This is a genomic window from Leclercia sp. LSNIH8, assembly GCF_002920195.1.
Lineage (GTDB): Bacteria > Pseudomonadota > Gammaproteobacteria > Enterobacterales > Enterobacteriaceae > Enterobacter.
This window is the reverse complement of record NZ_PQJY01000002.1, coordinates 572,193-686,987: the sequence shown is the minus strand read 5'-3', so window position 1 is coordinate 686,987 and position 114,795 is coordinate 572,193. Positions and strand designations below refer to the sequence as shown.

The window sequence follows — 114,795 nt, the reverse complement described above, 5'->3', positions numbered from 1 at the left end:
CGGCGGGTTGTTCTCGGTGCAGTAGACCGCTTTGCCCGGATGCGGCTCAGCCGTTTCCAGCAGGCGGGAGAGCTTCAGGTTCTGCTGTTTAGCCGTGAACCCGTCCAGCTCTTTCAGCAGGTCGGTACGGCCAATCAGATCCACCAGACGCGTCACGCCCAGCTGCGCCATCAGCTCGCGGGTTTCGCGGGCGATGAAGTCAAAGTAGTTGGTCACTTTGAACGGCAGACCGTGATAGTGGTTCTTACGCAGCTTCTCGTCCTGGGTAGCAACACCGGTTGCGCAGTTATTCAGGTGACAAATACGCAGGTATTTACAGCCCAGTGCCACCATCGGGCCGGTACCGAAACCAAAGCTCTCTGCACCCAGAATCGCTGCTTTGATGATGTCGAGGCCGGTTTTCAGGCCGCCATCCACCTGCAGACGGATCTTGTGACGCAGGCCGTTAGCCACCAGCGCCTGCTGGGTTTCCACCAGGCCCAGCTCCCACGGACAGCCCGCATACTTCACGGAAGAGAGCGGGCTTGCGCCGGTGCCACCGTCGTAACCGGCGATGGTGATGAGATCCGCATAGGCTTTTGCCACGCCGGTGGCGATGGTGCCGACACCCGGTTCGGAAACCAGCTTCACGGAGATCATCGCTTTCGGGTTGACCTGTTTCAGGTCGAAAATCAGCTGCGCTAAGTCCTCGATAGAGTAGATATCGTGGTGCGGCGGCGGGGAGATCAGCGTCACGCCCGGTACCGAGTAGCGCAGTTTGGCGATGTACGGGGTCACTTTGTCACCCGGTAACTGGCCGCCTTCGCCCGGTTTTGCACCCTGAGCGACTTTAATCTGAATCACGTCGGCGTTGACCAGGTACGCTGGGGTCACACCGAAGCGACCGGACGCAACCTGCTTGATACGCGACACTTTATTGGTGCCATAGCGCGCCGGATCTTCACCGCCTTCGCCGGAGTTGGAGTTGCCGCCGATGCTGTTCATCGCCTCAGCCAGCGCCTCGTGGGCTTCCGGACTCAGCGCACCGATGGACATCGCAGCGGTATCGAAGCGTTTGAACAGTTCAGACGCAGGCTCTACGTCGTCGATGCTCACAGCCTCGTCACCCGGGTTCAGCGCCAGCAGGTCACGCAGCGTGGCCGCCGGGCGGTTGTTAACCAGCTCAGCATACTGCTGATAATCGCTGTACTCGCCGCTCTGGACAGCCTGTTGCAGGGTGCGCACCACGTCCGGGTTATAGGCGTGGTATTCGCCGCCGTGCACGTACTTCAGCTGTCCGCCCTGATCCAGCGGCTTACGTGCCAGCCAGGCGCGTTTGGAGAGGTTCAGCAGATCCTGCTGGAAGTCGCTGAAGCCCGCTCCGCCGATACGGCTGATCACGCCCTGGAAGCAGAGGTCGGCGACATCGTCATGCAGACCAACGGCTTCGAACAGCTTCGAGCAGCGGTAAGAGGCGATAGTCGAGATGCCCATTTTGGACATGATCTTGTACAGACCTTTGTTGATGCCGTTACGGTAGTTCAGCATCACGGTACGGTAATCTTTTTCGATGGCGTTGGTGTCGACCAATTTTGCCAGCGTTTCGTAGGCCAGGTACGGGTAAATCGCCGTCGCACCGAAGCCCAGCAGCACAGCAAAGTGGTGCGGGTCGCGCGCACTTGCGGTCTCAACAATGATGTTGGCGTCGCAGCGCAGGCTCTTCTCCACCAGACGCGTCTGGATAGCGCCGACGGCCATTGGCGCCGGAACCGGCAGACGGTTCTTCGCAATGTTGCGGTCGGACAGCACCAGCAGAACGGTACCGTTACGCACCATCTGTTCAGCCTTATCGCACAGCGCTTTCACCGTCTCTTCGAGGTTCGCTTCGGTCACGTCGAAGGTGATATCGAGCGTGTCGGCGCGGTAGTGCTCCTCTTGCATGGTGGTCAGCTGGGTAAAATCGGAGTAGAGCAGAATCGGCGATTTAAAGGTCAGACGGTGCGCCTGGCCTTCGGCTTCGCAGAAGACATTCATCTCACGACCGATGCTGGTCGCCAGCGACATTACGTGGGCTTCACGCAGCGGGTCGATCGGCGGGTTGGTCACCTGCGCGAACTGCTGACGGAAGTAGTCGTAAATAATGCGCGGCTGGCTGGAGAGGACGGCAAACGGGGTATCGTCACCCATAGAGCCGACCGCTTCCTGGCCGTTTTCACCCAGTACGCGGATAACGGAGTCCAGCTCTTCCGCACTGTAGTTAAACTGTTTCTGGTAGCTGGCGAGGGTATCGTCATCCAGCTCGCGGCTGCCTACGTCGTTATCCGGCAGATCTTCGAACGGCACCAGACGGCGGACGTTTTTCTCCATCCACTCTTTATACGGGTGACGGCTCTTCAGATCGTTGTCGGTTTCCGCGGAGTGCAGGATGCGACCGCCACGGGTGTCGATGACCATCAGCTCGCCAGGGCCAACACGGCCTTTTTCCACCACTTCGTCAGGCTGGTAATCCCAGATCCCCACTTCGGAGGCACAGGTGATCAGCTTGTCTTTGGTGATGACATAGCGCGCCGGACGCAGACCGTTACGGTCAAGGTTACAGGCGGCAAAGCGACCATCGGACATGACGATACCGGCCGGGCCATCCCACGGCTCCATGTGCATGGAGTTAAAGTCGAAGAAGGCGCGCAGCTCCGGATCCATATCCGGGTTGTTCTGCCAGGCTGGTGGCACGAGCAGGCGCATGGCGCGGACGATATCCATCCCGCCGGCGAGCAGCAGCTCCAGCATGTTATCCATGGAGCTGGAGTCCGAGCCGGTTTCGTTAACGAACGGCGCGGCATCGTGCAGATCCGGGATCAGCGGGGTCTGGAATTTATAGGTACGGGCGCGGGCCCACTGGCGGTTACCGGTGATGGTGTTGATCTCGCCGTTGTGCGCCAGATAGCGGAACGGCTGAGCCAGCGGCCAGCGAGGTACGGTGTTGGTGGAGAAGCGCTGGTGGAACAGGCAAATGGCCGATTCCAGACGCAGGTCCGCCAGGTCCAGGTAGAAGCGCGGCAGGTCAGCCGGCATACAGAGACCTTTATAGATGTTCACCAGGTTCGAGAGGCTACAAACGTAGAACTCTTTATCGTCCTGGAGACGTTTTTCAATGCGGCGGCGGGCGATAAACAGGCGGCGTTCCATATCACGCGGACGCCAGCCCGCAGGCGCGTTGACAAAGATTTGCTCGATACGAGGCAGCGAGGAGAGGGCGATTTCACCGAGCACCCCTTCGTTGGTTGGCACATCGCGCCAGCCGACAATAGAGAGGGTTTCACGTTGAAGTTCTTCTTCGACGATGCGGCGTGATACGGCGGCTTTTTCAGCGTCCTGATTCAGGAACAGCATGCCGACAGCGTAGTTTTTGGCTAAACGCCAGCCGCGCTCTTCCGCCACGATACGGAAGAAACGATCCGGTTTTTGCAGCAGCAGACCGCAACCGTCGCCGGTTTTACCATCCGCAAGGATAGCGCCACGGTGCTGCATACGGGCCAGTGCGTGTATAGCAGTACGCACTACCTTGTGGCTAGGTTCGCCTTCTATGTGGGCGATCAGGCCGAAACCACAGTTATCCTTCTCAAGGGATTTATCGTACAACATATCAGTGAACCTCCCCAGGCTCGTCGGGCTTCCCACTGAACCGTGGCGCACAGGCACAGAAAGAGCATGGCGACGGGGTTTGCGCTTCATACGCGTACCTCGCATTCGCCCTCTTAATATCCTTTTCGCGCAGGTAAACAAGTTTGAGGACTTGCTTCAGAGGGAATCTCAATTACTGCATAAATATGATGAGCAGGCTGCTCATCCAGAAAGCTTCCAGCGGATTTCCAACTTATCGGGAATCTGTACACAGGTCAAATGGCAATCTTATTTATCCAAATATGTGCTAAGAGATGCTTAAATGTTTGATTTATTTAAATATTTAACTACTTTCATATCACTGTAACCTTGCTGTGGGCTTTTGGGGAGTGTGATCTGACTCACTATATGAAAGCGGTATTATCGCTGTAGCATGCTAAATAGTGCGATTTAAGCAGGATTAAATGCTGCTATGCCAAAAAAGCTCGCATGATGTCACTGTTTTTCAGCGAAGACGATATAAATGAAAAAAACCATCAGAACATAAGGAAAAGTAATTAAGCGGGCGATGAATGAAATTGCAATTATCCTGGTTAATTATTCAAAAAATAAAAGCGCACCGGGGCGATTGATCCAGGTCATCGCCGACGGCGGTTAAAAATGGCAGGCTTGTCCCCTTTCAACGGGGCGGTCTAACAGATTATGCAGTTACAGAAATTAGTCAATATGTTTGGTGGGGATCTTTCGCGCCGTTACGGGCAAAAGGTTCATAAGCTGTCGCTGCACGGGGGGTTTAGCTGCCCGAACCGCGACGGCACTATCGGACGCGGCGGCTGTACCTTCTGTAATGTGGCCTCTTTTGCTGACGAAGCGCAACAGCATCAGTCTATCGCTGCGCAGCTTGCCTATCAGTCGACGCGGGTTAACCGGGCGAAGCAGTATCTGGCCTATTTTCAGGCTTATACCAGCACCTGGGCTGAAGTGCAGGTGCTGCGATCGATGTATCAACAGGCGGTGAGCCAGGCGAATATCGTCGGGCTCTGCGTCGGTACACGCCCCGACTGCGTACCGGAAGCGGTACTCGATCTGCTCAGCGAATATAAAGAGCAGGGGTACGAGATCTGGCTGGAGCTGGGATTGCAGACCGCCCACGATAAAACCCTGCATCGCATCAACCGTGGTCATGATTTTGTCTGCTATCAGCGGACCACCCGGCTGGCGCGCGAGCGCGGGCTGAAGGTCTGTACCCATCTTATTGTCGGCCTGCCGGGAGAAGGGCAGCATCACGCGCTGGAAACCCTGCACAGGGTGGTAGAGACGGGCGTGGATGGCATCAAGTTGCACCCACTGCATATCGTCAGAGGCAGCATTATGGCGAAAGCGTGGGAAGCCGGGCGGCTGAACGGGATTGAGCTGGACGAGTATGTTCTCACCGCCGGGGAGATGATTCGCCATACACCACCGGAAGTGGTCTATCACCGCATCTCCGCCAGCGCCCGTCGTCCAACGCTACTGGCACCGCTGTGGTGTGAGAATCGCTGGACGGGGATGGTGGAGCTGGGCCGTTATCTGAACGAGCAGGGCGTGCAGGGCTCGGCGCTGGGTACACCCTGGGTGCCCACGCTATCTCCGGCGTCCGCCCAGTAAACTGCCCAGCACCCCGCGGATAATCTGATTCGTCACCTGACGTGCCGCGCTTTTCGCCATGGTTTGCACCACCCCGTCGCGTTTACCGCCGCGCGGCCCGGTGCTGCCAAACAGAATCTCTTTTAACCCGCCGAGAATGCCCTCATCGACCGCCACGGACTGGCCTTTAGCGGCTGGCACCTGCTGCTGCTCTGTGGTGGCCTGCACCCCTTTTTGCAGCATCTCAAACGCGGACTCCCGGTCCACCTGACCTTCATATTTACCGTAGACCGGGGAATGGTTGATCAGCCCGTTACGCTCGTCGTCGCTAATCGGCCCCATTCTGGAGTAGGGCGCAATGACCATCGCGCGCTCCACCATGGATGGGCTGCCTTTGGCATCCAGGAAAGAGATCAGCGCTTCGCCGGTGCCCAGCGCCTGAATGGCATCTTCCGTATCAAAGGCCGGATTGGCGCGCATGGTCTGCGCCGCGGCTTTGACCGCTTTCTGATCTTTCGGCGTAAAGGCGCGCAGGGCATGCTGGACGCGGTTACCCAGCTGGCCCAGGACGTTATCAGGAATATCGGCCGGGTTTTGCGAAACGAACCAGACGCCCACCCCTTTAGAGCGGATCAGGCGGATCACCTGCTCGATCTTATCCAGCAGCACCGGCGGCGCATCGTTGAACAGCAGATGGGCTTCGTCGAAGAAAAAGACCAGCTTCGGTTTGTCCAGATCGCCCGCTTCCGGCAGCTGTTCAAAGAGCTCTGAGAGCATCCAGAGCAGGCTGGCCGCGTAGAGCTTCGGCATCTGATAGAGCTTTTCCGCGCTCAGGATGTTGATAATGCCTTTGCCGTTGCTGTCGGTTCGCATCCAGTCTTTGATATCGAGCATCGGCTCGCCAAAGAAGTATTCGGCGCCCTGTTGTTCCAGGGTGAGTAAGCCGCGCTGAATGGCCCCGATGGAAGCCGAACTGATGTTGCCATACTGCGTCTGGAAGGCTTTTGCGTTATCGCCGATATATTGCGTGATGGCCCGCAGATCTTTGAAATCAAGCAGCAGCAGCCCCTGGTCGTCGGCAATGCGGAAGATAATGTTCAGCACGCCAGACTGCACCTCGTTCAGATCGAGCAGACGCGCCAGCAGCAGCGGGCCGAGATCGGAAACGGTCGCCCGTACCGGGTGGCCGCGCTCGCCAAAAATATCCCACGCCACCACCGGGTTGCTCTGCGGTTGCCAGTCGGTCACGCCAATATTCTTTAGCCGTTCGAGTAACTTATCCGATGCGGCTCCCTCTCGGGCAACGCCGCTGAGATCGCCTTTCACGTCAGCCATAAACACCGGCACGCCAATAGTGGAAAATGACTCGGCCAGCTTTTGCAACGTCACCGTTTTCCCCGTGCCCGTTGCACCGGTGATCAGACCATGACGGTTTGCCATCGCGGGCAGCAAAAACAGTTCTGTGTCCGGCGTCCGGGCAATCAGCAGGGGTGTACTCATGATGCGCATCCTCGTGGAATCCTGCGTGGAGTATAGGCAACCTGACGGCAAAATGAATGTGTCAGTTTCTTAGTTTGCAGCGCATTACGCAGCGCGGACTATGCTTTTGCATACGGTTAACAACATATTGGAAAGCTATGTCCAGATTCTTCTTTAACGACCGCAAACAGCTGGTGAATGATGCCATTGAAGGGATGCTGATCTCCGCCCCGCACGGCAATCTCGCCAGACTGGATATCGATCCGGCTATCCGCGTGGTGGTGCGCGCCGACTGGGATAAAAGTCGCGTGGCGGTGATATCCGGCGGGGGCTCCGGCCATGAACCGGCGCACGCGGGTTTTGTGGGTAAAGGGATGCTGACCGCGGCTGTCTGCGGCGATCTGTTTGCGTCCCCCAGCGTCGAGGCGGTGCTGAACGCCATTGTGGCCGTCACGGGCGATCGTGGCTGTCTGCTGATCGTCAAAAACTACACCGGGGATCGTCTCAACTTTGGCCTCGCGGCAGAAAAGGCTAAACGCTACGGGCTCAAAGTGGAGATGGTGATCGTGGCCGATGACATTGCCCTGCCGGATAACAAGCAGCCGCGCGGCATCGCCGGAACCGCGCTGGTGCATAAGGTAGCCGGGTATGCTGCCGAACAGGGCAAGTCGCTAAACGAGGTGCGCGATATGGCCCGCCAGGCCTGCGATAATCTCTGGAGCCTGGGTGTGGCCATGCAAACCTGCAACTTGCCGGGCAGCGACGATGAAGAGGGGCGCATCAAAAAAGGTCATGTCGAGCTGGGGCTGGGGATCCACGGCGAGCCCGGGGCATCGGTGGTGGAGACCCAAAACAGCAGGGAAATTATCGATACGCTGGTACAACCGCTGCTGGCGCAGGCGAGGGAGGGACGACTGGCGGTGCTTATCAATAACCTCGGCGGCGTGTCGGCCCTTGAGATGGCGCTGCTGACCAAAGAACTGGCGCATTCCGCCCTGAAGGATCAGATTGCGTATTTGATTGGCCCGGCGCCGCTGGTGAGCTCGCTGGACATGAAAGGCTTTTCGTTATCGCTGCTGAAGCTGAACGCGGCATTTGAGCAGGCGCTGAACGCCCCGGTGGAGACGCTGGGCTGGCAAAAGCCCGTCGCCTTTGCGCCGCTGCGTACGTTAACGCACACTCCGCTGCACGACAGCGTGGAGTTTACCCCATCGGCAAATGCACAGGTGGCGCAGCACGTCGCTGCGGTGGCGGAGCGGTTAATCGCCCTGGAAAACCGCCTTAACGCCCTGGACGCGAAAGTGGGTGATGGCGATACCGGTTCGACCTTTGCGCAAGGCGCGCGGGACATTGCGCAATGGCTGGAAGAGGATCGCCTGCCGCTGAACGATCTGCCGCAGCTGTTGCTGCTGGTGGGTGAGCGGCTGGCGACGGTGATGGGCGGTTCAAGCGGGGTGTTGATGTCGATCTTCTTTACCGCCGCCGGGGAGGGGCTGCGTAGCGGTAAGCCCCTGCCGGATGCCTTGCTGACCGGGCTTGCGCAAATGAAGCACTATGGCGGTGCCGAGCTGGGGGATCGCACGCTGATTGATGCGCTGCAGCCCGCGCTGGAAGCGTGGCAGAAAGAGGGGCTTCAGGCTGCCGTCAGGGCGGCAAAAGAGGGGGCAGATGCCACGACGAGCATGGGCAAAGCCGGGGCAGGGCGTTCATCGTATGTGAATAAGGAGAATCTGCAGGGTGTTGCCGATCCTGGCGCGGTTGCGGTGGCCGAGGTGTTTGCGGCTCTGGTGCGATTGTAGAGAAACGCCCGGTGGCGCTACGCTTACCGGGCCTACAAAGCACATGTAGGCCGGGTAAGGCGTAGCCGCCACCCGGCACATTCACGTCAAAAATCCGCTTTTAGCACTACACGGTAACGGGCTTTGCCGTCACGGACATGCTGGATCGCTTCGTTGATTTTCGACATCGGGTACATCTCGATGGTCGGCGCGACTCCGGTGCGGCCGGCAAACTTCATCAGTTTGCGCAGCTCGTACGGTGTGCCGGTTGCGGAACCGGAGATGCTACGGTCGCCACCGATCAGCGTAAAGGCGGGAACCGGGAGCGGCTTCAGCACGGCACCGACGGTATGGAAGTTTCCGCCATAGGCCAGCGCTTCAAAGTAGGGCTGCCAGTCGAGATCGACATTTACGGTGTTGATGATCAGATCGAACTGCCCCGCCAGGGCGGTCAGCGCCTCGGGATCGCGGCTGTTGACCACTTTGTCAGCACCCATCGCCAGCACTTCCTGCTCTTTGGCCGGGTTTGAGCTAAAGGCGGTCACTTCACAGCCCATCGCATGCAGCAGCTTAATGGCAATATGGCCCAGACCACCGATGCCAATCACCCCTACGCGACTGGTGGCGGTGACGTGGTGCATCAGCAGCGGTTTGAAAACCGTGATACCGCCGCACAGCAGCGGACCCGCAGATTCAATATCCATCTGCTCAGGGAGAGGAATGACCCACTGCCAGTCGGCGCGCAGTTTGTCGGCGAAACCGCCGTTGTTCAGGATGGTGGGTGTGGCCCCTTCCAGACAGTTGATCTGGTTGCCGCTGATACAGGCATCACAGTGACCACAGCTACGGGCTGTCCAGCCAATGCCCACGCGCTGACCAATTTTCAGCCCTTTATCCTGCGCGGCATCGCCCAGGGCAACAACGCGCCCGATCACTTCGTGACCGGCAATCAGCGGGTATTGTGAAAAGCCCCATTCGTTATCGATCATCGACAGGTCGGAATGGCAAATGCCGCAGTAATCCACCTGCACTTCGACGTCTTCTGCTTTCAGCTCGCCCGCATCGTATTCGTACAGCTCAAGCTCTGCACCCGCCTGCGGTGCGGCGTAGCTTTTTATCTTTGACATCAGTTTTCCCCTTCGTGGTGTTGAACTGAGAGTGTAGAGCATTCAGTTTACAACCGCTTAACAGAAGGGGGCAGGAGAGAGGTTACAGCGTTTTCAGCATTCGCACTTCGCAATCAACATGGCCGGTACAGCCCAGGGGCTGGTCGATATGCTCAAAGCCGAGATGCTCGTACAGCCTGATGGCTTCGGTCAGGAAGGCAGTGGTTTCAAGATAGCAGCGTTTAAACCCTTGAGCGCGGGCGTGATCCATCGCCAGTAACGCCAGTTTTTTCGCCAGGCCTTGTCCACGGACAACGGGCAGGAAATACATCTTTTGCAGCTCGCAGATATCGGGTTCGCTGCAAACTAATGGCGCAACCCCACCTCCACCTACGACCTGACCCTCTTGCTCAACCACCCAATAGGCTGCACCCGGCTGGCTGTACAGCTGAAAAAGTTCATCCAGATTAGGGTCGGCCACGGTGTAGCCTTTATCGGCGGTCAGGCCATATTCTGCGGAAACCTGACGGATAACAGCGGCTATCGCGGCATTATCCTGCGCAGAGAGGCGGCGTAGTGAGGCGGTCTTTGGCGCAACAAGATTCATAAATAACTCAATTTCAATTCAGAAAACTATACGTTTCTTTAATACCACTATTTTTTTAATGGCGCAAGGTACGTGTTTAATGCATTGCTGACGAAACGGAAATCAATATATCCTTTTGTTTGTTCGAGCAAGGCTGGGTTTTTATTTGTTATTAAAAATACAAGGGCGATATATTTATGAGTGCACTATTAGGGCAACATAATAACACGCAACATTTTATATTTCATGGGCAGGTTAAACCCTATTTTATTATCTGTTTAGTTAATGTCATTTTATCGATTATTACATTCGGCATATTTATTCCCTGGGCGTTGGTGCGTACGCGGCGCTATATCTGTGAGAACATGGAGCTAAAAGGGGCGCGTTTTGCCTACAGGGCGCGTGGCGGCACGATCCTGCTCAGTTGGCTTTTCATCCTGGTCGTGTTAACGCTGGTATCGCTGGCGCAACTCTTCATTATCCCGGATGCCGAAGGTGTCGGTACGCTGCTTTTTATCTTGCTGGCTCTGCCGTTTATGATCGTAAAGGGGATCAGCTATCACCTCATGATGACGTCACTCAATTCCATCCATTTTAATTTTCAAACGTCTGCACTTCGTGCATGGTGGGTGATGATTGGGCTGCCCGTGGTGATGGCCGCGCTGGTGACGGTGATGTTGAGTCTGATTGTCAGGGATCCAATGAGTCTCAGCGATATGCTATTTCGCGCCGCTGTGGTATTGCTGCTCATTTTTGTGGCAAGCAGTGTCATTTACGGCCTCGTTTATAGCCATTTAATGGAGTTAATAGGGAATGGTCTCTCATTTGGCGCAAATACATTCAGCATTTTGATTAGTAGCAAACGTTGCATCATTATTTTCTTATGGGCCGCGGCAATAATGATCCCCTTTATTTTATTCATTATCTGGGTACTGGTTTCCCTTTTTTCCGGGATGATGACGAGCTGTATGCTGGGTATATGCAATGGCAGTACAGCGGAGAGATATATATTGACAAATTCAGGCTGGGTTGTTTTTTGCTATCTCGTTCTGGGGATCGGCGCCGTTTTATCGAAGGCGTATCTTTGGGGCGCTTTACGTAATCTTGCCATGAATAATCTGGTACTGGGGGAAAGCATTCGATTCCGCTCTACGCTGACATTCTCTGGAATGGCTCCGCGCCTTTTAGGTTTAGTTTTCCTGTCGGCTATAACGCTGGGGCTGGCTTATCCATGGGCAAAAATTGGTTTATTACGTTATCTGGCTGAGAATACTGCTGTTGTTGGCGATCTGGATAGTGTGTCTACTGACATTGAAGAGAGCCAGCCGGAACCCAATGTAACGACTCGTTTGTGCAGTGGTTTCGTTATGTAAAATAGAAACTGAATAAAAAAAGCCGGAGCGTACTCCGGCTTTTTTGTTCCGTCTGTATGTGCGATTAGAGCGCGGCGATCACCGCCTGCTGCTCAATCAGCTTCGCTTTCGCTTGTGCATAACCGTTCAGCTTTTCACGCTCTTTGGCGATCACCGCTTCCGGGGCACGGGCAACGAAGCCTTCATTGGACAGTTTGCTTTCGATACGGCCAATTTCATCGTCAACTTTAGCCACTTCTTTCGCCAGACGTGCCAGCTCTGCATCTTTGTCAATCAGGCCCGCCATCGGGATCAGCAGCTCGGCGCCATCGATGATTTTGGTCACGGAGACCGGACCTTTATCATCGGCTGGCAGTACGGTGATGCTCTCCAGACGCGCCATGGTCTGCAGGAAGGTGCTGTTCTCGGTCACGCGACGCTGTGCCGCTTCGCTGCAACCGCGCAGTAACAGCGCCAGTGGTTTGCCCGGGGCGATGTTCATTTCGGCACGGATATTACGCACCGCAATGATTGCCTGCTTCAGCCATTCAGTATCGGATGCGGCGGCTTCATCAATCTGCGTGGCATCGAAGGACGGGAACGGCTGCAACATGATGGTATCGGCATTGATACCGGCAATGACCTTCACACGCTGCCAGATGGTTTCGGTGATGAACGGGATGATCGGGTGCGCCAGGCGCAGCAGACCTTCCAGAACGGTAATCAGCGTATGGCGCGTGCCGCGCAGTTCCGCTTCAGTGCCGCCGTTCATGACCGGCTTGGTCAGCTCCAGGTACCAGTCGCAGAACTGGTTCCAGGTGAATTCGTACAGAATGCCTGCCGCAATATCGAAGCGATAGTTATCCAGCGCCTCGCGGAACGCTTTAATGGTCTGGTTGAATTCAGCCAGGATCCAGCGGTCTGCCAGGGACAGGGTCATTTCGCCGCCGTTAAAGCCGCAATCCTGATCCTCGGTGTTCATCAGCACAAAGCGGCTGGCGTTCCACAGCTTGTTACAGAAGTTACGGTAACCTTCCAGACGCTTCATGTCCCAGTTAATGTCACGGCCAGTAGAGGCCAGCGCCGCTAGGGTGAAACGCAGGGCGTCGGTACCGTGCGGCTCAATGCCGTTCGGGAACTGCTTCTCGGTGCGCTTGCGGATCTTCTCAGCCAGCTGCGGCTGCATCATGTTGCCGGTACGTTTTTCCAGCAGTTCTTCCAGAGAGATACCGTCAACCATATCCAGTGGGTCAATAACGTTACCCTTGGACTTGGACATCTTCTGGCCTTCGTCGTCACGAATCAGACCGGTCATATAGACGGTATGGAACGGAACCTGCGGCTTGCCGTTTTCATCTTTGATGAAGTGCATGGTCATCATGATCATGCGGGCGATCCAGAAGAAGATAATGTCGAAGCCGGAGACCATCACGCTGGTTGGGTGGAACTGACGCAGCGCATCGGTGTTTTCTGGCCAGCCGAGGGTGGAGAAGGTCCACAGCGCGGAGGAGAACCAGGTGTCCAGTACGTCTTCGTCCTGACGCAGGGCAACGTCCGCGCTCAGGTTGTTTTCCTGACGCACTTCGTCTTCAGTACGGCCAACGTAGACATTGCCTTCGTTGTCATACCATGCCGGGATACGGTGACCCCACCACAGCTGACGGGAGATACACCAGTCCTGAATATCGCGCATCCAGGAGAAGTACATGTTTTCGTACTGCTTCGGTACGAACTGGATGTCGCCGTTTTCGACCGCTTCAACCGCCGGTTTCGCCAGCACGTCAGCACGGACGTACCACTGGTCGGTCAGCATCGGCTCGATCACCACGCCGCCACGGTCGCCATAGGGGACAGTCAGGTCGTGCGGCTTGATTTCGTCCAGCAGGCCCAGGGCGTCGACAGCGGCAACGATCGCTTTACGCGCGGCGAAGCGCTCCAGCTTCTGGAACTCAGCCGGAATGTCGCTTGAGTAAACGTCAGATTCGTTGCCTTTGGTGTCATACACTTCTGCGCTTTCACGGATATCGCCGTCAAAGGTCAGAATGTTGATCATTGGCAGGGCGTGACGACGACCCACTTCGTAGTCGTTAAAGTCGTGTGCCGGGGTGATCTTCACGCAGCCGGTACCTTTTTCCATGTCGGCGTGTTCGTCGCCCACAATTGGAATACGGCGGTTCACTAGCGGCAGCACCACAAATTTACCAATCAGATCTTTGTAACGCGGATCTTCCGGGTTAACGGCCACGCCGGTATCGCCCAGCAGGGTTTCTGGTCGGGTGGTGGCGACAATCAGGTAATCTTTACCGTCTGCGGTTTTTGCGCCGTCGGCCAGCGGATAGCGGATGTGCCACATGGAGCCTTTCGACTCGCGGTTTTCCACTTCCAGGTCAGAGATGGCGGTGCGCAGTTTCGGGTCCCAGTTTACCAGGCGCTTGCCACGGTAAATCAGGTCTTCTTTATACAGACGGACGAACACTTCTTTAACGGCATTGGAAAGACCTTCGTCCATGGTGAAGCGCTCGCGCTCCCAGTCCACGGAGTTGCCGAGACGGCGCATCTGACGGGTAATGGTGCCGCCAGATTCCGCTTTCCACTGCCAGATTTTGTCGATAAAGGCGTCGCGGCCATAGTCGTGACGGGTTTTACCTTCTTCAGCGGCAATCTTACGCTCAACCACCATCTGGGTAGCGATACCCGCGTGGTCAGTACCGGCCTGCCACAGGGTGTTTTTGCCCTGCATGCGCTGGTAACGGATCATGGTATCCATGATGGTCTGCTGGAAGGCATGCCCCATATGCAAACTGCCGGTGACGTTCGGCGGCGGGATCATGATGCAGAAGGACTCTTTGCTTTCATCGCCGTTAGGCTTGAAATAGCCCTGCTGTTCCCAGTGCTCGTAAAGCGGCTGTTCGATATCGCGTGGGTTATATGTCTTTTCCATTATTTCCAGGTTGCCGTATTCAGGTTAAAACCAGCCAGGCGGTACGCTTTATAGCGTTCGCGCGCCAGTTGTTTCAGGGAATCTTCGTGAGGGACAAAGTCTATCACTTCTGTGAAAGCGGTGGCAAAATCTGCAAAGCCGCTGCGCAGGCTAATCAGAATATCGCGTGGACTGCTGTTACGCTTTTGCGGCCAGGCGATCTCCACCGGCGCACCGCCGCGCGGTCCTTCTCCCGCCAGATTATGCGGAACAAAACTTTCCGGCGGTCGTGCCCACAGCGCTTCATCCAGACGGATGGCCTGCTGCTCATCTTCGCAGGCAATCAGCACGCGAAGACCCGCGCGCCAACGTTCTGCGGCAATGTCACACACCAGTTGTTCAACGGCGCTTAAGCCATCCTGTTGGGTGTCATTGTCCAGAAGATAGAACGTTGCGTTTTTCATATATGGGGTTTCTTGTGGTGACTTTAAATGCTTAAGCCCGGTGGCGCTACGCTTACCGGGCCTACGGTTTACTGCCGTTTGTAGGCCGGGTAAGGCGACGCCGCCACCCGGCATTTACCCTTACTCGTCGCCGTTAAAACCGGCGCGATTGAGCAGGAACTGCGACAGCAGAGCCACTGGACGGCCAGTTGCGCCTTTGGCTTTACCGGAGCGCCATGCGGTGCCCGCGATATCCAGGTGTGCCCAATTGTACTTGCGGGTAAAGCGCGACAGGAAGCAGCCCGCGGTGATAGCACCGCCAGGACGACCGCCGATATTCGCCATATCCGCAAAGTTAGACTCCAGCTGCTCCTGATACTCATCGCCCAGCGGCAGACGCCATGCACGATCGCCCGCCTGCTCGGAGGCACCAATCAGCTCATGCGCCAGCGGGTTGTGGTTCGACATCAGGCCGGTGATGTGGTGACCCAAGGCAATCACGCAGGCGCCGGTCAGGGTTGCTACGTCGATAACCGCTTCCGGATCGAAGCGCTCAACGTAGGTCAGCACGTCGCACAGTACCAGACGGCCTTCGGCGTCGGTGTTCAGGACTTCAACGGTCTGCCCGGACATGGTGGTAAGGACGTCACCTGGACGATAGGCGCGACCACCCGGCATGTTTTCACAGCCCGCCAGCACGCCAATCACGTTGATTGGCAGTTGCAGCTCGGCCACCATGCGCATTACGCCGTAAACCGCCGCCGCGCCGCACATGTCGTACTTCATCTCGTCCATGCCTTCGGCAGGCTTGATGGAGATACCGCCGGAGTCGAAGGTCAGGCCTTTACCCACCAGCACAATCGGACGTACGTCTTCTGCCGGGTTGCCTTTGTACTCAATGACCGACATCAGGGATTCATTTTGTGAACCGTTGCCGACGGCGAGGTAGGAGTGCATCCCCAGCTCTTTCATCTGCTGTTCGCCAATCACGCGGGTGACAACATTTTTGCTGTAGGAGTCAGCCAGCTGACGCGCCTGTGACGCAAGGTAGCCCGCGTTACAGATGTTAGGCGGCATATTGCCCAGGTCTTTCGCGGCCTTGATACCGGCTGCAATAGCCAGGCCATGCTGAATAGCGCGTTCACCGCTGGTCAGCTCGCGACGGGTCGGGACGTTAAAGACCATCTTACGCAGCGGACGACGCGGTTCGCTTTTAGTGGTTTTCAGCTGATCGAAGCTGTAAAGGGTCTCTTTGGCTGTCTCAACCGCCTGGCGTACTTTCCAGTAGGTATTGCGGCCTTTGACGTGCAGTTCGGTCAGGAAGCAGACGGCCTCCATTGAGCCAGTATCATTCAGCGTATTGATCGTTTTCTGAATGACCTGTTTGTACTGGCGCTCGTCCAGCTCACGCTCCTTGCCACAGCCAATCAGCAGGATGCGCTCGGAGAGGACGTTAGGCACATGATGCAGCAGCAATGTCTGGCCCGGCTTGCCTTCCAGCTCGCCGCGACGCAGCAGGGCGCTAATGTAGCCGTCACTGATCTTATCGAGTTGTTCGGCGATTGGAGAGAGTCTGCGGGGTTCAAACACGCCGACAACGATGCAGGCACTCCGCTGTTTCTCCGGGCTACCGCTTTTTACACTGAACTCCATGAACTACGCTCCTGAATCTTAAAGACAACAGCGGCAGCTACGGATAGAATTGAAACCTTTCGTAACTCGTACCCGCTGTTGCGGTGACTTCGTGTTAATCTTACGTTATTACGGTTTCGGCACGTCATAATAACTCCTGAAGCGCGAATCCGTCGGGTGTTCTAATCTTAGCGATGATTTCGACGACTCAAGAGAATAAATGACGTTTAAGCCATGAAACAAGCGATTTTCCTGCAAAGAGACGGGTTTTTACGGGCGTATTTAATGTGATAATCATAAGATATCTGGTGCGGGAGACGCTCAAAAGCCAGCTGGCGATACTCTTCATACTGCTTCTGATCTTTTTCTGTCAGAAACTGGTAAGGATCCTCGGCGCGGCTGTTGATGGCGAAATTCCCACAAATCTGGTGCTTTCTCTGCTTGGGCTGGGCGTGCCTGAAATGGCGCAGCTTATCCTGCCACTTAGCCTTTTCCTCGGACTGCTGATGACGCTCGGTAAACTCTATACCGAAAGTGAAATCACCGTCATGCATGCGTGCGGTCTGAGCAAAGCGGTTCTGGTTAAAGCCGCTATGCTCCTGGCGTTATTCACCGGCATCGTGGCCGCCGTAAACGTCATGTGGGCCGGTCCGGTCTCTTCTCGTCATCAGGATGAAGTGCTGGCGGAGGCGAAAGCCAACCCCGGTATGGCCGCGCTGGCCCAGGGGCAGTTCCAGCAGGCAACGGATGGTAACTCCGTGCTGTTTATCGAAAGCGTGGATGGCAACCGCTTTAACGATGTATTCCTCGCGCAAATCCGTCCCAAGGGCAATGCCCGTCCCTCTGTTGTAGTGGCCGATTCCGGTCAGCTGGCGCAGGGGAAAGACGGTTCGCAGATTGTGACGCTGAACAAAGGCACCCGCTTTGAAGGCACGGCGCTGCTGCGTGATTTCCGCATCACTGACTTCCAGAACTATCAGGCAATTATTGGTCATCAGGCGGTTGCGCTGGATCCCAGCGATACCGAGCAGATGGACATGCGCACGTTGATCAATACCGATACCAATCGCGCCCGCGCGGAGCTGCACTGGCGAATCACGCTGGTGTTTACCGTCTTTATGATGGCGTTGATGGTGGTGCCGCTTAGCGTGGTAAACCCACGTCAGGGACGGGTGCTCTCCATGCTGCCCGCCATGCTGCTTTATCTGGTGTTCTTCCTGCTGCAAACGTCGATCAAATCGAACGGCGGCAAAGGAAAAATTGACCCGGTTATCTGGACCTGGGTAATTAACGGACTCTATCTGCTGTTGGCCGTTGCCCTCAACCTGTGGGACACCGTGCCGATGCGCCGCGTGCGGGCCCGGTTTATGCGTAAAGGAGCGGTGTAATGCAGGCGTTTGGCGTTCTTGACCGCTATATCGGTAAAACCATTTTCACCACCATCATGATGACCTTATTCATGCTGGTGTCGCTCTCCGGCATCATCAAGTTTGTGGACCAGCTGAAAAAGGCCGGGCAGGGGAGCTACGATGCCATGGGCGCGGGCATGTATACCCTGCTCAGCATTCCAAAAGATGTGCAAATCTTCTTCCCGATGGCGGCGCTGTTAGGGGCGTTGCTGGGGCTGGGGATGCTGGCGCAGCGCAGTGAGCTGGTGGTCATGCAGGCCTCCGGCTTTACCCGTATGCAGGTGGCGCTCTCCGTCATGAAAACGGCCATCCCGCTGGTATTGCTGACCATGGCGATGGGGGAGTGGGTTGCGCCACAGGGAGAACAGATGGCGCGTAACTACCGCGCGCAAATGATGTATGGCGGCTCGTTGCTCTCTACCCAGCAGGGGCTGTGGGCGAAAGATGGCAATAACTTTGTCTACATCGAACGCGTCACGGGCGATAACTCCCTCGGCGGTGTGAGCATTTACAGCTTTAACGATCAGCGTCGTCTGCAGGCGGTGCGTTACGCCGCGTCGGCCACGTTTGATACTGATAACAAGGTCTGGCGTCTGTCGCAGGTAGATGAATCAAACCTGCAGGATCCAAAACAGATCACCGGGTCACAAACGGTCTCTGGTACCTGGAAAACCAACCTGACGCCGGATAAGCTCGGGGTGGTTGCGCTGGATCCGGATGCTCTCTCCATCAGCGGCCTGTACAACTACGTGAAGTACCTGAAATCGAGCGGCCAGGATTCCGGACGTTATCAGCTCAACATGTGGAGCAAGGTCTTCCAGCCGCTCTCGGTGGCGGTGATGATGCTGATGGCATTGTCGTTTATCTTTGGCCCGCTACGTAGCGTCCCGATGGGGGTGCGTGTCGTGACAGGTATCAGCTTCGGTTTTGTCTTCTACGTTCTGGACCAAATCTTCGGCCCGCTGACGCTGGTGTACGGTATACCGCCGGTGATTGGCGCGCTGCTACCGAGCGCCTCCTTCTTCGTGATCAGCCTCTGGCTGCTGCTGAAGCGCTCGTAATCCCTCCCGCCTCACTTCCCTGCTTGGGAAGTGAGGCGCATCGCCTGTTTTACCCCTCACTTTTTTGCACAACCTTCAACGTCTTGCCTGGAATTTGAGTATTATTGTGCGATGACGTCGTGAAGAGATCCCTTATGAAGCAAATTCGGTTACTGGCGCAATACTATGTCGATCTGATGATGAAGCTTGGCCTGGTGCGCTTCTCCCTGTTGCTGGCGCTGGCGCTGGTGGTGCTGGCGATTGTGGTACAGATGGCCATTACCATGGTGCTCCACGGCCAGGTTGAGAGTATCGACCTTATACGTTCCATTTTCTTTGGCCTGCTGATTACGCCCTGGGCGGTCTATTTCCTCTCGGTGGTGGTTGAGCAGCTGGAGGAGTCCCGCCAGCGGCTGACCCGGCTGGTGGAAAAGCTGGAAGAGATGCGCGAGCGCGATCTGAAGCTCAACGTGCAGCTAAAAGACAACATCGCTCAGCTGAACCAGGAGATCTCAGATCGTGAAAAAGCGGAGGCTGAGCGCCAGACTACGCTGGAACAGCTGAAAATCGAAATGAAAGAGCGTGAACAGACGCAGATCCAGCTTGAACAGCAGTCTTCGTTCCTGCGCTCTTTCCTTGATGCCTCCCCGGACCTGGTTTTCTACCGCAATGAGGATAAAGAGTTTTCCGGCTGTAACCGGGCGATGGAGTTACTGACCGGTAAGAGCGAAAAACAGCTTATCAATCTGCGCCCGCAGGATGTCTACTCTCCGGAGGCGGCAGCCAAAGTTATCGAAACCGATGAGAAGGTGTTCCGTCACAACGTCTCCCTGACCTACGAGCAGTGGCTCGACTACCCGGACGGGCGCAAAGCCTGCTTCGAAATCCGTAAAGTGCCGTACTACGACCGCGTCGGGAAACGCCACGGGCTGATGGGCTTCGGGCGTGATATTACCGAGCGTAAGCGCTACCAGGATGCGCTGGAGCGCGCCAGCCGGGATAAAACGACCTTTATCTCCACCATCAGCCATGAACTGCGTACTCCGCTTAACGGTATCGTCGGGTTAAGCCGCATTCTGCTCGACACCGAACTGACGGCCGAGCAGGAGAAATATCTTAAAACCATCCATGTCTCGGCGGTCACGCTCGGCAATATCTTCAACGATATTATTGATATGGATAAGATGGAGCGGCGCAAAGTCCAACTGGATAACCAGCCGGTGGACTTCACCAGCTTCCTGGCCGATCTGGAAAACCTCTCTGGTCTGCAGGCGCAGCAGAAAGGGCTACGCTTTGTGATGGAGCCAACCCTGCCGCTGCCGCATAAGGTGGTGACCGACGGTACGCGCCTGCGCCAGATCCTGTGGAACTTAATCAGTAACGCGGTCAAATTCACCCAGAGTGGTCAGGTGGCGGTTCGCGTGCGCTACGGCGAGGGGGAGATGCTGCACTTCGAGGTGGAAGATTCCGGGATCGGGATCCCGCAGGAGGAGCAGGACAAAATCTTCGCCATGTATTACCAGGTTAAAGACAGCCACGGGGGCAAACCCGCTACCGGGACCGGCATCGGTCTGGCGGTATCGCGCCGTCTGGCGAAGAGCATGGGCGGTGATATCACGGTGACCAGCAACCCTGGGCACGGCTCTGTCTTTAAACTCAGCGTTCGGGCCCCGGCAGTGGCGGAAGAGGTCGAAGACACCTTTGCCCATGACGATATGCCGCTGCCTGCCCTGCATGTGCTGCTGGTGGAAGATATCGAGCTGAACGTGATTGTCGCGCGCTCGGTGCTGGAGAAACTGGGCAGCAGCGTGGACGTCGCCATGACCGGTAAAGCCGCGCTGGAGATGTTCACGCCGGGCGAATATGACCTGGTGCTGCTGGACATTCAGTTGCCGGACATGACCGGGCTGGATATCTCGCGCGAGCTGACGAGCCGTTACGCCAGCGACGAACTGCCGCCGCTGGTGGCGCTGACCGCCAACGTGCTGAAAGACAAAAAAGAGTACCTGGATGCTGGTATGGACGATGTACTGAGCAAACCGCTGGCGGTACCCGCCTTAACCGCCATGATCAAGAAGTTCTGGGACACCTGTGACGAAGAGGAGAGCACCATGACGAAGGTAGATACAGAGAAAGCGCAGTCTTTGCTGGATATCGACATGCTCGAGCAGTACATCGATCTGGTTGGTCCGAAGTTGATTACCGATGGCCTGGCGATTTTCGAGAAGATGATGCCGGGCTATTTAAACGTGCTTGAGTCAAACCTGACGGCGCGGGATAAGAAAGGCATCGTTGAAGAAGGCCACAAAATCAAAGGAGCGGCTGGATCGGTGGGTTTGCGTCATCTGCAGCAGCTTGGTCAGCAGATTCAGTCTCCGGATTTACCCGCGTGGGAAGATAACGTGGGTGAATGGGTTGAGGAGATGAAGCAGGAGTGGCAGAACGATGTGGCCGTGCTGAAAGCCTGGGTGGAGAGCAGAAAAAAATGACCCCGGTAGACCGGGGTGCGCGAATACTGCGCCAACACCAGGGAAATCTTGGCTGCGCCTGAATAAAAATAGTTTTTTTCGTAAATGGCGTAGCCGGAAACTTTAGGCTGCACGCAGTTAAGATAGCAAATCTTAAATACGTTGTTACATGAATCAGTTAAATGTGTGAAGCATACCGTTTTAATCAGAATCTTTAATGTGCATTTAGCATTTTTCGAGAGGGATCCCAGGATGAAAAAGGTTGGCGTGGTACTGAGCGGGTGTGGTGTTTACGATGGTTCTGAAATTCATGAAGCTGTTTTGACGCTACTGGCTCTGGCGCGTAACGGCGCCGAAGCGGTCTGCTTCGCCCCGGATAAAACCCAGGTAGACGTGATCAACCACCTGACCGGCGAAACGATGGCCGAAAGCCGTAACGTCCTGATCGAGGCCGCGCGGATTGCCCGTGGACAGGTTCGTCCGCTCAGCGAGGCCCGGGCTACCGAGCTGGACGCGCTGATTGTGCCAGGCGGTTTTGGCGCGGCAAAAAACCTGAGCGATTTTGCCGCCCAGGGAAATGGTTGCCGGGTAGACAGTGATTTAAAAGCGCTGGCGCTGCAGATGCATGAAGCCGGCAAACCGTTGGGCTTTATCTGTATCGCCCCTGCGATGCTGCCAGCCATTTTTGATATGCCGCTGCGCCTGACCATCGGAACGGATATTGATACCGCTGAGGCTATCGAGGATATGGGCGGTGAGCATATCCCCTGCCCGGTGGATGATATTGTGGTCGACGAAGAGAACAGGATCGTCACCACACCCGCTTACATGCTGGCACAAAATATTGCGGAAGCGGCGACGGGCATTGAGAAGCTGGTTACGCGCGTACTGGTGCTCGCTGCATGAAGTTAAGACGTCCGAAAGCGGGTTGGTTAAGACGGATCGTCATTCGCATTCTGTTGATCATGGCGGTTTTCTGGGGTGGGGGTATCGCCCTGTTCAGCTTTCTGCCAGTGCCATTTTCAGCGGTAATGGTTGAACGTCAGGTGAGCAACTGGCTGAGCGGTAATTTCAGCTACTTTGCGCACTCTGACTGGGTGAGTATGGATGAGATCTCCCCCTGGATGGGGCTCGCCGTGATTGCCGCCGAAGATCAAAAATTCCCTCAGCACTGGGGGTTTGACGTCGGGGCGATCGAGAAGGCGCTAGCGCATAACGAGCGCAACGAGAGCCGTATCCGCGGAGCATCCACGCTTTCTCAGCAGACGGCGAAGAACCTGTTTTTATGGGATGGTCGCAGCTGGGTGAGAAAGGGCTTTGAAGCCGGGCTGACGCTGGGTATCGAAACGGTGTGGAGTAAGAAACGGATCCTGACGGTATATCTCAATATCGCGGAATTTGGCGAAGGGATATTTGGGGTCGAAGCCGCGGCGCAGCGCTATTTCAACAAACCTGCAAGCCGTCTGACAGCGTCGGAGGCCGCGCTGCTGGCGGCTGTGTTACCGAACCCGATTCGCTTTAAGGCCAGTGCGCCATCAGGCTATGTACGTAGCCGTCAGGCGTGGATCCTGCGCCAGATGCGCCAGCTCGGTGGGGAAGGATTTATGCAGGCCAATAAGCTGCATTAATCTTCATCAAACCCGGCGTTGAACAGCGCAATGACTGCTGCCAGCGCCTCCACTTCCTGCGGGCCAGTGGCTTCAATTTCAATCTGACGGCCCTTTGCCGAATCCAGCATCAGCAGAGCGATGACGCTGTTGGCTTCGGCTTCGGTGCCTTCGTCGTTACGCAGCAGAACTTCCGCGTCAAATCCCTGCATCAGTTCAAATAACTTCATCGCCGGGCGGGCATGCATGCCCAGCTTGTTGGTGATTTCAACGGTCTGCTTTACGGTCATGTTTTACGTTTTTCCAGCGTACGATGACGGGACTGCACGTTTTTACCGCGCGAGCGGAAATAGTCAGCCAGTTGCTCAGCAATATAGACCGAACGGTGTTTACCCCCGGTACAACCAATCGCCACCGTCAGGTAGCTGCGATTGTTTGTCTCCAGCATCGGCAACCAGAGTTCAAGATAGCTGCGCGTCTGATAGATAAAGTTATGCACTTCCGTATGTCTGTCAAGGAAGGCTGCGACCGGCTTATCCAGGCCGGTCATCGGGCGCAGCTTCGGATCCCAGTGCGGGTTCGGTAAGAAGCGCACGTCAAACACGTAGTCCGCATCAATAGGAATGCCGTGCTTAAAGCCGAACGATTCAAAGACCATCGTCAGCTCGCGTTCGCGTTTACCCAGCAGACGGGTGCGCAGCATCTCCGCCAGCTCATGGACCGACATCTCTGAGGTATCAACGATCAGATCGGCGCGCGAGCGCAGCGGCTCCAGCAGATCGCTCTCCTGGTCAATGGCACTTTCCAGCGACAGATTTTTACTGGAGAGCGGATGCAAACGGCGGGTGTCACTGTAGCGACGAATCAACGTATTGCGGTCGGCATCAAGGAACAGCAGCTGAGGTGAAAAGGCCTCTGGCAGATTGCTCATCGCCTGCTCAAAGATCTCCGGCGATTCAGGCATGTTACGCACGTCGATGCTGACTGCCGCAGAGATCTGCCGATCCGCCAGCGAACGGGCCAGCTCGGGCAGAAGCACCACCGGCAGGTTATCCACGCAGTAAAAGCCCATATCTTCCAGCGCGCGCAGGGCGACCGATTTCCCGGAGCCCGAACGCCCGCTGACGATCATCAGCACCATGTACCGTTTCTCCTCAGGACCACAGATGTTAAAGCCATCACCCGATTACGCCTCATCCTGATTGCCTTCCGTTTCTGTAATAATTTGATAAAGCTCTTCGTCGCTCTGCGCCGCGCGTAAACGACGACAGATGGTTTTATCCGCCAGACGTTTAGCCACCAGCGAGAGCGTATGCAGATGCGTTTTGGTCTGATCGGCTGGCACCAGCAGGGCAAACAGCAGATCGACCGGCTGGTTATCAATGGCATCGAAGGCGATAGGTGTTTCCAGTTGAACAAACACCCCTACAGCGCGCAGAGTATCCTCTTCCAGTTTGCCATGTGGAATGGCGATGCCGTTACCGATGCCGGTACTGCCCATTTTTTCGCGGGTGAGGATCGCTTCAAAGACCACTTGTGGCGCCAGGCTCAGCTGTTTTGCGGCCAGTTCACTGATGATCTCCAGCGCACGTTTTTTGCTCTGGCAGTGAACGGCACTGCGGGTACATTCCTGATTAAGGACACTGCTCAGTTGTAGAGTGGAATCGTTATTCATCATAATTTCACCTAAGCGCTAACTGTACAAAGGGCCCGTTGTGTTTCACAACAGGCCGTCCTGCACCCGTTAACTGCCCGGACAATTAGTGTTGTTTCAGTTTGTCTTTATGTTTGTTTAGCTGTCGTGCCAGCTTGTCAATCAAGCCGTCGATAGCCGCGTACATGTCCTGCCCTTCCGCACTGGCATGGATTTCGCCCCCGTTGACGTGCAAGGTAGCATCCGAGATATGAGTCACTTTTTCCACTTTTAACACAACATAGACCTGGTTGATCCTCTCGAAATACTGCTCGAGCTTAGCGAATTTGGTATTCACAAATTCACGCAGGGATTCAGTGATTTCGACATTGTGTCCTGTGATGTTGAGCTGCATAGTGTCTTCCTTATCGGTTGTGTCAGACCAGTTGTTTACGCTGGTTTGACGGCGGAATGGATAAAGACTCTCGATACTTCGCAACAGTGCGGCGTGCCACCATGATACCTTGTTCGGACAGCATGGTGGTCAACTTACTGTCACTCAGCGGTTTCGCGGGGTTTTCCGCGGCGATCAATTTTTTCACCAGCGCCCGGATGGCTGTCGACGAGGCTTCGCCGCCGCCTTCGGTGTTGACATGGCTGGAGAAAAAATACTTAAGCTCAAAAATACCACGCGGGCTGTGCAGATACTTCTGCGTCGTCACGCGAGAAATGGTCGACTCATGCATCTCGACGGCCTGGGCGATATCCGCCAGCACCATCGGTTTCATAAACTCTTCACCCTGCTCAAAAAACGCCTGCTGCTGCTCGACGATGCAGCGGCTGACGCGAAGCAGTGTATCATTGCGGCTCTCAAGGCTTTTGATTAGCCAGCGGGCTTCCTGCAGATTACTGCGGATAAACTGGTTATCCGAGTCGTTGCGCGAGCTGGTGCACATTGAGGCATATTGCTGATTGATTTGCAGGCGGGGAATGCTGTCGGAATTCAGCTCGACGGTCCACAGGCCGTTATGCTTGCGCACCAGCACATCGGGAATGACATACTCCGGCTCGCTGGTCTGGATAGATTGCCCCGGGCGCGGATCCAGAGACTGAATCAGGTTGACCGCCTCTTTCAGGATCTCCTCTTTCAGCCTCGTGACGCGCATCAATGAGCGGAAATCGTGGTTGGCAAGCAGATCCAGATGTTCGCTGATGATAAGCCGGGCCTCTTCCAGCCACGGGGTCTCTTTAACAAACTGCGAAAGCTGAATGAGCAAGCAGTCACGGAGATCTCTCGCGGCGACGCCAATCGGGTCAAAGCGCTGAACGCGCTTCAGGACCGCTTCGACCTCTTCGAGCTCAATCTCGTCATCGCCTATGCTCTCCAGAATATCGTCCAGCGACACGGTCAGATAGCCGGTCTCATCCACGGCATCCACAATGGAGGTGGCGATGGCGCGATCGGTATCAGAGAACGGTGTCAGCTCCACCTGCCACATCAGATAATCCTGCAGTGACTGGGTGGTCTCGCCCTGATAGACCGGTAGCTCGTCATCCTGGTAGTCTGCGCGTGTACCGGATGGCGTGCCGGCGGTGTAGATCTCATCCCAGCTGGCATCGAGAGGGAGCTCGTCAGGCATCTCTTTTTGCTCAAGGGCATCAACCGTGTCGAGGGTCTCGTTATCCTGGCTTTGTTGCGTTTCTACTTCATCGTGAAGATCGGTTTGCTCGAGCAGGGGGTTACTTTCCAGCGCTTGCTGGAGCTCCTGCTGCAGTTCCAGCGTCGACAGTTGCAACAGACGAATAGCCTGTTGTAACTGCGGCGTCATTGCCAGCTGTTGGCTGAGCCTTAATTGCAAACCTTGCTTCATGTTCAGAGCATTTTTCTCCGTTTACGCGAGTCTTAACTTCTACCCTATCAGAGTCTGAAGTCTTCCCCAAGATACACGCGCTTAACATGATCGTCTTCGAGGATCTGCTGCGGGGTACCGTGGGCGATGAGGTGGCCCTGGCTGACGATATAGGCACGCTCACACACCGCCAGCGTCTCACGTACGTTGTGGTCGGTGATGAGAACCCCGAGGCCACTGTCGCGCAGATGCTCAATAATACGTTTGATATCGATAACCGAAATGGGGTCAACGCCCGCAAACGGTTCATCGAGCAGAATAAATTTCGGATTAGCCGCCAGCGCGCGGGCAATTTCCACACGGCGACGTTCACCACCGGAGAGCGCCTGGCCCATGCTGTCGCGCAGGTGTTCGATATGGAACTCTTCCATCAGCTCGTTGGCGCGATCCTGACGCTGTTCGGCGGTCAGATCATCGCGGATCTGCAGCACCGCCATCAGGTTATCGAAAACGCTCAGGCGACGGAAAATGGATGCTTCCTGCGGCAGATAACCGATCCCGCGGCGCGCACGGGCGTGCAGGGGCAGCAGGCTGATATCTTCTTCATCAATAATGATGTTACCCGCGTCGCGCGGAACAATGCCCACCACCATATAAAAGGTGGTGGTTTTACCTGCACCGTTAGGACCCAACAGGCCGACAATCTCGCCGGAGTTGACGGTCAAACTGACATCTTCCACGACGCGGCGGCCCTTATAGGCTTTGGCGAGATTCTTTGCAGTTAATGTTGCCATAACGAATTAGTTACTCTTTTTCTGTGCCGGGGCCTGATTGCTATTTTTGTCCTGCAGCTGCGATGGAACCAGTACGGTGGTCACGCGTTTGCCTTTCTCGCTGAAGGCCTGCATTTTCTGCTCTTTGACCAGGTAGGTGATCTTGTCGCCCTTGATGTTGCTGTCGAGCTGCTCCAGGTACGCATTACCGGTAAGGACAACGAAATCTTTCGCCAGTTCGTAGTGCATCTGGGAGGCGTGGCCTTTCACCGGCTTGCCGTTATCCTGCATCTGATAGAAGGTGGCCGGGTTGCCGTAGCCATCGATAATCTCTTTCCCATCCTCACCGCCAGGACGCGTCACCACCACTTTGTCGGCATTAATTTTGATGGTGCCCTGAGTCACGACCACGTTGCCGGTAAAGGTCACCACGTTGCCTTGCATATCGAGTGATTGCGTATCAGATTCGATATGAATCGGCTGCTCGGTATCACCCGTCACAGCAAGCGCAGGCAGGCTAAGGGCCAGCAGGGCGCTGGCTATAACACAATTAAGGCTGAGTTTGTTTGTTTTGAATTTCATAAGAGGTTCTAACCTTTTCAATCAGCTCTGCGTTCTTGCTGCGTAAGTTCCCGCGCATTCTCAGACCGCTGGAATTAAATGTTGTGCCGTATAACGTGACCAGATCCTGCGATGTTACATCCTGAGTCACAAGGTTTATCTGTGCGTTATCGGTCGTGATTTTGCGCAACTGCGCATCTGCGGTCAGCGCATTCACTTCAACATGGCCATACAGATAAAGCATACGGTCATTCGTCAGTTTTGCCCGATCTGCTTTAATCGACCATGTCGGAATTTTATCGGTATCAAACGTGGTCATCACCGGTTGAGTAAACCATGAGACGCCCTGTTCGGAAAAATACTCAACGTGCTGAGCGATAAGGCGGTAATTCAGCGCCCCTTCCGGGCTGTAAACGACGGTATCGCTGTGATCGCTTTTATACGTTGGATCGTTGGTGTTGACCGTCGGCGCTTGTTCGTCGTCCCGGTCAGCGAGATTCACGCCAATCAGTACCAGTACGACAAGCGTTAGCAGAATAATAACCCAACGTCTGGTTTTACTCATATCGATTGCCCTTTGGCCTCATCAAGCTTACCTTGCGCCAGCAGTAACAGGTCGCAGACTTCTCGTACTGCGCCACGGCCACCGTTAATCCGGGTGACATAGTCAGCGCGTGGGATCAAAAGCGGATGGGCATCGGCCACGGCGATGCTAAGTCCCACTTCTGCCATCACTGGCCAGTCAATAAGATCGTCTCCGACATAGGCAACGTTTTCCGGGGCGATGGCAAGTTTACCAAGTAAGTCCCTGAAAGCGACCATCTTATCGGATTGCCCCTGATAGAGATGGGTAATGCCCAGCGTTTCGCACCGATCTTCTACCAGTTTAGCCTTACGTCCGGTGATGATGGCAACTTCTATGCCAGACGTCAGGGCACAGCGAATCCCGTAGCCATCACGCACGTTGAAGGCTTTCAGCTCTTCACCATTATTGCCCATGTAAATCAGGCCGTCTGACAGCACGCCATCCACATCCAGGATCAGCAGGCGAATTTTCTCGGCCTGCGACATCATCTGCGCGCTTACCGGGCCATAACAGGTTGCAAGGGATGCACCCGTATTAATCATTGTCTTATCCTTCATTACACTACGCCTGCGCGCAAAAGATCATGCATATGTACCACACCCAGTAACTGGTCGCCATCGGCAACCATAACGGAGGTGATATGGCGGGACTGCATCAGGTTCAGTACCTCAACGGCCAGCGTGCCGGGACGCACCCGAATACCGCCTGAGGTCATCACATCGGCGATACCCAGCTTACGGACATCCACACCCATATCGAACACGCGACGGAGATCCCCGTCGGTAAAGATACCCTCAATCTTCATCTGATCGTTGCAGATGACGGTCATCCCGAGGTTTTTGCGGGTAATTTCCAGCAGCGCATCGCGCAGGGAGGCCGCTTTGCTGACGTGCGGAATTTCATCCCCCGTATGCATAATATCATTTACGCGCAGCAGCAGTTTACGTCCCAGCGCACCGCCCGGATGGGAGAGGGCAAAATCTTCGGCGGTAAAGCCGCGCGCTTCAAGCAGGGCGACGGCCAGCGCATCACCCATAACCAGCGCGGCAGTGGTGCTGGAGGTCGGCGCCAGCCCCAGGGGACAGGCTTCTTTTGGCACTTTAACGCACAGGTGGATATCTGCGGCGCGCGCCATGCTGCTCTCCGGACGGCTGGTAATACAGATCAGGGGAACGTGCAGGCGTTTCAGGACCGGTATCAGCGCCAGGATCTCATTCGATTCGCCCGAGTTGGATAACGCAATGACGATATCCTGTGACGAAACCATACCCAGATCGCCATGCGCCGCTTCGCCGGGATGGACGAAAAACGCTTTCGTGCCGGTACTGGCGAAGGTCGCTGCCATTTTACGGCCAATATGGCCAGATTTACCCATCCCCATCACCACGACTTTGCCAGGACAGTGGAAAAGTTTTTCGCACGCCAGGCTAAAGTCCTGATTAATGTATTGATCTAACTGCGCCAGACCTTCACGTTCAATCTCCAGAACCTCTTTTCCTGCTTTCTGAAAGTCAAAACCCGGCTGCAATTCTATTTGCGACATAATGCGTTTCCGTTTACCCAGAGAGAAGCGGCGAGAGCCAGTACAGCATCGCCATCCATACGACAAATCCCACCGTCAGCAGCGCACCGGCGCCCTGACCAATCTGCCTTTTTCGCCGCCAGCAGAGCAGGGCGAAGATTACGCTGACTAAGACCATCACCCCGTAATCGCGGCTGAACGCGAGCGGATTAAACGCGCCAGGGGCAATCAGGGCAGGCAGGCCAAGCACGATAGCAACATTAAAAATATTCGAGCCGATGATATTGCCAATCGCCATGTCGTCTTCCCCCTTACGCGCCCCGGCGATAGCCGTTGCGAGCTCAGGCAAACTGGTACCAATGGCAATCACCGTCAGGCCGATGGTTAACTCGCTCATGGCGAAATAGTTGGCCAGAACCGTAGCGTTATCTACAATCATCTGCGTCGCCATGGGCATGATGATTAACGCCACGCCCAGCCAGAGCAGCGCGACGGGTAAGTTCCCCTCACGCGGCAGCTCTGCCACCTGTTCGCGGGTCAACGTGTCACTGCCTTGCTTTTCTGCCGCCCGGGCAAGCTTCACGATATAAAACAGCCAGATGACCGCCAGCGCCAGCAGAAAAATGCCATCGCTGAGGGTTAACTGCCCGTCATATAACACATAACCCGCCAGCAGGCTGACAATTAACATTAGCGGTAATTCACGCCGCAGAACATCAGAATGCACGCGAAAAGGATGCAGTAGCGCAGCAAGGCCCAGGATGAGCAAGATATTGACGATATTGGAGCCAATAGCCGTTCCGACCGCAAGATCAACCTGATCGTGCATTGAGGCGGCCGCAGAGACGATGATCTCCGGCAGGGAAGTGCCCACGCTGACCACCGTCATCCCAATAATCAGGGGGGGAACACCTAACAAACGGCAGAGGATTGAAGCGGAGAACACCAGACGGTCGGCACTGTAGACCACCAAAAGTAAACCAATTATTAACAGTGCCGTTGCAAGAAGCATCAAAAGTCCTTTCTTCAGGTATACTCGCCGGTCCACTGAGAAAAAATCTCTGCCGCTGCATACTGTCTGTAGATGTAACGAATCCTAATTTTGACTTTATGCGCTGTAAAAGTAAAACAAATGCCAGCTTTCGCTTACCAGCAGAGGTAATATTCTGTAAAAATGTTGGGTTTGCGGCGAAATCAGGCATCAAGCTGATCCTGAACCGGCAACAGAAAGGAAATGTACATGAGCCTGAATGAGGCGAATATAGTCGATGTCCGTGGCGTCAGCTTCACGCGCAGCAGCCGGGTCATTTTTGACAACATCTCTCTCACCGTGCCCCGCGGTAAAATTACCGCCATCATGGGCCCCTCCGGCATTGGTAAAACAACGCTGTTACGCCTGATTGGAGGGCAAATTCCGCCAAGCCAGGGCGAGATCCTTTTTGATGGCGAAAATATTCCGGCAATGTCACGCTCGCGCCTCTATACCGTGCGTAAACGCATGAGCATGTTGTTCCAGTCCGGGGCGCTATTTACTGACATGAATGTCTTCGATAATGTCGCCTACCCGCTGCGTGAGCATACGCAGCTGCCCCCGGCGCTGCTGAAAAGCACCGTGATGATGAAGCTCGAGGCTGTGGGGCTGCGTGGCGCGGCGAAGCTGATGCCTTCCGAACTCTCTGGCGGTATGGCCCGCCGTGCGGCGCTGGCGCGCGCGATTGCGCTGGAACCCGATTTAATCATGTTCGATGAGCCGTTTGTCGGGCAGGACCCAATCACCATGGGCGTGTTGGTCAAACTGATCTCTGAGCTGAACAGCGCGCTGGGCGTAACCTGTATTGTGGTATCTCATGACGTACCGGAAGTGCTGAGCATTGCCGACTACGCCTATATCGTGGCGGATAAAAAAATTGTGGCGCATGGTAGCGCCCAATCATTGCAGACCAACAGCGATGCGCGAGTCCGTCAGTTCCTCGACGGCATTGCAGATGGCCCCGTGCCGTTCCGTTATCCTGCGGGTGATTATCATAAAGATCTATTGGGAATAGGGAGTTAAGCCACTCATGCTGTTAAATGCGTTGGCCGCTCTCGGACACCGTGGCATAAAAACCATCAGGACGTTCGGGCGTGCCGGGTTGATGTTATTCAATGCGCTGGTCGGGAAACCGGAATTCCGCAAACATGCCCCTCTGCTGGTGCGCCAGCTGTATAATGTCGGCGTGCTGTCGATGCTCATTATCATCGTTTCCGGGGTCTTTATCGGGATGGTGCTGGGGCTGCAGGGGTATCTGGTTCTCACTACCTACAGCGCAGAAACCAGCCTCGGAATGCTGGTGGCGCTCTCCCTGCTGCGTGAGCTGGGACCGGTGGTCGCCGCGCTGTTATTCGCAGGACGTGCCGGTTCGGCGCTGACCGCTGAAATCGGCCTGATGCGCGCCACGGAGCAGCTCTCCAGTATGGAAATGATGGCCGTGGATCCGCTGCGTCGGGTCATCTCGCCGCGCTTCTGGGCCGGTATGATTTCGCTGCCGCTGTTAACTATCCTCTTTGTCGCGGTCGGCATCTGGGGCGGTTCGATGGTTGGCGTGCAGTGGAAAGGGATCGATGCCGGTTTCTTCTGGTCAGCGATGCAGGGCGCCGTTGACTGGCGTCTGGATCTGGTTAACTGCCTGATTAAAAGCGCGGTATTTGCTGTGACGATCACCTGGATTGCGCTGTTCAACGGCTACGATGCGATCCCGACGTCTGCCGGTATCAGCCGGGCAACCACACGTACCGTTGTTCATTCGTCGCTGGCCATACTGGCTCTGGATTTTGTGCTCACCGCACTGATGTTTGGGAAATGAGTTCATGCAAACGAAAAAAGTAGAAATTTGGGTTGGCGTATTTGTCCTGCTGGCGCTGCTGGCAGCACTCTTTTTAAGCTTTAAAGTGGCGGACGTAACGACCATCCGCACCGAGCCGACATACCGCATTTATGCCACCTTCGATAACATTGGTGGCCTGAAGAGCCGTTCTCCGGTGCGTATTGGCGGGGTAGTGGTAGGGCGTGTGGCCGATATCACCCTCGATGAGAAAACCTATCTGCCGCGCGTCGCGCTGGATATTGAAGAACGTTACAACCACATCCCGGATACCAGCTCCCTCTCTATCCGTACATCCGGCCTGTTAGGGGAACAATACCTGGCGCTGAACATCGGTTTTGACGATCCCGAACTGGGAACGTCTATCCTTAAGGACGGTGGCGTGATTCAGGATACGAAGTCAGCCATGGTGCTGGAAGATATGATTGGTCAGTTCCTTTACAACAGCAACAGTAAAGGGGGTGACGAGAATCAAGCTGCGCAGACCCCTGCGCAGAGTGACATTACGCCGCCTGTTGGCACGACGAATTCATCTCAGGAGAAGTAATTCATGATTAAACGACTGTTAATGGTTGCCATGCTGATGATTGCCCCTCTGACTGCAGCTAACGCAGCCGATCAGAGCAATCCTTATCAACAGATGAATGAGGCAGCAAAGAAAACCTTCGATCGCCTTAAAAATGAGCAGCCAAAGATCCGCTCCAATCCTGACTATCTGCGTGATGTGGTTGACCAGGAACTGCTGCCATATGTCCAGGTGAAATATGCCGGTGCGCTGGTGCTGGGCCGTTACTACAAAGACGCAACGCCTGCGCAGCGCGAAGCCTATTTCGCTGCGTTCCGTGAATATCTGAAGCAGGCCTACGGTCAGGCTCTCGCCATGTACCACGGTCAGACGTATCAGATCGCACCGGAGCAGCCGCTGGGTTCTGCGACCATCGTGCCTATCCGCGTGACCATCGTCGATCCGAACGGTCGTCCGCCAGTGCGTCTGGATTTCCAGTGGCGTAAGAACACCCAGAGCGGTAACTGGCAGGCTTACGACATGATTGCCGAAGGCGTCAGCATGATCACCACCAAGCAGAACGAATGGAGCGATCTGCTGCGTACCAAGGGCATTGATGGTCTGACCGCGCAGCTGAACAGCATCGCACGTCAGAAAATTACCCTGGAAGGAAACAAGTAATTATGTCGCAGCTGAGCTGGACCCGTGAGGGTGAGACGTTATTACTCTCAGGCGAGTTGGATCAGGATTATCTGAATCCTCTCTGGGATGCGCGGGACGATGCCATGAAGGGAGTTTCCCGAATCGACCTGAGCGGTATCTCTCGTGTGGATACGGCGGGTGTGGCGTTGCTGGTTCATCTGGTCTCAACGGGCAAGCAGCAGGGCATCCCGGTGACGCTTTCGGGCGTCAGCGACAATGTCGTCACCCTGGCCCAGCTCTATAATCTGCCGGAAGACGTATTGCCCCGCTAATTTTTTCAGTACGTTACTATCAAAAGCCCTGACAGTTTCATCGTCGGGGCTTTTTGCTTATTTAAGACCGCGCCACTTTGCTCTAAGATGTTGGGCTTGTTTTCACTACCAGATGATATAGAACCCATGGAAAATCATGAAATCCAGACAGTGCTGATGAACGCACTCGCCCTTCAGGAAGTCCACGTCTCCGGCGACGGCAGCCACTTTCAGGTTATTGCTGTGGGTGAGATTTTTGACGGCATGAGCCGCGTGAAGAAGCAGCAGGCTGTCTATGCGCCGCTGATGGAATATATCGCGGATAATCGTATCCATGCCCTGTCGATCAAGGCGTTTACCCCTACAGAGTGGGCACGCGATCGCAAACTAAACGGTTTTTGAGCTGAGGGTGATTTGCCCGCAGCACGGTTGAATTCATACAGAGAGTAATTACATGGACAAATTTCGTGTTCAGGGGCCGACGCGTCTCCAGGGCGAAGTCACAATTTCCGGCGCTAAAAATGCCGCGCTGCCGATCCTCTTCGCCGCACTGCTTGCGGAAGAGCCGGTAGAGATCCAGAACGTACCAAAGCTGAAAGACATTGATACCACCATGAAACTGCTCGGCCAGTTGGGTACCAAGGTTGAGCGTAACGGATCCGTATGGATCGATGCCAGCAACGTGAATAACTTCTCCGCCCCTTACGATCTGGTGAAGACCATGCGCGCATCCATCTGGGCGCTGGGTCCGCTGGTGGCCCGTTTTGGACAGGGCCAGGTTTCTCTGCCGGGCGGTTGCGCCATTGGCGCGCGTCCGGTGGACCTGCACATTTTTGGCCTTGAGAAGCTGGGCGCAGAAATTAAGCTGGAAGAGGGCTACGTGAAGGCGTCCGTGAATGGCCGTCTGAAAGGCGCCCACATCGTGATGGACAAAGTAAGCGTTGGCGCTACCGTCACCATCATGTCCGCAGCGACGCTGGCCGAAGGCACCACCATCATCGAGAACGCCGCGCGCGAGCCGGAGATCGTGGATACCGCGAACTTCCTGAATACGCTGGGCGCGAAGATCACCGGTCAGGGCACCGACCGTATTACCATTGAAGGCGTTGAGCGTCTGGGTGGCGGCGTATATCGCGTCCTGCCTGACCGTATCGAAACCGGGACCTTCCTGGTCGCCGCAGCCATCTCCGGCGGTAAGATCGTCTGCCGCAACGCCCAGCCTGATACGCTGGACGCGGTACTGGCAAAACTGCGCGAAGCCGGTGCCGATGTTGAAACCGGCGAAGACTGGATCAGCCTGGATATGCACGGTAAACGTCCGAAAGCCGTTAACGTACGTACCTCCCCGCATCCGGCATTCCCGACCGATATGCAGGCCCAGTTCACTCTGCTGAACCTGGTAGCGGAAGGCACCGGTGTGATCACTGAAACGATCTTTGAAAACCGCTTTATGCATGTGCCGGAACTGATCCGTATGGGCGCACACGCTGAGATCGAAAGTAACACCGTGATCTGTCATGGCGTGGAAAAACTGTCTGGTGCTCAGGTGATGGCAACCGATCTGCGTGCTTCTGCGAGCCTGGTACTGGCAGGTTGTATTGCGGAAGGGACGACGCTGGTGGATCGTATTTATCACATCGATCGCGGCTATGAACGCATTGAAGATAAACTGCGCGCTCTGGGTGCAAATATTGAGCGTGTAAAAGGCGAGTAATCGTTCCGGCAGCCCCCTGCCAAAATGACCGGGGGGTTGCTATTCCCGTTTACAAGAGCGTCATTCCTGGCGCTCTTTTTCTTGTTTCTTATGGCGCATCATGCGCGTTCTGTCGACAAACTCGTGAGTGATGGGGTCGTGGTAGCGTGATGGCCAGATAACCCAAGGGTCGGTGCCGAGCGCTGTAGCAATGATCAATTCTCCCTTTGGCCAGGGGCGCGTTAGCGCATTTGCAAGGGTGGATGAACTTAGGCCATTACGGCGTGATTCTGCAGCAAGTGATGTTCCCTTTTTGCGCAGCGCGGCGATGATATCGGCCGAGTGCCAGTCGGTAAATTTCTTATCCATTCAGCTATCCCTCTGTTCGGGTACGTGTACGTCATTTCCTCTTAAATGACAGTGTTACTATACCTTCTTCAAACATCGGTTCTAAAAAGTTCGCATTACAGGAGGCAATATTCGGATTTTACCAGGGCTTTAATCATGCGGCCTGTAAGGGGATTATTTAACAGTTTCATGGATAAAAATTGGAACTTACTAGAACTCTCTTTTCACATAAAAGAGAGTTCATCGGGGGTTATCGATCGCGCTGAACAGCAATATGCGCGAGGCCGATCAGGGCGTCTCGCCATGGGCTGTCAGGGATGACCTGAAGTGCGGCAATGGCTTTATCCGCTTCTTCCTCAGCACGCTGGCGCGTCCATTCCAGGGAACCACAGGTTGCCATTGCTTCCAGTACAGGTTCCAGAAGATGTCGACCGTTTCCTTGCTCAATCGCTTCGCGAATAAGCTTAGCCTGTTCAGGGGTGCCGTGACGCATAGCATGCAGCAGCGGCAGCGTCGGTTTGCCTTCATTAAGGTCATCACCGACGTTCTTGCCGAGCGTTTCGCCATCGGCGCTGTAGTCGAGCAGATCGTCGATCAGCTGGAAGGCGGTGCCAAGGTAGCGCCCGTAATCCTGCAGCCCACGCTCCTGCTCGTCAGTACAGCCGGCCAGAATACCGGAGCACTGCGCAGCGGCTTCGAACAGACGAGCGGTTTTGCTGTAGATCACCCGCATGTAGTTCTCTTCAGTGATGTCCGGGTCGTTGACGTTCATCAGCTGCAGAACTTCGCCTTCCGCAATGACGTTCACCGCTTTGGACATCACTTCCAGGATCTTCAGCGATCCCAGGCTGGTCATCATCTGGAAGGCGCGCGTATAGATAAAATCGCCTACCAGCACGCTGGCAGCATTGCCAAACGCGGCGTTGGCGGTGGCTTTGCCACGACGCATGTCGGACTCATCGACAACGTCATCATGCAGCAGCGTGGCGGTATGGATAAATTCGATCAGCGCTGCGATCGTTACGTGCGCGTTCTCCTGATAGCCGACCGCTCGGGCGGCCAGCACAGCGATCATTGGACGGATGCGTTTACCCCCGCCGCTGACGATGTAATAACCCAACTGATTGATTAGTTGAACGTCAGAATCGAGCTGCTCCAGGATCGCTGCATTCACACCCGCCATATCTTGCGCGGTTAACTCATTGATTTTTTCTAAATTCATCGCAAAAGCCGGGCTTTAAGTCCTGTTTACCACATATCAAATGGGCTAACGAAGGGTTCGGTTTATCAATAGTAGCGCTGATTGTACTGAAAAAACGCGGCAGATAAACGTTACCGTACGTGTTGTGTTTTTTTTCTTCATGTATTGACTGTAGCACTTGTCAAAGGCTCGCGTTTTGCGTAATATTCGCGCCCTATTGTGAATATTTATAGCGCACTCTGAATCACACGAGGATGTGCGCGGAAGCGGAGTTTATATGTACGCGGTTTTCCAAAGTGGTGGTAAACAACACCGAGTAAGCGAAGGTCAGACCGTTCGCCTGGAAAAGCTGGACATCGCAACTGGCGAATCTATTGAATTCGCTGAAGTTCTGATGATCGCAAACGGTGAAGAAGTCAAAATCGGCGTTCCTTTCGTTGATGGCGGCGTTATCAAAGCTGAAGTTGTTGCTCATGGTCGTGGCGAGAAAGTTAAAATCGTTAAGTTTCGTCGTCGTAAACACTACCGTAAGCAGCAGGGCCACCGTCAGTGGTTCACTGATGTGAAAATTACTGGCATCAGCGCCTAAGACCTGAGGAGAGATTTAAATGGCACATAAAAAGGCTGGCGGCTCCACACGTAACGGTCGCGATTCAGAAGCTAAACGCCTCGGCGTTAAGCGTTTCGGTGGCGAAACCGTTCTGGCGGGTAGCATCATCGTTCGTCAGCGTGGCACCAAATTCCACGCTGGTAACAACGTAGGTTGCGGTCGTGACCACACTCTGTTTGCTAAAGCAGACGGTAAAGTGAAATTTGAAGTTAAAGGCCCGAACAACCGTAAATACATCAGCATTGTTGCTGAGTAAGGTTTTCTCGGTCCGGTAACGGATTAAAGCCCCGCAACGTGTTGCGGGGCTTTTTACATTGGAAACCCGGTAATTTTTTCGGTAGGGAAAACGGGCATGAAGCAGCAGGCCGGCATTGGTATTCTTTTGGCGCTCACTACCGCAATGTGCTGGGGTGCGCTGCCAATTGCAATGAAGCAGGTACTGGAAGTGATGGAGCCGCCAACGGTGGTCTTCTACCGCTTCCTGATGGCCGGTATTGGATTAGGTATTATCCTTGCGATAAAGGGTAAGCTTCCTCCGCTGCGTATCTTTCGCAAACCGCGCTGGCTGGTACTGCTGGCGATTGCGACAGGTGGCCTGTTCGGTAACTTCATTCTGTTCAGTTCTTCCCTGCAATACCTCAGTCCTACGGCCTCGCAGGTTATTGGCCAGCTCTCGCCGGTAGGCATGATGGTTGCCAGCGTCTTTATTCTGAAAGAGAAGATGCGCGGCACGCAGATTATCGGGGCACTGATGCTGCTTTGCGGTCTGGTGTTGTTCTTCAATACCAGTCTGATAGAGATTTTTACCCGCCTGACGGATTACACCTGGGGTGTAATTTTCGGGGTGGGCGCGGCGGCGGTATGGGTGAGTTATGGCGTCGCGCAAAAGGTGTTATTACGCCGTCTGGCGTCACAGCAGATTCTGTTTTTGCTGTACACTTTATGTACTATTGCCCTGTTGCCGCTGGCGAAGCCGGGAGTCATCTCCCAGTTAAGCGACTGGCAGCTGGCGTGTCTGATCTTTTGTGGTCTGAACACATTAGTGGGTTATGGCGCGCTGGCAGAAGCGATGGCGCGCTGGCAGGCAGCGCAGGTAAGTGCGCTGATTACGCTGACGCCACTGTTTACACTGTTATTTTCAGATTTATTATCAATGGCCTGGCCCGATTTCTTCGTCAAACCGATGTTAAACCTGTTGGCTTATCTCGGTGCGTTTGTCGTGGTTGCGGGCGCGATGTATTCCGCCATTGGTCATCGTCTTTGGGGACGTTGGCGCAAAAATGAAGCGGCCCCCGCTCAGGCGAATGATTTACGGAGAGTAAAATGAAGTTTGTTGATGAAGCAACGATCCTGGTCGTGGCAGGTGATGGCGGTAATGGTTGCGTAAGCTTCCGCCGCGAAAAATACATTCCCCGTGGCGGTCCTGATGGCGGCGACGGTGGCGACGGCGGTGACGTCTGGTTAGAGGCGGATGAAAACCTCAACACCCTGATCGACTACCGTTTCGAAAAATCATTCCGTGCTGAGCGCGGTCAGAATGGCCAGAGCCGTGACTGTACCGGTAAACGCGGGAAAGATGTCACGGTTAAAGTTCCTGTCGGAACGCGTGTTATCGATCAGGGCACGGGCGAAACCATGGGTGATATGACCAAACATGGTCAGCGCCTGATGGTCGCAAAAGGCGGCTGGCACGGTCTGGGTAATACCCGTTTCAAATCCTCCGTTAACCGTACGCCGCGTCAGAAGACGATGGGTACGCCGGGTGATAAGCGCGATCTGCAGCTGGAACTGATGCTGCTGGCGGACGTGGGTATGCTGGGGATGCCAAACGCAGGTAAATCCACCTTTATCCGTGCTGTCTCTGCGGCCAAACCAAAAGTGGCCGACTATCCGTTTACGACCCTGGTACCAAGCCTCGGCGTAGTGCGTATGGACAACGAGAAGAGCTTCGTCGTGGCCGATATCCCGGGCCTGATCGAAGGCGCTGCCGAAGGGGCGGGCTTAGGTATTCGCTTCCTGAAGCACCTTGAGCGTTGCCGCGTTCTGCTGCACCTCATCGATATCGATCCAATCGACGGTTCCGATCCGGTGGAAAACGCCCGTATCATTATCGGCGAGCTGGAAAAATACAGCGACAAACTGGCTGCCAAGCCGCGCTGGCTGGTCTTTAACAAGATCGACCTGATGGACAAAGCAGAAGCCGAAGCGAAGGCGAAAGCCATTGCCGAAGCGATGGGCTGGGAAGACAAGTACTATCTCATCTCCGCCGCAAGCCAGATGGGTGTGAAAGAGCTGTGCTGGGATGTGATGACCTTCATCATCGAGAACCCGGTAACGCAGGCAGAAGAAGCGAAACAGCCTGAGAAAGTCGAATTCATGTGGGATGACTACCACCGTCAGCAGCTTGAAGAGCAGGCGGAAGAAGACGACGAAGAGTGGGATGACGACTGGGATGAAGATGACGAAGAAGGCGTCGAATTCATCTATAAGCGTTAAAACCATCATGAGCCCCCTATCAAGGGGGCTTTTTAGTTCAGTGTTTCAGGCAGCCAGCAGGTGACTATCAAGCCGCCTTCGGGGCGATTTTCCAGCGTCAGCTTGCCGCGATGCAGCTGTACAATACGCTGAACGATGCTCAGCCCCAGCCCGCTACCGCCATAGCGTTGATCGATGCGGCGAAACGGCTCGGTAATCGACTGGCGATGGGCTTCATCTATGCCAGGCCCCTGATCGCTGACGCTCACCTGCGTACCGCCGTCGACCTCCTGCATGGCGACTTCAATAGTGGTTCCCGCCGGGCTGTAACGCACCGCGTTTTCCAGCAAATTACGTAACATCAGCCGTAACAGGATTGCATCGCCCTGTACGTTCTGTGGGCTCGCCTGCGGCCAGACCAGGGTGTGATTTTTCGCCTCATTCTCCAGCGCCAGCGGCGCAATAATGGCTTCGCTCCAGTTAACCGTATCATAGTGGCCGCTGGCCATAGCTTGCCCCGCCCGGGCCAGCATTAGCAGTTGCTCTACGGTATGCATCAGTTGATCGATTCGGGCAATCAGCGTCGTCGCCTGGGGCGAGCCTGACTGCGCCATCAGCTCCAGATGCAGGCGAATACCCGCCAGGGGCGTACGCAGCTCATGCGCGGCATCAGCGGTGAACAGGCGCTCCTGCTGAATGGTTTGATCCAGCCGGGCGAGCAGCTGATTCAGCGAGGTGGTGACGGCGCCTATTTCCTCCATATCGGAGTACATCGGCAGCGGCGTAAGATTATCGGCAGAACGGTTCGCAAGGCTGGTGCGTAGCTGATTCAGCGGACGGGTGATCCAGCTGACGGCCCAGAAAGAGAAGAGCAGGGTAAACCCGACCATCACCAGCGAAGGGACCAGCAACGAGGCGATCGCCTCCCGGATCTCTTTCTCGACATGCTGGTTGCGGGATTTTGCCGACAGCGTCTCACTCACCAGAAAGCTGATTTGCTCCCGGCTCTCATGCCAGAGCCAGATGACGCTGATCAGTTGAAAGAAAAGCAGAATAACTGCCAACAGCACCATCAGACGACGGCGCATGCTGTTCATTTTTGACTCTCAAGGCGATATCCCACGCCGCGTACCGTTTTGATCCGGTCTTTGCCCAGCTTGCGTCGCAGATTATGGATATGCACCTCCAGCGTGTTAGAGCCGGGGTCGTCCTGCCAGGAGTAAATATCCTGCTGTAAGGTTTCCCGGTGGACGGTCTGTCCGGTGCGCATAATCAGCCGGGTTAACAGGGCGAACTCTTTAGGGGTGACTTCGACCGGCTGGGACTGCTGTAACACCTGCTGGGTTTGCAGATTTAACGTCAGATCGCCATCGCTGAGCAGGTTATCGCTGTGCCCCTGATAGCGCCGGATCAACGCTCTGGCGCGCGCCTGGAGTTCCGCCAGCGCAAAGGGCTTGACCAGATAGTCATCGGCGCCGGAGTCCAGGCCGTTTATCCGGTCTTCCAGCGCGTCGCGGGCGGTCAGGATCAGCACAGGGTTATCGATACCCCGTCGGCGCCACTGGCTTAGCAGGGTGGCGCCGTCTTTATCCGGCAGGCCAAGATCGAGGATCACCAGACTGTATTCGCCGCTCTGGATAAGGCCATCAGCTTCGGCGGCGGTACCCGCGCAATCAAGCGTGTAGCCTTCAGCCGAGAGCGCCAGCGCCAGTCCTTCCTGCAACAGCAGATCGTCTTCAACAATGAGTAATTTCATCGCTAGTTGTTCTGATAAATGTCCTTGTAAAGCCGGCTTTCAAAGCGCACCAGCGGGATACGACGGTTACGTTGGTCGGCAGGTTCCACCGCGTAGCCAGAAAGATACTGCACAAATGCCATCCGCTGTCCGCTGGCGGTGGTGATAAATCCGGCAAGGTTATACACCCCCTGCAGGGAGCCCGTTTTGGCGGAGACTTTGCCATCGACGCCCGCGGCATGCAGGCCCGCACGGTACTGCAGGGAGCCGTCATAACCGGCGAGCGGCAGCATTGAGATAAAGTTTAGTTCAGTGTCGTGCTGAGCAATGTACTGAAGGACCTGCATCATGGTGGCAGGAGAGATCAGGTTATGGCGCGACAGACCTGAACCATCGACCGCGATGGTATTGCCAAGATCGATGCCAGCCTGCTGGCGGAGGATCTGACGAACCGCATCTGAACCGGCACGCCAGGTGCCAGGTACGCCAAAGCGGGCATGCCCAATCATGCGAAATACGGTATCGGCGATCATGTTGTCCGATTTTTTCAGCATGATCTTCAGCAGATCGTGCAGCGGCGCCGACTGCTTACTGGCAATCACGGTGCCGGGCTCGTTGCTCTGCGTCTGACGCAGCAGGGTACCGCTGTAAGTGATGTTGGCCTGCTTCAGTTCATTCTTAAGGATCGCCCCGGCATAGCTTGCGCCATCCTGAATGGCGAAGGCCAGCGGCAGCGGATCGGCCCGCTGCGTCAGGCAGCCGGTCAGGGTAAAGCGGTTCAAATCGCCCGGGACGACATCCAGTTCGCAGTACTGCGCTTCCGGGGAACCTTTCGCCAGGGTACGCACCTGGCTGAACATGTTGACCGGATAGTAAGAGGCCACCCGAATGAAGGCTAAATCGTTCGGTTTGGGGGCGCTGTATAACGAAATGGAGAAGCAGTTGCGATCGACGATCGCGGCCGCAGGCGGGGCGCTAAAGCACTGGGTCATGTCATTCCACGGCCAGCCGGGGGCTTTATCATGGCTGGCAAAAATGGATGTATCGATAAGCACATTGCCTTCAATGCGCTGTACACCAGACTTCTTTAACACGGCGACCATGTTGCGGATATCCTGACGCTTAAATGTCGGATCGCCGCCAAAACGGGCAATAAGATCGCCTTTCAGCACGCCGTTCTCAACGTTGCCTTTGCTTTCAAGCGTGGTCGTAAAATGAAAGTCAGGCCCAAGCTGCAGCAGGGCGGCCAGCGCCGTGATCACCTTTTGGGTACTGGCAGGCAGAGCCATCTGCTGGCTGTGATAATCAATCTCAGGCGCCTGAGCCCCCACCTTTTGCACGACCAGGGCAAGATTGGCGCCATCGGGCAGCTGATTAATGTACTCGTCAACGTTCGCTGCCTGGACAGTGAACGCAATAGTGGTGGTCAATCCGATGATAAATCTGGAAAATCGCATAATCTCGCGCTAACAACCCGGAAACAAACCGTCATACTACGGCCCAACGCCCTGTAAAGTAAACGATGACCCATACTGAACTTCGCGTTAAAATACGTATCAAACTGAAAAATTGCTGCTGACCTGGGACATTGTTTCCGGGTCAGTTTTCTTTTGCTTCTGACCTGTGCCAGGCTGTGATGCCTGCGGGGCCAGTAGTCGGGTCGGTTAACCGTACCTAACAGGAATGTCAAAGAGGTATAACAAATGCAAGCTATTCCGATGACCTTACGTGGTGCTGAAAAACTGCGTGAAGAACTGGATTTTTTGAAATCTGTTCGCCGCCCTGAAATCATCGCCGCCATTGCGGAAGCACGTGAGCATGGCGATCTGAAAGAGAATGCTGAGTATCACGCCGCGCGTGAGCAGCAGGGGTTCTGCGAAGGGCGTATCAAAGATATCGAAGCCAAGCTGTCAAATGCGCAGGTGATTGATATCACAAAAATGCCAAATAACGGACGCGTGATTTTTGGCTCTACCGTCACCGTGATTAACCTGGATACGGACGAAGAGGTCTCCTACCGCATCGTGGGTGATGACGAGGCTGATTTTAAGCAGAATCTGATCTCAGTAAACTCGCCAATTGCACGCGGTCTGGTGGGTAAAGAGCAGGACGATGTTGTCACTATCCGTACGCCAGGCGGCGAAGTGGAATTCGAAATTACCAAGGTTGATTACCTGTAATTCGCATCCCTGGACAGATGTTGATAGATTGTAAAGATAGGAAAAAGGCCGCATAGCGGCCTTTTATCAACTCAAGGAGCATGGCATTTTGCTCACCTGCTAAAGAAAAACCCCTCGTTTTACACAGTAAATGTGTTCAATTCAGGATAATCTTAGCGTGGCAGCGAGATTTTACGCTCTTTAGATGGGCGGTAGAGCACCAGCGTTTTACCGATGACCTGTACATTACAGGCGCCGGTCTCGCGCACGATTGCTTCCACGATCAAGGTCTTGGTGTCTCTGTCTTCAGAGGCGATTTTCACCTTGATTAATTCGTGGTGCTCCAGCGCTTGTTCAATCTCGGCCAGTACCCCTTCGGTCAAACCATTGTTGCCAAGCATCACTACAGGCTTGAGCGGATGTGCCAGACCTTTAAGGTGCTGTTTTTGTTTAGTACTCAGATTCATCGTATATTTTTGCTTACGTTGGGATTGAAAACGGTTCATTCTACCGCCATCTCCCTAATATCGCCAAATTGCTGAGTGGAAATTTACACCACAGGCTACGATGAACCAGGACGGAAAGTTAAATGACAGGTAAAAAGCGTTCTGCTAGCTCGAGCCGCTGGCTCCAGGAACACTTTAGCGATAAATATGTTCAACAGGCACAGAAAAAGGGGTTACGTTCCCGTGCCTGGTTTAAACTTGATGAAATACAGCAAAGTGACAAACTCTTTAAACCGGGGATGACAGTTGTTGACCTCGGTGCAGCGCCCGGTGGATGGTCGCAATATGCGGTAACGCAAATCGGCGGAACGGGCCGAATTATCGCCTGCGATCTTTTACCTATGGATCCTATCGTTGGTGTGGACTTCCTTCAGGGCGATTTTCGTGATGAATTAGTACTGAAAGCGTTACTTGAACGGGTAGGTGACAGTAAAGTTCAGGTTGTCATGTCCGATATGGCGCCAAATATGTGCGGAACACCGGCGGTGGATATCCCCCGCTCCATGTATCTGGTAGAACTGGCGTTAGAAATGTGTCGTGATGTATTAGCGCCGGGTGGTAGTTTTTTAGTAAAGGTGTTCCAGGGCGAAGGTTTCGAGGAGTATCTGAAGGAAATTCGCTCCCTGTTTACGAAGGTCAAAGTTCGTAAACCGGACTCTTCGCGTGCGCGTTCACGTGAAGTGTATATTGTAGCGACCGGGCGAAAATGATAACCGGTGAATTTCAGGCGAAAGTTTGAAATAAATCGGATACAGAGTATCCTGACGCTGTTTTTAACACAGTTGTAATAAGAGGTTAATCCCTTGAGTGACATGGCGAAAAACCTAATACTCTGGCTGGTCATTGCCGTTGTGCTGATGTCAGTATTCCAGAGCTTTGGGCCCAGCGAGTCTAATGGCCGTAAGGTGGACTACTCTACCTTCCTGCAAGAGGTCAACCAGGATCAGGTTCGCGAAGCGCGTATCAACGGACGTGAGATCAACGTTACCAAGAAAGATAGTAACCGTTACACGACTTACATTCCGGTGAACGATCCTAAGCTGCTTGATAACCTGCTGACTAAAAACGTTAAGGTTGTCGGCGAGCCGCCGGAAGAGCCAAGCCTGCTGGCTTCTATCTTCATTTCCTGGTTCCCGATGCTGCTGCTTATCGGCGTCTGGATCTTCTTTATGCGTCAGATGCAGGGCGGCGGTGGCAAAGGCGCCATGTCGTTCGGCAAGAGCAAGGCGCGTATGCTGACGGAAGACCAGATCAAAACCACTTTTGCTGACGTTGCAGGTTGCGACGAAGCGAAAGAAGAGGTGGGTGAACTGGTTGAATACCTGCGTGAGCCGAGCCGTTTCCAGAAACTGGGCGGTAAGATCCCGAAAGGCGTTCTGATGGTAGGTCCTCCTGGTACCGGTAAAACCCTGCTGGCGAAAGCCATCGCAGGTGAAGCGAAGGTGCCGTTCTTTACCATTTCCGGTTCTGACTTCGTTGAAATGTTCGTGGGTGTGGGTGCATCTCGTGTGCGTGACATGTTCGAACAGGCCAAGAAAGCCGCACCGTGCATCATCTTCATCGATGAAATCGACGCCGTAGGTCGCCAGCGTGGCGCGGGCCTGGGCGGTGGTCACGATGAACGTGAGCAGACGCTGAACCAGATGCTGGTCGAGATGGATGGCTTTGAAGGTAACGAAGGCATTATCGTTATCGCTGCAACTAACCGTCCGGACGTTCTTGACCCTGCGCTGCTGCGTCCAGGTCGTTTTGACCGTCAGGTTGTGGTTGGTCTGCCAGACGTTCGTGGTCGTGAGCAGATCCTGAAAGTGCATATGCGTCGCGTACCGCTCTCTCCGGACATCGATGCGGCAATCATTGCGCGCGGTACGCCAGGCTTCTCCGGTGCCGATCTGGCTAACCTGGTGAACGAAGCTGCGCTGTTTGCTGCCCGTGGCAACAAGCGTGTGGTCTCCATGGTGGAGTTCGAGAAAGCGAAAGACAAAATCATGATGGGTGCGGAACGTCGCTCCATGGTGATGACGGAAGCGCAGAAAGAGTCCACGGCTTACCACGAAGCGGGTCACGCGATTATCGGTCGCCTGGTGCCGGAACATGATCCGGTGCATAAAGTGACGATTATTCCACGTGGTCGTGCGTTGGGCGTTACGTTCTTCCTGCCGGAAGGCGATGCAATCAGTGCCAGCCGCCAGAAACTGGAAAGCCAGATTTCAACCCTCTACGGTGGTCGTCTGGCAGAAGAAATTATCTACGGTGTGGAACATGTTTCGACCGGTGCGTCTAACGACATTAAAGTCGCGACCAACCTGGCCCGTAACATGGTGACCCAGTGGGGCTTCTCCGACAAACTTGGTCCGCTGCTCTATGCGGAAGAAGAAGGCGAAGTGTTCCTTGGCCGCAGCGTGGCGAAAGCGAAACATATGTCCGATGAGACAGCTCGTATCATCGACCAGGAAGTAAAAGCGCTGATTGAACGTAACTACGGTCGCGCTCGTCAGATCCTGAATGACAATATGGATATCCTGCACGCCATGAAAGATGCGCTCATGAAATATGAGACCATCGATGCGCCGCAGATTGACGACCTGATGGCTCGCCGTGATGTTCGTCCGCCTGCGGGCTGGGAAGATCCAGGTGCCTCTAACAACTCTGACAACAACAGTACGCCACGTGCGCCGCGTCCGGTCGATGAACCGCGTACGCCAAACCCGGGTAACACCATGTCAGAACAGTTGGGCGATAAATAAGCCACCGCTGTCAATGATCTTCTCTTAACCTGAAACCCTGGGGCTTGCCCCGGGGTTTTTCTTGTCTGCTTAACCAAAAATCAGGGACTTGCTATGAAACTCTTCGCCCAGGATTCTTATCTCGATCTTTCTCATCCCCATGTGATGGGGATCCTGAACGTCACGCCAGACTCTTTTTCCGATGGCGGCACGCATAACTCGCTTATCGATGCGGTCAGGCATGCGAATCTGATGATCAACGCTGGCGCGACGATTATCGACGTAGGTGGAGAGTCAACGCGACCTGGGGCTGCGGATGTCAGCGTTGATGAAGAGTTATCGCGCGTTATCCCGGTCGTTGAGGCGATCGCTCAGCGTTTCGAAGTCTGGATCTCTGTTGATACCTCCAAACCCGAGGTGATTCGCGAATCGGCAAGAGTGGGCGCTCACATTATCAATGACATTCGCTCCCTCACCGAGCCCGGTGCGCTTGAAGCGGCTGCCGAGACCGGGTTACCGGTATGCCTGATGCATATGCAGGGTCAGCCGAAAACCATGCAGGATGCGCCGAAATACAGCGACGTGTTTGCGGACGTGAACCGCTACTTTGAAGAGCATATTGCGCGCTGTGAACGTGCCGGTATCGCAAAAGCGAAATTGCTGCTCGACCCGGGCTTCGGTTTCGGTAAAAATCTCTCTCACAACTACGAACTTCTTGCGCGCTTATCGGAGTTTCACCATTTTGGCCTGCCGCTGCTGGTCGGAATGTCGAGAAAATCAATGATAGGCCAACTGCTTAACGTTGGGCCGTCAGAACGTCTGAGTGGCAGTCTGGCCTGTGCGGTGATTGCAGCGATGCAGGGAGCACATATAATTCGCGTCCATGACGTAAAAGAAACAGCAGAAGCCATGCGAGTGGTGGAAGCCACACTGGCAGCTAAGGAAAACTCCCGCTATGAGTAATCGTAAATTTTTTGGTACCGACGGCATTCGTGGACGCGTGGGCGATGCGCCAATCACTCCTGAGTTTGTACTGAAGTTAGGCTGGGCGGCTGGCAAGGTGCTGGCAAGCCACGGTTCGCGCAAAATCATTATCGGTAAAGATACGCGTATTTCCGGTTACATGCTCGAATCCGCACTGGAAGCGGGTCTGTCTGCCGCTGGGCTCTCCGCCTCTTTCACGGGCCCTATGCCAACCCCCGCAGTGGCCTATCTGACCCGCGCGTTCCGTGCCGAAGCGGGCATCGTGATCTCTGCCTCGCATAACCCGTTCTACGATAACGGCATCAAATTCTTCTCCATTGACGGCACCAAACTGCCGGATGACGTTGAAGAAGCGATTGAAGCGGAAATGGAAAAAGAGCTGACCTGCGTTGACTCCGCTGAGCTGGGTAAAGCCAGCCGTATCGTCGATGCTGCGGGTCGCTATATTGAATTTTGCAAAGGCACCTTCCCGAACGAACTCAGCCTGGGTCATCTGAAAATCGTGGTGGACTGCGCTAACGGTGCAACCTACCACATCGCCCCTAACGTATTCCGCGAACTGGGCGCGCAGGTTGTTGCCATCGGTTGCGAGCCAAACGGTCTGAATATCAATGCCGAGGTAGGTGCAACGGATGTTCGCGCTCTGCAGGCGCGCGTACTGGCGGAGAAGGCCGATCTCGGGATTGCTTACGATGGCGATGGTGACCGCGTCATCATGGTTGACCATGAAGGCAATAAAGTCGATGGCGACCAGATCCTCTATATCATCGCCCGTGAAGGTCTGCGTCAGGGACAGCTGCGCGGTGGTGCCGTTGGAACGCTGATGAGCAACATGGGTCTGGAGCTGGCGCTCAAGCAGCTGGGTATTCCGTTTGTGCGCGCCAAGGTTGGCGACCGTTACGTACTGGAAAAACTGCAGGAGAAAGGCTGGCGCATCGGTGCGGAGAACTCCGGTCACGTGATCCTGCTCGACAAAACCACTACCGGTGACGGGATCGTGGCGAGCCTGCAGGTTGTGGCAGCGATGGTGCGTAACCATATGTCTCTGCACGATCTGTGCAGTGGGATGAAAATGTTCCCGCAGATCCTGGTCAACGTTCGCTTTACGGCAGGTAAGGGCGATCCACTGGAAAACGAGAACGTGAAAGCGGTGATGGCTGAAGTGGAGGCGGCGTTGGGCTCCCGTGGCCGTGTTCTGCTGCGTAAGTCGGGTACCGAACCGCTGATCCGTGTGATGGTGGAAGGGGAAGACGAAGCACAGGTCACCGAGTTTGCCTATCGCATCGCTGATGCGGTAAAAGCTGCGTAACCTCTGGTAAGTGTCTAAAAAGGCGGCTTATGCCGCCTTTGTTTTGTACAGTTATGGCGGTTTTGCTGTTTTTTTCCGCACTTGATACAATGAGCTGAAATTGCCCTTGCGAAGGTCATTCGCTTTGGTTAGTATTCACACCCGCTTCAGTGGGAAAGCAAAATTCCTGCTTATTGGTTGAAGCATTGGTATGCGGCAAATCCGCAAGGAACAGGTTGATTATGTACGAAGCTCTTTTAGTTGTTTTCCTTATTGTAGCCATCGCTCTGGTAGCGCTGATCATGCTGCAGCAAGGTAAAGGCGCTGATATGGGGGCCTCTTTTGGAGCAGGCGCTTCTGGTACGCTGTTCGGTTCAAGTGGTTCTGGTAACTTCATGACCCGCGCAACGGCGATTCTGGCAACGCTGTTTTTCATCATCAGTCTGGCGCTTGGCAATATCAATAGCAACAAGATCAACAAAGGAAGCGAGTGGGATAACCTGAGCGCGCCAGCGAAATCTGAGCAGACTCAGCCAGCTGCACCGGCTAAGCCGACCAGCGATATCCCGCAGTAAGAGTAGTATCTGTGCTGAGGTGGTGGAATTGGTAGACACGCTACCTTGAGGTGGTAGTGCCCTAACGGGCTTGTGGGTTCGAGTCCCATCCTCAGTACCAATATTCCGAAAGAAAGACGTCGAAAGACGTCTTTTTTTTCGTCTGTACGTTGTCTTTTCGTAGGCCCGGCAAGCGTTGCACCGCTGCGCTTGCCCGCCCTACACGTCACGAAATTCGGCAATAAAAAAGGCGCCCTCAGGCGCCTTTTGCATCTTAATTCGCGATTACTGCTTATCGCTGTTTTCCAGATTCTCAACCTGCGGCAGGCCGTTACCGGTTGAGACGGAGAGCAGACCGTTCTCGGTATAGGTGAACAGCTTGGCGCGGGTATCGGTGATATCCAGATTACGCATGGTCAGCTGACCAATACGGTCGTCCGGCGAGAAGACGGAATCACCTTTTTCCATGGTCAGACGCTCTGGCTGGTAGGTCAGGTTGTCAGAGACCGTATTCAGAATCGAGTAGTCATTGCCGCGACGCAGTTCTAAGGTCACTTCACCGGTGATGGCGCTCGCCACCCAACGCTGCAGGGCATCACGCAGCATCAGTGCCTGCGGATCGAACCAGCGGCCCTGGTACAGCAGTTTACCTAACTGGCGACCGTGGGAGTGATACTGCTCGATGGTGTCTTCGTTATGAATGCCGGTCAGCAGACGCTCGTAAGCGATGTGCAGCAAGGCCATCCCCGGGGCTTCATAGATGCCACGGCTCTTCGCTTCGATGATACGGTTTTCAATCTGATCGCTCATACCCAGACCGTGACGGCCACCAATGCGGTTAGCTTCCAGCATCAGTTCCACGTCGTCAGAGAATGTCTTACCGTTCAAGGCAACCGGGTGGCCGCGTTCAAAACGTACGGTTACTTCTTCTGCCTGGATTTTGACGTTTTCGTCCCAGAACTTCACGCCCATGATCGGGTTAACGATCTTCACGCTGGAGTTCAGGTATTCCAGGTCTTTTGCTTCGTGGGTAGCACCCAGCATGTTGGAGTCGGTTGAATAGGCTTTCTCGACCGACATCTTGTAATCGAAACCGCAGGCGATCATAAATTCAGACATTTCATGACGGCCGCCCAGCTCATCGATGAAATCGGTATCGAGCCACGGCTTATAAATCTGCAGCTCGGCGTTAGTCAGCAGGCCGTAACGATAGAAGCGCTCGATATCGTTGCCTTTATAGGTACTGCCGTCGCCCCAGATGTTGACGCCATCTTCTTTCATGGCGGCAACCAGCATCGTACCGGTAACAGCACGGCCCAGCGGCGTGGTGTTGAAATAGGTCAGACCGCCAGTAGTGTTATGGAAAGCGCCGCACTGAATAGCAGCGATACCTTCGGCAACCAGCTGCTTACGGCAGTCAATCAGGCGTGCGTTCTCGGCACCATACTCCATGGCGCGACGCGGGATGGCTTCGTAATCGTCCTCATCCGGCTGACCCAGGTTCGCAGTATATGCATACGGAACCGCTCCCTTCTGGCGCATCCAAAGCAGTGCAGCGCTGGTGTCCAGACCGCCGGAAAAAGCGATGCCAATACGTTGTCCTTGCGGAAGATGCTTGAGAATCGTCGTCATAAAATAAAACCCTGCTTGATTGACTGATGAGTGATCGCTTCACCCTAAAATGCATTTTTATGCAGAATAAGTGAGTTTTCATTTAATCATCTTTTGGCAAGTACCGAAAGAGATTCGTGGATTTTTTGTAAAAATTTCCCGCCTTAATCGCTATTGTTCACGGGGTTGACAGTGGGGGTACGCTATCAATATACTGTATGCCGATTTTACGTCCCGTCCTCGGTACCAAATCCCAGCATTATTTGCATTTTTTACCCACAGCGAGTAGAATTTGCCACGTTTCAGGCGCGGGGTGGAGCAGCCTGGTAGCTCGTCGGGCTCATAACCCGAAGGTCGTCGGTTCAAATCCGGCCCCCGCAACCACTTTCCTATAAAGTCCTTTTTCAAATATACTGTGAAGACTTAGCGCCTTCGTAGCTGGATTTGAAAAAATTCTTTTTGAAAGTGCTCCAGGCCACAGTTGTGGCTATAGGGTTCAGTTATCTAAAGCCCCGATTTATCGGGGTTTTTTGTTATCTGACTACAGAATAACTGGGCTTTATGCCCTTTTTTTACGTCTTGGGGGTGGGCTTGTCCACATTAGAGCAAAAATTAACAGAGATGATTACAGCACCGGTCGAAGCACTGGGCTATGAACTGGTCGGCATCGAATTCGTTCGGGGTCGTACATCCACGCTGCGCATCTATATTGATAGTGAAGATGGCATCAATGTTGATGATTGTGCTGATGTCAGCCACCAGGTGAGTGCGGTTCTCGATGTTGAAGATCCCATTACTGTTGCCTACAACCTGGAAGTTTCCTCGCCTGGTCTCGACAGACCAATGTTCACGGCTGAACACTACACGCGCTTTATTGGTGAAGAAGTGGCTCTCGTTCTGCGCATGGCCGTACAGAACCGCCGTAAATGGCAAGGCGTTATTAAAGCCGTTGATGGTGAGATGATCACGGTTACAGTCGAAGGCAAAGATGAAGTGTTCGCGCTGAGTAATATCCAGAAGGCGAACCTGGTTCCCCACTTTTAACAGTCTGGATTGAGGTGAAAAGCCCGCGATGAACAAAGAAATTTTGGCTGTTGTTGAAGCCGTTTCCAACGAGAAAGCCCTGCCGCGTGAGAAAATTTTCGAAGCGCTGGAAAGTGCACTGGCTACGGCAACCAAGAAAAAATATGAACAAGAGATCGATGTCCGCGTTGAAATCGATCGTAAAAGCGGTGACTTCGATACTTTCCGTCGTTGGCTTATCGTTGAAGAAGTGACCCAACCAACGAAGGAAATCACCCTCGAAGCGGCGCGTTTCGAAGATGAAAGCCTGAACATTGATGATTACGTTGAAGATCAGATCGAATCCGTGACCTTCGACCGTATCACCACACAGACCGCGAAACAGGTTATCGTACAGAAAGTACGTGAAGCTGAACGTGCGATGGTTGTTGACCAGTTCCGCGAGCACGAAGGTGAGATCATCACCGGCGTGGTGAAGAAAGTTAACCGCGACAACATCTCCCTGGATCTGGGTAACAACGCGGAAGCGGTTATCCTGCGTGAAGATATGCTGCCACGCGAAAACTTCCGTCCGGGCGACCGTATTCGCGGCGTACTCTATTCCGTGCGTCCAGAAGCCCGCGGTGCTCAGCTGTTCGTGACCCGTTCTAAGCCTGAGATGCTGGTCGAACTGTTCCGCATCGAAGTGCCAGAAATCGGCGAAGAAGTTATCGAGATCAAAGCGGCTGCCCGCGATCCAGGTTCCCGTGCGAAAATCGCGGTGAAAACCAACGACAAACGTATCGATCCGGTCGGTGCTTGTGTCGGTATGCGTGGCGCGCGCGTTCAGGCCGTTTCGACTGAACTCGGCGGTGAGCGTATTGATATCGTTCTGTGGGACGACAACCCGGCGCAGTTCGTGATTAACGCGATGGCCCCGGCTGATGTTGCCTCTATCGTCGTCGACGAAGATAAGCACACCATGGATATCGCCGTTGAAGCCGGTAACCTGGCACAGGCTATCGGCCGTAACGGTCAGAACGTCCGTCTGGCATCGCAGCTGAGCGGCTGGGAACTCAACGTAATGACCGTTGACGACCTGCAGGCGAAGCACCAGGCTGAAGCCCATGCAGCGATTGATACCTTCACTAAACATCTGGACATTGACGAAGAGTTCGCCACCGTTCTGGTTGAAGAAGGTTTCTCTACGCTGGAAGAACTGGCCTATGTGCCAATGAAAGAACTGCTGGAAATTGACGGTCTGGATGAAGCCACCGTTGAAGCCCTGCGTGAACGCGCTAAAAACGCACTGACCACCCTGGCACTGGCTCAGGAAGAAAGCCTTGGTGATAACAAACCGGCTGATGACCTGCTGAATCTGGAAGGTCTTGATCGTGCGATCGCGTTCAAGCTGGCTGCCCGTGGTGTTTGTACGCTGGAAGATCTCGCTGAGCAAGGCGTTGATGACCTGGCCGATATCGAAGGTTTAACCGACGAGAAAGCCGGCGAACTCATCATGGCCGCACGTAATATCTGCTGGTTCGGCGACGAAGCGTAATAAACTGTAGCAGGAAGGAACAGCATGACTGATGTAACTGTAAAAACGCTGGCTGCTGAGATTCAGACCTCCGTGGATCGCCTGGTACAGCAATTTGCTGATGCAGGGATCCCGAAGTCCGCTGATGACTCGGTGACCGCGCAAGAAAAACAAACCTTGTTAACGCATCTGAACCGTGAACATGGTTCAACGCCTGACAAGTTAACGCTGCAGCGCAAAACGCGTAGCACGTTAAACATTCCAGGTACCGGTGGAAAAAGTAAATCGGTACAAATCGAAGTCCGCAAGACGCGCACCTTTGTAAAACGTGATCCGCAAGAGGCAGAACGCCTCGCTGCGGAAGAGCAGGCACAGCGTGAAGCGGAAGAGCAAGCCCAGCGTGAGGCAGAAGAAAACGCCAAACGTGAGGCAGTATTAAAAGCTGAACGTGAGGCCGCAGAAAAAGCGAAACGTGACGCCGCTGAAAAAGCGAAGCGCGACGCTGCGGAAAAAGACAAAGTGAGCAATCAACAGACTGACGATATGACCAAAAACGCCCAGGCAGAAAAAGCCCGTCGTGAAAATGAAGCAGCCGAGCTGAAGCGTAAAGCGGAAGAAGAAGCCCGTCGCAAGCTTGAAGAAGAAGCCCGTCGCGTTGCTGAAGAAGCGCGCCGTATGGCAGAAGAGAACGAGAAAAACGGTGTGAATGCCGCTGAACCGTCCGAAGACACCAGCGACTATCACGTCACCACCTCCCAGCACGCGCGTCAGGCTGAAGATGACAACGACCGTGAAGTTGAAGGTGGTCGTGGCCGCACGCGCAGTGCGAAAGCCGCGCGTCCAGCCAAAAAAGGCAATAAGCACGCCGAATCTAAAGCTGACCGTGAAGAAGCACGTGCTGCCGTTCGCGGTGGTAAAGGCGGCAAGCGTAAAGGTTCCGCTCTGCAGCAGGGCTTCCAGAAGCCAGCGCAGGCTGTTAACCGTGACGTTGTGATCGGCGAAACCATCACCGTTGGCGATCTGGCTAACAAGATGGCGGTTAAAGGCTCTCAGGTCATCAAAGCGATGATGAAGCTGGGCGCAATGGCGACCATCAACCAGGTTATCGACCAGGAAACCGCACAGCTGGTTGCCGAAGAGATGGGCCACAAAGTTATCCTGCGTCGTGAAAACGAGCTGGAAGAAGCGGTAATGAGCGACCGTGACACTGGCGCAGCAGCTGAGCCGCGTGCACCGGTTGTGACCATCATGGGTCACGTTGACCACGGTAAAACCTCTCTGCTGGACTACATTCGTTCTACGAAAGTTGCCTCCGGCGAAGCAGGCGGCATTACCCAGCACATCGGTGCATACCATGTAGAAACCGATAACGGGATGATCACCTTCCTGGATACCCCGGGCCACGCCGCGTTTACCTCCATGCGTGCACGTGGTGCTCAGGCAACGGATATCGTTGTTCTGGTTGTCGCAGCAGACGATGGCGTAATGCCACAGACCATCGAAGCTATCCAGCACGCGAAAGCGGCGCAGGTGCCTCTGGTTGTTGCAGTGAACAAAATCGATAAGCCAGAAGCGGACATGGATCGCGTTAAAAACGAACTGTCCCAGTACGGTGTTATGCCGGAAGAGTGGGGCGGTGAGTCTCAGTTCATCCCGGTTTCTGCAAAAGTGGGTACCGGTATCGACGACCTGCTGAACGCTATCCTGCTGCAGGCTGAAGTTCTGGAGCTGAAAGCGGTTCGCAATGGTATGGCGAGCGGCGCGGTAATCGAATCCTTCCTGGATAAAGGCCGTGGCCCGGTTGCGACCGTTCTGGTACGTGAAGGTACCCTGAACAAAGGCGACATCGTGCTGTGTGGCTTCGAATATGGCCGTGTTCGTGCAATGCGTGACGAACTGGGTCGCGAAGTGCTGGAAGCAGGTCCATCCATTCCTGTGGAAATCCTGGGTCTGTCCGGTGTTCCGGCTGCCGGTGATGAAGTGACCGTTGTTCGTGACGAGAAGAAAGCGCGTGAAGTTGCGCTGTACCGTCAGGGCAAATTCCGTGAAGTTAAACTGGCTCGTCAGCAGAAATCTAAACTCGAGAACATGTTCGCCAACATGACCGAAGGCGAAGTTCACGAAGTGAACGTGGTTCTGAAGGCCGACGTTCAGGGTTCTGTGGAAGCGATCTCCGACTCTTTACTGAAACTCTCTACCGACGAAGTGAAGGTGAAGATCATCGGTTCCGGCGTAGGTGGTATCACCGAAACCGACGCAACCCTGGCTGCAGCGTCCAACGCGATTCTGGTTGGCTTCAACGTGCGTGCCGACGCCTCTGCGCGTCGCGTGATCGAAGCGGAAAGCCTGGATCTGCGTTACTACTCCGTCATCTATAACCTGATCGACGAAGTGAAAGCGGCAATGAGCGGTATGCTGTCTCCGGAACTGAAACAGCAGATTATCGGTCTGGCTGAAGTGCGTGACGTGTTCAAATCACCGAAATTCGGTGCGATCGCGGGCTGTATGGTTACCGAGGGTAACATCAAACGTCACAACCCAATCCGCGTACTGCGTGACAACGTGGTTATCTACGAAGGCGAGCTGGAATCCCTGCGCCGCTTCAAAGATGACGTTAACGAAGTCCGTAACGGCATGGAATGTGGTATCGGCGTTAAGAACTACAACGACGTTCGCGTTGGCGATATGATCGAAGTGTTCGAGATCATCGAGATCCAACGCACTATCGCGTAATCTTCGCTAAGATTGCCGATTGTAGGCCGGGATCGCTTCGCGCCACCCGGCATTAAATTTCAAAAGGGGCTTTGGCCCCTTTTTTGTCTGGAGAATTTATTATGGCGAAAGAATTTGGTCGCCCGCAGCGCGTGGCTCAGGAGATGCAAAAAGAGATCGCAATCATCCTTCAGCGCGAAATCAAAGACCCGCGTCTGGGGATGATGACCACCGTGTCTGGCGTTGAAATGTCCCGCGACCTGGCGTATGCCAAAGTGTTCGTGACTTTCCTGAATGACCAGGACGAAGACGCGGTTAAGAACGGTATTAAAGCGCTGCAGGAAGCCTCTGGTTTCATCCGCTCTCTGCTTGGCAAAGCGATGCGCCTGCGTATCGTGCCAGAGCTGACCTTCTTCTACGACAACTCGCTGGTCGAAGGGATGCGCATGTCCAACCTGGTCACCAGCGTGGTGAAGCAGGATGATGAGCGTCGTGTGAACCCGGACGATAAAAAGGAGGACTGATGAGTCGTCCTCGTCGTCGCGGTCGCGACGTGCACGGCGTGCTGCTGCTGGATAAACCGCAGGGTGCATCCAGCAACGACGTGCTGCAAAAAGTAAAGCGTATATATAACGCCAACCGCGCGGGGCACACCGGGGCGCTGGATCCGCTGGCGACCGGTATGCTGCCGATTTGTCTGGGTGAAGCGACCAAGTTTTCCCAGTATCTGCTGGATTCGGACAAACGCTACCGCGTGATTGCCAAGCTTGGCCAGCGCACGGACACCTCCGATGCTGATGGTCAGGTCGTCGAAGAGCGTCCGGTGACGTTCAGCAGCGAACAGCTTGATGCCGCGCTCGAGAGCTTCCGTGGCGACACTCAACAGGTGCCGTCCATGTACTCGGCGCTGAAGTACCAGGGCAAAAAGCTCTATGAGTATGCGCGTCAGGGAATTGAGGTGCCACGCGAGGCCCGTCCGATTACGGTCTATGAGCTGCTGTTCATTCGTCACGAAGGCGATGAGCTGGAGCTGGAAGTGCATTGCTCAAAAGGCACCTATATCCGCACCATCATCGACGATCTGGGTGAGAAGCTGGGCTGTGGCGCGCACGTCATTTATCTGCGCCGTCTGGCAGTCAGCAAGTACCCGGCTGAACGTATGGTGACGCTGGAGCAGCTGCAGGCGCTGGTGGACCAGGCGCAGGAGCAGGGCACAGAGGCTGCGGATCTGCTTGACCCATTACTGATGCCAATGGACAGTCCTGCTTCGGACTATCCGGTTGTCAATCTGCCGTTGACCTCCTCCGTTTACTTTAAAAACGGCAACCCGGTGCGCACGACGAATGTCCCGGCACAAGGGCTGGTGCGCGTTACGGAAGGGGATGACAACGCCTTCATCGGGATGGGTGAAATCGACGACGAAGGTCGTGTTGCCCCACGCCGTCTGGTGGTTGAATATCCGGCATAAGCTGACGCCTTGCCTTGCGATAAGCAGGGGAGGCGGGTAGAATATTGCGGCTTAACGTCTGGTAAATTGTTTAACAATTGGCATACGTTATACATGGGAAAGCTGAATTAGAGATCGGCTTCCTTTCATTCTTTAAATTTTGGAGTTTTAAAATGTCTCTAAGCGTTGAAGCTAAAGCTAAAATCGTTTCTGAGTTTGGTCGTGATGCTAACGACAGCGGTTCTACCGAAGTTCAGGTTGCACTGCTGACTGCACAGATTAACCACCTGCAGGGTCACTTTGCAGAGCACAAAAAAGATCACCACAGCCGTCGTGGTCTGCTGCGCATGGTTTCTCAGCGTCGTAAACTGCTCGACTACCTGAAACGTAAAGATGTTGCACGCTACACCGCGCTGATCGAGCGTCTGGGCCTGCGTCGCTAAGTCTTGCGAGTTTCAGAAAAGGGGGCCTTATGGCCCCTTTTTTCAACCAGACCGCAGCAATTCACTGGAAACTAATGTATTGTTGCTATAAATGATCTTCATTGCAGAGGTTCGCGCGGCTAATGAGAGGCTTCACCCATGGGGGTGTCGGTTGTCATTAGTCGCGAGGATGCGAAGAAGGTCCGGTAAAAGTCAGCACGCCTTTGGTGTGCTGTCATTCATTTAAGAAAGGACAGAATCTTGCTGAATCCGATCGTTCGTAAATTCCAGTACGGTCAACATACCGTTACGCTGGAAACCGGCATGATGGCACGTCAGGCTACTGCTGCTGTTATGGTAAGCATGGATGACACCGCGGTATTCGTGACCGTGGTTGGCCAGAAAAAAGCTAAACCAGGTCAGGACTTCTTCCCACTGACCGTAAACTACCAGGAGCGTACTTACGCTGCCGGTAAAATCCCGGGTGGTTTCTTCCGTCGTGAAGGCCGTCCAAGCGAAGGCGAAACCCTGATCGCGCGTCTGATTGACCGCCCGGTTCGTCCGCTCTTCCCGGAAGGCTTCGTTAACGAAGTTCAGGTTATCGCGACCGTTGTTTCCGTTAACCCACAGGTTAACCCGGACATCGTTGCGATGATCGGCGCATCCGCAGCCCTCTCCCTGTCTGGTATTCCATTCAACGGTCCTATCGGTGCTGCGCGCGTGGGTTACATCAATGACCAGTACGTTCTGAACCCAACTCAGGACGAGCTGAAGTCAAGCAAGCTGGACCTGGTTGTTGCCGGTACAGAAGCTGCGGTACTGATGGTTGAATCCGAAGCAGAACTGCTGAGCGAAGACCAGATGCTGGGCGCGGTGGTCTTTGGCCACGACCAGCAGCAGATTGTTATCCAGAACATCAACGACCTGGTGAAAGAAGCCGGTAAACCACGTTGGGACTGGCAGCCAGAAGCGGCAAACGACGCGCTGAATGCACGCGTTGCAGCCCTGGCCGAAGCGCGTCTGAGCGATGCTTACCGCATCACCGACAAGCAAGAGCGTTATACCCAGGTTGACGCGATCAAATCTGAAACCATCGCTACGCTGGTGGCAGAAGATGAGTCCCTGGACGCTAACGAGCTCGGCGAAATCCTGCACGCTATCGAGAAAAACGTTGTTCGTAGCCGCGTTCTGGCAGGCGAGCCGCGTATCGATGGCCGTGAAAAAGATATGATCCGTGGTCTGGATGTGCGTACTGGCGTGCTGCCACGTACTCACGGATCTGCGCTGTTCACCCGTGGTGAAACGCAGGCGCTGGTTACCGCGACCTTGGGTACTGCCCGTGACGCACAGAACATCGACGAACTGATGGGCGAGCGCACTGACAGCTTCCTGTTCCACTACAACTTCCCTCCGTACTCCGTAGGTGAAACCGGTATGGTTGGCTCGCCGAAGCGTCGTGAAATTGGTCACGGTCGTCTGGCGAAGCGCGGCGTGCTGGCTGTGATGCCAGATGCTGATAAATTCCCGTACACCGTTCGTGTGGTTTCTGAAATCACCGAATCTAACGGTTCCTCTTCTATGGCTTCCGTGTGCGGTGCTTCTCTGGCACTGATGGATGCGGGCGTACCGGTGAAAGCGGCCGTTGCGGGTATCGCAATGGGTCTGGTGAAAGAAGGCGACAACTTCGTTGTTCTGTCTGACATCCTGGGCGACGAAGATCACCTGGGTGACATGGACTTCAAAGTCGCGGGTTCCCGCGAAGGTATCTCTGCCCTGCAGATGGATATCAAAATTGAAGGCATCACCAAAGAGATCATGCAGGTTGCGCTGAACCAGGCTAAAGGTGCACGTCTGCACATCCTGAGCGTGATGGAACAGGCGATCAACGCGCCACGTGGCGACATTTCTCAGTTCGCTCCACGTATCCACACCATTAAGATCAGCCCGGACAAGATCAAAGACGTTATCGGTAAAGGCGGTTCTGTTATCCGTGCCCTGACCGAAGAGACTGGCACCACCATCGAAATCGAAGATGACGGTACTGTGAAGATCGCAGCGACCGACGGCGAGAAAGCGAAATACGCTATCCGTCGTATCGAAGAGATCACTGCCGAGATCGAAGTGGGCCGTGTCTACAATGGTAAAGTGACCCGTATCGTTGACTTTGGCGCATTCGTTGCCATCGGTGGCGGTAAAGAAGGTCTGGTACATATCTCTCAGATCGCTGACAAGCGCGTTGAGAAAGTGACCGATTACCTGCAGATGGGTCAGGAAGTGCCGGTTAAAGTTCTCGAAGTTGACCGTCAGGGCCGTATCCGTCTGAGCATTAAAGAAGCGACCGAGCAGTCTCAGCCTGCCGCTGCGCCGGAAGCTCCGGCTGGCGAACAGGGCGAGTAAGGTTGCCGTTTGCCCCCCGTGCAAGCGGGGGGCTTGTTATCAGGCAGGACGCCTTGTTAGCAGCCGGGGGACAGGACGTTCATCCAATTGTTGTCTTCGGGAGTGGGAAATGAAGCCTTTTCTGCGCTGGTGTTTCGTTGCGACAGCTTTGACGCTGGCAGGATGCAGCAACTCTGCCTGGCGTAAAAGTGAAGTCCTCGCAGTGCCACTGCAACCGACTTTGCAGCAGGAAGTGATTCTGGCACGCATGGAACAAATTCTTGCCAGTCGGGCTTTAACCGATGACGAACGCGCACAGCTTTTATATGAGCGCGGAGTGTTGTATGATAGTCTCGGTCTGAGGGCACTGGCGCGAAATGATTTTTCACAAGCGTTGGCGATCCGACCGGATATGCCTGAAGTATTCAATTACTTAGGCATTTATTTAACGCAGGCAGGCAATTTTGATGCTGCCTATGAAGCGTTTGATTCTGTACTTGAGCTTGATCCAACTTACAACTACGCGCACTTGAATCGCGGTATCGCATTGTATTACGGCGGTCGTGACAAGTTAGCGCAAGATGATCTGCTGGCGTTTTATCAAGACGATCCTAACGATCCTTTCCGTAGCCTGTGGCTTTTCATTGTTGAGCAGAAGCTTGACGAAAAGCAGGCTAAAGACGCGTTAAAACAACGCTTCGACAAATCGGACAAGGAACAGTGGGGATGGAATATTGTCGAGTTCTACCTGGGCGACATTAGCGAAGCAACGCTGATGGAACGCCTGAAGGCGGACGCAACGGATAACACCTCGCTCGCTGAGCATCTCAGTGAAACCAACTTCTATTTAGGTAAGTACTACCTAAGTCTGGGGGATACGGACAGCGCTACGGCACTGTTCAAATTAGCGGTTGCTAACAACGTACACAACTACGTTGAGCACCGTTATGCATTGTTGGAATTATCGCTCTTGGGCCAGGAGCATGACGACCTGGCAGAATCGGACCAGCAATAGCTGACGACATAAACATCAGCCCGTAATCTTTTGATTGCCATCACCTTTACTGGTGAGGGCGTTGTTGTTCGTCAATACACCTACTTTGAGCCGGTTCACACTTTCAATGAAAATTACCGAAAATTTTCACGATAAGTTATGTAGACTGGCCGCCATTGACATTGAGGCACTCGTACTACATGGCTGAATTCGAAACCACTTTTGCAGATCTGGGCCTGAAGGCTCCTATCCTTGAAGCCCTTAACGATCTGGGTTACGAAAAACCATCTCCGATCCAGGCAGAATGTATCCCACATCTGCTCTCTGGTCGTGACGTGCTGGGCATGGCCCAGACTGGTAGCGGTAAAACCGCAGCGTTCTCGCTGCCGCTGCTGAATAACATTGACCCGGACCTGCGTGCACCGCAGATCCTCGTACTGGCTCCGACCCGTGAACTGGCTGTTCAGGTGGCGGAAGCTATGACTGAATTCTCTAAACACATGCGCGGCGTAAACGTGGTTGCCCTGTACGGCGGCCAGCGTTATGACGTGCAGTTACGCGCCCTGCGTCAGGGTCCACAGATTGTCGTCGGTACGCCGGGTCGTCTGCTGGATCACCTGAAACGCGGTACGCTGGATCTCTCTAAACTGAGCGGTCTGGTACTGGATGAAGCTGACGAAATGCTCCGCATGGGCTTCATCGAAGACGTAGAAACCATCATGGCGCAGATCCCGGAAGGTCATCAGACCGCTCTGTTCTCTGCAACCATGCCGGAAGCGATCCGTCGCATTACCCGCCGCTTCATGAAAGAGCCGCAGGAAGTGCGCATTCAGTCCAGCGTGACTACTCGCCCGGACATCAGCCAGAGCTACTGGTCTGTGTACGGTATGCGTAAAAATGAAGCGCTGGTGCGTTTCCTGGAAGCAGAAGATTTTGATGCGGCGATCATCTTCGTTCGTACCAAAAATGCAACCCTGGAAGTGGCAGAAGCCCTGGAGCGTAGCGGCTACAACAGCGCAGCGCTGAACGGCGACATGAACCAGGCGCTGCGTGAGCAGACGCTGGAGCGTCTGAAAGACGGTCGTCTGGATATCCTGATTGCAACCGACGTGGCAGCACGTGGTCTGGACGTTGAACGTATCAGCCTGGTTGTTAACTACGATATCCCGATGGACTCCGAGTCTTACGTTCACCGTATTGGCCGTACCGGTCGTGCAGGTCGTGCGGGCCGTGCGCTGCTGTTCGTTGAGAACCGCGAACGTCGTCTGCTGCGTAACATCGAACGCACCATGAAGCTGACCATTCCAGAAGCAGACCTGCCAAACGCAGAGCTGCTGGGCAAACGCCGTCTGGAAAAATTCGCCGCGAAAGTCCAGCAGCAGCTGGAGAGCAGCGATCTGGATCAGTATCGTGCGCTGCTGACGCAGATCCAGCCGACCGCCGAAGGCGAAGAGCTGGATATCGAAACGCTGGCCGCTGCACTGCTGAAGATGGCGCAGGGCGAACGTTCTCTGATCGTGCCGCCAGATGCACCGATGCGTCCTAAGCGTGAGTTCCGTGACCGTGACGATCGTTTCGAACGTCGTGGCGACCGCAACGATCGTGGCCCACGTGGCGACCGTCCAGAGCGTGGTGGTGAAGATCGTCCACGTCGCGAACGTCGTGACGCTGGCGAAATGGAACTGTACCGCATTGAAGTGGGCCGTGATGATGGTGTTGAAGTTCGTCATATCGTTGGCGCGATCGCTAACGAAGGTGACATCAGCAGCCGTTACATCGGTAACATCAAGCTGTTCGGTACCCACTCCACTATCGAACTGCCAAAAGGTATGCCGGGCGAGGTTCTGCAGCACTTTACCCGTACCCGCATCCTGAACAAGCCGATGAACATGCAGCTGCTGGGCGATGCTCAGCCGCGTCAGGACCGTGGCGGCGAACGTCGTGGCGGTGGCCGCAGCTTCGGTGGCGAGCGTCGTGAAGGCGGTCGTGGTCCTCGTCGTGAAGGGGCTGCACCAGGTGCAGGTCGTTTCAGCGGTGAGCGTCGCGAAAGCCGTGGCCCACGTCGCGAAGATGGCCCGGTTCGTCGTCGTGACGCGTAATCTTCACGCTCTGTAGCGTAAAGTAAAATATACAGCCCCGATATTTTTATCGGGGCTTTTTTTATTCCTTTTGTACTATTGTACTGGTACAGTGCAGCACATTAAGATGCAGGTCCCAAATTATTGACTGGAGAAAAGGCTGTATGGCGACACTAACCACCACCCAAACGTCACCTTCACTGCTCGGCGGTGTGGTGATCATCGGCGGCACCATCATAGGTGCGGGGATGTTCTCCCTACCGGTGGTCATGTCCGGGGCGTGGTTCTTCTGGTCGCTGGCGGCGCTGGTCTTCACCTGGTTCTGTATGCTGCACTCCGGGCTGATGATCCTCGAAGCTAACCTCAACTACCGCATTGGGTCGAGCTTTGACACCATCACCCGCGACCTGCTGGGCAAGCGCTGGAATATCGTCAACGGTATTTCCATTGCCTTTGTGCTCTATATCCTGACCTACGCCTATATCTCGGCCAGCGGTTCGATTCTGCATCACACCTTCGCAGAGATGTCGCTGAACGTCCCGGCGCGCCTGGCAGGTTTTGCCTTCGCCCTTGGCGTGGCATTTATCGTCTGGATGAGTACCAAAGCGGTGAGCCGGATGACGGCCATTGTGCTGGGTGCCAAAGTCATCACCTTCTTCCTGACCTTCGGCAGCCTGCTGGGGCATGTTACGCCCGCCACGCTGTTTAATGTGGCAGAGAGCAACACCTCGTATTCACCGTATCTGCTGATGACCCTGCCGTTCTGTCTGGCATCGTTTGGCTATCACGGCAACGTTCCGAGCCTGATGAAGTATTACGGCAAAGATCCGCGCACCATCACCCGCTGCCTGGTCTACGGCACGCTGCTGGCACTAGGGCTGTATGTCATCTGGCTGCTGGGGACGATGGGTAACATTCCGCGTCCGGAGTTCATCGGCATTGCGCAGAAGGGCGGGAATATTGATGTGCTGGTGCAGGCGCTGAGTGGCGTACTCAACAGCCGCAGTCTGGATCTGCTGCTGGTGATCTTCTCCAACTTCGCCGTGGCGAGCTCGTTCCTCGGCGTGACCCTGGGGCTGTTTGACTACCTGGCCGATCTCTGTGGCTTTGATGACTCCGCGCTGGGGCGTCTGAAAACCGCGCTGCTGACCTTCCTGCCGCCGGTCATTGGTGGCCTGCTGTGGCCGAACGGTTTCCTGTATGCCATTGGCTATGCAGGGCTGGCGGCAACGATCTGGGCGGCGATTGTTCCGGCGCTGCTGGCGCGTAAATCACGTAAGCGCTTCGGTAGCCCAAAATTCCGCGTCTGGGGCGGCAAGCCGATGATTGCACTGATCCTGGTGTTCGGTATCGGCAACGCAGTGGTCCACGTGCTGTCGAGCTTTAATCTGCTGCCTGTATATCAGTAAAGTTTTGTGCCGGATGGCGGCTGCGCCTTATCCGGCCTACACGTGACCGTAGGCCCGGTAAGCGAAGCGCCACCGGGCAAACAATGCATTACCCCACCAACTCCTCTTTCACCTGCATCGCCAGATCGAACGAATGCAGACGCGCCTGGTGATCGAAGATCTGGCCGTTGACCATGATCTCATCAGCCTGCGTCTCACGCAGCACCGCTTCCAGTCCATGACGCACCTTCGCTTTATCCCCTACCAGCGACATGCTTAACGCCTGCTGCACGCCATACTGTTCTGAGGCCGACCACAGCTGGTGCATATTCTCCACCGGCGGTGGCAGTTGCCCCGTCTCGCCGCGGCGCAGCTTCATAAAGGCCTGCTGCATGGAGGTAAACAGAAATTCCGCGTCGCGGTTGCTGTCAGCGGCAATGATGTTGATGCACACCATCGCATACGGTTTTTCCAGCCGCGCCGAAGGCTTAAAGTTAGTGCGATAGAGATGCAGTGCCTGGTGCAGCATATCCGGCGCAAAGTGCGAGGCAAACGCAAACGGCAGGCCCAGCTGCGCGGCCAGCTGCGCGCTGTAGAGGCTGGAGCCTAACAGCCACACCGGGATCTGCTCGCCGTAGCCCGGCACAGGACGCACCTGCGGATTCGGGTCACGGGCATCAAACCACTCCACCAGTTCAAGCACGTCGCGGGGGAAGTTATCGATGTCACCGCTCATATGGCGACGCAGGGCGCGCATGGTTGGCTGATCGCTGCCCGGTGCGCGGCCCAGTCCCAGGTCGATACGGCCCGGATAGAGGGTGTTGAGAGTACCAAACTGCTCGGCAATAACCAGCGGCGAATGGTTAGGCAGCATCACGCCGCCCGAGCCTAAATGCAGCGTCGTGGTATTCGCCGCCAGATAGCCGAGCAGCACTGAGGTGGCGGCGCTGGCAATCCCGACCATGTTGTGGTGTTCCGCCAGCCAGTAGCGATGATAGCCGCGCTGTTCAGCCAGGCGGGCGAGATCCAGTGAGTGGGTAAAGGCTTCCCTTGCCGAGGAGCCTTCAGGGATCGGCGCCAGGTCCAGCACCGAAAACGGAATGGATTTATCAGTCATAGCAGCTCACTTTGTCGACGGTGAATCTTTAATAGTGCATTAAAATTTTACAGTCGTTGTTAACAAAGTGAGCCTTTTTTAGTCCTGCAGCTCCAGCCCGGCGAGACGTCGCCAGTAGCCGTTGCACTCGCTGTTCGCCGTCAGCGGCAGCGGGGCAGCACCATTTTCATTGGCGCGGAAGGCGTCGATCATGGCGAAGGTTTCGGTGCCCAGCGGCGACAGACGCACCATATCCACCAGCCCTTTCATTGAGGCCAGTTCGTTGCCAAGGTTGTAAACGTAGCCGCTCATGGTCTGAATGCCATTGAGGACAAATACCTGCTGATTCTCCTGCGACAGCATGCTGCGTCCGTTGGGGTATTTGATGCAGCAGGTTTCGCACTCATCTTTCGGCAGATTCTCTGAGCGCGCGGTAAAGCAGCGGGCGGAGTACGCCAGCGGCAGATGCCCGTAGCTGAGCACTTCCACTTCAAACTGATTGCGGATCCCCAGCTCGTCGCACTGCGCCAGGATGTTCACCAGCCAGTCGCGGGAGAGTTCCACCGGCATACACCAGCGCGTCATGCCCTGTTTGAGCAGCAGACGCAGCGTCACGGCGTTGTAGCAGTTCAGCGCATGCCCGGCGACAAACGGCAGTTTGCGCTCGGCGCACAGGTTCACCACGCCGAGGTCGCTGGCCTCCAGCAGAAATTCACCGTTCTCCACATAGCGCTTCAGCTCATTCAGTTCTGACGAGGCCTGAACCAGCGCCAGCGTAGAGAGCACGACCTGCTTTCCGCTGTCGGCCAGGGTTTTCGCCATCTCCAGCCAGTCACCCACCTTTGTGGCGCGACGCTTACTGCACACCGCCTCGCCGAGGTAAATCACATCCGCCTGGCTGGTTGCGGCCTGCTGATAAAAGTCTTCCAGCGTCTCTTTCGACCAGTAATAGAGCACCGGTCCTAATGAATATTTCATGGTTTATCTCACTGCCATTTACGGTGATACGCACCCAGCGTGGTCTGCGTGCCTTCGGACATCGAGCCGAGCGTCTCCATCCACGCCGGTTCTGGCGTATAGCTCTGCGGATTTGCCATGCAGCGATCGATCGCCTGGCGCCACACTTTTGCCACCTGGCTGACATAGGCCGGGCTGCGCTGGCGTCCTTCGATTTTCACCGAGGCGATGTTGGCGGCCAGCAGTTCCGGCAGCAGTTCGAGGGTGTTCAGGCTGGTGGGCTCCTCCAGCGCATGGTAGCGCTCGCCATCCACCAGATAGCGGCCTTTGCACAGCGTCGGATAGCCAGCGTTTTCATCGTCCTGATAGCGGTCAATCAGCACCTCGTTCAGACGCGACTCCAGCCCCTGCGGGGTTTGCTGCCAGCGCACGTAGCGGGCAGGGGAGCAGGCGCCTACGGTGTTGGGCGATTCCCCGGTGAGATAAGAAGAGAGGTAGCAGCGCCCTTCAGCCATGATGCACAGGCTGCCAAAGGCAAAAACTTCCAGCGGAACTGGCGTGACCCGCGCCAGTTGCTTAACCTGATGAATAGAGAGTACGCGCGGCAGCACCACGCGCGACACCTCAAAATTACGATGATAAAAGCGTACGGCCTCTTCGTTAGTGGCAGACGCCTGTACCGAGACATGGCGCTCAATGTGGGGATAGCGTTCTGCGGCATACTCCAGCATGGCGAGATCCGCCAGAATCAGGGCGTCGGCACCCAGCTGTGCCGCCATATCCACCGCGCGCTGCCAGCGTTGATAGCCGTCGGGGTGGGCAAAGGTATTGATAGCGATATGCAGTTTACGGCGATGAAGATGTACGAAGCTCACCGCTTCCTGCAGTTTTTTCTCGGTAAAATTGAGACCAGCGAAGTGACGGGCATTGGTATCGTCCTTCAGCCCGATATAAACCGCATCGGCGCCGTTTTCGATGGCCGCCTTTAACGCCGGTAAGTTCCCGGCAGGGCAGAGCAGCTCCATAATTTATCCTGACGTTCGCAGCCCCAGAGGGATGCAAAATTGTTATCGAACAGGGATTTTAATTAACCATCCGGCGACAATTTTTGATTTAAGGCAGCTAATGGCGTATTGATGACACCAATAATGGGTTACGCCGGTTGTCAGTTTGTTGATTTACCCCGCTATACCGGCGACTGGATATGGCAAAATATCAGGACTATAGATATCAGGAGTATTGCTCGTGCTGGATAAACTGCGTTCACGTCTCGTACAATTTGGCCCGTCGCTGCTGAGCGTGCCGGTTAAGCTCGCGCCCTTTGCCCTGAAGCGTCAGGTACTGGAGCAGGTGCTCAGCTGGCAATTCCGCCAGGCGCTGGCGGATGGCGAGCTGGAATTTCTCGAAGGGCGCTGGTTACGTATCGAGGTGCGCGATATTGGTCTGCGCTGGTACACCTCCGTTGAAAATGAACAGCTGGTGGTGCGCGAATCCGCCGAGGCGGATGTCAGCTTCAGCGCTGACGCCAGCGATCTGCTGATGATTGCGGCACGCAAGCAGGATCCCGACACGCTCTTCTTCCAGCGCCGTCTGGTGATTGAAGGCGATACCGAGTTAGGTCTGTATGTCAAAAACCTGATGGATGCGATTGAACTGGAACAGATGCCGAAGCCGCTGCGCGTGGCTCTGTTGCAACTGGCCGATTTTGTCGAGGCGGGTCTGAAAACTCCGCCGGAAAGTAAACACACTTCTGTAGGTGAGCCATGTTGATTCGAGTAGAAATTGGCATCGATGCCCCGGGTATTGACGCCTTATTACGCCGGTCGTTTGAAGGGGAAGGTGAAGCGCAACTGGTTCACGATCTTCGTGAAGACGGCCTGATTACGCTGGGTCTGGTCGCCACCGATGATGAAGGTCAGGTCGTTGGCTACGTGGCCTTTAGTCCGGTCATCGTGCAGGGCGAAGAGCTGCAGTGGGTCGGCATGGCGCCGCTGGCGGTGGATGAAAACTATCGCGGACAGGGACTGGCGCGCCAGCTGGTCTACGAAGGGCTGGATTCACTCAATGAGTTTGGCTACGCCGCGGTCGTGACGCTGGGCGATCCGGATTTCTACAGCCGTTTAGGCTTCGAGAAAGCGGCACATTACGATCTGCGTTGCCGCTGGCCGGGCACCGAGTCGGCTTTCCAGGTCCACCGTCTGGCCGACGATGCGCTTAACGGCGTGAGCGGCCTGGTGGAATACCACGATCGCTTCAATAGCTTTTAACCGGCGGCCTTTGCAGGCTCTCGCGTAGCGCCTCAAACGACCCGTCTCCGCTGACGAGGCGCTCTTTCTGGCGCTTCGTGAGCTGTTTAATGCGATATTCCAGCCGGAGGGCCAGGGAGCGATCCCCTGCGACGGCGGAAAACGCCAGCGTCAGCTCTCCTTTACCCCTCAACGCCTTCGCTCCTTTTCCCGTTTGATGTTGCAGGAAGCGGCGCGGCACATCGGTTGTGATGCCCGTATAGAGTGCATTATCAGCAGTTCGAACAAGATAGAGAAACCAGCACACGGCGACAGATTCAGTATGTTAAGGTGAGTGCACCTTAGCATGAGAGAGAAGCGAAATGGAAACTCTGGCCGCCATCAACCGCTGGCTGGCGAAGCAGCACGTGGTCACCTGGTGCGTGCACCATGACGATGAGCTGTGGTGTGCAAATGCCTTTTACTATTATGACTCGCAGCGCGTCGCGTTCTACGTCTTAAGCGAAGACAAAACCCGCCATGCGCAGATGAGCGGCAAACAGGCGAAAGTTGCAGGCACCGTCAACGGGCAGCCCAAAACCGTGGCGTTAATCCGCGGGGTGCAGTTCAAAGGGGAGATTCGTCGTCTGGAAGGGGAGGAAAGCGACGTGATGCGCAAGCACTATCTTCGTCGCTTTCCGGTTGCCGCTGCCATGCCAGCTCCGGTATGGGAGATCCGTCTGGATGAACTGAAGTTCACTGACAACACGTTAGGCTTTGGCAAAAAACATCACTGGCTACGCGCCGAGTAAGCGCAACGCCTCACGGTTAAAGGCGATAAGATCTTCTGGCGTCCGGCTGGTAACCAGCTGATCGTTATCGATAACTACCTCCTGATCGTGAAAATCGGCTCCGGCGTTTTTCAGATCGATGGCGATCGATTTCACGCCCGTCAGTTTACGTCCGCGCACAACCTCAGCGCTGATGAGCAGCTGCGGACCGTGGCAGATAGCAAAGACCGGTTTCCCGCTGGAGACAAAGTCCCGGGTAAAGGTCACGAAACGTGTATCGCTGCGTAGCGAGTCCGGGGAGTGCCCACCCGGCAGTAACAGGGCGTCAAAGTCAGACGGGCTCACCTCATCGATGGTTTTATCGATGGTCACGCTGGCCTCGCCCTTATGGCCTTTTACCGTTTTGCCTGCCTCTTTTTCAATGGTGATCACCTCATGGCCCGCCTTACGAAACGCCTCGGCAGGTGAAGTAAATTCTGAATCTTCAAACTCGTCGGTAATCAAGACCGCAATTTTCTTGCTCATGCTTCCTCCGTTGTTTTGGCTTCAGACAGCTTTTTTCCAGCTTGTGGTAAATACTTAACGTTCAGACCACTAAGTGTGGTTGAGTGGCATGAAATCGCATACGGACTAATCTGCAAAGGAGGAGTAATGAGTCAGGTTTTAATTACCGGCGCGACCGGCCTTGTGGGTGGGCACCTGCTGCGTATGCTAATTCAGGAGCAGAAGATCAACTATATTGCCGCCCCGACGCGTCGCCCGCTGGGCGATATAGAAGGGGTGTTTAATCCCCACGATCCGCAACTGACCGATGCGCTGGCACAGGTTCAGGATCCGGTTGATACCGTCTTTTGCTGTCTGGGCACCACCCGGCGTGAGGCCGGCAGCAAAGAGGCCTTTATTCATGCCGATTACACGCTGGTGGTGGATACTGCGCTGACCGGCAAACGACTCGGGGCGAAGCATTTCCTGGTCGTGAGCGCCATGGGGGCTAACGCGCATTCGCCGTTCTTCTACAACAAGGTGAAAGGCAAAATGGAAGAGGCCCTGATCGCCCAGAAGTGGGAGCGGTTGACCATTGTGCGACCGTCAATGCTGCTGGGGGAGCGGGAGAAGCATCGCTTCAGCGAGTCGCTGTTTTCCCCGCTGTTCAGCCTGCTGCCCGGCAACTGGAAGTCTGTCGAGGCGCGGGATGTGGCGCAGGTTATGCTGCAGGAGGCGCTGGGTGCAGCACCGGCAGGGGTCAATATTATTCCGTCGGCGAAAATCAGGGAACAGGCGCAGGGAGAAGGATGAGCGCCCTCTGCCAACGGCAGAGGGCAGGGGAGATTACTTGATATAGGTGAAGGCCGTGGTCACGTGTTTCACGCCGCTTACCCGGCTGGCGATATCCGCCGCCGCTTTACCTTCACGCTCGGTCACCAGGCCGAGCAGGAATACTTCGCTATTCTCGGTGGTCACTTTCACGTTCGAGGATTTCACCTGATCGCTGCCCAGCAACTGGGAGCGCACTTTAGTGGTGATCCAGGTGTCGTTTGAGGCGGCACCCAGGCCAATCGGCTGGCCCTGACGTATTTCGTTAAATACCTCGGTCGTCCCTTCTACACCCATCGCAATTTGTTTCGCGCGGGAGGCAAGCTCGGTATTCGGCGCCTGTCCGGCCAGTAACACCTTGCCCTGATAAGCCGTAACGTTAATGCGCGCTTCTTTCTTAATCTGTTGGTCTTTGGAGAGTGCACTGTTTACGCGCAGCTCCAGGGTGCCGTCATCCACCTGCGTGCCCACGGTACGCGGGTCGGTCGCGGCTTTGGTGCTCACAGCGGCGGTACCCACTACCGCTGCAGCCACACATCCCTGAAGCAGCAGCGCAGAAATAAGGACTGCGAGGGGCGAAAGTGCCTTCATGTTTACTCCTTAATCATCCTGGTGAGGGAAAAGCGTGTTATCGATCAGATCGCATAAACAGTTCACCGTCAGCATATGCATCTCCTGAATGCGCGCGCTGCGGTGGGAAGGAATACGGATCTCAACGTCATGCGGACCTAACAGCCCCGCCAGCTCGCCGCCGTCGTAACCGGTCAGCGCAACGATGGTCATATCGCGCGTGACGGCCGCTTCCACGGCCTTGACGATGTCGCGGCTGTTGCCGCGCGTGGAGATGGCCAGCAGGACATCACCGGCATGCCCTAACGCGCGCACCTGCTTGGCGTAGATCTCATCATGAAGACGATCGTTGGCAATCGCCGTTAAGACCACGTTATCGGTATTAAGTGCAATGGCAGGTAAACTGGGGCGCTCTGTCTCAAAACGATTGATCATACTGGCAGCAAAATGCTGTGCGTTGGCGGCCGAGGTGCCATTACCACAACAGAGAATTTTGTTGCCGTTAAGCAGGGACTGAACCAGCGTCATCGCCGCGCGGGAGATGGCGTCCGGCAGCGCTTCTGCTGCTGCAATCTGAGTCTGAATGCTTTCCGTGAAGCAAACCTTAATTCTTTCGAGCACGGTATCCCTTAACGATCTGATTTACGCGTCTTCGCCGAAGGCGTTTTTGAACCATTCGATGGCGTTTCCGGTGAAGGCTACCACATCGAACCGGCAATCCACAGTGTCAAAGCTGCCATTATGCCGGGCAAGCCACAACTGGGCGGTGTGTAACAATTTTTGTTGCTTGGCCCGGGTCACGCTGGCGGCGGCCCCACCGTAACGGGATGACTGGCGGTAGCGCACCTCAATGAACACGATGGACGGGCCGTCCTGCATGATAAGGTCAATTTCCCCGCCGCGTCCGCGAACGTTAGCGGCGATAAAGCGCAGTCCTTTGCGCTCAAGCCAGCGACGCGCCTGTAATTCGCGCGCGTCGCCGGTCTGTTTGCGGGTTAACTGGCCGGAACGATCTGTCCCTGCTGGTATTTGAGCCATGATAACTTCCTGTTAATCACGCAATCCTGAGTGGCGGTGAGATCGCCGGTGTTGCCGTTAAGGGTAAAGCCCGGCACCTGGCGCATCTGGGTGAAGTGGTTCGCCAGCGTCCAGGCATCCACGCCCATGGCATACAGGCGCGCCAGCGAGTAGTCGTTACGCACGCTGCTGAGCGCCTGCTGCATCAGCTCTGGATTTGCCCCTGCGAGCATCGGGATTTCGCTGTACTGCAGCCCTTCCATCTCAAGACGGAAGTCCGGGCCTGCGGTGCCCTGTGCGCTGCGCGAGCTGGCGTACAGCGACACGCCCGCCTGGCTGCCGTTACGCATGGCGATCATCGGTTTGATAAAGGCGATCTCTTCCGGGGTGGCGACAATATAGGCCGCATCGACGTTACCGCCGCCGCTGATCTGCGCATCCGTTGGCGGCGCCGGGATAGTCAGGCCACCAATCGTCACGCTCTGCTGCTGTGGCAGGCTGGTAGTTACCGGGCTACCGCTGAGGGCAATACCCGCTCCGCCGTTCACGCCCGCGCGCAGTTCTGAGGCTGAGCCAAATTTCTGCTGCAGGACGATACCACCGCCCAGCTGTTGCCACTCCTGGGCAAAGGCGTTAGCGACGCGATCGCCCAGTTGGCTGCGTGGGATGAGCAGCAGGGGAGCCTGCTTACCTTGCTCATGAATATGGCGGGCCGCATCGCGGGCTTCGTCTTCTGGCGACAGGGCAAAGTAGCAGACGTTAGGGCGATTCTGCACCTGCTCCGGCTGGTTCAGCGCCAGCACGTTCAGCGGGGTGTTGCTTCTCACCAGCTCGTCCACGTTGTTTTTCAGCAGCGGGCCGACCACGATGCTGGCCCCATCCTGCTGCACCTGATTCAGCACCTGATCGAGCGGCTGGTTGCTGGTGTCATACACTTTTATCTCAGCAGATGGGTTACCCATGGCCTGTGGTTGGGCAACGGTCTGCGTCTCTTGTGTCGTGACCGGAGTCTGCACCGGCTCCTGCGCGTTGCTTTCCTGCACGTTGTCTTCCGGCGCGGCGACAGGTTGCGGAGTGGCAGGGGCCTGCACCGGATTCTGGAGCGTGCCTGGCTGAGCAGCGACAGGCTGGGTCGCGGTCAGATCGTTGGTTTCGGCACTGGACGGGCTCACCACATCACTGGCATTAGCGGCCTGGGCGACCTGGGCGGGAATCGCGCTGCCCGCGACGGCGGCAGTACCGTTTCTCGCCGCTTCAAAACCCTGCTGGATCGTGCGGCCAAAGACGGCGGCCTGGCCACCTAATGGCAGCAGCAGAGCAATTTTGCTGGTGGAGGCTGGCTTGAAGTTCTGTACATTAACCAGCTGCGTTGGCAGCATGGTTGCGCCCGGGTTATTTGGATAGCGGGTTTGCCAGTCTTTAATTCCGGCTTTCAGCATATTCGGATCGTTGCGGTTATCGAACCAGACGCGCTGCAAATCCAGCCAGCCCTGCAGGATATTTTCGTCAGCGTTAATCACCAGCGCATTGGCCTGATCGGGATTCATGGCGGAGAGCGTCTGCCAGGTGGCATCGATATTTTTCTGTTTTTCGGCAGCGGAGAGCAGCGGCTCCTGGGCGATCAACGCCCGCAGCAGCGTCAGGGAAGGGCGACCCTGCTCGGCGGCGATACCGGCCTGCCAGAAACGCGCCTGCTGATTTTTATCCAGCGCGCTGATGTCGATATTGCCGAGGATAGTCTTCGCGCCGGCAGCATCGTTCTGCGCAATTTTCAGCTCTGCGGCCAGCAGCGACTGCTCGCGACGTTGGGTATCGGTCAGATCCTGCGGCAACTGGTTAAACAGATCGGTGGCATGCTGGGTTTTACCCTCTTTCAGCAGTGCACGAATGGCGAGTAATTGCCAGTTGATCCTGGTATCATTCGAGCTCTGCTCCATCTGGTGCAGATAGAAGCCGGAGTCAGCCTGGGCTGTACCCTCCATGTGGGCAGCACTTTGATCGGGCGCCTGTGTGCCACAGCCTGCAAAGAACAGGGCTGCCAGCACCAGCGGAAGGCTGCGCGTGGCTTTATTATGAAAAAACGTTAAGGGTACCATACTGTATCCAGTGATATTTTTTACGCAATGCTTAATATTAAATCGGCAATACGGATGAAACAATGAAACAACACGAAACGGCAGATAATTCTCAGGGTCAGCTATATATTGTACCTACTCCTATCGGGAATTTATCTGATATTACCCAACGTGCACTCACCGTATTGCAAAGCGTTGATCTTATTGCGGCTGAAGATACCCGCCACACTGGCCTGCTGCTGCAACACTTCGCCATTAATGCCCGCCTGTTTGCCCTGCACGACCATAACGAGCAGCAAAAGGCCGAGACGCTGGTGGCAAAGCTGAAAGAGGGGCAGAACATCGCCCTGGTGTCCGATGCCGGTACGCCGCTGATTAACGATCCGGGTTATCACCTGGTTCGCACCTGCCGCGAGGCGGGCATTCGCGTCGTACCGCTGCCAGGACCGTGCGCCGCCATTGCTGCTCTGAGCGCGGCGGGCCTGCCGTCTGACCGCTTCTGCTACGAAGGCTTCCTGCCCGCCAAATCCAAAGGTCGTCGCGACGTGCTGAAAGCGCTGGAAGCCGAACCGCGCACGCTGATCTTCTACGAATCAACCCACCGTCTGCTGGAGAGCCTGGAAGACATGGTCGCCGTTTGGGGAGAGGCGCGTTACGTGGTGCTGGCCCGTGAGCTGACCAAAACCTGGGAGACCATCCACGGCCTGCCGGTTGGCGAATTGCTGGCATGGGTGAAAGAGGATGAAAACCGCCGTAAGGGCGAGATGGTGCTGATTGTCGAAGGGCACAAGGCCGAAGAGGACGCCCTGCCTGCGGATGCCCTGCGCACCCTCGTGCTGTTGCAGGCCGAGCTACCGCTGAAGAAAGCGGCCGCGCTGGCAGCAGAGATCCACGGCGTGAAAAAGAACGCGCTGTATAAATATGCGCTGGAGCAGCAGGGAGAGTAAGCTCGTGAGCCGTTATCAACCGCCTTTTACGATTACGTCTGCAATCCTTAATCTGGTGGTTGAAACGGGAGAATTGCTGGGACACTGGGCTGCTTATACGGGGCGAGCTTCACCTCTGCTGCGTAAAGAGAATCGTATTCGTACTATCCAGCGTCGTTAGCCATCGAGCATAATTCGCTGACCACCGGGCAGGTGACCGCAATTATGGATGGAAAGCGGGTGCTGGCCCCGGCAAAAGATATTCAGGAAGTCAGAAACGCCATCCAGGCCTACGAGCACCTGAATATCTGGCAAGCCAGTCGCCTGAAAGATTTGCTGAGTGCCCATCGGCTCCTGATGAAGGGGCTCGTAGATAATCCCGGGCAACTGCGCCAGGGGGATGTCGGGATCTATCGTGGTAACCAACTGGTGCATATGGCACCTCCTGCGTCTCAGGTACCTCGTCTGGTGGATGAGCTGCTTGGCTGGCTTAATGCCACAGACTTGCACCCGCTGATCGCCAGCTCTGTATTCCACTATGAATTTGAATTTATCCATCCCTTTGCCGACGGTAATGGTCGTATGGGGCGTCTCTGGCAGACTCTTATCCTCAGCCACTGGCGTGCCGAGCTGGCCTGGTTGCCGGTGGAAACGCTGATCCACTTTCAGCAAGAGCGGTACTACGCCATCCTTGGGCAGTGTGATAAAGCCAGCGACTGCACGGCTTTTGTAGAATTTATGCTACAAAATCTTGCCGATGCGCTGCGTGAAAGTATCTCAACCCCGCATGCATTGTCGGAACAAATGTCGGAACAAATGTCGGAACAAATGTCGGAAAAAGAGGACGCCATCCTGCAACTTTTGATTGCCCAGCCAAAGATGACAGCTTCCACCCTGGCCTCAATGCTCGGTGTAACCTCCCGTACGGTAGAACGCTACCTTAGCGCATTACAAAGCAAGGGTAAGGTACAACGGGTCGGTGCCAGAAAAGGTGGGTACTGGCAGGTCTTAAGATAGGCTGCGCTTGTCCCGTCAGACGATATTACTTCTGATATGCAAACCTTCGAAATGTTGAGCATCTGCCAGAACGAAAGGCAAAAAAAGCATGGCCGGAGCCATGCTAAAAGAGGTTTACTGCAAACTCAGGTCACCGGTGCCGGGTTAAATACCGCCAGCTGGTTATGTAATCCCCACTGATCGGAAAAAGTCTTCTTACGTCCACTCGCCACGTCGAGGATGAAGTGGAACAGCTTCCAGCCCACGTCCTCAATGCTCTCTTCGCCGGTAGCGATAGTGCCTGCATTGATATCCATCAGGTCAAACCAACGGTTCGCCAGCTCGGTACGGGTCGCCATTTTAATGACTGGCACCGCCATCAGGCCGTACGGGGTGCCGCGACCGGTGGTGAAGACCTGAACGGTGATCCCGGAGGCCACCTGCTGGGTACCACAGACGAAATCGCTGGCGGGCGTAGCGGCGTAGATCAGGCCACGTTTTGTCGGGCGCTGACCCGGGGAAAGCACTTCAACGATGGCGCTCTTGCCCGATTTGGCGATGGAGCCCAAGGCTTTTTCCACCACGTTCGCCAGGCCGCCTTTCTTGTTGCCCGGCGACGGGTTGGCGCTGCGGTCGGTCTTGCCCATATCGAGATAGTTATCGTACCAGGCCATCTCCTCCAGCAGGCGTTTGCCCACCTCTTCGTTGATGGCGCGCGGTGTCAGCAGGTGGATCGCATCGCGTACTTCGGTCACTTCGGAGAACATCACCGTGGCGCCGCAGCGCACCAGCAGGTCTGAGGCATAGCCCACTGCTGGGTTGGCGGTCACGCCCGAGAAGGCGTCGCTGCCGCCGCACTGCATCCCCACCACCAGCTCAGAGGCCGGGCAGGTTTCACGCTGGCGCTGATTCAGTTTTGCCAGATGGCGCTCAGCGACCTGCAGAATGTCATCCACCATCGACCGGAAGCCGACATGCTGCTCGTCCTGCAAACGCACGATGCTGGCGTCATCCACCGGGATCGCCTGCACATCTTCGGTGCCCTGGAGCAGCTTTTCGGGTTGCAGCTTCTCGCAGCCGAGGCCGATAACCATCACTTCGCCGCCGAAGTTCGGGTTCAGGGCGATATTGTGAATGGTGCGGATAGGGACAATTGCCGCCGGGGCATTGATCGCCACGCCGCAGCCGTAAAGGTGGTTCAGACCCACCACGCCGTCGACGTTGGGGTATTTTGGCAGCAGATCGCGTTCGATGATCTTCACCACATAATCGACCACACCCGCCACGCAATGCACGCTGGTGCTGATGCCGAGCAGGTTTTTGGTGCCGACGCTGCCGTCCGCATTGCGATAACCTTCAAAGGTGTAGCCTTCAAGCGCAGGCAGCGGCTCCGGTACGCGGGTGGCCAGCGGCAGGGTGTGCAGCGGCGGGGCTTCCGGCAGGGCGACCAGCGACTCATCAATCCAGCTACCCTGGGGGATGGCGCGCACGGCGTAGCCGATGACTTCGCCGTAACGCACGATTTCGCCCTGCGCCGGGATATCCACCAGCGCCACTTTATGGCCCTGTGGAATATGCTCGATGAGTTCAAGTCCGTCCGGGAAACGCGTTCCGGCTTTTAACCCCTGATCGTTAACAATAATCGCCACGTTATCGGTCTCATGTACCTTAATATAAAACGCGGTCGGCGACGTTTGACGAATTTCGATGTCGGCCATTGTCCAGTATTCTCCAGCGCGTGGGGGATAATTAATTGATCAAAGAGTAACTATATTTTCTTGTTATAAAAAATAAAGACTCTGCTCAGTGGAATAAAGAATGTCAGGCATGGGGAATTAATAATGTGATCGCGCTCACTCATTTATGACGGTGGCCTGCCCATAAGGGGAGCAATGGCGAAATCTGTGCATCAGCGCCCAAGGGTTTGTGCATATGCTCAAAATAATATTCACAATGAAATTGATAATTGAGCAATGCTACAATGCGTGGTGGTGGGCGCTTGATTATACTCATTAACGCTTTCATGGATTCGGTTAATTAACCGCAATTATCTCTAATTAGCAAAATAATCAGGATTGCCTCTTTCTTAAAACAATAAAAATAATTTCATTGATGTACCAGAGGAAATAAATATGTTGCTGGATACTACCGTTGAAACTAAAAAGGGTGTCCCCACCCGTTATTTAATATTACTCATCATTTTTATTGTTACTGCGGTCAATTACGCTGACCGCGCCACGCTCTCTATTGCCGGTACGGAAGTCGCCAAAGAGCTGCAATTAAGTGCCGTGTCGATGGGTTACATCTTCTCCGCCTTCGGCTGGGCCTATCTGTTGATGCAGATCCCCGGCGGCTGGCTGCTGGACAAATTCGGTTCGAAAAAGGTCTATACGTATAGCCTCTTCTTCTGGTCGCTGTTCACCTTCCTGCAGGGGTTTGTCGATCTCTTCCCGCTGGCGTGGGCGGGCGTTTCAATGTTCTTTATGCGCTTTATGCTCGGCTTCTCCGAGGCGCCATCCTTCCCGGCTAACGCCCGTATCGTGGCGGCCTGGTTCCCGACCAAAGAGCGCGGTACGGCATCGGCTATTTTTAACGCCGCGCAATATTTCTCGCTGGCGCTCTTCTCCCCGCTGCTCGGCTGGCTGACCTTCGCCTGGGGCTGGGAACATGTTTTCACCGTAATGGGTGTGATTGGTTTTGTGCTCACCGGCATGTGGGCGAAGTTTATTCATAACCCGACCGACCATCCAGGCATAAGCGCCGATGAGCTGAAGTTCATTAAGGAGGGCGGCGCGGTGGTCGATATGGACCACAAAAAGCCAGGCGACAAAGCGGCCAGCGGTCCGAAGCTGCATTACATCAAACAGTTATTGTCTAACCGCATGATGCTGGGCGTATTTTTCGGGCAATACTTTATCAACACCATCACCTGGTTCTTCCTCACCTGGTTCCCGATTTATCTGGTGCAGGAGAAGGGGATGTCGATTCTGAAAGTGGGCCTGGTGGCATCGATTCCGGCACTGTGCGGCTTTGCCGGCGGCGTACTGGGCGGCGTATTCTCGGATCACCTGATTAAGCAAGGCAAGTCGATTACCCTGGCGCGTAAGCTGCCGATCGTGCTGGGTATGCTGCTGGCCTCCTCAATCATTCTATGCAACTACACCAACAACACCACGCTGGTGGTCGCGCTGATGGCGCTGGCCTTCTTCGGTAAAGGGTTTGGTGCCCTGGGCTGGCCGGTCATATCTGACACCGCACCAAAAGAGATTGTTGGCCTGTGCGGTGGTGTGTTTAACGTCTTTGGCAACGTAGCGTCAATCGTCACTCCGCTGGTGATTGGCTATCTGGTCAGTGAACTGCATTCGTTCAACGCGGCACTGCTGTTCGTAGGGTGTTCTGCGCTGATGGCGATGTTCTGCTACCTATTCGTAGTGGGCGACATCAAACGTATGGAATTGCAGAAATAAGCAAAGGTATAAGCGATGAGTAACGATATTTTCCCGAACAAATTTAAAGCGGCCCTCGCGGCACATCAGATTCAGATCGGCTGCTGGTCCGCGCTGGCAAGCCCAATCAGCACCGAAGTGCTGGGGCTGGCAGGTTTTGACTGGCTGGTGCTGGACGGTGAACATGCGCCGAACGACGTCACCACCTTTATCCCGCAGCTGATGGCGCTGAAAGGCAGCCATAGCGCGCCGGTGGTTCGCGTGCCGACCAATGAGCCGGTGATCATCAAGCGCCTGCTGGATATTGGCTTCTATAACTTCCTGATCCCGTTTGTGGAAAACGTCGAAGAGGCGGTGCAGGCGGTGGCCTCCACCCGTTATCCGCCAGAAGGCATTCGCGGCGTGTCAGTCTCCCATCGCGCCAATATGTTTGGCACCGTGCCGGACTACCTCGCCCAGTCGAACAAGAACATCACCATCCTGGTGCAGATTGAGAGCCAGCAGGGCGTGGATAACGTCGATGCGATCGCCGCCACTGACGGCGTAGACGGCATCTTTGTCGGTCCAAGCGACCTGGCGGCCGCCTTTGGTCATCTGGGGAACGCAAATCACCCGGAAGTGCAGCGCGCCATCCAACATATCTTTGCCCGCGCCAAAGCGCACGGTAAGCCGTCCGGCATTCTGGCGCCGGTTGAGGCCGATGCCCGCCGTTATCTGGAGTGGGGTGCAACCTTTGTTGCCGTTGGCAGCGATCTTGGCGTGTTCCGCTCCGCCACCCAGAAGTTAGCGGATTCCTTCAAGAAATAATCACCACCACTGAATAAAGAGAGACGCAATTATGACACTGAAAGTTGGTTTTATTGGCCTGGGTATCATGGGTAAACCAATGAGTAAAAACCTCATCAAAGCAGGTTACTCACTGGTGGTTGCAGACCGTAACCCGGAAGCCATTGCCGAAGTGATCGCCGCAGGCGCAGAAACGGCCGCCACGGCAAAGGCCATTGCTGAGCAGTGCGATGTGATCATCACCATGCTGCCAAACTCCCCGCACGTGAAAGAGGTGGCGCTGGGCGAAGGCGGCATCATCGAAGGGGCCAAACCGGGCACTGTGCTGATCGACATGAGCTCTATTGCGCCGCTGGCCAGCCGTGAAATCAGCGAGGCGTTAAAAGCAAAAGGCATCGACATGCTGGATGCGCCGGTGAGCGGCGGCGAGCCGAAAGCTATCGACGGTACCCTCTCTGTGATGGTGGGCGGCGACAAAGCCATCTTCGACAAATATTACGACCTGATGAAAGCGATGGCCGGTTCCGTGGTGCACACCGGTGAGATTGGCGCGGGTAACGTCACCAAGCTGGCAAACCAGGTGATTGTGGCCCTGAACATCGCCGCGATGTCTGAAGCCCTGACTCTGGCGACCAAAGCGGGCGTTAACCCGGATCTGGTGTATCAGGCGATCCGTGGCGGCCTGGCGGGCAGCACCGTACTGGATGCCAAAGCGCCAATGGTGATGGATCGTAACTTCAAACCGGGTTTCCGTATCGATCTGCACATCAAGGATCTGGCGAACGCGCTGGATACCTCTCACGGCGTGGGGGCCCAGCTACCGCTGACCGCGGCGGTGATGGAGATGATGCAGGCCCTGCGTGCCGACGGGCTGGGAACGGCCGACCACAGCGCCATTGCCTGCTATTACGAAAAACTGGCGAAAGTGGAAGTCTCTCGCTAACAAAGACGGGCGCGGGAACGCGCCCGCTATTTTTGCCTCAAGCGGTAACAGGCTATAACTATGAAAATCGTAATTGCCCCTGACTCTTACAAAGAAAGCCTGTCTGCCACCGAGGTAGCGCAGGCGATAGAAAAAGGCTTTCGGGAGATCTTTCCCGATGCAGAGTATGTTTCGGTTCCCGTGGCGGATGGCGGGGAAGGCACGGTTGAAGCGATGGTTGCCGCCACCAATGGCACGATGCAGCATGCAGTAGTGACGGGGCCACTGGGCGAAACCGTCAATGCCTGCTGGGGGATCTCCGGCGATGGTGTGACGGCATTTATTGAGATGGCGGCGGCGAGCGGACTGGCACTGGTTCCTCCGGCACAGCGCAACCCGCTGATTACCACCTCCCGCGGGACGGGCGAGCTGATCCTCGCGGCACTCGATAAAGGTGCGCGCAATATCATTATCGGGATTGGCGGCAGCGCCACCAACGACGGCGGCGCAGGGATGGTTCAGGCGCTGGGGGCAAAACTGACCGATGCCAACGGCACCGAAATTGGCCACGGCGGTGGCAGCCTGATGGCGTTAAACAATATTGATATTTCGGCTCTCGATCCGCGTCTCAAAACCTGCGCGATCCGGGTGGCCTGCGATGTGAGCAATCCGCTGATCGGTGAGCAGGGTGCCTCCCGCATCTTCGGCCCGCAGAAAGGGGCGACAGAAGCCAACATCGTCGAACTCGACAACAATCTTTCTCACTACGCCGATGTGATTCATACCGCGCTGCGTATTGATGTCAAAAATGTCCCTGGCGCGGGTGCGGCAGGCGGCATGGGCGCCGCGCTGATGGCATTCCTCGGTGCGGAGCTGAAGAGCGGCATCGAAATTGTCACCCAGGCGCTGAATCTCGAAGAGCATATTCACGACTGCACCTGGGTGGTGACCGGCGAAGGACGCCTGGACAGTCAAAGTATTCACGGCAAAGTGCCGGTGGGCGTGGCGCGCGTCGCCAGTAAATATCGCAAGCCGGTCATCGGCATCGCCGGCAGCCTGACCAGCGACGTCGGAATTGTGCACCAGTATGGCATCGACGCGGTGTTCAGCGTCCTGACCAGTATCAGCACCCTGGAAGAGGCGTTCCGCGGCGCGTTTGACAATATTTATCGCGCTTCGCGCAATATTGCCGCCACCCTGCGGGTAGGGATGCTCACCGAAGGGTGACAGCGGGGCGCAAACCCTCTATACTGCGCGCCGAAGCTGACCAGACAGTCGCCGCTTCGTCGTCGTCCCTTTCGGGGGAGACAGGCGGAGGGGAGGAAAGTCCGGGCTCCATAGGGCAGGGTGCCAGGTAACGCCTGGGGGGGAAACCCACGACCAGTGCAACAGAGAGCAAACCGCCGATGGCCCACGCAAGTGGGATCAGGTAAGGGTGAAAGGGTGCGGTAAGAGCGCACCGCGCGGCTGGTAACAGTCCGTGGCACGGTAAACTCCACCCGGAGCAAGGCCAAATAGGGGTTCACATGGTACGGCCCGTACTGAACCCGGGTAGGCTGCTTGAGCCAGTGAGCGATTGCTGGCCTAGATGAATGACTGTCCAACGACAGAACCCGGCTTATCGGTCAGCTTCAACTTATTACTAAAACCCCGCTTCGGCGGGGTTTTTGCTACGTAGCGGTTGAGATGAATGACTGTCCAACGACGCTATACCAAAAAGAATGCGGCTTATCGGTCAGCTTCAACTCTTTAGAAACCCCGCTTCGGCGGGGTTTTTGCTACGTAGCGGTTGAGATGAATGACTGTCCAACGACGCTATACCAAAAAGAACGCGGCTTATCGGTCAGCTTCAACTCTTTAGAAACCCCGCTTCGGCGGGGTTTTTGCTTTCTGGTGTCAGTAACGTACCAGCGATCAACAACCCGCGCGTGTCGCGGGTTTTTTATTCCTTGAAGCGCGTCACAATGAGAAAAATCGTCCCGCTTCTTTTTTCAAAAGAGTAATTTATTCTTTTTTCAGTCAAAAACCACACTAACGTTGTGATTTTTTTCTCTTCCTCTCCGGATATGATATTTCCACACCAATAACAAACGCCTGCACCTCTCTGGCTCATTATCGCTGATGAGCAGATATCCATAAAAAATAACTGTTTACCCTACAAAATAAGCGAGAGCCTAATGGATACGGCGACAAATAATAGCGTAATTGTGAATGACTCACCGGCAGCAAGACGGGCTGGAATGAGCGAGAGTGAATGGCAAGAAGCAATTAAATTCGACAGCAATGACACCGGTTGGATAATCATGAGTATCGGCATGGCAATCGGTGCCGGTATTGTTTTTCTCCCGGTCCAGGTGGGATTAATGGGCCTGTGGGTTTTTCTGCTCTCTTCCATCATTGGTTATCCGGCGATGTATCTCTTTCAGCGCCTGTTTATTAATACGCTGGCGGAATCACCGGAGTGCAAAGATTACCCGAGCGTGATCAGCGGTTATCTGGGTAAAAACTGGGGCATTCTGTTAGGAGCGCTCTATTTTGTCATGCTGGTCATCTGGATGTTTGTTTATTCCACGGCGATCACCAATGACAGCGCCTCTTATCTGCATACCTTCGGCGTGACGGACGGTTTGCTGTCAGAAAACCCGTTCTATGGCTTATTACTGATCTGTATCCTGGTGGCGATCTCATCCCGGGGTGAAAAACTGCTGTTTAAAGTCTCCAGCCTGATGGTGCTCACCAAACTGCTGGTGGTGGCGGCACTGGGAGTCTCAATGATTGGCATGTGGCACCTCTATAATGTTGGCACGCTGCCGCCGATGGGGCTGCTGATCAAGAACGCCATTATTACCCTGCCGTTTACTCTCACCTCTATTCTGTTCATTCAGACCCTAAGCCCAATGGTGATCTCCTACCGCTCCCGCGCAAAATCGATCGAAGTGGCACGGTACAAAGCCCTGCGGGCAATGAATATTGCGTTTGGCATTCTGTTTGTGACGGTCTTTTTCTACGCGGTCTCTTTTACCCTGGCGATGGGGCATGAGGAAGCGGTCAAAGCCTATGAACAGAATATTTCCGCCCTGGCAATTGCTGCGCAGTTTATTAGCGGTGATGGCGCGGGTTGGGTAAAAATCGTCAGCGTTATTCTGAATATCTTCGCTGTGATGACGGCTTTCTTTGGCGTCTATCTCGGCTTTCGTGAAGCGACGCAAGGCATCGTGATGAATATCCTGCGCCGCAAATTTCCGGCGGATAAAATCAATGAAACTACCGTACAGCGCGGCATTATGGTGTTTGCCATACTGCTTGCCTGGAGCGCCATTGTATTAAACGCGCCTGTGCTGAGTTTCACCTCTATCTGCAGCCCTATTTTCGGCATGGTGGGCTGTTTAATTCCGGCGTGGCTGGTCTACAAGGTCCCTGCGCTGCATAAATACAAAGGCGTGTCGCTGGTGATTATTATTATCACCGGGCTACTGCTTTGTGTTTCTCCTTTCCTCGCTTTTTCCTGATGTGCAATAAAGGTCGTAACGATGTCTGAGCAAATAAACCCTCTATGGAACCTGTTTATTCACGCGGTGCAGGAAGAGGTTAAACCTGCCCTGGGATGTACAGAGCCTGTCTCGCTGGCGCTGGCCTGTGCCATCGCGGCTGAACAATTAAGCGGAGACATTACGCAAATTGAGGCGTGGGTTTCACCGAATTTAATGAAAAATGGGCTGGGTGTAACGGTACCGGGTACCGGCATGGTTGGCCTGCCTGTTGCGGCTGCGCTGGGGGCGATTGGGGGTAATCCCCGGGGCGGGCTGGAGGTGTTAAAAGATGCTTCGCCCGAGGCGATTGCCCGCGCTAAAGCGTTACTGGCGGCAGGAAACGTGCAGGTAAAACTGCAGCAACCCTGCGACGAAATCCTCTATTCCCGCGCCACTGTCTATGCCGGGACGGAATCGGCAAGCGTCACCATTGCGGGAGGGCATACGCGGGTCGTGCAGATCAGCTATCAGGGCGAAACACGCTTTATGCTGGATGAGCAGCCGCAGTGCTCTGGCGGCGATCCGCTGAGGGTGCTGTCGAACACGTCGCTGTCGCAGATCCTGGAGTTTATCGAGCATGTTCCGTTTTCCGCCATTCGTTTTATCCTGGAAGCCGGGCATCTAAACGACGCGCTCTCCCGGGAGGGATTAACCGGCAAATGGGGACTCCATATTGGCGCGACGTTGCATAGACAGCAGGCGCGTGGCTTTATCGACCAGGGGTTAGGATCGGAGATAATCATCCGCACCAGCGCCGCGTCAGATGCCCGAATGGGCGGCGCGACACTGCCCGCCATGAGCAATTCCGGCTCGGGTAATCAGGGGATCACGGCAACGATGCCAGTTCTGGTCGTGGCGGAATATCTTCAGGTTGATGAAGAAAAACTGGCGCGGGCGCTGATGCTTTCGCACCTGTCGGCGATTTATATCCATTACCAGCTTCCTCGCCTGTCGGCATTGTGCGCTGCGACGACCGCGGCCATGGGGGCGGCAGCCGGTATGGCATGGCTGCTGGACGGGGGCTATAAGGCAATTGAGATGGCAATCAGCAGTATGATTGGCGACGTCAGCGGAATGATCTGCGATGGAGCATCGAACAGCTGCGCGATGAAAGTCTCAACCAGCGTCAGCAGTGCCTGGAAATCGGTAATGATGGCGCTTGATGATTGCGCCGTGACCGGCAATGAAGGGATTGTGGCGCACGATGTTGAACAGTCCATCGCCAATCTGTGCTCGCTCGCATGCCGTTCGATGCAGGCAACGGATAAACAGATCATTGAGATAATGGCGGAGAAAGTCGCCTGAAATAGCGGCCTCTCCTTGTGCAGGGAGAGGCCGCCTGTTCAGACCGGCAAATCGATCAACAGTGCACGCAGCGGCGTGTCAGCCACCAGGGTGATATTCGCCTCGTCGCGAATAAACGCACCATCTCCACAGGTCAGCGCTTCGCGCTCCTCAGCGGGCGTTTGCGCATGTACCGTGCCGTGAATAGATTGCAGGTAGGCGCGCGGGCCATGCAGCTGAAAACTCAGACGCTCCCCTTTATCCAGCTCGATATGATGCAGCCATACCTGCTGGCGGAGCTGCAGGCTGCCTGCGCTGCCATCCGGCGAGGCCAGCAGCTGCTGTTTGGCATCCAGCAGATCGATCTTCTGGAGCAGCGGATTTTCCCGCTCCGGGCAGGCATCCAGCCACAGTTGCATCCGTGTCAGCGACTTATCTTTGCTGAGGTTATGTTCGCTATAGCTGATACCTGGCTGGGTGGCTATCAGCAATGCTTCACCGGCTTTCGCCTGGACATGGTTGCCCTCGCTGTCGCGATACTCTGCTTCGCCTTCAAGAATGAGGTTCAGGATATCCACTTTTGGATAGGTACGCGGCTGGAACGACGCTCCGGGTGCAAGTACCTCCTGGTTCAGTACACGTAAAGAGGCATAGCCCAGCAGTTTCGGGTCAAAGTAGTGTCCAAAGGAAAAGGTGTAGCGGGCCTGCAGCCAACCGAAATCGGCTTGTCCGCACTGTTTAGCTGTTCTTGTCGTAATCATAAAACTTGACCTCTCTTTACACTAAAACAATGGTAAAGGTATGGACGCTGCATTGTTAGCCAGATATTCTGCCCGGTATGTTCAAATTTCCTGAATGAGAACACCATGGCTAAAGAGAGAGCATTGACCCTTGAAGCACTGCGTGTGATGGACGCGATCGATCGACGCGGTAGCTTCGCCGCAGCAGCGGATGAACTGGGGCGCGTGCCATCTGCCCTGAGTTACACCATGCAGAAACTGGAAGAAGAGCTGGATGTGGTGCTGTTTGACCGCTCTGGTCATCGAACAAAATTCACCAATGTCGGACGCATGCTGCTGGAGCGCGGGCGCGTGTTGCTGGAAGCGGCGGATAAACTGACTACCGACGCCGAAGCGCTGGCCCGCGGCTGGGAAACGCATCTGACGCTGGTCACCGAAGCGCTGGTACCCACCACTGCGCTCTACCCGCTGGTGGATCGCCTGGCAGAAAAAGCCAATACCCAGCTTTCTATTATCACCGAGGTGCTTGCCGGGGCATGGGAGCGCCTGGAGCAGGGCCGGGCTGATATCGTGATCGCGCCGGATATGCACTTCCGCTCCTCGTCCGAAATCAACTCCCGCAAGCTCTATACCGTGATGAATGTCTATGTCGCCGCACCGGATCATCCGATTCATCAGGAACCCGAGCCGCTGTCGGAAGTGACCCGCGTAAAATACCGCGGCGTGGCGGTGGCCGATACCGCCCGCGAGCGCCCGGTATTAACCGTTCAGTTGCTTGATAAACAGCCGCGCCTCACCGTCAGCACCCTGGAAGATAAGCGTCAGGCGCTGCTGGCCGGGCTGGGTGTGGCAACCATGCCGTATCCGTTCGTTGAGAAAGATATTGCCGAAGGGCGGCTGCGGGTGGTAAGCCCGGAATACACCAGTGAAGTGGATATTATTATGGCGTGGCGTCGTGACAGCATGGGCGAGGCCAAATCCTGGTGTCTGCGCGAGATCCAGAAGCTCTTTACCCAGAAGTAATGTCTATTGTAGGCCCGGCAAGCACAGCGCCGCCGGGCAGTGCCTCAGCGGTTTAGCAACGGATCCGGCCCAAACCGGTTTTCACCTTCCGTTCCGCGCTGGCAGTTGAAGATCAGAATAATGATCCAGCCGAGCACCGGGATCAGCACCAGCAGCAGCCACCACGCCGAACGATCGGTATCATGCAGCCGACGAAAGAGCACGGCCCACGATGGCAGAAGTACCAGCAAGCCATACACGGTGGTGATAATGCCTTCGCCGCCAGCCCGCTCCCAGCCCAGCATTTTGTCGATCAGCCCCAGCACACAAACCAGAATGAAGTTCACCAGAGTAAACATCCAGAACTCTTTGCGGCGGGCGCGCCCTTTAAACCCGATATAATTTCGCAGTACTTTCAGATACCAGTCCATTTCTTGTGGCCTCCGCAGCAATTAATCACTTGTTTTTTAAGCGATCCACTAAAGCATAGACGGGAAAAAAAGGGGGGTAAAGGGCGCCAGAAAAGCGCCCCTGAGGTTTAGCCGAAGCGGACGTCGCGCCCGTGCGGTTCAGTCAGATCCTGCCACGGGCCAATGGAGATAATGCCCGTCGGATTAATGGTTTTATGGCTGCGATAGTAATGGTTACGGATATGGTCAAAATCGACCGTCTCCGCAATCCCCGGCATCTGATAGATGTCGCGCAGGAATCCGTACAGGTTGAGGTAATCGCTGATCCGGTGTTTGTCGCACTTGAAGTGGGTCACGTAAACCGGGTCAAAGCGCACCAGTGTGGTCCACAGACGGATATCGGCTTCGGTCAACTGGTCGCCGGTGAGATAGCGGTGCTGGCCGAGGATCTGCTCCAGTCGCTCCAGCGAGGCAAAAACATTGGTCACGGCTTCGTCGTAGGCTTCCTGGCTGGTGGCAAACCCGGCCTTATAGACGCCGTTGTTCACGTTGTCGTAAATCCAGCTATTCAGGTCATCAATTTTATCGCGCAGCGCGGGCGGATAAAAATCGCCTGCCCGGGCGCCGTGGGCATCAAACGCGGTGTTAAACATGCGGATGATCTCGGCTGACTCATTGCTGACGATGGTCTGATTTTTCTTGTCCCACAGTACCGGAACGGTAACGCGGCCGGTGTAGTGAGGATCGGCGCGCAGGTAGAGCTGGTAGAGAAAATCGTGGTGATAGAGTGAATCGCCAGTGGCCGCCGGGAAATCATCGCCGAAAGTCCAGCCGTTCTCCAGCATCAGCGGATGCACCACCGAGACGGGGATCAGCGATTCCAGCCCCTTCAGGGCGCGGACGATCAGGGTGCGATGCGCCCACGGACAGGCCAGAGAAACATAGAGGTGGTAACGATCTTTCTCCGCCGCAAAGCCGCCTTCGCCGCTTGGGCCAGGCGCGCCGTCGGCGGTGAGCCAGTTACGGAAGGCCGAAACAGAACGTTTGAAACGTCCCCCGGTTGATTTGGTGTCATACCAGGTATCCTGCCAGACGCCGTCTACAAGTTGTCCCATCTTTTCCTCCTTAGATAGCAAAAGCGAGGAGAAATCTCCTCGCTTTTTGATTCAGTATAGCGTGCTTACCACTTCTTATTCAGGACGCGGTCGATGCTGTATGCACCCGGGCCGGTGATAGCCAGCAGCAGGTAACCGCCTGCGATAGTCAGGTTTTTCATGAACATCAGCGAGTTCACCCCTTCCGCAAAGTTGCTGTGGAACAGGAACGCGGTCAGCAGGGTAAAGCCTGCGGTGAACAGTGCGGTAGTCCGGGTCAGGAAACCGAACAGAATGGCCAGGCCACCACCCAGTTCAAGCAGAATGGTCAGCGGCAGCAGGAACCCCGGAACGCCCATCGCTTCCATATACTGTTGCGTGCCGGCGTAACCCCCGATTTTGCTCCAGCCTGCGGTAATAAACAGGATTGGCATCAGAACGCGCGCTACCAGTACACCAACATCTTCTAATTTTTTCATCTTACTCTCCAGGGAACCACTTGGGCTGTAAATACTATTTGTTGTGCAAAATCGGGCGGATGCCGCAGTCTCGCTGTCGATGGAGAGAATCATAAACGGGGCGAATGGGGATTGTTAGCAAGGAAAACTGTCAATCTTCTTCAAAGATATTGAGTAATGTGAAGGGAAGGAATGGATAAAAGTAAAGCGCCAGGAGGCGCTTTACAGGGTGAGGCAGGGTAAACGTCAGCGGGTTTCTTGTTTGCGGAGCTGCTGCTGGGTAAGGGTGGTTTTAATCATCTTCCACGCGCTCCAGATGCCCAGACCGCGGCGCGCCCAGCGGATCAGCATATTCGGATGGCGCACGGCCCTCACTGCCAGAAGGCTGCTCCCTATCAGCGCCCACGCCCGCAGGTTCAGAAACATATTCCACCCGCGGTCATAGCTGTGCGTGGCTTCCAGCCAGTCACGGCTGCCGACCGACAGATCCAGCCGTTGCTGCTGGATCTGGCTCAGCAAAAATGCCTTTTCTCGCTCACGTTCCGCTCGGCTTCTGCTCACTTTTTGTCATCCTCCAGCAGTGACCGGTCGTTGGCGAGTTCCTTACGGGTATGATGTAGCAGGGTCGACTGGCGCACTTTGCGCATCGTCCATATTCCCCCTATCAGAGCAGCAAGCAGCAGCACCACGGTGGTGCCAATCATCACATTAAGACGATACTGCGGATCGACTGCCCAGATAATCAATACCATCAGGCTCATCAGGCCAAAGGCGGCGAAGAGCATGGTTAACCCCAGCATCAGTAGCAGCTGGAAGAGATTCGCTTTCTCTTCTTCCAGTTCGACCACTGCCAGCCGGATACGCGTCTCTGCGATGCCGACGAGAGTAGTCAAAATCCGCTGTCCGATACCGAGAACGTTTTTTGCGGGCCCTTGTGGTTGACGTGAATCTTCCATAATTAACGTCGCGTAAGCAGCATGCCGATGACAACACCAACCGCAGCACCGATACCTACGCCGGCCCACGGATTCTCACGCACATACTCATCAGCGCGCGCGGCGGCCTCACGGGTCTGTTTCGCCAGTGCATCGCTGGTTTCGCCCAGACGATAGCGGCTTTCGTGCAGGGCCTGCTCCGCTTTATTACGCAGTTTGCTCAGCTCTTCTTTCGACTTATTGCCAGAGGAGCTCAGTACCTCTTCCAGGGTATCCGCCAGGGACTTCAGTTCAGCGCGTAAATGGTCTGACGTGGTATCTTTTGACATGATTCTCTCCTGTTACGATGTCCGTTAAATCAGTAATCGCGAGACTCCAGCGCTTTCAGTTCGTTCTGCGCTTCTTGCAGTTTCTGCTCACGTTTGGCAACTTTGTCTGCATCGCCTTTCTCCTTTGCCTCCGCCAGATCCCGGCGGCGTTCAGCAATCTCTTCTTTCTGTTCGGCAATCTTGCGCTGGTGATCGGCGCGCAACTTGTCGTCGGAACAGTTCGCTTTTACTTCGCTCAGCGCTTTATTCAATCCGTTGATTCTGCTCTGATTGTTATGCTTTTCAGCGTAACTGATCTCGCGTTGAATATCCTGTTCCTTCTCCTGACAAAGAGACGAAGCGAACGAAGCTGTGCTCAAAGAAAAAAGGGCGAGGCCCAGGGCGATGCGGTAATTCATTGTTGAAACCTTCCATTGTTTTCGACGTAACCTGCGGAAATGTCGAATTCCAGAGTTGTGCGGAGTACGTGTGAGAGGTGCTCCGCGTACTTAAGCATAGTAAGTAAACGGGGATATCACCAAAGTAAGTGAAAAGATTCAGATTAGTGGAAATTTAGCCTAACAGACGTGATGTATCACGCAGACGGGTCAGCCAGACCACCGCCTGATTGTCATTATCCTGTTGAGCAATGATATAGCCATGCGGCAGGCTGCGATCGAGCACCTTCTTCGCGGCAGCGCTCTGTACGCTGGAGTCGAAGGTGATCAGCAGCACATCTTTCTGCGGGGTAATACTTTTGAACTGAATGCCGTTGGCATCCAGGTGATGCCAGATGGAGAAACCATCCGGCATGCTGACGCCCTGATTGACCGCGCGGATCGCCAGCGTCGATTCCTGTTTTTGCAGCGCCGCCCAGGCCAGCAGCAGGGCGCTGAACATCACCAGCGCGACCATGGCGTAAGAGAGACGGCGCATTGACGCGTTAGGATTGGCCATGTCGTTAGCCCTGACTTCCATGTTTTTTCTTCCAGAGAACCACCAGCGAACCAATCAGCCCGAACACCAGCAGCACGACTGGCAGCAGCATCAGGCAGGACATCAGCTGATCTTCATATTTCAGGAACACCGGCGTTTTGCCGAGCAGATAACCCAGCGTAGTAAGGATCAGCACCCACAGCAAGCCACTCATCCAGTTAAAGAACTGAAAGCGCGTGCTGCTAAGACCAGACAGACCGGCAATGGTTGGCAGCAGGGTGCGGACAAAGGCGATAAAGCGGCCCACCAGCAGCGCAGAAAGCCCGTGCTTGTGGAACAGGTGATGCGCCCGCTGATGATAGTGTGCCGGCAGGTGCGATAGCCAGTTCTGCACGATACGCGTATTGCCAAGCCATCGCCCCTGGATATAGCTCAACCAGCAGCCGAGGCTGGCGGCAATGGTCAGCAGCAGGACGGTTTGCGGAAATTGCATTGCCCCTTTTGCGCACAGCACACCCACCAGCACCAGCAGACTATCGCCAGGCAGGAAAGCGGCAGGAAGCAGACCGTTTTCAAGAAACAGAATCATAAACAGGACAAAATAGAGCATGCCAATCATGGACGGATTGGCCAGCGTTTCGAAATCCTGAGCCCATAAGGCATTAAGTAGTTGGGTCAAAAGTTCCATTCAGTGTTCCTGGAAAGCGGTTAACGACGCACCTGTCAACCGGGTCAAACAGCACGGCGACATTTTTTATAATTTCATTATGGTCGCTCGCGCACACAGTGTGTGGCCAAACTGTTCCCTGTTAAATGGCTAAGTAAGCAAGCACTAACTAACAAGCTAAACGGCAAATTGCATCTAATTGTAACAAACGCCAATGGGATCCGTCACAGTATTTGCATGTACCGCAGATAGATTTTGTCTTAACCCAGGGAGGAGACGCGAGGCTATTTACAAAGGCTGACACTATATATGTTTACTTACCCACCGTGGCCGGAAGGCGCAGCGAAGCGCCTGCCGATGCGTGAAGAAAACTATTTTGCGTGACTGACGGCGCTATCGAGGTGAACCACCGGATTCTCAGCAAAAAGATAGCGGTCAGCGTTAAATTCGAAGTCGTCACTGGTTTCATTGAACAACATCTGTTTGGTGTTCTCGAGGTGCTGCCACATCGCCACTTTTGCTGCATGCGGGTCTTTACGAATCAGCGCCTTAAGGATTTGGTCATGATCGTCACACCAGTTATCCACGGTGCGGGAATCGATGTGATCGTGCAGTTTTTTCCAGTACGGGTTATGAACGCGCTGAGTCCACATTTTTTCGACGATTGCCGCAAGCGCGGTGTTTTGCGTCGCCAGCGCCACCTGGACATGAAACTGCAGGTCCCACTCGGAGTCGCGGAAGCATTTCTCTTTACGCGCGTTGTCCTGGATCTCCATCAGCTTCATGATGTCCTGCTTGGTCACCTGCGTCGCCGCAAACTCGGCGATATTACTCTCAATAAGCTGACGAGCCTGGAGCAGCTCAAAGGGACCGTAATTGGCAAATTCCAGATTTTCTTCCGGGGCCGGGGAGTGTTTTGGCTGGCTGGAGATAACATGAATGCCGGAACCTTTACGCACTTCAACATAGCCTTCCACTTCCAGCATGATGATGGCTTCACGAACCACGGTGCGGCTTACGCTCTTCTCATCAGCGATAAAACGCTCGGCAGGTAATTTGTCGCCTACCAGATAAACGCCTTGCTCGATGCGCGATTTCAGCTCGGCAGCAAGTTGCTGATAAAGACGACGGGGTTCGTTGATTTCCATATGCGCTCCAGGCAGGGTATGGCTAATGATTTGTTATACCACTTTTACCCCTTTCTCTCCAGATTTGACCCGCAAAAAAGCCGCTCGGGGGCGGCTTTTATATACCAGGTCGCGCTTCGCTTGCGCGCCCTGGCGGTTTAGTAGGCCGGGTAAGCGAAGCGCCACCCGGCAATAAATCTAGCTCTGAGTCGCGGGCCTTCCAACGGACTCTTGCAACAGCTCCTCTGCGGACTTGCTTTTCAGCACCGTCCAGATAAGCACCGCCCCCAGCAGGTCGAAGACAGCCAGTACTGCGAACAGCGGGCTAAAGCCGATGGTGTCAGCCAGCGCACCGACCACCAGGGCGAACAGGGTGCTGGCGGTCCAGGCTGCCATCCCGGTCAGGCCGTTAGCGGTCGCCACTTCGTTACGACCGAAGACGTCAGAAGAGAGGGTGATCAGCGCACCGGAGAGAGACTGGTGCGCAAAGCCCCCGACGCACAGCAGCGCAATTGCGACATAAGGGCTGGTGAACAGACCAATCATCCCCGGGCCAATCATCAGCAAGGCACCCATGGTCACAACCATCTTACGGGAGACAATCAGGTTCACGCCGAACCAGCGCTGGAACAGCGGTGGCAGGTAACCCCCGACGATACAGCCCAGGTCTGCGAACAGCATTGGCATCCAGGCGAACATGGCGATCTCTTTCAGGTTAAAGCCGTAAACTTTAAACATGAACAGCGGGATCCAGGCGTTGAACGTCCCCCATGCAGGCTCAGCCAGGAAGCGCGGCAGGGCGATACCCCAGAACTGACGGGTACCCAGGATCTGCAGGACAGACATCTTCTTGCCGTTATTGGTCTGGTGCTGGGACTCCTGGCCGCCGATGATGTAGTCGCGTTCTTCATCAGAGAGCTTCTTCTGATCGCGCGGGTGTTTGTAGAAGATCAGCCAGGACATCGCCCAGGCGAAGCTCAGCACGCCGGAGAGAATAAACGCCAGCTGCCAGCTGTGCATCACGATAGCCCACACCACCAGCGGCGGAGCAATCATCGCGCCGATAGAAGAACCCACGTTGAAGTAGCCCACCGCGATGGAACGCTCTTTCGCCGGGAACCACTCGGAGGCCGCTTTCAGACCTGCAGGGATCATCGCCGCTTCCGCAGCACCTACCGCGCCACGGGCCAGCGCCAGACCACCCCAGCTGCCTGCCAGCGCGGTTGCGCCGCAGAAGATGGCCCAGGTGACGGCGAATACGGCATAGCCAACTTTCGTACCCAGAATATCCAGCACGTAGCCTGCTACCGGCTGCATGATGGTATAAGCCGCGGAATAGGCCGCGATAATATAGGAGTATTGTTGCGTGGAGATATGCAACTCTTCCATCAGCGTTGGCGCAGCCGCCGCTATGGTATTACGCGTCAGGTAGCCCAGCACGGTGCCGAGCGTCACCAGTGCGATCATGTACCAACGTAACCCTTTAATTTTACGCATGTAAAACCTCATCGTTATGTTATTGCCGCACCGGAGTACGGGCATCTCTATGCATTGCGTGAGATGTTTTCAACGGGAGGGCGTAACCGGGAATGCTCCCGGTACGGCCCGAACCTTGCCATAAGTAACGTGCATAATTCGGTATCCTTACCGCTGAGTCCGACGCCTGTGGCACCGGTAATGCATTCCGTCGGCTTATAATTTGCGACGGCAGAACGATAACTTGTCATACAACTTTAAAAGGTGAGTGACATCACAAATGTGTCAATAATTGTAAGGGTAATGTCGAGGCTGCGTCAGGCCAGAGCTGGCGCGGTGTTGAGCGGTGTTTACTCCTTTGGGCGTAGATTATTTGTCGACGTTTATTGATCTAACTCACGAAAAAATCATCGGCCTCTGGAAATTGGTGTGATAACTTTGCAGCATCTGAACATTGCTGTTTTCTGACGTGCCCGTTAAGAGGATGACGACATGACTCCGTTTATGACTGAAGATTTTCTGTTAGATACCGAATTTGCCCGCCGCCTGTACCATGATTACGCGAAAGACCAGCCGATTTTCGACTACCACTGCCACCTTCCGCCGCAGCAGGTTGCCGAAGATTACCGTTTTAAAAACCTGTATGACATCTGGCTGAAAGGCGACCACTACAAGTGGCGCGCCATGCGTACCAACGGGGTGGCTGAACGCCTCTGTACCGGCGACGCGTCTGACCGTGAAAAATTCGATGCCTGGGCCGCGACCGTGCCGCACACCATTGGTAACCCGCTCTACCACTGGACCCATCTGGAGCTGCGCCGTCCGTTCGGGATCACCGGCAAGCTGCTCTCTCCGTCTACCGCGGATGAGATCTGGAACGAATGTAATGAGCTGCTGGCCCAGGATAAATTCTCTGCCCGCGGCATCATGAAGCAGATGAACGTGAAGATGGTCGGTACCACCGACGATCCGATTGACTCTCTGGAGCATCACGCCGTTGTCGCGAAAGACAGCTCGTTTGACGTCAAAGTGCTGCCAAGCTGGCGCCCGGATAAAGCCTTCAACATTGAGCAGGCGACCTTTGCCGACTACATGGCGAAGCTGAGTGAAGTCTCTGATACCGAGATCCGCCGTTTCGGCGATCTGCAGACCGCGCTGGCGAAGCGTCTGGATCACTTCGCGGCTCACGGCTGTAAAGTGTCTGACCATGCGCTGGACGTGGTGCTGTTTGCTGAGGCGAACGAAGCCGAGCTGGACAGCATCCTGGCGCGCCGCCTGGCGGGTGAAACCTTGAGCGAGCATGAAGTGGCGCAGTTCAAAACCGCAGTGCTGGTCTGGCTGGCGGCAGAATATGCTCGTCGCGGCTGGGTGCAGCAGTACCACATTGGCGCGCTGCGCAACAACAACCTGCGTCAGTTCAAGCTGCTGGGTGCCGATGTCGGTTTCGACTCCATCAACGACCGTCCGCTGGCGGAAGAGCTCTCCAAACTGCTGAGCAAACAGAACGAAGAGAATCTGCTGCCAAAAACCATCCTCTACTGCCTGAACCCACGCGATAACGAAGTGCTGGGCACCATGATCGGTAACTTCCAGGGCGAAGGGATGCCGGGCAAAATGCAGTTCGGTTCCGGCTGGTGGTTCAACGACCAGAAAGATGGCATGGAGCGTCAGATGACCCAGCTGGCGCAGCTTGGTCTGCTGAGCCGCTTTGTTGGCATGCTGACCGACAGCCGCAGCTTCCTTTCTTATACTCGCCATGAATATTTCCGCCGCATTCTGTGCCAGATGATTGGCCGCTGGGTCACCGCGGGCGAAGCGCCTGCCGATATCCAACTGCTGGGCGAAATGGTGAGAAACATCTGCTTTAACAATGCGCGCGACTACTTCGCTATTGAACTGAACTAAGGCCGTCTGAGGTTGATATGCAATACATCAAAATCCATTCGCTGGATAACGTTGCGGTCGCGCTGGCCGACCTGAGCGAAGGCCTGGAAGTGACGTTTGACAACCAGACCGTCACCCTGCGCCAGGATCTGGCGCGCGGGCACAAGTTTGCCCTGCAGCCGATTGCCAAAGGGGAGAACGTTATCAAATACGGTCTGCCTATCGGTCATGCCCTGGCGGATATCGCGGCGGGTGAATTTATTCACTCCCACAATACGCGCACCAATCTGAGCGATCTGGATGAGTACAGCTATCAACCTGAGTTGCTGGCTGAGAGCCGCCAGGCGGCAGATCGTGACGTTCAGATCTACCGCCGCGCCAGCGGTGAGGTGGGGATCCGCAATGAACTGTGGATCCTGCCCACCGTCGGCTGCGTCAACGGCATCGCCCGTCAGATCCAGAGCCGCTTCCTGAAAGAGACTAACCAGGCGGAAGGCACCGACGGCGTCTTCCTGTTCAGCCACACCTACGGCTGTTCCCAGCTAGGTGACGACCACATCAACACCCGCACCATGCTGCAAAACATGGTCCGCCACCCGAACGCCGGGGCGGTACTGGTGATTGGCCTCGGTTGTGAAAACAACCAGGTGGATGCCTTCCGTGAAACGCTGGGGGATTTCGACCCTGCCCGCGTTCACTTTATGGTGTGCCAGCATCAGGAAGATGAAGTGGAAGCCGGTCTGGAGCATCTGCATGAGCTGTATGAGGCGATGCGCCATGATAAGCGTGAGCCAGGCAAGCTGAGCGAGCTGAAGTTTGGTCTGGAGTGCGGCGGCTCGGATGGGCTGTCCGGCATTACCGCTAACCCGATGCTGGGTCAGTTCTCTGATTATGTCATCAGCAACGGCGGCACCACCGTGCTGACCGAAGTGCCGGAGATGTTCGGTGCCGAGCGCATTTTGATGAGCCACTGCCGCGATGAAGCGACGTTTGAAAAGACCGTCACCATGGTCAACGACTTCAAGCAGTACTTTATCGCCCACAACCAGCCGATTTACGAGAACCCATCCCCGGGCAACAAGGCGGGCGGGATCACCACGCTGGAAGAGAAATCCCTCGGCTGTACCCAGAAAGCGGGTGCCAGCCAGGTGGTGGACGTCCTGCGCTACGGCGAGCGGTTGAGCACGCCAGGTCTGAACCTGCTAAGCGCGCCGGGTAACGATGCCGTTGCTACCAGCGCCCTGGCGGGTGCAGGCTGCCATATGGTGCTGTTCAGCACCGGTCGCGGCACCCCGTACGGCGGCTTTGTGCCAACGGTGAAAATTGCCACCAACAGCGAGCTGGCGGCGAAGAAAAAGCACTGGATCGATTTCGATGCCGGTCAGCTGATCCACGGCAAAGCGATGCCGCAGCTGTTAACGGAATTCGTGGATGTGATTGTGGATATCGCCAATGGCAAACAGGCCTGCAACGAGAAAAACGACTTCCGCGAGCTGGCGATCTTTAAGAGTGGTGTGACGCTGTAGGTGTGGTGTCGGGTGGCGCTAACGCTTACCCGACCTACGAACCAAAATCAGGCCCGGTAAGGCGTAGCCGCCACCGGGCTTTTTTATTAACTACGTAAAGCGTTCTTAGCCAGACGCGCATCTTCAGCCTGACACGCCGCGGCGGTGAACAGCACGTCGGTAGAGGAGTTCAGCGCGGTTTCGCAGGAATCCTGCAGCACGCCAATGATAAAGCCCACTGCCACAACCTGCATCGCCACTTCATTTGGAATACCGAACATGTTACAGGCCAGCGGGATCAGCAGCAGAGAACCGCCCGCAACGCCCGATGCACCACAGGCGCACAGCGATGCCACGACGCTCAGCAGCAGCGCGGTCGGCAGATCCACCGGGACACCCAGAGTATGCACCGCCGCTAAGGTCAGCACGGTGATGGTGATCGCCGCACCCGCCATATTGACGGTCGCGCCCAGCGGAATAGAGACAGAGTAAGTGTCACGATCCAGGTTCAGCTTCTCGGCCAGCGCCATGTTCACCGGAATGTTTGCCGCAGAGCTGCGGGTAAAGAAGGCATAAACGCCGCTCTCACGCAGGCACATCAGCACCAGTGGGTACGGGTTACGGCGGATCTGCCAGAATACCAGCAGCGGGTTAATCACCAGTGCCACCAGCAGCATACAGCCAATCAGCACCAGCAGCAGTTGCGCGTAGCCCCACAGAGTATCAAACCCGGTTGTCGCCAGCGTGGAGGAGACCAGGCCGAAGATACCGATCGGCGCAAAGCGGATCACCACTTTCACCATAAAGGTCACCGCGTTGGACATATCGTTAACCAGGTTTTTGGTGGTCTCGTTACCGTGGCGCAGGGCAAAGCCCAGACCAATGGCCCACACCAGAATGCCGATGTAGTTAGCATTCAGCAGTGCGTCGATCGGGTTAGAGACCATGCTCATCAGCAGGCCGCGAAGCACTTCCACGATGCCCGATGGCGAAGTGATATCACCCGCCGCAGAGGTGAGGTGCAGCGTGGACGGGAAGAGGAAGCTAAAGACCACTGCTGTCAGCGCGGCAGAGAAAGTACCCAGCAGATAAAGGAACAGAATCGGGCGAATGTTGGTTTTCTGGCCATGCTGGTGGTTGGCAATAGAGGCCATAACCAGCATCAGCACCAGTACCGGTGCGACGGCTTTTAACGCGCCAACGAAAAGCGTGCCGAGCAGGCCGGTAGCAATGGCCGCCGGTTTGGAAACCAGTGCCAGTAAAATACCCAGCACCAGGCCTACCAGTATTTGTTTAACAAGGCTGCCCTGCGTCAGACGCGCGAGCAGACCAGAAGATTGTGTGGTCATAGGAAATTCCTTCAGTGAAATTGCGTTCCGTCCCGGAGATGCTCTCAGGCACTTATATTCCGGTTAGAGGTGTGTGTTTGTCAGGATGAGTATATTGAATGCGTGAAGTCTGGGAAGAGCAAAATGCTGGAATTTACGTACTGCGTCATATTTTTTAACTGTCTTGTTACATTTTTGCCGGGTAGCGCGTTTTACTCCGCTGCGTGTTGTAATGCCGGGTGGCGCTGCGCTTACCCGACCTAAAAAACCGTAGGCCCGGCAAGCGTCGCGCCGCCGGGCACCAGACCGCACAATCCCTTACTGGATCTGCCGCTTCTTATCGTTCTGGTGGTTCACCCAGGCGTTGATAAGCAGGGTCACAACCAGGATGCCAAACACCACGCCCAGCGAGATGGCGATCGGGATGTGATAGAAATCGACAATCAACATCTTAATGCCGATAAAGACCAGGATCACCGACAGACCATACTTCAGCATTGAGAAGCGCTCCGCCACGCCCGCCAGCAGGAAGTACATCGCACGCAGGCCGAGGATCGCAAACAGGTTTGAGGTCAGCACGATGAACGGGTCAGTGGTCACCGCGAAGATCGCCGGAATACTGTCGACCGCGAAAATCACATCGCTCAGCTCCACCATGATCAGCACCAGCAGCAGCGGCGTGGCAAACAGCAGGCCGTTTTTACGCACGAAGAAGTGCTCGCTTTCGATGGTGTCGGTCATACGCATATGACCACGCAGCCAGCGTACCAGCGGCTTCTCGCCAATACCGGTTTCATCTTCCTTCGCCAGCGCCATCTTCACGCCGGTAAAGAGCAGGAAGGCGCCGAAAACATAGAGCAGCCATTCAAACTGGGTAATGAGCCAGCTACCGGCAAAGATCATGATGGTACGCAACACGATCGCGCCCAGCACGCCATACACCAGCACCCGACGCTGCAAGGCTGCAGGCACCGCAAAATAGCTGAACAGCATCAGCCAGACGAAGACGTTATCCACCGCCAGGGCTTTTTCAATCAGATAGCCGGTGAGGAACGCCAGCGCCTGGGGATCGGCCACCGCGCGGCCTTGCGTAATGGAGAGATACCACCAGAAGGCGGCACAGAAGAGCAGGGAGAGCGTGACCCACACCAGCGACCAGGCGGCCGCCTGCTTCATGGTCATGCCATGCGCGCCGCGCCGACCCTGCAAAAAGAGATCGATCGCCAGCATGATGACCACAACGATGGCGAATCCTCCCCACATCAGCGGAGTACCGACAGTATTCATACAATTTTCCTTCCACAAAAAAAACGGCTAACGTCAGAAGACGATAGCCGTTGCGTTTTTTGTGCATAGACCTCGCCTTCCGGCAAGGTCTCACTTACAACAAGAAAGGAATACGCTCACGTATTCCTTTTTCGTTGCCCGGCGACCGGATGCGGTATTACACGCATCGTAATGACGATCCACCGACCAGGAAGTTACTCCCCTTTGCAGGTAACAAAATATGTCAGGCCACTGGTTTCGTCAATGGCCCGCACGAATTCATTACACAGCTTTACGCGGTAACTTCTGCGTTAAGGCCGTCAGCCGGGAAAACCACCCCTGTCTGGCGACGGATCTCGGTTTGCAGCTTCGCCGTGGTACGGCTCACCGCAAGGCCCGGATGGTTAACTTCCTGGGTTTCGACCAGACGCGCGAACACCTCTGCCTCATACAGCATAGTGTTGATATGCTGAGGCTGCGTCAGTTCCTGAGGCTTGCCGCCGCGCGGGACGTAGCTCAGCTTCTGGCACTCAGAGATCTTCTCGATCACCAGCGCGCCGTTCTCGCCCTGGATCTCGCTTGGCAGCACCGAGTCACTCACCTTGGAGTGCTGCAGCGTGACGCTGAAATCGCCGTAGTCCAGCACCACCAGACCGTGGGCATCCACGCCGCTTTCCAGCAGGCTGGCGGTCGCCTGCACCCGGTGCGGCTCGCCCCACAGCGCCACCGCCGAGGCCAGGCAGTAGAAACCGATATCCATAATCGAGCCGTTGGAGAACTGCGGATTAAAGGTGTTCGGATTCTCGCCGTCCAGGTAGCGCTGGTAGCGCGACGAGTACTGGCAGTAGTTAATAAAGGCTTTGCGGATGCGGCCCACTTTCGACAGCGACTGCTGCAGCAGCAGGAAATTCGGCAGGCTGGCGGTTTTGAAGGCTTCAAACAGCACCACCTGGTTTTCTCGCGCAAGGGCAATGGCGGCTTCAACCTCATCGATATTTGAGGCCAGCGGCTTCTCGCAAATCACATGTTTTTTATGGCTGAGGAACAGCTTCGTCTGCGGGAAGTGCAGAGAGTTGGGGCTGGCAATATAAACCGCGTCAATCGCATCGCTTTGCGCCATCTCCTCCAGCGAGGTAAAGAGATGCTCGACGAGGTAGTCGTTCGCAAAGGTCTGGGCCTGTTCAAGGCTGCGGGAATAGACTGCGGTAAGTTTATATTTGCCGGTCTCATGGGCGGCATCGACGAACTGACGGGTGATCCAGTTCGTCCCAATGACTGCGAAACGTATCATAAACGTTTACGTACTCCGTAGCAGGGAACCTTTAGCCACTGTAGCACGTCATCATGACAAATCGCGTGCGCTAAACCGCATTACTCTTTAACGATAGATGCGTCAGCCACAGCCGGGTATCAAACTCCAGCTGGTGGTACTGCGGCTCCATGTGGCAGCAGAGGGAATAGAACGCTTTATCGTGTTCTTTCTCTTTCAGGTGCGCCAGCTCATGCACCACGATCATGCGCAAGAAGGCTTCTGGCGCGTTGCGAAACACGGTCGCCACGCGGATTTCGGCTTTGGCCTTCAGCTTGCCGCCCTGCACGCGGGAGATGGCGGTATGCAGACCCAGCGCGTTCTTCAGGACGTGGATCTTATTGTCGTACATCACCTTATTGATCGGCGGGGCGCTCTTCAGGTAACGGCTTTTGAGATCCTGCGTATACTGCCAGAGTGCTTTATCGGTGGCGACATCGTGGGTGCCCGGATAGCGTTTTTCCAGCACCGCGCCCAGCTTCTGCTCGGCAATCAGGCTACGAACCTGAGAAAGTAAATGCTCCGGGTAGCCCTGGAGATAAGGAAGTTGGTTCATCAAAAACCCACATCAGTGTGAAAACGGGTATACTCACGCACCCTTTTCAGGGATAACGCCGAAATTTTACCACTCAGGAGGGCCGATGAGCCACTTAGACAACGGTTTCCGTTCACTCGACTTAAAACGTTTCCCGGAAACGGACGACGTTAACCCGCTGCAGGCGTGGGAAGCGGCGGATGACTATCTGCTGCAACAGTTGGATGAGACCGAAATCAGCGGCCCGGTTCTGATCCTGAATGATGCTTTCGGCGCCCTGGCTTGCGCCCTGGCCGAACACACTCCTTACAGCATCGGTGATTCGTACATAAGCGAGCTGGCGACGCGGGAAAACCTGCGTCACAACGACATCGACGAAGGCAGCGTAAAATTCCTCGACAGCACGGCGGATTACCCGCAGGCCCCGGGCGTGGTGCTGATCAAAGTGCCTAAAACGATGGCGTTGCTGGAGCAGCAGCTGCGCGCGCTGCGCAAGGTGGTGACGCCAGAGACGCGCATTATCGCCGGTGCTAAAGCGCGTGATATCCATACTTCTACGCTGGAACTGTTCGAGAAAGTGCTGGGGCCTACCACCACTACGCTTGCCTGGAAAAAAGCGCGCCTCATCAACTGTACCTTTAGCGCACCGGAACTGGCCGACGCACCAGAAACCCTGAGCTGGAAGCTGGAAGGCACCGACTGGACCATCCACAACCACGCCAACGTCTTCTCCCGTACCGGGCTGGATATCGGGGCGCGTTTCTTTATCGAGCATTTGCCGGAAAATCTGGAAGGGGAGATCGTCGATCTCGGCTGCGGTAACGGGGTGATCGGCCTGACGTTGCTGGCGAAGAACCCGGAGGCCAGCGTGGTCTTCAGCGACGAATCGCCGATGGCGGTGGCCTCCAGCCGTCTCAACGTGGAGACCAATATGCCAGAGGCGCTGGATCGCTGCGAGTTTATGATCAACAACGCGCTCTCAGGCGTGGAGCCGTTCCGCTTCAACGCCGTGTTCTGCAACCCGCCGTTCCATCAGAAGCACGCCCTGACCGATAATGTCGCTTGGGAGATGTTCCACCACGCGCGCCGCTGCCTGAAAATCAACGGTGAGCTGTATATCGTCGCCAACCGCCACCTGGACTACTTCCACAAGCTGAAGAAGATCTTCGGTAACTGCACCACCATTGCGACGAACAACAAGTTCGTGGTGCTGAAAGCGGTCAAGTTAGGTCGTCGTCGTTAAGATTGTTTTGCCCGGTGGCGCTACGCTTACCGGGCCTACAACGGCACCGAACCCGTAGGACGGTGCAAGCGTAGCGCCGCCCGGCAATGCCTAGATCTCCAGTGCCAGCTTCGTCCCCTGGGCAATCGCCCGCCGGGCATCCAGCTCCATCGCCACATCACACCCGCCAATCAGATGCACCGTTCTGCCCGCCTCGCGCAGCGGCTCGGCCAGATCGCGCTTCGGCTCCTGACCGGCACACAAAATCACATGATCGACAGGCAGCAACTGCGGTTCACCGCCGATCAACACATGCAGCCCGTCGTCGTCGATCTTCTGATAACTCACCGCCGGGATCATCTTCACGCCGCGGGCGAGGAGGGTGGCGCGATGGATCCAGCCGGTGGTTTTCCCCAGCCCTTCGCCAGGTTTGCTGGCCTTGCGTTGCAGCATCACAATCTGGCGCGGGCTTTTTGGCAGCTGTGGCCCTTCCGGACGCAAGCCCCCCACCTGATTCAGGCTGGTGTCGATGCCCCATTCTGCGCAGAATTCCGTGATATTCTGGCTGGTGGCCTCGCCCGTCTGGCTCAGATACATGGCGGTATCAAAGCCGATCCCGCCGCAGCCGATAATTGCCACCCGATCCCCCACCGGCGCTTTGTCGCGTAGCACCTCGAGGTAGCTCAGCACTTTCGGATGATCGATGCCCTCGATCGCAGGCAGACGCGGGGCGATCCCGCTGGCGAGGATCGTTTCGTCAAAGTCGGCGAGATCGTCCGCGGTCACCCATTGGTTGAGCCGCAGATCCACGCCGGTAACCTCGATCATCCGGCGGTAGTAGCGCAGCGTCTCATAGAACTCCTCTTTGCCGGGGATCTGCTTGGCGATATTAAACTGCCCGCCAATCTCAGCGGCGGCATCAAACAGCGTGACGCTGTGCCCGCGCGAGGCAGCATTCACCGCAAATGCCAGCCCCGCCGGGCCTGCGCCCACCACCGCCAGCCGCTTTTTGTTGATGGCCGGCACGATGGGCATGCGGGTTTCGTGACAGGCGCGCGGGTTCACCAGGCAGGAGGTGACTTTGCCGACGAAGATCTGATCCAGACAGGCCTGGTTGCAGCCGATACAGGTGTTGATCTCATCCGCACGGCCGCTTTGCGCTTTGGAGAGGATCTCCGCATCGGCGAGGAAGGGCCGCGCCATCGACACCATATCGGCATCGCCATTCGCCAGCAGATCGTCTGCGACTTGCGGATCGTTAATGCGGTTGGTGGTCACCAGCGGGATCGACACTTTGCCTTTCAGCCTGCGGGTCACCCAGCTAAACGCCGCGCGCGGCACCGGGGTGGCGATGGTCGGAATGCGTGCTTCATGCCAGCCGATCCCGGTGTTGATGATGGTCGCGCCCGCCGCTTCTATGGCCTGCGCCAGCTGGACGGTTTCATCGAAGGTGCCGCCGCCCTCCACCAGATCCAGCATCGACAGGCGGAAGATAATAATAAAGTCGCTTCCGGCGCGCTCACGGACGGCGCGTACCACATCCACGGCAAAGCGCATCCGGCGGGCATAGTCGCCGCCCCATTCGTCCTCGCGCTGATTGGTGCGTGCGGCGAGAAATTCGTTAATCAGATAGCCTTCGGAGCCCATCACCTCCACGCCGTCGTAACCCGCCTCGCGCGCCAGCGCCGCACAGCGGGCGAAGTCATCGATCAGGGTCAGGATCTCGTCGTGGGTCAGCGCTTGCGGCTTAAAGCGGTTGATCGGAGCCTGGATCGCCGACGGGGCCACCGGGTTTGGCTGATAGCTGTAGCGCCCGGTATGCAGAATTTGCAGGGCGATTTTACCGCCTTCCTGGTGGACGGCATCGGTCACGATTCGGTGATGGGGCAGCTGTGCCGCATCGTTCAGCACCGCGCCGCCCTCCATCGCCACCCCGGATGGCGCAGGGGCCACACCGCCAGTGACGATGAGCGCCACCCCGTGACGGGCACGCTCGGCATAGAAGGCAGCCAGCCGCTCAGCACCGTCCGGCCGCTCCTCCAGCCCGGTATGCATCGAGCCCATTAACACGCGGTTTTTCAGGGTGGTGAAGCCCAGATCGAGGGGGGCGAATAGCGACGGGTAACGGCTCATAGTCTCTTCCAGTGTAAAATTATTGTTATGTGGTCGGATGAGTTACTAATTTAGCCAGCGGCAGAAGAAAGGTAAAAGCGGAATCGAATGATTGTGATAGATCTCAAAGAACTTCCCCGGTGGCGCTGCGCTTACCGGGGCTACAAAACCGTAGACCGGATAAGCGCAGCGCCATCCGGCGTTTTTTACGGCGCCGTTGCGCGCACCAGCCCCGGTGCCTGCCACATCGACGTTGTCAGCCCGCTGTCCACCAGCCCGAGCTGGTCGGCATAGACCGCCTGCCACTTCTGCATCATGCCGTCGTACAGCTCCCGGTGCGCCGGATTGGGGGTGAACTCCCGGCTCCATTTCACCAGCGACTCGCCCGTGGCAGCCATATCACCATACAGCCCGGCGCCGCTCCCGGCGGCGATGGCGCAGCCCAGCGCGGTGGCTTCTTTCACCTCCGGCACCCGCACCGGCAGGCCGGTAACGTCGCTTAAGATCTGGCTCCACAGCGCTCCTTTCGCGCCGCCGCCAGCAAACACCAGGCTGTCAAAGGTGACGCCGGAGAACTGCGAAATCTGCGCCAGGTTACAGGCGGAGACAATCGCCGCATTCTCCTCCAGGGCGCGGAACAGGGTAGCCTTATTGCATTTTTCGGGGTCGATGGAGAGGTTAATAAACGACGGCGCAGCGTGATACCACTGCTTAAAGTGCATGGCGTCGGAGAAGATCGGCATCACCCCGTGAGAGCCCGCCGGTACCCGGCTGGCCATCTCCTCCATCAGGGCGTAGGTGTCCATCCCCATGCGTTCGGCAATCAGCTTCTCTTCGGCGCAGAAGGCGTCGCGGAACCAGCGCATGGTCAGCCCGGTGAAGAAGCTGATCGACTCCGCCTGGGCCATACCCGGAATGACGTGCGGATTCACGCGGATGTTCATCTGCGGATCGGTGCGCACCTGCGGCAGGTTGACCACCTGCTGCCAGAAGGTGCCGCCCAGCACCGCGGTTTGCCCGGCGCGGACTACCCCCAGGCCCAGACAGCCCAGCTGCACATCGCCGCCGCCCATCACCACCGGCGTGCCTTCCCGCAGGCCCGACTGCTGCGCCGCCTCCCGGGTGACGGCGCCCAGCACGGTGCCCGTCTCTTTGACCGGCGAAAGGATATCGGCCCGCAGCCCGGCCATGTCCAGCAGCGCTGGCCGCCAGTCGCGGGAGAACAAATCCAGCATGCCGGTAGTACCCGCGTTGGACGGGTCAACCGCCAGCTCGCCGGAGAGCTTCGCCGCCAGCCAGTCGCTGATCATGGTGATGGTCGCCGCGTTGCGATAAATATCCGGGCGATGGTGCGCCAGCCAGAGCAGGCGCGGCATGGCGCTCAGGGCCAGGGTCTGGCCGGAGACGTCATACACTTCGGATTCAAAGCGGTAATCGTGGATCTCTTTGAGTTCAGCCACTTCGCGGCTGGCGCGGGCATCGACGTTGGCGCAGGCCCAGATGGCGTCGCCGTTGCGGTCGTAGAGGACAATCCCCTCGCGCATTGAGCAGCAGGCGACGGACTGGATATCCGCCGCGCTCAGGTGCGCCCGCTCCAGCGCCTGGTGAATACACTGGCAGGCCAGCCGCCAGTTGGTGTCGAGGTCGAACTCCATCGAGCCGGGGACGTTCTCCACGCTCAGGTGTTTCCATTCGGCCTGGCCGACGGCTATCTGGTTGCCCTGGAGATCAAACACCACGGCGCGAACGCTGCCTGTCCCTGCATCTAACGCTAAAAGGTAACTCATGAGCTTGCCTCGTGTCAGGCGCAGGGCGACTCTTATCCGGCCAGAGCCAGCACCGCGCGGGCTGTCGTCTCTTCCGTCACCAGGCCATTGATACGGCGACCCTTCAGTGCGGCATAAATCGCATCGGCTTTCTCTTCTCCTCCGGCGACGCCAACGATGGTGGGCAACTGCGCCAGTTCATCGAGGGTGACGCCCAGTAATTCACGGTGGATCTCCAGATCCGATACCCGCTCTCCCTCGGCATTGAGGAAATAGCCCAGGATGTCGCCCACCGCCCCTTTGCGGGCAAACATCAGCTGTTCCCCTTCGCTGATGTAGCCGGAGCGCAAGATGGTGGCATCCCGGCGCTGGTTTACGGCGCCAATACCGACCACGGCGGCGTCGGCGGCGGTGGCGGCGAGGATCACATCCCGCACGCTGGTTTCCCGCTTCAGGATCCCGGCCACTTCTGCGGAGGAGACCCGCAGCGGGGCGGGGATCATGCTGACGCTGCAGGCGGCATCCAGCTGACCAATGCCGGTCATATAGGGCCCGACGCCGCCGGAGAGGGTCACCAGCCGCACCTGCTGGGAGCTGATAAAGCCGCTTAAGTGCTGAATGCAGCTCATGGTGGTTTCACCAAATCCCACCGCCAGCAGTTGCCCCGGCTCCAGCACGCCCATTAACGACTGCGCGGCGCCAATCCCTAAGCGCACGCTCATCGCCGGGGTATTCAGAGCGGGCAGGACACGCACCAGCTTCAGGCCGAAACGCTGCTGGAGCGCGGTCTCCAGCGCCAGACACCCTTCGTAGCGGGAGTTGATCTGCACGCGGATCACCCCCGACTGTCGACCCTTTTCCAGCAGCCGCGAAATCTTGAGCCGCGGTAAACCCAGCCGCTCGCCGATATCGTTCTGCGTCAGGCCGTCGTGGTAGTAGCACCACGCCACGCGCGCCACCAGTTCCTCTTCCGTCAGTGCCAGTCCGGCAAATCGTCCCTCTTCGGCAACGCGTTTCTCAGCCATATTTGAACTCTTATCAAAATTTAGATCATATGTTCGCTTTGCCGCAGCTTGAATCTGTGAGCCACACGGCAAAACGGATATTCCGGAATGTTTCAGCATTATCGGGATCATATCCATAAAACTGTGATCCCTGCACGGTTGTAAATATAGTTCACCGTCTACGCTTTTGAACATTATTAATTTCAAAAATCATTTGTTCAATAGCGGAGCGATAATGAGAGCACTGATTGAGGCGCGCGGGATCCAGAAGCAGTTCTCCGGCGTTCCAGTATTGAAAAACATTGATTTCACTCTGCTTGCCGGTCAGGTACACGCCCTGATGGGGGGCAACGGCGCCGGGAAATCGACCCTGATGAAGATTGTTGCCGGGGTCGAAACGCCCGACCGCGGTGAACTTTCTATTGAGGGCCAGCCTTTTGCTCGCCTCAAACCGGGCCAGGCCCACCAGCTCGGCATCTATCTTGTACCCCAGGAGCCGATGTTGTTTCCGAACCTCAGCGTGCGGGAAAACATTCTCTTCCGCCTGCCGCGCGGGCAGGCCACCGCCCAGCGCCTTGGGGATAAGCTGGAGCAGCTCCAGTGCCAGCTTAATTTAGACGCTGCCGCCAGCACTCTGGAGGTGGCGGATCAGCAGATGGTGGAGATCCTGCGCGGGCTGATGCGCGAGGCGAAGATCCTCATCCTTGATGAACCCACCGCCTCGCTGACGCCGGGCGAAACGGAGCGCCTGTTCCGCCAGATCCGCGCGCTTCAGGGGACGGGGGTCGGTATCGTCTTTATCTCTCACAAGCTGCCCGAAATTCGTCAGCTCGCCAGCCATGTCTCGGTGATGCGTGACGGGGCGATCGTGCTGAGCGGCGAAACCGCGCAGTTTGACGATAACGCGCTCATCGCCGCCATGACGCCGGTCAGCCGCGAGCAGGGCCTGAGCGACACGCAAAAGCTGTGGCTGGCGCTGCCGGGCAATCGCCGCACCCAGGCGCAGGATTTTCCGGTGCTGCGGGTGGAGACGCTTACCGGGGAGGGCTTTATCGATCTCAGTCTGGAGATCTACGCCGGGGAGATCGTCGGCCTGGCGGGATTAGTAGGCTCGGGGCGCACCGAATTTGCTGAAACGCTCTACGGCCTGCGCCCGTCGCGGGGCGGGAGGATCTGGCTCGAAAACCAGCAGATCGACCGCGATCCGGTCAGCGCCCGGCTGGAGAAAGGGCTGGTCTATCTCCCGGAAGACCGGCAGGTCTCCGGCCTGTTTCTCGATGCGCCGGTACGCTGGAATACGGTGGCGCTGAACGAACCTTCCCTCTGGCAGCAGCGCAAACGCGAGGCGGCGGTGGTGGAGCGCTATCACCGGGCGCTGGGGATCAAACTCAACAGCCCGGATCAGACCGTGCGCACCCTGTCGGGCGGCAATCAGCAGAAGGTGCTGCTGGCCCGCTGCCTGGAGGCCAATCCGCTGCTGCTGATCGTCGATGAGCCGACCCGCGGCGTGGACGTCTCGGCCCGGGCCGATATTTATCAGCTAATCAAAAGCGTGGCGGCGCAAAACGTGGCGGTGCTGATGATCTCCAGCGACATGGATGAGTTTCCCGGCCTGGCGGATCGGGTGCTGGTGATGCACCAGGGGGTGCTCAGCGGGGAACTGCCGCGCCACGCCGTCAGCCTCGATCGCATGATGTCCCTGGCCTTCGGAGGGCAGGCATGAAAACACTCCTGAAAAACCGCGAGCTCAGCGCCCTGCTGGCGATCCTCGCCCTGTTTGTGGTGCTGGTGGCCCTTAACCCGGCCTATCTCAGTTTGCAGACCCTGGGGATGATCTTCGCCAGTTCGCAAATCCTGATCCTGCTGGCCCTCGGCGCCGGGCTGGTGATGCTGACCCGCAATATCGACGTGTCGGTTGGATCGATTGTCGGGCTGTGTGCCATTGCTGTGGGGGTGGCGCTGAACAACGGCTACGGCCTGCCGGTGGCGATCCTCTTTGCGCTGGCGATCGGGGCGCTGGCGGGGGCCTTCAACGGCCTGCTGGTGGTGGGGCTGCGCATTCCGGCGATTGTCGCCACCCTCGGCACGCTGGGGCTGTGGCGCGGGGTGATGCTGCTCTGGACCGGCGGGAAGTGGATTGAAGGGCTGCCGGTGAGCCTGAAATCCCTGTCAGAGCCGGTGGCGCTTGGGGTATCGCCCCTGGGGATCGTAGTGCTGATTATCGCCGCTCTCGGGACCTGGACGCTGTCGCGCACCGCCTTCGGCCGGGATTTTTACGCCGTGGGGGATAACCTCGCCGCCGCCCGCCAGCTCGGGGTGGCGGTCAACCGCACCCGGATGGCGGCCTTCACGATTAACGGCGTACTGGCCGCCTGCGCCGGGATCGTCTTTGCCGCGCAGATCGGTTTTGTCCCTAACCAGACCGGCAGCGGGCTGGAGATGAAAGCCATCGCCGCCTGCGTGCTGGGGGGCATCTCCCTGCTCGGCGGCACCGGAACCTTAATTGGCGCCCTGCTGGGGGCCTTCTTCCTGACCCAGATCGACACCGTGCTGGTGCTGTTCCGCCTCCCGGCCTGGTGGAATGACTTTATCGCTGGCCTGGTGCTGTTGGGGGTGCTGGTACTCGACGGACGGCTGCGCCAGGCGCTGGCGCGTCATCAGCGGGCGCTGAAGTACAGCCGTTTTCAACCGGGCAATAAAGGGGGGAAGCACGTCACCCCGTTTCGCAAACGCAACAAAGAGGTGGCGTAGATGAAGCTTAACTGGGAGTGGGCGCTGCTGCTGTTACTGGTGCTGGAGATCCTGCTGTTTGGCACCCTCAATCCGCGGATGCTCGACATCAATATGCTGCTGTTCAGCACCAGCGATTTTATCTGCATCGGCATCGTGGCGCTGCCGCTGACGCTGGTGATCATCAGCGGCGGGATAGACATCTCCCTCGGCTCCACCATCGGCCTGTGCGCCATCGCTCTGGGGGTGATGATGCAGTCCGGCGTACCGATGGCGGCGGCGATCCCGCTCACCCTGCTGCTCGGGCTGCTGTGTGGTCTGTTCAACGCTTTGCTTATCCACTACACCGGCATCAGCCCGCTGGTGATCACCCTCGGCACACTCTACCTCTACGGCGGCGGGGCGCTGCTGCTCTCGGGCATGGCCGGGGCTACCGGCTACGAAGGCATTGGCGGCTTCCCGGAGAGCTTCACCGCCTTCGCCAACCTCACGGTTATCGGGCTGCCGATCCCGCTGGTGCTGTTCGCGATCATCACCTTTATCTTCTGGCTGATTACCCATCGCGGGCGCTTTGGCCGCCATCTGTTTCTGATTGGGCAGAATCCGCGCGCGGCGCGCTATGCGGCGCTGTCGGTTAACGGCATGCCCTACGCGCTCTATGGCCTGGTGGGGGTGGCGTCGGCGATTGCCGCCCTGGTGATGGTCTCCTATTTCGGCTCGGCGCGCTCTGATTTAGGGCGCGACCTGCTGATGCCCGCGCTCACCGCGGCGGTGCTGGGCGGGGCGAATATCTATGGTGGTTCAGGTTCGGTACTGGGTACTGCGCTGGCGGCATTGCTGGTGGGGTATCTGCAACAGGGGTTACAGATGGTCGGCATCCCCAACCAGGTGTCGAGCGCGCTGTCAGGGG

The 114,795-nt window shown here is 55.9% G+C and carries 107 protein-coding genes, 2 tRNA genes, 1 other RNA gene and 2 pseudogenes (2 of these 112 running past the window's edge); 58 read left to right on the top strand and 54 right to left on the bottom strand.

Translation table 11 applies throughout. The annotated features are described in order from the left end of the window. Positions 1-3,621: the 5' portion of a glutamate synthase large subunit gene (gltB, locus tag C3406_RS08250; protein ID WP_146052371.1), read on the bottom strand. 840 nt of this gene lie to the left of the window's left edge; 3,621 of the gene's 4,461 nt are visible here — the first part of the coding sequence; its start codon is at positions 3,619-3,621; the stop codon falls past the left edge of the window. Positions 3,622-4,302: 681 nt separating this feature from the next. On the opposite strand from gltB, the gene mnmL reads away from it, so the two are divergent. Continuing rightward, positions 4,303-5,247 carry a tRNA modification radical SAM protein MnmL/YtqA gene (mnmL, locus tag C3406_RS08245; protein WP_103824946.1) on the top strand — a complete coding sequence of 315 codons (945 nt, stop codon included), beginning with the start codon at positions 4,303-4,305 and terminating at the stop codon, positions 5,245-5,247. Here the strand turns inward: mnmL and C3406_RS08240 are convergent. After that, on the bottom strand, positions 5,224-6,726 hold the full coding sequence (locus C3406_RS08240; RefSeq protein ID WP_103824985.1) for a helicase HerA-like C-terminal domain-containing protein: 1,503 nt from the start codon (positions 6,724-6,726) through the stop codon (positions 5,224-5,226). The genes mnmL and C3406_RS08240 overlap by 24 nt on opposite strands. A gap of 137 nt (positions 6,727-6,863) precedes the next feature. Here C3406_RS08240 and C3406_RS08235 point away from each other — a divergent pair, with 137 nt between their 5' ends. Then, positions 6,864-8,504 (top strand): dihydroxyacetone kinase subunit DhaK, encoded by a 1,641-nt coding sequence (locus C3406_RS08235; protein WP_103824945.1) that lies wholly within the window; start codon positions 6,864-6,866, stop codon positions 8,502-8,504. 86 nt (positions 8,505-8,590) lie between these two features. Here the strand turns inward: C3406_RS08235 and ahr are convergent, their stop codons facing one another. Next, positions 8,591-9,610 carry an NADPH-dependent aldehyde reductase Ahr gene (gene ahr / locus C3406_RS08230; RefSeq protein WP_103824944.1) on the bottom strand — a complete coding sequence of 340 codons (1,020 nt, stop codon included), beginning with the start codon at positions 9,608-9,610 and terminating at the stop codon, positions 8,591-8,593. A gap of 82 nt (positions 9,611-9,692) precedes the next feature. After that, a complete protein-coding gene (locus C3406_RS08225) occupies positions 9,693-10,196 on the bottom strand; it encodes a GNAT family N-acetyltransferase (protein WP_103824943.1) in 504 nt (167 codons plus the stop codon). Positions 10,197-10,372: 176 nt separating this feature from the next. Here C3406_RS08225 and C3406_RS08220 point away from each other — a divergent pair, with 176 nt between their 5' ends. Further along, positions 10,373-11,548: a YjgN family protein gene (locus C3406_RS08220; protein ID WP_103824942.1), complete on the top strand. Its 1,176-nt coding sequence runs from the start codon at positions 10,373-10,375 to the stop codon at positions 11,546-11,548. A 64-nt stretch (positions 11,549-11,612) separates the two neighbouring features. Here the strand turns inward: C3406_RS08220 and C3406_RS08215 are convergent, their stop codons facing one another. The 3 genes from C3406_RS08215 to pepA all read right to left on the bottom strand — a co-directional run bounded on the left by C3406_RS08215 (position 11,613) and on the right by pepA (position 16,543). Then, positions 11,613-14,468 (bottom strand): valine--tRNA ligase, encoded by a 2,856-nt coding sequence (locus C3406_RS08215; protein ID WP_103824941.1) that lies wholly within the window; start codon positions 14,466-14,468, stop codon positions 11,613-11,615. Continuing rightward, on the bottom strand, positions 14,468-14,911 hold the full coding sequence (holC, locus tag C3406_RS08210; RefSeq protein ID WP_103177201.1) for a DNA polymerase III subunit chi: 444 nt from the start codon (positions 14,909-14,911) through the stop codon (positions 14,468-14,470). The genes C3406_RS08215 and holC overlap by 1 nt, the downstream gene beginning before the upstream one ends. Before the next feature lie 120 nt (positions 14,912-15,031). Next, the gene (gene pepA / locus C3406_RS08205) at positions 15,032-16,543 is read right to left on the bottom strand and encodes a leucyl aminopeptidase (RefSeq protein WP_103824940.1); all 1,512 of its coding nucleotides are present in this window, start codon (positions 16,541-16,543) and stop codon (positions 15,032-15,034) included. A gap of 266 nt (positions 16,544-16,809) precedes the next feature. On the opposite strand from pepA, the gene lptF reads away from it, so the two are divergent. The 5 genes from lptF (at position 16,810) to mtgA (ending at position 23,067) form a co-directional block, all read left to right on the top strand. Beyond that, positions 16,810-17,910 carry an LPS export ABC transporter permease LptF gene (gene lptF, locus C3406_RS08195; protein ID WP_103177199.1) on the top strand — a complete coding sequence of 367 codons (1,101 nt, stop codon included), beginning with the start codon at positions 16,810-16,812 and terminating at the stop codon, positions 17,908-17,910. Then, positions 17,910-18,992, top strand: a complete 1,083-nt coding sequence (lptG, locus tag C3406_RS08190; RefSeq protein ID WP_103177198.1) for an LPS export ABC transporter permease LptG — start codon at positions 17,910-17,912, stop codon at positions 18,990-18,992. Before lptF ends, lptG begins: the two co-directional genes overlap by 1 nt. Before the next feature lie 134 nt (positions 18,993-19,126). Further along, on the top strand, positions 19,127-21,460 hold the full coding sequence (gene arcB, locus C3406_RS08185; protein WP_103824939.1) for an aerobic respiration two-component sensor histidine kinase ArcB: 2,334 nt from the start codon (positions 19,127-19,129) through the stop codon (positions 21,458-21,460). A 231-nt stretch (positions 21,461-21,691) separates the two neighbouring features. Beyond that, positions 21,692-22,345, top strand: a complete 654-nt coding sequence (elbB, locus tag C3406_RS08180) for an isoprenoid biosynthesis glyoxalase ElbB (RefSeq protein WP_103824938.1) — start codon at positions 21,692-21,694, stop codon at positions 22,343-22,345. Then, positions 22,342-23,067, top strand: coding sequence for a monofunctional biosynthetic peptidoglycan transglycosylase (gene mtgA / locus C3406_RS08175; protein ID WP_103824937.1), 726 nt, complete (start codon positions 22,342-22,344; stop codon positions 23,065-23,067). The genes elbB and mtgA overlap by 4 nt, the downstream gene beginning before the upstream one ends. Here mtgA and npr read toward each other — a convergent pair. The 11 genes from npr to C3406_RS08120 all read right to left on the bottom strand — a co-directional run bounded on the left by npr (position 23,064) and on the right by C3406_RS08120 (position 30,983). Further along, positions 23,064-23,336, bottom strand: a complete 273-nt coding sequence (npr, locus tag C3406_RS08170) for a PTS phosphocarrier protein NPr (protein WP_032614489.1) — start codon at positions 23,334-23,336, stop codon at positions 23,064-23,066. The two genes, mtgA and npr, sit on opposite strands and share 4 nt — an antisense overlap. Then, positions 23,333-24,187: an RNase adapter RapZ gene (rapZ, locus tag C3406_RS08165; RefSeq protein ID WP_032614487.1), complete on the bottom strand. Its 855-nt coding sequence runs from the start codon at positions 24,185-24,187 to the stop codon at positions 23,333-23,335. The genes npr and rapZ overlap by 4 nt, the downstream gene beginning before the upstream one ends. 45 nt (positions 24,188-24,232) lie before the next feature. Next, positions 24,233-24,724, bottom strand: coding sequence for a PTS IIA-like nitrogen regulatory protein PtsN (gene ptsN / locus C3406_RS08160; RefSeq protein ID WP_103177194.1), 492 nt, complete (start codon positions 24,722-24,724; stop codon positions 24,233-24,235). 82 nt (positions 24,725-24,806) lie between these two features. Then, positions 24,807-25,094 (bottom strand): ribosome hibernation promoting factor, encoded by a 288-nt coding sequence (gene hpf / locus C3406_RS08155; protein WP_103177193.1) that lies wholly within the window; start codon positions 25,092-25,094, stop codon positions 24,807-24,809. 22 nt (positions 25,095-25,116) lie between these two features. Next, on the bottom strand, positions 25,117-26,550 hold the full coding sequence (rpoN, locus tag C3406_RS08150) for an RNA polymerase factor sigma-54 (RefSeq protein WP_103177192.1): 1,434 nt from the start codon (positions 26,548-26,550) through the stop codon (positions 25,117-25,119). Positions 26,551-26,597: 47 nt separating this feature from the next. After that, complete coding sequence (gene lptB, locus C3406_RS08145) at positions 26,598-27,323, bottom strand: LPS export ABC transporter ATP-binding protein (protein ID WP_103177191.1); 726 nt, start codon at positions 27,321-27,323, stop codon at positions 26,598-26,600. A gap of 6 nt (positions 27,324-27,329) precedes the next feature. Continuing rightward, positions 27,330-27,884 carry a lipopolysaccharide ABC transporter substrate-binding protein LptA gene (gene lptA, locus C3406_RS08140; protein WP_103177190.1) on the bottom strand — a complete coding sequence of 185 codons (555 nt, stop codon included), beginning with the start codon at positions 27,882-27,884 and terminating at the stop codon, positions 27,330-27,332. Beyond that, complete coding sequence (lptC, locus tag C3406_RS08135) at positions 27,853-28,428, bottom strand: LPS export ABC transporter periplasmic protein LptC (RefSeq protein WP_103824936.1); 576 nt, start codon at positions 28,426-28,428, stop codon at positions 27,853-27,855. Before lptC ends, lptA begins: the two co-directional genes overlap by 32 nt. After that, positions 28,425-28,991 carry a 3-deoxy-manno-octulosonate-8-phosphatase KdsC gene (gene kdsC / locus C3406_RS08130; protein ID WP_103824984.1) on the bottom strand — a complete coding sequence of 189 codons (567 nt, stop codon included), beginning with the start codon at positions 28,989-28,991 and terminating at the stop codon, positions 28,425-28,427. Before kdsC ends, lptC begins: the two co-directional genes overlap by 4 nt. Positions 28,992-29,005: 14 nt before the next feature. Then, complete coding sequence (gene kdsD / locus C3406_RS08125; protein WP_103824935.1) at positions 29,006-29,992, bottom strand: arabinose-5-phosphate isomerase KdsD; 987 nt, start codon at positions 29,990-29,992, stop codon at positions 29,006-29,008. Between the two features lie 13 nt (positions 29,993-30,005). Further along, positions 30,006-30,983: a calcium/sodium antiporter gene (locus C3406_RS08120; RefSeq protein WP_103824934.1), complete on the bottom strand. Its 978-nt coding sequence runs from the start codon at positions 30,981-30,983 to the stop codon at positions 30,006-30,008. 228 nt (positions 30,984-31,211) lie between these two features. Between C3406_RS08120 and mlaF the strand changes: the two genes are divergently transcribed. From mlaF to murA, 7 genes are all read left to right on the top strand, one after another. Then, entirely contained in the window at positions 31,212-32,024 is an 813-nt protein-coding gene (gene mlaF, locus C3406_RS08115) for a phospholipid ABC transporter ATP-binding protein MlaF (RefSeq protein WP_103824933.1), read from the top strand. A 7-nt stretch (positions 32,025-32,031) separates the two neighbouring features. Continuing rightward, on the top strand, positions 32,032-32,814 hold the full coding sequence (gene mlaE / locus C3406_RS08110; RefSeq protein WP_103824932.1) for a lipid asymmetry maintenance ABC transporter permease subunit MlaE: 783 nt from the start codon (positions 32,032-32,034) through the stop codon (positions 32,812-32,814). Positions 32,815-32,818: 4 nt separating this feature from the next. Then, a complete protein-coding gene (mlaD, locus tag C3406_RS08105; protein ID WP_103824983.1) occupies positions 32,819-33,379 on the top strand; it encodes an outer membrane lipid asymmetry maintenance protein MlaD in 561 nt (186 codons plus the stop codon). A 3-nt stretch (positions 33,380-33,382) separates the two neighbouring features. Continuing rightward, positions 33,383-34,018, top strand: coding sequence for a phospholipid-binding protein MlaC (gene mlaC, locus C3406_RS08100; RefSeq protein ID WP_103177184.1), 636 nt, complete (start codon positions 33,383-33,385; stop codon positions 34,016-34,018). Beyond that, positions 34,018-34,311 (top strand): lipid asymmetry maintenance protein MlaB, encoded by a 294-nt coding sequence (gene mlaB / locus C3406_RS08095; protein ID WP_103177183.1) that lies wholly within the window; start codon positions 34,018-34,020, stop codon positions 34,309-34,311. Before mlaC ends, mlaB begins: the two co-directional genes overlap by 1 nt. 126 nt (positions 34,312-34,437) lie before the next feature. Beyond that, positions 34,438-34,692: a BolA family iron metabolism protein IbaG gene (ibaG, locus tag C3406_RS08090; protein ID WP_103177182.1), complete on the top strand. Its 255-nt coding sequence runs from the start codon at positions 34,438-34,440 to the stop codon at positions 34,690-34,692. Positions 34,693-34,744: 52 nt separating this feature from the next. Beyond that, complete coding sequence (murA, locus tag C3406_RS08085) at positions 34,745-36,004, top strand: UDP-N-acetylglucosamine 1-carboxyvinyltransferase (RefSeq protein ID WP_103824931.1); 1,260 nt, start codon at positions 34,745-34,747, stop codon at positions 36,002-36,004. Between the two features lie 60 nt (positions 36,005-36,064). Here murA and sfsB read toward each other — a convergent pair whose 3' ends face one another. Together sfsB and ispB are read right to left on the bottom strand one after the other, a co-directional pair. After that, positions 36,065-36,352: a DNA-binding transcriptional regulator SfsB gene (gene sfsB, locus C3406_RS08080; protein ID WP_103824930.1), complete on the bottom strand. Its 288-nt coding sequence runs from the start codon at positions 36,350-36,352 to the stop codon at positions 36,065-36,067. Between the two features lie 229 nt (positions 36,353-36,581). Further along, positions 36,582-37,553 carry an octaprenyl diphosphate synthase gene (gene ispB, locus C3406_RS08075; protein WP_103824929.1) on the bottom strand — a complete coding sequence of 324 codons (972 nt, stop codon included), beginning with the start codon at positions 37,551-37,553 and terminating at the stop codon, positions 36,582-36,584. A gap of 256 nt (positions 37,554-37,809) precedes the next feature. Between ispB and rplU the strand changes: the two genes are divergently transcribed. The 4 genes from rplU to cgtA all read left to right on the top strand — a co-directional run bounded on the left by rplU (position 37,810) and on the right by cgtA (position 40,638). Next, positions 37,810-38,121 carry a 50S ribosomal protein L21 gene (rplU, locus tag C3406_RS08070; protein WP_042325074.1) on the top strand — a complete coding sequence of 104 codons (312 nt, stop codon included), beginning with the start codon at positions 37,810-37,812 and terminating at the stop codon, positions 38,119-38,121. A gap of 19 nt (positions 38,122-38,140) precedes the next feature. Further along, positions 38,141-38,398: a 50S ribosomal protein L27 gene (gene rpmA, locus C3406_RS08065; protein WP_007673187.1), complete on the top strand. Its 258-nt coding sequence runs from the start codon at positions 38,141-38,143 to the stop codon at positions 38,396-38,398. A 96-nt stretch (positions 38,399-38,494) separates the two neighbouring features. Next, a complete protein-coding gene (locus tag C3406_RS08060; protein WP_103824928.1) occupies positions 38,495-39,469 on the top strand; it encodes a DMT family transporter in 975 nt (324 codons plus the stop codon). Next, positions 39,466-40,638, top strand: a complete 1,173-nt coding sequence (gene cgtA / locus C3406_RS08055) for an Obg family GTPase CgtA (protein ID WP_103824927.1) — start codon at positions 39,466-39,468, stop codon at positions 40,636-40,638. The genes C3406_RS08060 and cgtA overlap by 4 nt, the downstream gene beginning before the upstream one ends. Positions 40,639-40,670: 32 nt before the next feature. On the opposite strand, the gene pmrB is transcribed toward cgtA, so the two are convergent. The 3 genes from pmrB to dacB are packed head-to-tail and all read right to left on the bottom strand — an operon-like array spanning position 40,671 to position 43,809. Further along, positions 40,671-41,714, bottom strand: coding sequence for a two-component system sensor histidine kinase PmrB (gene pmrB, locus C3406_RS08050; RefSeq protein WP_103824926.1), 1,044 nt, complete (start codon positions 41,712-41,714; stop codon positions 40,671-40,673). Next, positions 41,711-42,373, bottom strand: a complete 663-nt coding sequence (gene pmrA, locus C3406_RS08045; protein WP_103177176.1) for a two-component system response regulator PmrA — start codon at positions 42,371-42,373, stop codon at positions 41,711-41,713. The genes pmrB and pmrA overlap by 4 nt, the downstream gene beginning before the upstream one ends. Positions 42,374-42,375: 2 nt before the next feature. Next, a complete protein-coding gene (gene dacB, locus C3406_RS08040; protein WP_103826478.1) occupies positions 42,376-43,809 on the bottom strand; it encodes a serine-type D-Ala-D-Ala carboxypeptidase in 1,434 nt (477 codons plus the stop codon). Between the two features lie 246 nt (positions 43,810-44,055). Between dacB and greA the strand changes: the two genes are divergently transcribed. Continuing rightward, positions 44,056-44,532, top strand: coding sequence for a transcription elongation factor GreA (gene greA / locus C3406_RS08035; RefSeq protein WP_103177174.1), 477 nt, complete (start codon positions 44,056-44,058; stop codon positions 44,530-44,532). Positions 44,533-44,684: 152 nt separating this feature from the next. Here greA and yhbY read toward each other — a convergent pair whose 3' ends face one another. Beyond that, positions 44,685-44,978: a ribosome assembly RNA-binding protein YhbY gene (yhbY, locus tag C3406_RS08030; protein ID WP_032614629.1), complete on the bottom strand. Its 294-nt coding sequence runs from the start codon at positions 44,976-44,978 to the stop codon at positions 44,685-44,687. Between the two features lie 122 nt (positions 44,979-45,100). Between yhbY and rlmE the strand changes: the two genes are divergently transcribed. The 6 genes from rlmE to C3406_RS08000 all read left to right on the top strand — a co-directional run bounded on the left by rlmE (position 45,101) and on the right by C3406_RS08000 (position 50,690). Further along, the gene (rlmE, locus tag C3406_RS08025; protein WP_103177173.1) at positions 45,101-45,727 is read left to right on the top strand and encodes a 23S rRNA (uridine(2552)-2'-O)-methyltransferase RlmE; all 627 of its coding nucleotides are present in this window, start codon (positions 45,101-45,103) and stop codon (positions 45,725-45,727) included. A 102-nt stretch (positions 45,728-45,829) separates the two neighbouring features. After that, positions 45,830-47,764, top strand: coding sequence for an ATP-dependent zinc metalloprotease FtsH (gene ftsH, locus C3406_RS08020; protein WP_103824924.1), 1,935 nt, complete (start codon positions 45,830-45,832; stop codon positions 47,762-47,764). Between the two features lie 93 nt (positions 47,765-47,857). Next, positions 47,858-48,706: a dihydropteroate synthase gene (gene folP / locus C3406_RS08015; protein ID WP_103824923.1), complete on the top strand. Its 849-nt coding sequence runs from the start codon at positions 47,858-47,860 to the stop codon at positions 48,704-48,706. Beyond that, on the top strand, positions 48,699-50,036 hold the full coding sequence (glmM, locus tag C3406_RS08010) for a phosphoglucosamine mutase (protein WP_103824922.1): 1,338 nt from the start codon (positions 48,699-48,701) through the stop codon (positions 50,034-50,036). Before folP ends, glmM begins: the two co-directional genes overlap by 8 nt. 221 nt (positions 50,037-50,257) lie before the next feature. After that, positions 50,258-50,590, top strand: coding sequence for a preprotein translocase subunit SecG (gene secG / locus C3406_RS08005; RefSeq protein WP_039031650.1), 333 nt, complete (start codon positions 50,258-50,260; stop codon positions 50,588-50,590). 13 nt (positions 50,591-50,603) lie between these two features. Continuing rightward, positions 50,604-50,690: transfer RNA gene (locus C3406_RS08000), tRNA-Leu, on the top strand. Between the two features lie 164 nt (positions 50,691-50,854). Here the strand turns inward: C3406_RS08000 and argG are convergent. Then, positions 50,855-52,201 (bottom strand): argininosuccinate synthase, encoded by a 1,347-nt coding sequence (gene argG, locus C3406_RS07995; protein ID WP_103824921.1) that lies wholly within the window; start codon positions 52,199-52,201, stop codon positions 50,855-50,857. A gap of 286 nt (positions 52,202-52,487) precedes the next feature. Between argG and C3406_RS07990 the strand changes: the two genes are divergently transcribed. The 12 genes from C3406_RS07990 (at position 52,488) to mtr (ending at position 66,157) form a co-directional block, all read left to right on the top strand. Further along, positions 52,488-52,564: transfer RNA gene (locus C3406_RS07990), tRNA-Met, on the top strand. 207 nt (positions 52,565-52,771) lie between these two features. Next, positions 52,772-53,224, top strand: coding sequence for a ribosome maturation factor RimP (gene rimP, locus C3406_RS07985; protein ID WP_146052369.1), 453 nt, complete (start codon positions 52,772-52,774; stop codon positions 53,222-53,224). 28 nt (positions 53,225-53,252) lie between these two features. Beyond that, positions 53,253-54,740, top strand: coding sequence for a transcription termination factor NusA (gene nusA, locus C3406_RS07980; RefSeq protein ID WP_103824919.1), 1,488 nt, complete (start codon positions 53,253-53,255; stop codon positions 54,738-54,740). Between the two features lie 24 nt (positions 54,741-54,764). Further along, positions 54,765-57,452 carry a translation initiation factor IF-2 gene (gene infB, locus C3406_RS07975; RefSeq protein WP_103824918.1) on the top strand — a complete coding sequence of 896 codons (2,688 nt, stop codon included), beginning with the start codon at positions 54,765-54,767 and terminating at the stop codon, positions 57,450-57,452. 101 nt (positions 57,453-57,553) lie between these two features. Beyond that, positions 57,554-57,955, top strand: a complete 402-nt coding sequence (gene rbfA, locus C3406_RS07970) for a 30S ribosome-binding factor RbfA (protein WP_103177165.1) — start codon at positions 57,554-57,556, stop codon at positions 57,953-57,955. Further along, positions 57,955-58,899 (top strand): tRNA pseudouridine(55) synthase TruB, encoded by a 945-nt coding sequence (gene truB, locus C3406_RS07965; protein WP_103824917.1) that lies wholly within the window; start codon positions 57,955-57,957, stop codon positions 58,897-58,899. Before rbfA ends, truB begins: the two co-directional genes overlap by 1 nt. 152 nt (positions 58,900-59,051) lie before the next feature. Continuing rightward, complete coding sequence (gene rpsO, locus C3406_RS07960) at positions 59,052-59,321, top strand: 30S ribosomal protein S15 (RefSeq protein WP_032614416.1); 270 nt, start codon at positions 59,052-59,054, stop codon at positions 59,319-59,321. A gap of 240 nt (positions 59,322-59,561) precedes the next feature. Then, positions 59,562-61,697 (top strand): polyribonucleotide nucleotidyltransferase, encoded by a 2,136-nt coding sequence (gene pnp / locus C3406_RS07955; RefSeq protein WP_103824916.1) that lies wholly within the window; start codon positions 59,562-59,564, stop codon positions 61,695-61,697. Between the two features lie 109 nt (positions 61,698-61,806). Further along, positions 61,807-62,691, top strand: coding sequence for a lipoprotein NlpI (gene nlpI, locus C3406_RS07950; protein WP_103177162.1), 885 nt, complete (start codon positions 61,807-61,809; stop codon positions 62,689-62,691). A gap of 106 nt (positions 62,692-62,797) precedes the next feature. Further along, entirely contained in the window at positions 62,798-62,878 is an 81-nt protein-coding gene (gene yrbN, locus C3406_RS26805; protein ID WP_103177161.1) for a protein YrbN, read from the top strand. Next, positions 62,871-64,769, top strand: a complete 1,899-nt coding sequence (locus C3406_RS07940) for a DEAD/DEAH family ATP-dependent RNA helicase (RefSeq protein ID WP_103824915.1) — start codon at positions 62,871-62,873, stop codon at positions 64,767-64,769. The genes yrbN and C3406_RS07940 overlap by 8 nt, the downstream gene beginning before the upstream one ends. 143 nt (positions 64,770-64,912) lie before the next feature. Next, complete coding sequence (gene mtr, locus C3406_RS07935) at positions 64,913-66,157, top strand: tryptophan permease (protein WP_103824914.1); 1,245 nt, start codon at positions 64,913-64,915, stop codon at positions 66,155-66,157. A gap of 88 nt (positions 66,158-66,245) precedes the next feature. On the opposite strand, the gene C3406_RS07930 is transcribed toward mtr, so the two are convergent. From C3406_RS07930 to ubiU, 3 genes are all read right to left on the bottom strand, one after another. Then, entirely contained in the window at positions 66,246-67,253 is a 1,008-nt protein-coding gene (locus C3406_RS07930; RefSeq protein ID WP_103824913.1) for a luciferase-like monooxygenase, read from the bottom strand. A gap of 78 nt (positions 67,254-67,331) precedes the next feature. Next, positions 67,332-68,210 carry a U32 family peptidase gene (locus C3406_RS07925; protein WP_103824912.1) on the bottom strand — a complete coding sequence of 293 codons (879 nt, stop codon included), beginning with the start codon at positions 68,208-68,210 and terminating at the stop codon, positions 67,332-67,334. A gap of 8 nt (positions 68,211-68,218) precedes the next feature. Next, positions 68,219-69,214, bottom strand: coding sequence for a ubiquinone anaerobic biosynthesis protein UbiU (ubiU, locus tag C3406_RS07920; RefSeq protein ID WP_103824911.1), 996 nt, complete (start codon positions 69,212-69,214; stop codon positions 68,219-68,221). 220 nt (positions 69,215-69,434) lie between these two features. On the opposite strand from ubiU, the gene ubiT reads away from it, so the two are divergent. Together ubiT and C3406_RS07910 are read left to right on the top strand one after the other, a co-directional pair. Beyond that, complete coding sequence (gene ubiT / locus C3406_RS07915) at positions 69,435-69,959, top strand: ubiquinone anaerobic biosynthesis accessory factor UbiT (RefSeq protein WP_103824910.1); 525 nt, start codon at positions 69,435-69,437, stop codon at positions 69,957-69,959. Next, complete coding sequence (locus C3406_RS07910) at positions 69,953-70,456, top strand: GNAT family N-acetyltransferase (protein ID WP_103824909.1); 504 nt, start codon at positions 69,953-69,955, stop codon at positions 70,454-70,456. The genes ubiT and C3406_RS07910 overlap by 7 nt, the downstream gene beginning before the upstream one ends. On the opposite strand, the pseudogene C3406_RS07905 reads toward C3406_RS07910, so the two are convergent. Beyond that, positions 70,443-70,783: pseudogene (locus C3406_RS07905) on the bottom strand (GIY-YIG nuclease family protein). The gene C3406_RS07910 and the pseudogene C3406_RS07905 sit on opposite strands and share 14 nt — an antisense overlap. 14 nt (positions 70,784-70,797) lie before the next feature. Here C3406_RS07905 and C3406_RS07900 point away from each other — a divergent pair. Then, the gene (locus C3406_RS07900; protein ID WP_103824907.1) at positions 70,798-71,226 is read left to right on the top strand and encodes a YhbP family protein; all 429 of its coding nucleotides are present in this window, start codon (positions 70,798-70,800) and stop codon (positions 71,224-71,226) included. Here C3406_RS07900 and C3406_RS07895 read toward each other — a convergent pair. After that, entirely contained in the window at positions 71,212-71,730 is a 519-nt protein-coding gene (locus C3406_RS07895) for a type 1 glutamine amidotransferase domain-containing protein (protein ID WP_103824906.1), read from the bottom strand. The genes C3406_RS07900 and C3406_RS07895 overlap by 15 nt on opposite strands. A gap of 126 nt (positions 71,731-71,856) precedes the next feature. On the opposite strand from C3406_RS07895, the gene C3406_RS07890 reads away from it, so the two are divergent. Then, complete coding sequence (locus C3406_RS07890) at positions 71,857-72,501, top strand: NAD(P)H-binding protein (RefSeq protein ID WP_103824905.1); 645 nt, start codon at positions 71,857-71,859, stop codon at positions 72,499-72,501. 33 nt (positions 72,502-72,534) lie between these two features. On the opposite strand, the gene dolP is transcribed toward C3406_RS07890, so the two are convergent. The 4 genes from dolP to C3406_RS07870 are packed head-to-tail and all read right to left on the bottom strand — an operon-like array spanning position 72,535 to position 76,202. Further along, positions 72,535-73,110, bottom strand: a complete 576-nt coding sequence (dolP, locus tag C3406_RS07885; protein ID WP_103177149.1) for a division/outer membrane stress-associated lipid-binding lipoprotein — start codon at positions 73,108-73,110, stop codon at positions 72,535-72,537. A 9-nt stretch (positions 73,111-73,119) separates the two neighbouring features. Further along, positions 73,120-73,710 carry a DnaA initiator-associating protein DiaA gene (gene diaA, locus C3406_RS07880; RefSeq protein WP_032614385.1) on the bottom strand — a complete coding sequence of 197 codons (591 nt, stop codon included), beginning with the start codon at positions 73,708-73,710 and terminating at the stop codon, positions 73,120-73,122. Between the two features lie 21 nt (positions 73,711-73,731). Further along, positions 73,732-74,127: a YraN family protein gene (locus tag C3406_RS07875; protein WP_103177148.1), complete on the bottom strand. Its 396-nt coding sequence runs from the start codon at positions 74,125-74,127 to the stop codon at positions 73,732-73,734. After that, on the bottom strand, positions 74,085-76,202 hold the full coding sequence (locus C3406_RS07870) for a penicillin-binding protein activator (RefSeq protein WP_103824904.1): 2,118 nt from the start codon (positions 76,200-76,202) through the stop codon (positions 74,085-74,087). The genes C3406_RS07875 and C3406_RS07870 overlap by 43 nt, the downstream gene beginning before the upstream one ends. A 62-nt stretch (positions 76,203-76,264) precedes the next feature. On the opposite strand from C3406_RS07870, the gene rsmI reads away from it, so the two are divergent. Both rsmI and C3406_RS07860 read left to right on the top strand, forming a co-directional pair. Next, positions 76,265-77,128 (top strand): 16S rRNA (cytidine(1402)-2'-O)-methyltransferase, encoded by an 864-nt coding sequence (gene rsmI, locus C3406_RS07865; protein ID WP_103824903.1) that lies wholly within the window; start codon positions 76,265-76,267, stop codon positions 77,126-77,128. Between the two features lie 4 nt (positions 77,129-77,132). Next, a pseudogene (locus C3406_RS07860) lies at positions 77,133-78,124 on the top strand (Fic family protein). 125 nt (positions 78,125-78,249) lie between these two features. Here the strand turns inward: C3406_RS07860 and garD are convergent. Then, positions 78,250-79,821 carry a galactarate dehydratase gene (gene garD / locus C3406_RS07855; RefSeq protein WP_103824902.1) on the bottom strand — a complete coding sequence of 524 codons (1,572 nt, stop codon included), beginning with the start codon at positions 79,819-79,821 and terminating at the stop codon, positions 78,250-78,252. Between the two features lie 414 nt (positions 79,822-80,235). Between garD and C3406_RS07850 the strand changes: the two genes are divergently transcribed. The 7 genes from C3406_RS07850 to C3406_RS07815 all read left to right on the top strand — a co-directional run bounded on the left by C3406_RS07850 (position 80,236) and on the right by C3406_RS07815 (position 88,092). After that, on the top strand, positions 80,236-81,570 hold the full coding sequence (locus C3406_RS07850; RefSeq protein ID WP_103824901.1) for an MFS transporter: 1,335 nt from the start codon (positions 80,236-80,238) through the stop codon (positions 81,568-81,570). A gap of 15 nt (positions 81,571-81,585) precedes the next feature. After that, positions 81,586-82,356: a 2-dehydro-3-deoxyglucarate aldolase gene (gene garL / locus C3406_RS07845; protein ID WP_039031683.1), complete on the top strand. Its 771-nt coding sequence runs from the start codon at positions 81,586-81,588 to the stop codon at positions 82,354-82,356. 31 nt (positions 82,357-82,387) lie between these two features. Further along, entirely contained in the window at positions 82,388-83,278 is an 891-nt protein-coding gene (garR, locus tag C3406_RS07840; RefSeq protein ID WP_103824900.1) for a 2-hydroxy-3-oxopropionate reductase, read from the top strand. 60 nt (positions 83,279-83,338) lie between these two features. Continuing rightward, the gene (garK, locus tag C3406_RS07835; protein ID WP_103824899.1) at positions 83,339-84,484 is read left to right on the top strand and encodes a glycerate 2-kinase; all 1,146 of its coding nucleotides are present in this window, start codon (positions 83,339-83,341) and stop codon (positions 84,482-84,484) included. A gap of 32 nt (positions 84,485-84,516) precedes the next feature. Then, positions 84,517-84,894: RNase P RNA component class A (gene rnpB / locus C3406_RS07830), an RNA gene on the top strand. Between the two features lie 540 nt (positions 84,895-85,434). Continuing rightward, positions 85,435-86,766, top strand: a complete 1,332-nt coding sequence (locus tag C3406_RS07820; RefSeq protein WP_103824898.1) for an SLC5/6 family protein — start codon at positions 85,435-85,437, stop codon at positions 86,764-86,766. Positions 86,767-86,787: 21 nt separating this feature from the next. After that, positions 86,788-88,092, top strand: coding sequence for an L-cysteine desulfidase family protein (locus C3406_RS07815; RefSeq protein WP_103824897.1), 1,305 nt, complete (start codon positions 86,788-86,790; stop codon positions 88,090-88,092). Positions 88,093-88,130: 38 nt separating this feature from the next. Here C3406_RS07815 and C3406_RS07810 read toward each other — a convergent pair whose 3' ends face one another. After that, positions 88,131-88,832, bottom strand: coding sequence for a pirin family protein (locus C3406_RS07810; protein ID WP_103824896.1), 702 nt, complete (start codon positions 88,830-88,832; stop codon positions 88,131-88,133). Between the two features lie 105 nt (positions 88,833-88,937). On the opposite strand from C3406_RS07810, the gene yhaJ reads away from it, so the two are divergent. Further along, on the top strand, positions 88,938-89,834 hold the full coding sequence (gene yhaJ, locus C3406_RS07805) for a DNA-binding transcriptional regulator YhaJ (protein ID WP_103177135.1): 897 nt from the start codon (positions 88,938-88,940) through the stop codon (positions 89,832-89,834). Between the two features lie 44 nt (positions 89,835-89,878). Here yhaJ and C3406_RS07800 read toward each other — a convergent pair whose 3' ends face one another. From C3406_RS07800 to C3406_RS07750, 11 genes are all read right to left on the bottom strand, one after another. Further along, positions 89,879-90,244 carry a DUF805 domain-containing protein gene (locus C3406_RS07800; RefSeq protein WP_103824895.1) on the bottom strand — a complete coding sequence of 122 codons (366 nt, stop codon included), beginning with the start codon at positions 90,242-90,244 and terminating at the stop codon, positions 89,879-89,881. 107 nt (positions 90,245-90,351) lie between these two features. Continuing rightward, on the bottom strand, positions 90,352-91,338 hold the full coding sequence (locus tag C3406_RS07795; RefSeq protein WP_103824894.1) for a glutathione S-transferase family protein: 987 nt from the start codon (positions 91,336-91,338) through the stop codon (positions 90,352-90,354). Between the two features lie 65 nt (positions 91,339-91,403). Next, positions 91,404-91,796 (bottom strand): DoxX family protein, encoded by a 393-nt coding sequence (locus tag C3406_RS07790; protein WP_168194671.1) that lies wholly within the window; start codon positions 91,794-91,796, stop codon positions 91,404-91,406. Positions 91,797-92,021: 225 nt separating this feature from the next. After that, positions 92,022-92,336, bottom strand: a complete 315-nt coding sequence (locus C3406_RS07785) for a YqjK-like family protein (protein ID WP_103824892.1) — start codon at positions 92,334-92,336, stop codon at positions 92,022-92,024. Beyond that, positions 92,333-92,731: a phage holin family protein gene (locus C3406_RS07780; protein ID WP_103177130.1), complete on the bottom strand. Its 399-nt coding sequence runs from the start codon at positions 92,729-92,731 to the stop codon at positions 92,333-92,335. The genes C3406_RS07785 and C3406_RS07780 overlap by 4 nt, the downstream gene beginning before the upstream one ends. A 2-nt stretch (positions 92,732-92,733) precedes the next feature. After that, positions 92,734-93,039 (bottom strand): ElaB/YgaM/YqjD family protein, encoded by a 306-nt coding sequence (locus C3406_RS07775; RefSeq protein WP_103177129.1) that lies wholly within the window; start codon positions 93,037-93,039, stop codon positions 92,734-92,736. A 29-nt stretch (positions 93,040-93,068) separates the two neighbouring features. Continuing rightward, positions 93,069-93,437, bottom strand: coding sequence for a DUF1090 domain-containing protein (locus C3406_RS07770; RefSeq protein WP_103824891.1), 369 nt, complete (start codon positions 93,435-93,437; stop codon positions 93,069-93,071). 154 nt (positions 93,438-93,591) lie between these two features. Then, on the bottom strand, positions 93,592-93,975 hold the full coding sequence (gene mzrA, locus C3406_RS07765; protein WP_103180990.1) for an EnvZ/OmpR regulon moderator MzrA: 384 nt from the start codon (positions 93,973-93,975) through the stop codon (positions 93,592-93,594). Between the two features lie 4 nt (positions 93,976-93,979). Next, the gene (gene yqjA, locus C3406_RS07760; RefSeq protein WP_059307126.1) at positions 93,980-94,642 is read right to left on the bottom strand and encodes a DedA family general envelope maintenance protein YqjA; all 663 of its coding nucleotides are present in this window, start codon (positions 94,640-94,642) and stop codon (positions 93,980-93,982) included. Positions 94,643-94,992: 350 nt separating this feature from the next. Then, a complete protein-coding gene (exuR, locus tag C3406_RS07755) occupies positions 94,993-95,769 on the bottom strand; it encodes a transcriptional regulator ExuR (RefSeq protein WP_103824890.1) in 777 nt (258 codons plus the stop codon). A 177-nt stretch (positions 95,770-95,946) separates the two neighbouring features. Further along, positions 95,947-97,245, bottom strand: coding sequence for an MFS transporter (locus C3406_RS07750; RefSeq protein ID WP_103824889.1), 1,299 nt, complete (start codon positions 97,243-97,245; stop codon positions 95,947-95,949). A 471-nt stretch (positions 97,246-97,716) separates the two neighbouring features. Between C3406_RS07750 and uxaC the strand changes: the two genes are divergently transcribed. Then, positions 97,717-99,129: a glucuronate isomerase gene (uxaC, locus tag C3406_RS07745; protein ID WP_103824888.1), complete on the top strand. Its 1,413-nt coding sequence runs from the start codon at positions 97,717-97,719 to the stop codon at positions 99,127-99,129. 17 nt (positions 99,130-99,146) lie between these two features. Next, positions 99,147-100,634, top strand: a complete 1,488-nt coding sequence (locus C3406_RS07740; RefSeq protein WP_103824887.1) for a UxaA family hydrolase — start codon at positions 99,147-99,149, stop codon at positions 100,632-100,634. Between the two features lie 86 nt (positions 100,635-100,720). Here the strand turns inward: C3406_RS07740 and sstT are convergent, their stop codons facing one another. The 4 genes from sstT to C3406_RS07720 form a co-directional block, all read right to left on the bottom strand. After that, positions 100,721-101,962 carry a serine/threonine transporter SstT gene (gene sstT / locus C3406_RS07735; protein ID WP_103824886.1) on the bottom strand — a complete coding sequence of 414 codons (1,242 nt, stop codon included), beginning with the start codon at positions 101,960-101,962 and terminating at the stop codon, positions 100,721-100,723. Positions 101,963-102,259: 297 nt separating this feature from the next. Beyond that, entirely contained in the window at positions 102,260-103,228 is a 969-nt protein-coding gene (locus C3406_RS07730) for a TerC family protein (protein WP_103824885.1), read from the bottom strand. A 271-nt stretch (positions 103,229-103,499) separates the two neighbouring features. After that, complete coding sequence (locus C3406_RS07725; protein ID WP_103177119.1) at positions 103,500-104,498, bottom strand: Gfo/Idh/MocA family protein; 999 nt, start codon at positions 104,496-104,498, stop codon at positions 103,500-103,502. A 70-nt stretch (positions 104,499-104,568) separates the two neighbouring features. Further along, entirely contained in the window at positions 104,569-105,072 is a 504-nt protein-coding gene (locus tag C3406_RS07720; protein ID WP_103824884.1) for a YgjP-like metallopeptidase domain-containing protein, read from the bottom strand. An 85-nt stretch (positions 105,073-105,157) separates the two neighbouring features. Here C3406_RS07720 and rlmG point away from each other — a divergent pair, with 85 nt between their 5' ends. Continuing rightward, positions 105,158-106,294 (top strand): 23S rRNA (guanine(1835)-N(2))-methyltransferase RlmG, encoded by a 1,137-nt coding sequence (rlmG, locus tag C3406_RS07715; RefSeq protein WP_103824883.1) that lies wholly within the window; start codon positions 105,158-105,160, stop codon positions 106,292-106,294. A gap of 90 nt (positions 106,295-106,384) precedes the next feature. Here rlmG and C3406_RS07710 read toward each other — a convergent pair whose 3' ends face one another. The 3 genes from C3406_RS07710 to lsrR all read right to left on the bottom strand — a co-directional run bounded on the left by C3406_RS07710 (position 106,385) and on the right by lsrR (position 111,176). After that, on the bottom strand, positions 106,385-108,406 hold the full coding sequence (locus C3406_RS07710; RefSeq protein WP_103824882.1) for an NADPH-dependent 2,4-dienoyl-CoA reductase: 2,022 nt from the start codon (positions 108,404-108,406) through the stop codon (positions 106,385-106,387). A gap of 185 nt (positions 108,407-108,591) precedes the next feature. After that, positions 108,592-110,172 (bottom strand): autoinducer-2 kinase, encoded by a 1,581-nt coding sequence (gene lsrK / locus C3406_RS07700; RefSeq protein ID WP_103824880.1) that lies wholly within the window; start codon positions 110,170-110,172, stop codon positions 108,592-108,594. Positions 110,173-110,204: 32 nt separating this feature from the next. Further along, a complete protein-coding gene (gene lsrR, locus C3406_RS07695) occupies positions 110,205-111,176 on the bottom strand; it encodes a transcriptional regulator LsrR (RefSeq protein WP_103177114.1) in 972 nt (323 codons plus the stop codon). Between the two features lie 214 nt (positions 111,177-111,390). Between lsrR and lsrA the strand changes: the two genes are divergently transcribed. The 3 genes in view from lsrA to lsrD are tightly spaced (each overlapping or abutting the next) and all read left to right on the top strand, a layout consistent with a single transcriptional unit that may run on beyond the window. Then, complete coding sequence (gene lsrA / locus C3406_RS07690) at positions 111,391-112,878, top strand: autoinducer 2 ABC transporter ATP-binding protein LsrA (protein WP_103824879.1); 1,488 nt, start codon at positions 111,391-111,393, stop codon at positions 112,876-112,878. Then, entirely contained in the window at positions 112,875-113,906 is a 1,032-nt protein-coding gene (lsrC, locus tag C3406_RS07685) for an autoinducer 2 ABC transporter permease LsrC (RefSeq protein WP_103824878.1), read from the top strand. Before lsrA ends, lsrC begins: the two co-directional genes overlap by 4 nt. Then, positions 113,907-114,795, top strand: the 5' portion of a protein-coding gene (gene lsrD, locus C3406_RS07680) for an autoinducer 2 ABC transporter permease LsrD (RefSeq protein WP_103824877.1). The gene runs 89 nt beyond the window's last position; only the first 889 of its 978 coding nucleotides appear in the window; the start codon lies at positions 113,907-113,909; the stop codon falls past the right edge of the window.

Bases quoted from the DNA above. Each gene is read 5' to 3' on its own strand.
- mnmL (WP_103824946.1), top strand. From the start codon at position 4,303: ATGCAGTTACAGAAATTAGTCAATATGTTTGGTGGGGATCTTTCGCGC.
- C3406_RS08240 (WP_103824985.1), bottom strand. From the start codon at position 6,726: ATGAGTACACCCCTGCTGATTGCCCGGACGCCGGACACAGAACTGTTT.
- C3406_RS08235 (WP_103824945.1), top strand. From the start codon at position 6,864: ATGTCCAGATTCTTCTTTAACGACCGCAAACAGCTGGTGAATGATGCC.
- ahr (WP_103824944.1), bottom strand. From the start codon at position 9,610: ATGTCAAAGATAAAAAGCTACGCCGCACCGCAGGCGGGTGCAGAGCTT.
- C3406_RS08225 (WP_103824943.1), bottom strand. From the start codon at position 10,196: ATGAATCTTGTTGCGCCAAAGACCGCCTCACTACGCCGCCTCTCTGCG.
- C3406_RS08220 (WP_103824942.1), top strand. From the start codon at position 10,373: ATGAGTGCACTATTAGGGCAACATAATAACACGCAACATTTTATATTT.
- C3406_RS08215 (WP_103824941.1), bottom strand. From the start codon at position 14,468: ATGGAAAAGACATATAACCCACGCGATATCGAACAGCCGCTTTACGAG.
- holC (WP_103177201.1), bottom strand. From the start codon at position 14,911: ATGAAAAACGCAACGTTCTATCTTCTGGACAATGACACCCAACAGGAT.
- pepA (WP_103824940.1), bottom strand. From the start codon at position 16,543: ATGGAGTTCAGTGTAAAAAGCGGTAGCCCGGAGAAACAGCGGAGTGCC.
- lptG (WP_103177198.1), top strand. From the start codon at position 17,910: ATGCAGGCGTTTGGCGTTCTTGACCGCTATATCGGTAAAACCATTTTC.
- arcB (WP_103824939.1), top strand. From the start codon at position 19,127: ATGAAGCAAATTCGGTTACTGGCGCAATACTATGTCGATCTGATGATG.
- elbB (WP_103824938.1), top strand. From the start codon at position 21,692: ATGAAAAAGGTTGGCGTGGTACTGAGCGGGTGTGGTGTTTACGATGGT.
- mtgA (WP_103824937.1), top strand. From the start codon at position 22,342: ATGAAGTTAAGACGTCCGAAAGCGGGTTGGTTAAGACGGATCGTCATT.
- npr (WP_032614489.1), bottom strand. From the start codon at position 23,336: ATGACCGTAAAGCAGACCGTTGAAATCACCAACAAGCTGGGCATGCAT.
- rapZ (WP_032614487.1), bottom strand. From the start codon at position 24,187: ATGGTGCTGATGATCGTCAGCGGGCGTTCGGGCTCCGGGAAATCGGTC.
- ptsN (WP_103177194.1), bottom strand. From the start codon at position 24,724: ATGATGAATAACGATTCCACTCTACAACTGAGCAGTGTCCTTAATCAG.
- hpf (WP_103177193.1), bottom strand. From the start codon at position 25,094: ATGCAGCTCAACATCACAGGACACAATGTCGAAATCACTGAATCCCTG.
- rpoN (WP_103177192.1), bottom strand. From the start codon at position 26,550: ATGAAGCAAGGTTTGCAATTAAGGCTCAGCCAACAGCTGGCAATGACG.
- lptB (WP_103177191.1), bottom strand. From the start codon at position 27,323: ATGGCAACATTAACTGCAAAGAATCTCGCCAAAGCCTATAAGGGCCGC.
- lptA (WP_103177190.1), bottom strand. From the start codon at position 27,884: ATGAAATTCAAAACAAACAAACTCAGCCTTAATTGTGTTATAGCCAGC.
- lptC (WP_103824936.1), bottom strand. From the start codon at position 28,428: ATGAGTAAAACCAGACGTTGGGTTATTATTCTGCTAACGCTTGTCGTA.
- kdsC (WP_103824984.1), bottom strand. From the start codon at position 28,991: ATGATTAATACGGGTGCATCCCTTGCAACCTGTTATGGCCCGGTAAGC.
- kdsD (WP_103824935.1), bottom strand. From the start codon at position 29,992: ATGTCGCAAATAGAATTGCAGCCGGGTTTTGACTTTCAGAAAGCAGGA.
- C3406_RS08120 (WP_103824934.1), bottom strand. From the start codon at position 30,983: ATGCTTCTTGCAACGGCACTGTTAATAATTGGTTTACTTTTGGTGGTC.
- mlaF (WP_103824933.1), top strand. From the start codon at position 31,212: ATGAGCCTGAATGAGGCGAATATAGTCGATGTCCGTGGCGTCAGCTTC.
- mlaE (WP_103824932.1), top strand. From the start codon at position 32,032: ATGCTGTTAAATGCGTTGGCCGCTCTCGGACACCGTGGCATAAAAACC.
- mlaD (WP_103824983.1), top strand. From the start codon at position 32,819: ATGCAAACGAAAAAAGTAGAAATTTGGGTTGGCGTATTTGTCCTGCTG.
- mlaC (WP_103177184.1), top strand. From the start codon at position 33,383: ATGATTAAACGACTGTTAATGGTTGCCATGCTGATGATTGCCCCTCTG.
- ibaG (WP_103177182.1), top strand. From the start codon at position 34,438: ATGGAAAATCATGAAATCCAGACAGTGCTGATGAACGCACTCGCCCTT.
- murA (WP_103824931.1), top strand. From the start codon at position 34,745: ATGGACAAATTTCGTGTTCAGGGGCCGACGCGTCTCCAGGGCGAAGTC.
- sfsB (WP_103824930.1), bottom strand. From the start codon at position 36,352: ATGGATAAGAAATTTACCGACTGGCACTCGGCCGATATCATCGCCGCG.
- ispB (WP_103824929.1), bottom strand. From the start codon at position 37,553: ATGAATTTAGAAAAAATCAATGAGTTAACCGCGCAAGATATGGCGGGT.
- rplU (WP_042325074.1), top strand. From the start codon at position 37,810: ATGTACGCGGTTTTCCAAAGTGGTGGTAAACAACACCGAGTAAGCGAA.
- rpmA (WP_007673187.1), top strand. From the start codon at position 38,141: ATGGCACATAAAAAGGCTGGCGGCTCCACACGTAACGGTCGCGATTCA.
- C3406_RS08060 (WP_103824928.1), top strand. From the start codon at position 38,495: ATGAAGCAGCAGGCCGGCATTGGTATTCTTTTGGCGCTCACTACCGCA.
- cgtA (WP_103824927.1), top strand. From the start codon at position 39,466: ATGAAGTTTGTTGATGAAGCAACGATCCTGGTCGTGGCAGGTGATGGC.
- pmrB (WP_103824926.1), bottom strand. From the start codon at position 41,714: ATGAACAGCATGCGCCGTCGTCTGATGGTGCTGTTGGCAGTTATTCTG.
- pmrA (WP_103177176.1), bottom strand. From the start codon at position 42,373: ATGAAATTACTCATTGTTGAAGACGATCTGCTGTTGCAGGAAGGACTG.
- dacB (WP_103826478.1), bottom strand. From the start codon at position 43,809: ATGCGATTTTCCAGATTTATCATCGGATTGACCACCACTATTGCGTTC.
- greA (WP_103177174.1), top strand. From the start codon at position 44,056: ATGCAAGCTATTCCGATGACCTTACGTGGTGCTGAAAAACTGCGTGAA.
- yhbY (WP_032614629.1), bottom strand. From the start codon at position 44,978: ATGAATCTGAGTACTAAACAAAAACAGCACCTTAAAGGTCTGGCACAT.
- rlmE (WP_103177173.1), top strand. From the start codon at position 45,101: ATGACAGGTAAAAAGCGTTCTGCTAGCTCGAGCCGCTGGCTCCAGGAA.
- ftsH (WP_103824924.1), top strand. From the start codon at position 45,830: ATGGCGAAAAACCTAATACTCTGGCTGGTCATTGCCGTTGTGCTGATG.
- folP (WP_103824923.1), top strand. From the start codon at position 47,858: ATGAAACTCTTCGCCCAGGATTCTTATCTCGATCTTTCTCATCCCCAT.
- glmM (WP_103824922.1), top strand. From the start codon at position 48,699: ATGAGTAATCGTAAATTTTTTGGTACCGACGGCATTCGTGGACGCGTG.
- secG (WP_039031650.1), top strand. From the start codon at position 50,258: ATGTACGAAGCTCTTTTAGTTGTTTTCCTTATTGTAGCCATCGCTCTG.
- argG (WP_103824921.1), bottom strand. From the start codon at position 52,201: ATGACGACGATTCTCAAGCATCTTCCGCAAGGACAACGTATTGGCATC.
- nusA (WP_103824919.1), top strand. From the start codon at position 53,253: ATGAACAAAGAAATTTTGGCTGTTGTTGAAGCCGTTTCCAACGAGAAA.
- infB (WP_103824918.1), top strand. From the start codon at position 54,765: ATGACTGATGTAACTGTAAAAACGCTGGCTGCTGAGATTCAGACCTCC.
- rbfA (WP_103177165.1), top strand. From the start codon at position 57,554: ATGGCGAAAGAATTTGGTCGCCCGCAGCGCGTGGCTCAGGAGATGCAA.
- truB (WP_103824917.1), top strand. From the start codon at position 57,955: ATGAGTCGTCCTCGTCGTCGCGGTCGCGACGTGCACGGCGTGCTGCTG.
- rpsO (WP_032614416.1), top strand. From the start codon at position 59,052: ATGTCTCTAAGCGTTGAAGCTAAAGCTAAAATCGTTTCTGAGTTTGGT.
- nlpI (WP_103177162.1), top strand. From the start codon at position 61,807: ATGAAGCCTTTTCTGCGCTGGTGTTTCGTTGCGACAGCTTTGACGCTG.
- yrbN (WP_103177161.1), top strand. From the start codon at position 62,798: ATGAAAATTACCGAAAATTTTCACGATAAGTTATGTAGACTGGCCGCC.
- C3406_RS07940 (WP_103824915.1), top strand. From the start codon at position 62,871: ATGGCTGAATTCGAAACCACTTTTGCAGATCTGGGCCTGAAGGCTCCT.
- mtr (WP_103824914.1), top strand. From the start codon at position 64,913: ATGGCGACACTAACCACCACCCAAACGTCACCTTCACTGCTCGGCGGT.
- C3406_RS07930 (WP_103824913.1), bottom strand. From the start codon at position 67,253: ATGACTGATAAATCCATTCCGTTTTCGGTGCTGGACCTGGCGCCGATC.
- C3406_RS07925 (WP_103824912.1), bottom strand. From the start codon at position 68,210: ATGAAATATTCATTAGGACCGGTGCTCTATTACTGGTCGAAAGAGACG.
- ubiU (WP_103824911.1), bottom strand. From the start codon at position 69,214: ATGGAGCTGCTCTGCCCTGCCGGGAACTTACCGGCGTTAAAGGCGGCC.
- C3406_RS07910 (WP_103824909.1), top strand. From the start codon at position 69,953: ATGTTGATTCGAGTAGAAATTGGCATCGATGCCCCGGGTATTGACGCC.
- C3406_RS07900 (WP_103824907.1), top strand. From the start codon at position 70,798: ATGGAAACTCTGGCCGCCATCAACCGCTGGCTGGCGAAGCAGCACGTG.
- C3406_RS07895 (WP_103824906.1), bottom strand. From the start codon at position 71,730: ATGAGCAAGAAAATTGCGGTCTTGATTACCGACGAGTTTGAAGATTCA.
- C3406_RS07890 (WP_103824905.1), top strand. From the start codon at position 71,857: ATGAGTCAGGTTTTAATTACCGGCGCGACCGGCCTTGTGGGTGGGCAC.
- dolP (WP_103177149.1), bottom strand. From the start codon at position 73,110: ATGAAGGCACTTTCGCCCCTCGCAGTCCTTATTTCTGCGCTGCTGCTT.
- C3406_RS07875 (WP_103177148.1), bottom strand. From the start codon at position 74,127: ATGGCTCAAATACCAGCAGGGACAGATCGTTCCGGCCAGTTAACCCGC.
- C3406_RS07870 (WP_103824904.1), bottom strand. From the start codon at position 76,202: ATGGTACCCTTAACGTTTTTTCATAATAAAGCCACGCGCAGCCTTCCG.
- rsmI (WP_103824903.1), top strand. From the start codon at position 76,265: ATGAAACAACACGAAACGGCAGATAATTCTCAGGGTCAGCTATATATT.
- garD (WP_103824902.1), bottom strand. From the start codon at position 79,821: ATGGCCGACATCGAAATTCGTCAAACGTCGCCGACCGCGTTTTATATT.
- C3406_RS07850 (WP_103824901.1), top strand. From the start codon at position 80,236: ATGTTGCTGGATACTACCGTTGAAACTAAAAAGGGTGTCCCCACCCGT.
- garL (WP_039031683.1), top strand. From the start codon at position 81,586: ATGAGTAACGATATTTTCCCGAACAAATTTAAAGCGGCCCTCGCGGCA.
- garR (WP_103824900.1), top strand. From the start codon at position 82,388: ATGACACTGAAAGTTGGTTTTATTGGCCTGGGTATCATGGGTAAACCA.
- garK (WP_103824899.1), top strand. From the start codon at position 83,339: ATGAAAATCGTAATTGCCCCTGACTCTTACAAAGAAAGCCTGTCTGCC.
- C3406_RS07820 (WP_103824898.1), top strand. From the start codon at position 85,435: ATGGATACGGCGACAAATAATAGCGTAATTGTGAATGACTCACCGGCA.
- C3406_RS07815 (WP_103824897.1), top strand. From the start codon at position 86,788: ATGTCTGAGCAAATAAACCCTCTATGGAACCTGTTTATTCACGCGGTG.
- C3406_RS07810 (WP_103824896.1), bottom strand. From the start codon at position 88,832: ATGATTACGACAAGAACAGCTAAACAGTGCGGACAAGCCGATTTCGGT.
- yhaJ (WP_103177135.1), top strand. From the start codon at position 88,938: ATGGCTAAAGAGAGAGCATTGACCCTTGAAGCACTGCGTGTGATGGAC.
- C3406_RS07800 (WP_103824895.1), bottom strand. From the start codon at position 90,244: ATGGACTGGTATCTGAAAGTACTGCGAAATTATATCGGGTTTAAAGGG.
- C3406_RS07795 (WP_103824894.1), bottom strand. From the start codon at position 91,338: ATGGGACAACTTGTAGACGGCGTCTGGCAGGATACCTGGTATGACACC.
- C3406_RS07790 (WP_168194671.1), bottom strand. From the start codon at position 91,796: ATGAAAAAATTAGAAGATGTTGGTGTACTGGTAGCGCGCGTTCTGATG.
- C3406_RS07780 (WP_103177130.1), bottom strand. From the start codon at position 92,731: ATGGAAGATTCACGTCAACCACAAGGGCCCGCAAAAAACGTTCTCGGT.
- C3406_RS07775 (WP_103177129.1), bottom strand. From the start codon at position 93,039: ATGTCAAAAGATACCACGTCAGACCATTTACGCGCTGAACTGAAGTCC.
- C3406_RS07770 (WP_103824891.1), bottom strand. From the start codon at position 93,437: ATGAATTACCGCATCGCCCTGGGCCTCGCCCTTTTTTCTTTGAGCACA.
- mzrA (WP_103180990.1), bottom strand. From the start codon at position 93,975: ATGGCCAATCCTAACGCGTCAATGCGCCGTCTCTCTTACGCCATGGTC.
- yqjA (WP_059307126.1), bottom strand. From the start codon at position 94,642: ATGGAACTTTTGACCCAACTACTTAATGCCTTATGGGCTCAGGATTTC.
- exuR (WP_103824890.1), bottom strand. From the start codon at position 95,769: ATGGAAATCAACGAACCCCGTCGTCTTTATCAGCAACTTGCTGCCGAG.
- C3406_RS07750 (WP_103824889.1), bottom strand. From the start codon at position 97,245: ATGCGTAAAATTAAAGGGTTACGTTGGTACATGATCGCACTGGTGACG.
- uxaC (WP_103824888.1), top strand. From the start codon at position 97,717: ATGACTCCGTTTATGACTGAAGATTTTCTGTTAGATACCGAATTTGCC.
- C3406_RS07740 (WP_103824887.1), top strand. From the start codon at position 99,147: ATGCAATACATCAAAATCCATTCGCTGGATAACGTTGCGGTCGCGCTG.
- sstT (WP_103824886.1), bottom strand. From the start codon at position 101,962: ATGACCACACAATCTTCTGGTCTGCTCGCGCGTCTGACGCAGGGCAGC.
- C3406_RS07730 (WP_103824885.1), bottom strand. From the start codon at position 103,228: ATGAATACTGTCGGTACTCCGCTGATGTGGGGAGGATTCGCCATCGTT.
- C3406_RS07725 (WP_103177119.1), bottom strand. From the start codon at position 104,498: ATGATACGTTTCGCAGTCATTGGGACGAACTGGATCACCCGTCAGTTC.
- C3406_RS07720 (WP_103824884.1), bottom strand. From the start codon at position 105,072: ATGAACCAACTTCCTTATCTCCAGGGCTACCCGGAGCATTTACTTTCT.
- rlmG (WP_103824883.1), top strand. From the start codon at position 105,158: ATGAGCCACTTAGACAACGGTTTCCGTTCACTCGACTTAAAACGTTTC.
- C3406_RS07710 (WP_103824882.1), bottom strand. From the start codon at position 108,406: ATGAGCCGTTACCCGTCGCTATTCGCCCCCCTCGATCTGGGCTTCACC.
- lsrK (WP_103824880.1), bottom strand. From the start codon at position 110,172: ATGAGTTACCTTTTAGCGTTAGATGCAGGGACAGGCAGCGTTCGCGCC.
- lsrR (WP_103177114.1), bottom strand. From the start codon at position 111,176: ATGGCTGAGAAACGCGTTGCCGAAGAGGGACGATTTGCCGGACTGGCA.
- lsrA (WP_103824879.1), top strand. From the start codon at position 111,391: ATGAGAGCACTGATTGAGGCGCGCGGGATCCAGAAGCAGTTCTCCGGC.
- lsrC (WP_103824878.1), top strand. From the start codon at position 112,875: ATGAAAACACTCCTGAAAAACCGCGAGCTCAGCGCCCTGCTGGCGATC.